We start from the raw sequence: 84,174 nt of genomic DNA on the forward strand, positions 1-84,174 counted from the left end.
AGCTTGAACCATTACCTATGTAGTTCTCAGGATTCACCTGAGAGCGATCAGAATCTTTCCTGGTGTTCATGGCACTGTGGACCCACTCCGACCCATCTCGAACTCGGATGTGAAACGCAGTAGCGGCGAAGATAGTTGGAGGGTAGCTTCCTGCAAAAATAGCTCAATGCCAGGATAAAAACATTTGATTGCTCAAAAAAGCCGCCCTAGGGCGGCTTTTTTTGTGTCTTGGATTCCGATGATGCCCCTGTGGAAGGGGCGGGTAGCAGCAAGAAACAGGAGGCTCGAATGGTTGTTTGCGTCAGATCGTTTAGGCTGGCTGGATGACAGCTGCTGACACCTTGTGGATCCTTCGGAGTTCGATCAACAAGTTGATCGTGCCACGAAACGGTTGAGGCGATTCGTTCAGAGGCTCTGGTGGTCGTGCCGACTCTGGGATCATTTTGACTGTGTCGATCTGAGTGCGGCTTTTGCTTACCATACTCTTCAATCTTTCTTCCCCATTCTGCTGATTATTCTTTCTTTGGCGAGTTGGATTCTTGGCCGTGATGATGGTTTGACAGGTCAGATTCTCGATCTAACTTCTCAAGTATTGCCTGGCTCAGCTCAGAAGATTGTTCGAACCACGCTGGAGCAGCTCTACAGGCAGCGGGGCGGTGCTGGTGCTCTCGGTCTGGCCGTGTTGTTGATCACGGCGAGCAATGCCTACCTGAGCCTGCAGCGTGGGACTGATCATCTATGGTCCATCCGCTTTAAGCGGCACCAGCAGGGCAAGGATGCAGTGGTGGAGAGGCCTCTGTTTCAGAATGTGCTACAGGCGCTCAGGCGCTTTCTGATCTTGCGCCTCAAGGCCACGATGTTCCTGCTGGCAGTGGGCGCCCTCTTTGTGATAGATCAACTCACGGTCAACCTGCGCTTCACAGGGTTTCAGACTTGGCGAGGATTGACAGCTGCGCCTGTTGACTGGGCTTCCCAGTACCTTTTCCCCGTCTCGCCGCTTGCTGATTTCTTTGTCTCATTGTTTGTGGCTTCCTTGGTCTCTCTTGGGCTGCTGCGCCTCTTGCCATCCTGGCGAATCAGCTGGCAGCTTCTGTTGCCCGGTTCCTTCCTGGTGGGAGCTGCTTACACTTTGCTGAACTTTGCTGTTGGCCGAAGCATTGTTTCGCTTGGGGCGAGATTTCAAGCCTATGGATTCATCGGTGGGGTGCTTGTCCTGACGCTTTGGGTCTGGTTGTTGGGATTGATCTATTATTTTGGGGTAGCTTACAGCGTTGTGTTGAGCACCCCTGGGGCCCCAACAGCCGAGTGGTTTGAACTTCGCTCCGGCCTCGAGCGGGATCAACCGAGCCGCCGTGATCTTCCCTCCGACGAACGCTGATCCTCCTTCGGCTTCGGGGATCCGCACCGTCCTTCGGTAGGAAAATTGGCGGATGTGCGCGACGATCAGTCAAGCTGAGCAGATGGATGTGGCCAAATCAAGCTTGACGCTGCGCCCCCTACCAACAGCCGTGGTGCTGCTGTGTGCCGGCATTGGCGCCTGTGTACTGGGTGCCTTCTTCACCTTGACCCTGGTTCCTGTCCTGGTGATGGTGGGCTTCGTCGCCACCTTCCTTGTGGCGGCACTGGCATGTGCCTGGGCTGGGGTGGAGGCCCTCGCCGCTCTTGAGCGCTGGCTGGAGCGTGATTCCCGCTTCCAGCGCTGATGTCCCGTCAGCTGCCTTGGTTCTGGATCCTGCTTGCTCTCCTGGTGCTGGCCGCTCCCACTCCCCTGGGGCGTCTCCTTCTCGATCTGCTCGGAGGCCTCACCCTGGCGGTTCTCCTGCTCCCTCTGCTTCTGGCTGGCGCAGGGGCTGTGGCCTTTCAGATCCTCAGGCGACGGGTTCGCACCTGCACCGTCTGCGGTCTGACCAGCCTGGCGACCAGCCAATGCCCGGGGTGTGGCGCTCCCCTGTCAGAGAACAACGGTGCTGAGTCAAATCCTTTTGTCCAGAATGATCCTTTGGTCGAGCGACCGCCTTCGGATCTTGCCAGCTTCTTGCGGCGGTCTGGCGGCGGCAGACAATCTGAACCACTCAGCAATGCCAATCTCGACGTCAGCGATGTCACCATCGATGTTGAATCTCACGACGTCGATGCCCACTGAGTGCTGAGTTGAACTGCAATCAGTCCGCTTTTTGAGCTGGGTCAGCCTTTTTTTGCTAATCGGTCTTTTTGTGCTATTCGGTTAGGGGGGGTGAGCTTGTTCATCGACCTCAACCAATCACCTGATCGCTCAAGGCTGCGTGGATGCTCCACGGCTGATCTCCAGCAGGCGGCGTTCCCTCAGAAACAGAAAGAATGGCGCAGCGAAGGCGAAGGCGATCGTCACGCTGCCAAGCAGCACGATCCAAAGTCCTCGCATCTTCAGCCGGCGGGCCTCCACGATGATCCAGATCGTGATGGCCGATGCCCCGATCAGCAGATCCCTGGACAGAGAACGCGCTGCCGGATTGACGTTGGCCAATTCGATGAACTGCGTCAGATCGAACGCTTGGCCGTATTCACGGATGTAGTCGGCGTTGGCCAACCAGGGGAAAACAGCTCCGCCCACGGCCAGGGCCAGATAAAGCCACTGCAACCAGGGGGACGGCACCAGGGGAGTTGTGATCCCTGTGTTGCTTGTTTCGCCGGCTGGGTTGCTGGCAGGGGTCATGGTTGGGCCTCCAGGGCCTTGAGATCGAGTTCTTCCACCTGCTGCTGCACCTGAAGGAGCACCTGCTCGCAGCGATCGGCATAGGCCACCGCTCGCTTGTAAAGGCCTGCCATGGCTTCCACCTCCAGATCCTCCGACTGCAGCGCTGCCAGCGTGAGTTCAAGCGCTGTGCGGCTCTGGGCAAAACTCATCTGCCGGGTCTCTTCCAGCCAGGCTGCGTCGTCAGCTGTCGATCCGCCCGGTGCCGGGGCGACATCCTCGGAGGTCTGGGTGATGGGTTGACGCTTGCGGGTGCTCATGGGGCTGGGGGCTCATGGCGGCGCTCGGTGACGCGGGCTGCGGCCGCTCCATCCAACCACTGCACCACCAGCATCTGGTCGACGTCCACCTGCTGGATCGAGCGCAGGAGTTCGCCGGATTCAGCACGCACCAGGCAAAACCCCCGCTTCAGCAGCTGCTTGGGAGAGAGGGCATCCAGCAGCTGACGCCGCTGCAGCAGCAGGGCCAGCTGCCGTTGCAACAGGGCATGGGGCTGGAGCTGCTGCAGGCGCTGGCCCAGCAGGGCCAACCGTTGCTGCTCCCGATCCAGCTTCCAGCGAAGGATCTGATGCAGTTGCTGCTGGCGTTGCCGCAGCTCCTGGCGGAGTGTGCGCTGGTCAGGCAGCAGGGCCACGATGGCCGCAGTTGGTGTGGCCGCACGATAATCAGCCACGAGGTCAGCGATCGTGGTGTCGTCTTCGTGGCCGAGTCCGGTGACCACCGGTAGAGGCAGGGCCGCCAGGGTCAGGGCCAGCTCCTCACTGTCGAACACAGCCAGATCCTCGCGGTTGCCGCCGCCTCGGGCCAGGACCACCGCTTCAATGCCAAGCCGTTCAGCCGCCTGCCCCACCGCGTTGAGAGCCGCGCAGATGGTGTTCACAGCAGCGCCCTGGACAGGAATCGGAACCACAAGAATCTTGGTGGCGGGCCAGCGTTCAGCAGCCGTACGCAGCATGTCGGCCAGGGCGGAGCTGGGGCTGCTGGTGAGCAGCGCGATCACAGCTGGGCAATCCGGCAGGGGCTGTTTACGGGAGGGCTCGAACAGGCCCGTACCCTCGAGCTGCTCCCTGACTCGCTCGAACTGGCGCAGAACGCTGCTGAGGCTGGGGCGGATGTCGAGGGCCTGCACGCAGAGGCTGGCGCGTGCGCCCCAGAAGTTGAGCTTTCCGACAACGATGACTCCGTCGCCATCGGCTGGAGTGAAGCTCAGGCGAGGCCGTTGCGAGGCCCACACCACGGCGGAAATCGAGGCAGCCTCATCGACAAGGGTCATCCAGAGGTGGCCTTTCTTGAGCTGTGGCCGCGCGACCGTGGCCTCCAGGAGAAAACGGGGGGCGAAGCCGCGCTCCAGCAATGTGCCTATCGAGCGATTCAGGTCGCTGACGCTGTAGCGGGGGAGAGCCTGGCCGGTCCCGTCTGCCGCCGGATCGCTGATCCTGGTCGAATCCAAGCGCGTCAATGCTGTAGTCGCCCGTAGCAGTATCCCCAGTAGAGACTGATCGCGGAGGCCGCGAGAAAGAGGACTCGTCCGATCGGGTGGTCGAAGCGAGTCAGGCCCGCTGCGCAGACCAACAGAGCTGTGCTCAGCAGACGGGATCCGTCACGCCGATTCTTGACGAAGAATGGAGCCAAGGGCGCGAACCCCCAAAGACACCGACAAGTCTGGCTGACTGCTCAGGCTGACTGTCCCCCTATGAAAAACCCACCGCCTCCGGCTGAAGGAGACGATGGGTTGCTGGAATGGAGCTCGGCTTGCTCAACCCAGACCGATCTGGGAGAGGATGCCCTGCCCGGTGAGCAGTTCGGTGGCCAGACCGATGACGAAACCGAGCATGGCGAGGCGGCCGTTCCAGGTTTCTGCGAAGTTGACGAAACCGAAGCGGGGTTGGGTGGCGTCAGACATGGATGGATCCATTGGGCTCATGAACTGTAACGAATCTTGGAGCTGTCTTGACGAAGGGGTGCTGGGGATTGGCTTGTACGGATTGCCGACTGCGGCCCTGGCGTTCCAGTGGCGGGCGTTGACCAGCGGCTCCATCACAGGCTGAGTCACGGGCCTGTGGGCGGGTGCCTCAGGCTGCGCATCAGGGTGCGGTTGGTGGCGGCGGTGGCCACCGCCTGGGCTGGATCCTCGGGCCAGGGATGTTTCGGGTAGCGCCCACGCAGTTCCCGGCGCACCTGGGCATAGCTTCCCTGCCAGAACCCACCGAGGTCCTGAGTGATCTGCACCGGGCGGCCTGCAGGGGAGAGCAAGTGCAGGCTCACGGGCAGCTCGCCATCGATGACCCGGGGACCGTCGCTGATCCCGAACAGTTCCTGCAGCTTCACCGCCAGGACAGGCTCGCCACTGGCGTAGTCCACGCGGGCTGGGCGGCCGGTGGGAAGGGTGACATGCGTGGGAAGCAAGTGCTCCAGTTCCTGGCGACGCTCCCAGCTCAGGCCGCTCCAGAGCCCTTCCCTGAGGTCCAGCTGGCGGAGATCATCCAGGGAGCGCAGGCCCAGCAGCTGATCCCCCAGCCACACCTCCAGCTGCCGCTCCAGCGCTGCATCGCGGCGATCGGGCCAGGGCAGGCCCCGGCGGACGTGGATCAGGCTGAGACGATGCTGCAAGGCTCTGGTGTCGCGGCTCCAGGGAAGGACCCCCAGGCCCAGCGAGCGGATGCCTTCCAGCAGCGCCGCCTGCACGGCGTGCTCGGGTGGGCTGTCCCAGGGGCGGCGCTCCAGGACCAGAGCTCCCAGCCGCCGCTCGATCACCGCCCGCACCCGCCGCTCGGCAGGCTCCCAGCTCACCAGCGACCGCACCTCCCCCTGCTCTTCCTGAAGCACCTCCAGGCTCTGGCGCCCCAGTGGGATGGCCTGAAGGATGCGCACATCGCTACCGCTGCTGTCCGCCGTGGCCACCGCCAGCACCGCTTGGCCGGCCAGGGGATCCTGCCGGGGCAGCTGGGCCCCGCGGCCACTGCGCATCAGATAGCGTCCATCTCCTTCCGGGCGTGCCAAGGCAACCCGCTCGGGATAGGCGCAGCTCAGCAGCCATGCTGCCGCCTCACGCTCCGTCAGCGACTGGTCTGCGGCCGCGGCTTCAATCCTGCGGGGAGCAGCTGAGTGGGGGTGGCCCCCGAGGTGCTGCCCAAGCTGCCTGCAGAGCTGTCTCATCGCTTCTCGCCTGGGGTCTCGTCTGGGTTGGCGCAACCAATCGAGGCGTGCCATCAGATCACTGCCCACCTCCTGGCCTGCCAGGGGATCCCGCTCGCTCAGGAGGGCCGCCAGCTCGCAGGCCAGCGAGGCCAAGCCAAGGCGCTGACCCTCCAGCAGCATGTGGGCCAGGCGGGGATGAACCCCCAGCCGGGCCATGGCCCGGCCATGGTTGGTAAGCACCCCCTTCCGGTCAACACCGCCCAGTTGCGTGAGCAGCTCCATCCCCTGGCGCAGGGCCGCCTGGGGGGGCGGATCCAGCCATGGCAACGCTTCACCGAGACCGGCCCCCCAGCGGGCGAGTTGCAGCACCAGGGGCAGGGGGTCGGCCTCCAGCAGCTCGGGAGGGTCATGGGCCGCACGACGATGCTGCTCCGCCTCCGACCAGAGCCGGACGCAGCAGCCGGGCCCCAGGCGACCAGCTCGGCCCTGGCGCTGCTCGGCACTGGCCCGGCTGGCGGGCAGCGTGACCAGGCTGTCCATGCCTGTGCGCGGATCGAAGCGGCTGCGCCGGCTCAGGCCGCTGTCGACCACCAGGCGAACCCCCTCGATCGTGAGGGAACTCTCAGCGATGGTGGTGGCCAGCACCACCTTGCCGTCTGGATGCCGCCCGGCCGCGATGGCGCGACCCTGAGCCGCCAGCGACAGGCCACCGTGCAAGGGATGGATTTCTGTGCAAGCTCCCCAGCCGGTGGCCTCGATCGCCCGCTGGACCTGCTGGATCTCCCGTTGGCCCGGCAGGAACACCAGGGCCGTTCCGGGCTCGGCTGGCTGCTGCAGCCAGTGGCTCTCCAGCGCTCGCACCACCTGGGAGCCGAGGTGTTCCCGCTCCCGTGGCGGTTGGTAGTGCAGGTCCACCGGATGGCTGCGTCCCTCGCTGCTGAGTACCACCGCCTCGGGCAGTTGCTGGCTCAGGGGCTGGAGGTTGAGGGTGGCTGACATCACCACCAGACGCAACCGCGGGTTGAGCAGAGGGCGGGCCTCCCGCAGCAGGGTCAGAGCCAGATCGGCTTCGGAGCCGCGCTCGTGGAATTCATCGAAGATCACCGCAGCCACCCCGGAGAGGCCGGGATCGTCCTGGAGGCGGCGCAGAAACAGGCCATCGGTGAGAACCTCCAGGCGGGTGGCCCGGGAGCAGCGCTGCTCAAACCTCACCCGGTAGCCGACCTGCGCGCCCACCGGTTCTCCAAGCGCTTCGGCCAGTCGTGTGGCGGCGGCTTTGGCGGCCAGCCGACGCGGCTCCAGCATCAGGATGGTTTCGGCGCCGCCTTCCTGGACGCCCAGGTGCTGCAGCAGGGCCAGAGGGACGCGTGTGGTTTTGCCGGCCCCGGGTGGGGCCTGAAGAAGAAGGGTGCCGCCTGGGGGCAGACGGAGCAGGATCTCCGGCAGGAGGGGATCGATCGGCAAGGCTTCCCCGAGGTGGCTGGAAGGGAAGCCCATGGATGTCAGCGGGGGGTGTTGGGCCCCGCAGGCGAAAGCGGCTGCAGCGGCTGACGACCGCTCAACCCAGAAGCCGCAGGGCGAGAGCCAGCAGGGCGGTGCTGAGCAATCCCAGGGAAGCCAGCAAGCGCACGAGCGGCCCGACGGACAGGCCCAGAGATGACATGAAGAAAATCTGAAGAAGTGGATCCCACTGTTTTAACGCCCCCTGCAGGGGTGGACGGTGTTGATGGCCACGTTTCGTAGCCTCACGTTGGAATGACCACGGAGGCGAGGAACGATCGATCAGCGCACGTGTCGCGCCCCGTCCACCGGGTGGTACGCCTCTCCGGTTGTCTCCTCGTAGACGATGGCCGGAAGACCCGTTTCGAACATGGTCTGCAGGGCTTCCTTGAGGTAGGGATTCCAGCCGCCGGTGCTCACCTTGCCGTGTCGCACGGTCCAGTCCCAGGTGCCCTGCAGATCTCGGGGGATGCGGCCTTCCCGATCGCGTCGGGCCACCAGATCCTGGGATTCCACGAGCCCCACGAGGATGGGATCCTTTCCGTAAGCGGGAGTCAGGCTCAGCTCCAGACGTATGGGGTCGTCCTTGATCAGGTGGAGACGGAAGCGGGGTGGCAGCTTCAGGCCGCGAAGCACTGCAGCCACGATGCGTGTTTTCTGATCCAATTCTCGGCCTCCGCCAGAACTCGGGTTCACCCCCCCGGTTGTACCAGCCCGACCGGTCGCCCCAAGCCATGCAGGGTCGGGATCAGTCTGATTCGGTTGGGAGCCTGGGGGGATCGTTGTCGCTTCCGAACCTCACGGTGAGCAGATCCTCAGAGGTGATCCGCCCATCCGCATCCAGCAGTTCCGGGTGGATCGTGAGCCGGCCGGTGCGATCAGCCTGAGGGCCGATGTCGTCGGGGGGGGGGGAGGCCCCAGGGTTGGACGCTGGGATTCGTGGATCGCTTGGGCGAGGAATGGCCGAGAAGCCCCGGGCCATCACCTTGAAGGCCTGCCAGATCAGCACCAGCATGCAGGCGCCGTAGAGGATCGGAAAGATCTGAGAGATCAGCGGTGCCATTGGCGGCTCGGAGGTGCTGGGGAAACCCCGCTCACGCCCCCATCATTGCCTGGATGTGGCTCCCTGGGCGACCTTCCAGGCCCAGAGACTGCTGCAGGCGGCGCCGAAGGCGAGAAAAACCAGCAGGACGGAACTTGTATCCATGAATTTTTACAAATCTTCGTTAAGTCTAGGGCCTAAGCCGCCGCCCTGGGTTACTCGTCCTCTGAGCACTTCGTCACACCTTGGCGGGTGACCGGCCTTCCGCCAGGCCCGCCACCGCCGTTACGGTCCGATAAGCCCGTGTGATGCCCTGACGTGACGACCATGACTTCCGTCTGGCGGCGGTCTCTGAACTCTGTTCTGCCCCTGAGCCTGCTGCTGACTGCCCCGCTGCTGCCGGTTACCCCTCTGCTCGCCCAGTCCCGCCCTTCGGCGGCTGGGGCGTCTCTCTCCCGCCAGTCGTTCGTGGCCGACGCGGTCCGCCGCTCCGGCCCGGCCGTGGTCACGATCGACACCGAGCGCACGGTGATTCGGCCCGGAAGCGGCGGACTACCCCCGGGAATGATGCTCGATCCCTTCTTCCGCCGCTTCTTTCCCCAGGCCCGGCCACCCAGTCAGCGCACGGAGCGGGGTCAGGGCAGCGGGGTGATCTTTCAATCGGATGGGTTGATCCTCACCAATGCCCATGTGGTCGAGAAAACCGACCGTGTCTTTGTCGGTCTCAAGGACGGACGGCGCACCGAGGGCAAGGTGATCGGCCTCGACACCCTCACCGATCTGGCCCTGGTGAGGCTGGTGGAGCCGGGACCATGGCCGGTGGCCCCGCTGGGCGATTCCGATGCTGTCCAGGTGGGGGACTGGGCCATCGCGGTGGGTAACCCCTTCGGTCTCGACAACACGGTGACCATGGGCATCGTCAGCAATCTCAACCGCAACGTGGCCAAGCTCGGCATCACCGACAAGCGCCTGGATCTGATTCAGACCGATGCCGCGATCAATCCCGGCAATTCCGGTGGCCCCCTCCTCAATGCCGATGGCGAAGTGGTTGGGATCAACACCCTGGTGCGCTCAGGTCCCGGAGCGGGCCTTGGGTTCGCCATCCCGATCAACAGGGCCAGGGACATCGCCAAGCAACTTCTGGCCACGGGACGGGTCAGTCACCCCATGATCGGCGTGGGGCTCGACAACCTCCCGCCGGAGATGAAGCGCACGTTGCAGCAAGGAGCCCTTGTGCGGTCGGTGATGCCTGGTGGCCCCGCCTCCAGGGCGGGTCTGCGCACTGGCGACGTGATCGTTGCAGCCTCAGGAAAGCCGGTGGCAGGTCCGACTCAGATGGTTCAGGCCGTTGAGGCCAATGGGGTGGGACGGCCGATGTCGATCAGGGTGTTGCGAGCGGGCACTCCGGTTCAACTCGAGGTGGTGCCCACGGGGATGCAGACCGGTCGTCTCCCCTGAAGGTGATCGGAGCGGGGAGAGCAGGATCGGGGAGCTCCCGGACGACTGCTGCTCCCCTCAATCCTCCGGGCTGAACAGGGGGTCAGAGCACATCCATCGAGCCGTTGGTCTTTGGCGGGGTGGGGAGATCACGGGATGAGCCTGCTCCGGATTTGCCCAGCCCCCCGAACTGGCTGGGGGTTCCCAGTTGCTGGCGCATGATCCATTCAGTGGCCGCTTTCTGGGTGTGCCAGGCCTGCAGCAGCTGCTTGGCCAGAGCACGCAATGATTGGGGATCCCCGGTGGAATCGATCATTCGGGTCATGCGCTCCAGCTCAAATTGCTGGCCGAGGCTGAGGGCGAGCGGTTCGGACATACGAGGCATCGCGACGGGGCAGTGAAGCCGCGCCAATGCTACGAAGTGTTTCGAGTGCTCGCGTAGCGACCGGTACAGAGTTACCGATTCTCTGTCAGGGTCTGCCCATCCTGCCGGGGCGGCTGGTGCCTGGAGAGGCTCAGTGGTGTTCCCGGAGTGTCTCCACGCAACGGGTGATGCACTCGCCGTCATCGAGCGAGCAGGTGGTGATGCACTCGAAGTAGCTCTCCACCGAATCGCCTCCGTCGTCTGCGGCGAGGGTGGAGCCGTTGGCGATCATGGCCACGCCTGTGGAGGTCGGGAACGATCCGGCTCCGCTGTGCTTGGAGGGGGGATGGCTGTAGGAATGGGTCATGCGCCGGACCTGGTGAATGGGGATAAGGTCAGGATATGGAGATCATTCAGCAGGGTCCAGAAGAATGAGTCTTCTTGCCTACTGAAAGATGAAGTTGTCTGTGCTTAGTTGAGAAATTCCGCAGATCGGCTTCGCCAGGCCGGTCTGCGTTTTCAGGCTTCGCCGTCGCCTCGGGCGCGGCGTGCCCGGCTCTTCTCTTTCTGCTTCCTCCGATTGGCCTCCTGGCGGGCCTTGGTGGCCTGCGAGTCCCGAGCCAGGCGTTCGGCTTCGGCCTCTTCTTCTTTCTTCTCCAGGTAATAGGCGTAGTCGCCCCTGTACAGCACCAGTTCCCCGTCGCGCAACTCCACGATGCGGTTGGCCACCTGGGAGATGAAGAAGCGGTCGTGGGAGACGATCAGGGCGGCCCCTTCGTAGGCCTTCAGGGCCGATTCCAGCATCTGCTTGGCGGGGATGTCGAGGTGGTTGGTCGGTTCATCCAGCACCAGCAGGTTGCAGGGGGTCAGCAGCATCAGGGCCAGGGCCAACCGGGCTTTTTCGCCGCCGCTGAGCTGGCCCACCTCCTTGAACACGTCCTCGTTGCTGAAGCCGAAGTTGCCCAGGAGGGAGCGAACCTGAGTCTGGGTCCAGTCGGGGACGGCCTCGAAGAGGGTGTCGACCACGCTGCGATTCAGATCGAGGGCTTCGGCCTGGTTCTGCTCGAAATAGCCCGCCACCACGTTGTGTTCCCCCAGCCGCGCCCTGCCCCCGTCACTGGCTTCCAGCCCCATCACCAGGCGCAGCAAGGTGGATTTACCGGCCCCATTCGGACCGACGAAGGCCAGGCGATCACCCCGCTCCACCTCCAGTTCGGCGCCGAGAAAAAGGATCTTGTCGCCATAGCTGTGGGTGAGGTCCTCGATCACGGCCACCTGGCGTCCGGAGCGGGGAGCCGGCGGGAACTGGAAGCGGGGCCCGGAGATCCCCTCAAGCGGGGCCTCGATCCGCTCCACCTTCTCCAGCAGTTTCTCGCGGCTCTTGGCCTGGGTGCTGCGGGTGGCACTGGCCCGGAAGCGGTCGATGTAGGCCTGCTGGCTGGCCAGTTCCTTCTGCTGCCGTTCGAAGGCGGCCTGGCTGGCTTCCCGTTCCAGGGCCTTCTGCTCGAGATGCTGGCTGTAGTTGCCCAGGTAGGTGCGGGACACCCCCCGCTCCGTCTCGACGATCAGGTTGCAGACCCGATCGAGGAAAGCCCGGTCGTGGCTGACCACCACCAGCGGAACCTCCTGCTTGAGCAGGTACCCCTCAAGCCACTGGATCGTCTCCACGTCGAGATGGTTGGTGGGCTCATCCAGCAGAAGCAGATCCGGCTCCTGAAGAAGGATCTTGCCCAGGGCGATGCGCATCTGCCAGCCGCCTGAATAAGCCCCCACCGGCTCCTCGGCCCCCTCCGGGGTGAAGCCGAGGGTGGGAAGAAGTTTGTCGATGCGGGCGTCGAGCTCATACCCATGCAGGGCTTCGAAGCGGCTCTGCAGCCGGCCCAGTTCATGGATCAGTTCATCGAGGTGTGCCGGATCGGTGGCCGCCTGATCACTGGCCATCTCCTCTTCCACCCGGTGCTGGCGGATCAGCACCTCGGCCGCTTCGCCGAAGGCCTGGAACAGCTCCTCGCGCACGCTGCGACTGAGATCGACCTCAAACTCCTGCCGCAGGTAGACGATGCGCGGATTCCCCTGGCGGACCACCTGGCCCGCACTGGGTTCCTCCAGGCCGGCGATCAGCCGCAGCTGGGTGGATTTCCCCGCGCCGTTGACCCCCACCAGACCGACCCGATCTCCCCCCTTCACCTCCCAGGTGACATCGCGCAGCACCTCGCCGGTGGGATAGATCTTCGAGACACGTTCCAGACGAAGCACGGGTTGGGCGGATCGGCAGTGAAACGTCATCATCTCCGCTCGGACCGGCCAATGGCCCGGAACCGGCCCTGATCGGCTGCGGGCCAGACTGACGGCCATCCCCCAGGGACCGCCTGCGATGGTGAAACGTCTGGAGCAGCTGGCGGCGCTCGTGGTGGCCGCCGGACTGGCGATCGTGAGCTACTGGCTGTTCTTCAGCTGGGCCCAGGGGGGGCGTGAGCTGCGCCAGGCCCCCCGCCAGAGTCAGCCCGCTCCCGCTGAGCCGTCGCCCCCTGGGGGACGGAAACTGCTCTGACAGAGGAGATGACGGAGGAGATGACGGAGGAGATGACGGAGGAGGGTGCCCGCTGGCCTGGGCTCAGAGCCCGCCACGGGCTTTGATCAGCCACTGCTTGCTGTCCGGATCGTCGAGGGAGGCCAGATGCTGCCGAACTGAGGCTTCGGTGACGGGGAGATCAAGCTGGGTTCCCATGGCGATGATGCGCTCGAGCGTGCCTTTGGGATCCTGCAAGGCCTGGCGGAACAGCGCCTGGGTCAGGGCCTCATCCCCCCGGATCCGCTCGTAGAGCGCGGCGGTGTTGGCGGCGAGGGCGGGTTCAGGGGGATGCTCGGTCATGGTCAGGGGCCTGCTCGCGTCCTGAGCGGTCTGAACGGCACCCTATGGCGGGCCTCCGCTGGGTGGCCAGCATTTGTTGGCTGTTGTTGGATCGAAGGCGGAAGCGCTCTCTCACCACGACCGGCGTCGGGTCATGGTGCTGGTGTAGCCCCAGAGATGGCTGAGGGCGTTCAGGGGCAGATAGAAGAAGGGCCTGAGGATCAGCTCGATCAGTGCACCCTGCACTGAAACCTCCCCACGGCCGAAGCCCAGCCGGTAGAGGCGCGTCGAGAGCCCCGTGAGCAGCAGCCCCACCAGCCCCGAGACCAGGGCCAGCAGGCCGAGGGCCTCGAATCCGGCGGGAGGGTCAGCCAGCAGCGCCAGACCGGCGAGAAACCAGGCGAGGGGGTAGAGGAAGTTGGCCACGCTGAAGGTGTTGTGGGCGAGGTACAGCAACCCCAGCCGTCCATAGCGGCGGTTTCCCACCATCGAGCGGTAGCGAATCAGGGTTTCAAGGAATCCACCGGCCCAGCGCCGCCGCTGGCGCAGGAACACCCCCACGCGGCCCGGGGCTTCGGTGCGCACCGCCAGGGCCGGCTGGACCCTGACCCTGCAGGGCTCTCCCTGGTCGCGGCGGTGGCGCTGCAGGCGGTACATGATTTCGTAGTCCTCGGCCCAGCTGGAGGGATCGAAACCACCGATCTCCACCAGAGTCGTGCGGCGGAAGGCTGAGCAGGCCCCGGAGATGATCAGGCTGGCCCCCAGCTGGCTCCAGGCAAGGCGCCAGAGGTGGTTGCGGGCGTATTCGTAGCGCTGGAAGCCGGCGAAGAGGCGGCCCTGTGGAGTGGCGGGGCAGCGTGGCAGCAGCGTGCCGCTCACCGCGTCCAGGTCGGGTTCCCGGGCGAAGCTGTTCCCCAGGGCCGCCAGGGCTCCGGGCAGCAGCTCAGTGTCGGCATCGAGGATCAGCACCACCTCGGCTGCGCTGAGGGCCACCCCCTGGTTGATCGAATCCCCTTTGCCGCGGTGCTCCTTGGCCAGCAGCCAGACACTGGGATGGCGCCGCGAACGGTGGAGTCGCCCCTCTCCCTCAAGGTCGAACCGTTGGGCGAGGCTCACCAGGGTGTCATCGGTGGAGCCGTCGTCGCAGACGATCACCTGCTGGGGCTGGGGAACCTGGTTCAGCACGCTCGCCAGGGTGGCGGGCAGGGAGGCGGCTTCGTTCCAGGCCGGGATGATCACGGCGATCGCCGGAGCTGCGCGGGCAGGTGGCTCGGGCGCCACCTCCGGGATGGCTCTGTGCTGGAGCCAGGCCTGTCGGGCCAGCACAAGGATGAACAGCGCCTGGAGGGTGTCGTAGATCACCACGGCCAGCGACAGCACCAGGAAGGCCCCCAGCTGCCCCATCAGACCGGCCGCGAGCATGCCTGCCGGGATCAGCCAGGAGATGGAGAGCAGGGCGAGAAAGAGCACCGCCGGCCGGCCTGGGCGGGTGGCCCCTCGTTCTTGTCTTGGCATGCTGCCGCTGAACGGGAGGCCTGGTGAGGCAAAGCCGGGATCAAGGCTAGAGGAGCCTTCAGGCGGCCTGGGGCGGCTCCACCGATTCTCCTGGTTCGCCGCCGCTGGGAGCTCTCTCCAGACTGCGGGCCTCCAGGCAGAGCTGTTGGCGCAGCTGGGCGTAGTTGGCGGCCAGGGGCTGGCGGCCCTCCTGGAGGGCGGTGAACTCGGCGCGCTGCAGCACGTGATGCAGGTGGGTGAGCAGGTAGGTGCTGATCACCGCGGAAACCTGCACCTCGCTGGAGCTGGCCCCTCGGGTCGGGGCCTGGCGTGGGGAGGTTTGACGCTCCTTGGTGCGACGGGGCTTGGGAGGCTGTCCCGCCGCTGACGTGACCGCGCTGTTGGGCATGGCTCGTGCTCGGAGCGCTTTGATCTTAGTGCCGGATACTATCCGATCGGATCTCTGTACACTGGTGTGTAACACGTGGGATCCCTGCCGCTGTGGCCACTCGCCAGACCTCCACGAGCGGCCGCCCCAAGTCCCCCCGCATCCAGGTGGTTCTGCCTGAAGAGCTCTGCGACCGCCTGACTGCAGCGGCAGAAGCTGAGTCGCGAACGGTCAGCAACATGGCCAAAGTGCTGATCCAGCGCGGGCTCGACAGCCTCGAGCAGGTGGTGGCGCCCCTCCCCCCTGTGATGGGCGAGCGCTCCAGCCCTGCCGGCAGGCCCACCGAGCGCTTCCGGCAGGAGCTGGAGCGCCGCGAGCGCAACCAGCCCCGCCGCTTGCGGGGGCTGCCGCGCCGGCTGCGCCTGCCACGGTCCAGCTCCTGAGATCCCCTCTGAGCGATCAGAGGGTGGGATCGGCCCGGACCCCCAGCACCGCCGCCCGTCGGGCGCCGGTGACCGAGGGCAGGGAGCCGGCATGACCGTGGCGGTGCCACCAGGCCAGCAGGGCGAAGCCCAGGGCCTCGCGGGCGGCTTCATCGAGGCCCAGGTCTGAAAGCGGGCGCAACCAGAGCCCCCGGCAGCGCCGCCTGAGCTGCTCGATCAGCATCCTGTTGCGGGCTCCTCCTCCAGCCACCACCAGCTCCAGTGGCCGCGGCCCATGGCGGAGATCCGCCGCCACCACCGCCGCGCTGAAGGCGGTGAGAGTGGCCAGGGCATCCTCGGGCTTCAGGGGAGCTCCAGCCTCTGCCGCCTGGTTCTCCAGTGCCAGCAGCCGCCGCTCCAGATCCGGCAGACCGAAATCCTCCCGACCGGTGGATTTCGGGGGCGGGAGCTGGAAGTAGGACTCCTGCAGCCAGGACTGGATCAGCTCCTCCTGCACGACACCGCGGCTGGCCCAGGCCCCGTTCTCGTCGTAGCTGAGAGTTCCCTGGCTGAAGCGACTCACCGCCAGATCGATCAGGGTGTTGGCGGGGCCGCAGTCCCAGCCGCGCACCGGCTGCTGGCGTTCCGGTCCCCCGGCAGGAGGCAGCAGCGTGAGGTTGGCGATGCCCCCGAGGTTGAGCACCGCCCGCCAACCCCCGATCGGAGGCAGCAGGGCCGCATCGGCCGCCGGCACCAGTGGGGCGCCATGGCCGCCCAGGGCCAGGTCGTGGGCACGCAGGTCGAACACCACCGGCCTCTCCAGCAGCTGGGCCAGCAGCGGACCCTGCAGCAGCTGCCAGCTGCTGCCGCGCCGATCCCCCGTCGGGGCCCGGTGCCAGATGGTCTGGCCATGGCAGCCCACCAGTTCGGCCCGGCCCTCCGGATCACAGCGGCGGGCACAGTCGGCCTGAGTTTCGCTCACGGCTTCGGCCAGATCCAGCAGGCTGGCTGCCGTCAGGGGCTGGCCCTGACCGGCCGCGATCAGCCGATCGCGCAGATCCCTGGGGTAAGGGCAGAAGCAGTGGTGAAGCAGGCGCCAGCGGGGACGCCTCAGGGGAGGCTGAAAACTGGCCAGCACCGCATCCACGCCATCGGCGCTGGTGCCGCTCATCAGACCCAGCACCAGGCTGGGCTGCCCTGGGGCCATCACAGCTGCGGCAAGCCTTCGAGGGCCTGGACGGTTCCCATCACCACCAGCAGATCCCCTTCGCTGAGAACGTGGGAGGCCGGGGGGTTCACTGAAAGCCTGTTCTCCGGGCCCGCGGCCAGAACGCTCACCTCATAGTTCTTGCGCAGGTTCAGATCGCGCAGGGAACGGCCGATGAAAGCCTGGGGCACCTTGATCTCCTCGATGCTGTTGCGGTCGTCGAGTCTGAGCCGCTCCAGCAGGTTGGGCCTCACCAGTTGCCGGGCCAGCTGCTCCCCCTGCATGCGCGAGGGAAACACCACCTTGTCGGCCCCCACCCGGCGCAGCATCTTCTCGTGCAGGTCGTTGGTGGCTCGGGCGATCACCTGCGTCACCTTGCTGCCTTCGCTGTCCTTGACGATCAAGGTGGCCGTGATGCTGGCGGCGATGGGTTCGCTGATGCCCACGACCACGGTGCTGAGATCAAGAACGCCCGCCTCCCTCAGGGCCTCCTCATCCGTGCAGTCGAGGGCGCGTGCCTCGATGGCCGGATCCACCTGACGCAGGGCGTCGATGGCTCGCTGTTCCTTGTCGATCGCCAGCACCTCGGCCCCGCAGCGCACCAGCTCCTTGCAGACGGCTGTGCCGAAACGACCGACCCCGATCACCGCGAAACTCCCCGGCGCGGCCGTTCCGGCTCCCTGCCAGCGCCACCAGTTGGTCATCGAGTTTCATCAGCGTGCGGCGCCATTCTGTGACCAGCCCCCATCGGGCGCCGCCGGAAGGGCCGTGGCCCCTCCGGCGGGCTCGACACTCACTTGTTGGGCTGAGGAGTCATGCGCAGGTACGGCTTGATCTCGGTGACACCCTTGGGGAATTTGGTGCGCGCGTCCTCTGTGGCGATCGAAGGAACCACCACGCAGTCCTCACCGTCCTTCCAGTTCACCGGCGTGGCCACCTGGTGGTAGTCGGTGAGTTGCAGGGAGTCGATCACCCGCAGGATCTCTGTGAAGTTGCGGCCGGTGCTGGCCGGGTAGGTGATCTGCAGACGCAGCTTCTTGTTGGGATCGATGATGAAGACCGAGCGCACCGTCAGGTTGTTGAGGGCGTTCGGATGAATCATTCCGTAGAGGTCACTGACCGTCTTGTCGGAATCCGCCAGGATCGGGTAGTCGACGACGGTGCACTGGGTCTCGTTGATGTCGGAGATCCAGCCCTTGTGACTTTCGGCGGAATCCACGCTCAGGGCGATGGTCTTGACGTTGCGCTTCTCCCACTCGGGCCTCAGTCGGGCGACCTCGCCGAGTTCGGTGGTGCAAACCGGGGTGTAATCGGCAGGATGGGAGAAGAGGACGACCCAGCTGTCGCCGGCGAAGTCGTAGAGATTGATGGGTCCCAGCTGGGACTCCTGGGTGAAATCGGGAACGGTGTCACCGAGTTGAAGCGTCATGGGGAAAACGTCTGGTGCGAGGGAGAGGTGTGGATCATGGTGTGAAAGGGCGCCGTTCCGCCGCCGTAACCATGACCGGAGTCCAGGTTAGGCACCCGCCTGCCTAGATTCCGAACTGGCCGCAGATCAGCCAGGGGACCAGCAGGGTCATGGTGAGGGTCAGGGGCATGCCGTAGCGGGCCACATCGAGGAAGCGATAGCGACCTGGCCCGAAGACCATCAGGTTGGTCTGGTAGCCCACCGGGCTGAGGAAGCTCTGGCTGGCCCCGAACAGCACGGCGTAGATGAAACCCATCGGCTCCTGGCCCAGCCCCTGAGCCAGCTGGGCGGCGATCGGGATCAGCAGGACCACCGTGGCGGCATTGCTCATCACCTCGGTGAGCAGGCTGGTGAACAGGAACACCACGGCCAGCGCCCAGAACACGGGCCACCCTCTCAACAGCAGGAGCATCGCCTGGGCGATGGCCGCCGCCAGTCCGGTTTTCTCCATGGCCACGCTGAAACTGGCCAGGGAGCCCAGCAGCAGGATCACGTCCAGGCGGATCGAGCGCTGCAGATCCCCCGGCCTCAGGCAGCCGCTGGCCACCATCGCCACGGTCCCCAGCAGCACCGACGCCACCAGCGGCATCACTTGCAGGGTGGGGAGCAGGATGGCCAGCAAGGCGATCACCAGGGCGATCCCCTTGCGGCCGGCGTAGGGCAGGTCCTTCTCCAGCTGCTCCAGCACCACCAGGTCGTTGCTGGCCTGAAGGCCCCGGATCGCGTCACGGGGAGCCTGAAGCAGGAGCACGTCGCCATCGCGCAAGACCACCCGACCCAGGCGTTCGCGCAGCACCGCGTTGCCTCGCCGCAGGGCGAGCACGGTGGCGTTGTAGCGCTGGCGGAAGCGCAGATCCCGCAGGGTTTCCCCGGGCAAGGTGGATCCCGAGGGCAGCAGCACCTCCACGGTGAGCTGGCTGGCAGGATCAACCGCCTCCAGGTCCCCGTCTTCGAGCTTCGCCGGCGCCAGGCTGACCGTGCGTTCCTGCTGCAGTCGCAGCAGATCTTCACGGCTGCAGCGGAGCAGCAAGCGGTCGCCTTCAGCCAGGGACAGGTCCGCCAGGGGCGGCAGGAATCGCTCCTTGCCGCGGTGCAGCTCCAGCACGTCGAGGTCGAACCGCCGTTGCAGGCGGCTGTCGTGCAGCGAGCGGCCCAGCAACTCCGAGCGCCTGGGAATCAGCACCTCGGTGAGGTAACCGCTGCGGGCCATCCCTCCCATCAGGTCGTTGTCGTCGACCCCCCGGTTGGGGAGGAGGCGATCAGCGAGGAGCACCATCATCGTTCCCCCCACCAGCCACACCCCCAGTCCGATGCCGGTGAAGCTGAACAGGTCGAACTCTCCGTAGCCGAGCTTGTTGCTGACCTCACTGGCCAGCAGGTTCACGGAGCTGCCCAGCAACGTGAGCGTGCCCCCCAGCACGGTGGCGAAGGAGAGCGGCAGCAGCACCTTCGAGGGAGCGATCCGGTGACGGTGGCACCAGCCCTCGATCACAGGCAGCAGGGTGGCCACGATCGGGGTGTTGGGGATGAAGCCCGAGACAGGGCCCACCACCGCCACCATCAGGGTGATCATTCGCCCGGGGCTGCGCACCGCATTCGAGCCGATCAGGGCCCGCAGGCGATCCATGGCGCCGGAGCGGAACAGACCGGCGGAGAGGGCGAACAGGCCCATCAGGGTCACCAGGGCCGTGCTGCCGAAGCCCTGCACGGCTTCGGCGGGTTCGAGCACCCCGCTGGCCATCAGCAGGCCCGCCGCCAGCAGGCCGGTGAGCTCTGGGGCGAGCCAGCCGGTGATGAACAGCCCCACCGCCAGGGTCAGCACCAGCAGGGTGATCAGAGCCTGGGGCTGGAGGGCGACCAGGAGCAGTGCCTCCATGGACGCATTTCCTATGTGGATTGCGGCCAATTTTGCAGGATCTCGCGCAGGTGCTGCAACCCGAGGCCCCCCGTTGCGGAAACGAACACCGAATCCGCGTCCAGAGCCCGGGCCTCCTCCAGGGCGGAGGCGGGGCAGCGATCGATCTGGTTGGCCACCAGCCGCCTGGGCACGTGACTGCCGAGGGAATCGAGGATGGTGTGGACGGTCCTGAGCTGCGTGGCCCAGGCCGGGTCGGCCAGATCCACAACGATCAGCAGCCCGTCGGACTCGAGGGTTTCTTCCAGGGTGGAGCGGAAGGCTTCCACCAGCGGCGGCGGCAATTCCCTGATGAATCCCACCGTGTCGGTGAGCAGAAGGCGCTGCACCGTTCCGCCGGCATCGGGCAGCTCCAGCCGGCGGGTGGTGGGATCCAGGGTGGCGAACAGCTTGTTCTCCGCCAGCACCTCCTCTCCGGCCAAGGGCCTGGTCAGGGCATTGAGCAGGGAGCTCTTGCCCGCATTGGTGTATCCCACCAGCGCCAGCCGTTTCAGGCCAGTCCGGCCTCCGCGCAAACGAGCCCGGTGCTCCCCCAGGCACTCCACGTCGCGCTGCAATCGCTCGATCCGGCGGGCAATGGCGCGGCGGTCTTTCTCCAGCTGGGTTTCTCCCGGCCCCCGGGTGCCGATGCCGCCGCCCTGGCGGGAGAGACTCAGGCCGCGTCCGCTCAGCCGGGGCAGGCGATAGCGCAGCTGGGCCAGTTCCACCTGAAGGCGCCCGGCGCTGCTGGCGGCCCGCTGGGCAAAAATATCGAGGATCAGCTCGCTGCGATCACTCACCGGCAGGTCCAGCAGGCGCTCCAGGTTGCGCGCCTGCACCGGTGTCAGCTCCCGGTCGGTCACCACCAGGCTGGCCTCGAGTCGCCTGGCCTCCAGGGCCGCTTCACGCAGCTTGCCTTCGCCCCAGAGCGTCTGGGGGGCAGCCTGCTGGCGCTTCTGGCGCACCACCCCCACAGGAAGGCCACCTGCGCTCCGCACCAGCCCTTCCAGCTCGGCGATGTCACGCTGGCTGTCGCTCTCCTCGCCGCTCACCAGCGCCAGCAGCATCACCCGCTCCGGACCCTGACGGGTCTGGTTGCCTCCATCGGCCACCCCCAGGTCGCCGCAGTCGGCGGGGTTGATTCCGGGATCGCAGAGGTCGGCGAGCTCTCCCTCCATCCGGCAGTTCCATGGCTGCGCTTCGTCGCGGCTGAGCCCATAGACGGCGGCGGGCCAGCGCCCGCCGGAGCGGGCCCTGTCGCCGTAGCGGAGCCAGAACATCGGCTGGAGATCCATTCCCACCAGGGCCTCACTGCCCAGGGGCTCCAGCGACTGGCCCCGGCCGATGCAGCTGAGCAGGCGCAGATCATGGCCCTGGCGCCGTTCGGAGCCAGGCAGACGTTCGATCAACCGACCCGATTGCTCCAGGGGACCCACCCACAGCAAGCGGCAGAGGCCCCGGCCATCCACCACCAGGCTGAGGGGCAACGCCAGCTCCCGGGCCTCGGCCGCCAGCCGCTGCAGCCCCAGCAGGTCGGCTCCCCCTTGCTCAGGGTGGCGGCGATGGGCGAGACGCTCCAGCCGCCGTTTCTGGGCAGGCCGAAGGCCTGAGACACGCCCGGCGAGGACCGTCTGTTTCAAGGGCGCCGGATCAGCAGGCAGACGATGCCGGCCGCCCGGGCTCCGGCCACATCCTCGGGGCTGTCGCCCACATGCCAGGCCTGCCCGGCGCTGAGCCCCAGGCCGTCGAGCGCCAGTTCAAAGGGTCGCGGACTGGGTTTGGCGGCGCCTGCCGCGCTCGAGACCACCACCAGCTCCAGCAGTTCCGCCAGGCCGAGGGCCTGCAGCAGCCCATGCAGGCGCTGGTCGAAGTTGCTCACCACCGCCAGCCGCAGGCCGGCCCCGCGCCAGCGGTTCAGAGGCTCGATCACATCGGGGTAGACCTGCCAGAGATCAGCCTCGGCAAAGCGATCGAACAGCTCCCGGGCCAGCTGCGATGGCAGCTCCAGCTCGCTGTTCTCCTCGCTTGTGGAGCGAAAGGTGTCTTCGATCCGCTGCCCCCACCACTGCCGCTCGGCCGCCAGCAGCTCCTGGCCCTCCAGGCCGGGGAAGGCCAGGGGCGGTGCCGCGCGCAAAACCCCTGGGAAGACCCGATCGATCGCCACCGGCTCCACCATCAGGCCATGTTGGCTGGCCAGGGCCGCATAGGTGTGGCCCACCGACCGCCGCAGGCCGATCAGCGTTCCCACGGCATCCAGTAACAATCCGGCCGGCGCACCCGTCGCCCCAGGCGGGATCATCGTGGCGATGGCAGCAGGGGCCGGCCAAGATCGCTCAACCAGCCTGCGGCCACCCTCAACTGATGCGGCAGGCCAGGCAGCCTGGAGAGGTAGGCCAGCTGGCGGATCCTGTAGGCCGCGGGCCCAGCCAGGGTCACCCCCAGGCCGGTGAGGCTGGCTTCGCCGATGCCCAGGCTGATCATCTCGCCCAGATCCTTCCAGCGGAAGGGCTGCAGTGGCTCGCCCTCAAGCGAGCGCAGCAGGTTCTCCGCCAGGCAGTCGGCCTGCTGAAAGGCCACCTGGGCCGTGGCCGCCAGGGGCGCTCCATCGGCATCTGCGACGTCAGCCACATCACCCAGCGCGAACACACCGGGGTGGTCGCGCAACTGCAGGGTCGGTTCACAGTGCAGGCGGCCCCGGGCGTCGAGGCTGGCGACGGGCTCGATCGGAGGGGGGGCCACCGTCACGCCTGCGGTCCAGATCACTCCATCCACCGGCAGTGACTCGTCGCTGCCGGCGGCGTTGTCTGCCGTCAGAGAGAGCAGGAGGCGGCCTGGCTCGAGGCCCAGCACCCTGGTCTGGGTGCGCAGGCGCACATCGCGACGCAGCAGGGCTGAGCGGGCCTGCTCGCGGTTGAACGCCCTGGCCTGGGGCAGCAGATCGGGCCCCTGCTCGATCAGCTCGATCACGGTGCTGCCCCGGAGCAGGTCGGCCAGCTTGCAGGCCAGTTCGACACCGCTTGGTCCGGCTCCTACAAGCGCCAGCCGCTGCAGGGGCCTGGGGTGGCTGCGCAGATGCTGCACCAGCTCCTGCAACCGTTCCACGTCCGCCAGGCTGCGGAAGGGAATGGCCAGGTCCTCCACTCCCGGGATGCCGTAGCTGGTTCCGCGGCTGCCGGTGGCGATCACCAGCCGGGAATAGGGGAGCTGGCGGCCCTGCTCGGTGTGGACGCAGCCAGCGCTCGCATCGATCCGGCTGACCCGATCCTTCAGCCAGGCAATGCCACGGCTGGCCAGCAGGGTGTCGTAGCGGGGGGCCACTTCCCAGCTGCGCAATTCCTGCGAGAGCAGCTCGTAGAGGAGGGGGAGGAACAGGAACCGCTCCTGAGGTTCAACCAGCAGGATCGGTGGATGGTGGCGACGGGAGGCCAGGGCCAGGGCGGTGTAGAGGCCACCGAAGCCGCCGCCGGCGATCAGCACCGGCCGCATGGCATGGCGGCTGCTGGACTCCTCCATGGGCGAAAGGCCTTGCCCTCTGCTGTTGATCAAACCCTAACCAGGGGTGTTGCCCCAGAGGAGATGATGGTCAGCATGACCAGCCTCACCATGACTCCGCTGCCGACGGATCGGCTGGGCCGGGCCGTCGATCCCGAACAGGCCCGCCGTGTGCTGGAGCCTCTGGATGCCCCTCGGCAGCTGGCCTGGGGGTATGAAACCTTCGGGGAGGGTTTTGCGCTCACCACCAGTTTCGGGATTCAGTCGGCGGTGCTGCTGCACATGGTCAGCCGACTGGATGAACGGATCCCCGTGATCTGGGTGGACACCGGTTATCTTCCCAGCGAGACTTACCACTACGCGGACAGGCTCTGCACGGCCCTGAATCTCAACTTGAAGGTGGCCCAGGCGGAGCTCTCCCCGGCCAGGATGGAAGCCCTCTACGGCCGCCTCTGGGAAACCGGTCGGGTGGACGACCTGCAGACCTACCACCGCCTGCGCAAGGTGGAGCCCCTCGATCGCCTTTTCCGTGAGCTGGGGGTGCACTGCTGGGCCAGTGGAGTTCGCGGCAGCCAGACCGACCACCGCGGCGCCATGGCACCCCTGGATGCTGTGCGTGGTCGCTGGTCGCTCCGTCCCCTGCTCTCCTGGGGCCCGCGGGACGTGTTCTATTACATGGACAACCACGCCTTGCCCCAGCATCCCCTGTTTGAACAGGGTTACTCCAGTGTGGGCGACTGGCATTCCAGCCGTCCCGACAGCGGTGATGGTCGGGCCAGTCGCTTCGGGGGGCTCAAGCAGGAGTGCGGCATCCACCTTCCCGGGGTGATGGGCGAGGGCATCTGAACGGTGCCTGACGGCGACCTCTGGTTGCTGATCGGCAACAGCCGCTGGCACTGGGCCGAAGCCTCCGGCAGGGCTTCTGCTCGATCCGGGCCCCAGGGGTTGCGCTTCAGCCACAGCCTGCCTCCGGCTGATCCTGCGTCCCTGCCCTGGCAGCGGCTGCGTGCCTGGGCCGCTGTTGGCCCACTTCCCTTTCAGGGCAAGGGGGATTCCACGACTCCGGAGGGGTTGGAGTTGCGGCGCCTTCAGCCTGCGAGCGTTCCCCTGCATCGGTTGCCCCCATGGCTGGGGATCGATCGTGCACTGGTGGGCTGGCAGGCCTGGCGGAACCAGGGTTGCCATGGGGGAGGAGCGGTGCTGGTGGCCGACGCGGGCACGGCCCTGAGCCTGACCCGGGTGGGGGCCAATGCCACATTTCAGGGGGGACGGTTGCAGCCCGGGCTGAGCACCCAGCTGAGCTCCCTTGGGCTGGCCACGGAGCTGCTGCCGCAGCTGGCGCCCTCGGACCCATGGTTCGATCGGCTTCACCAACCCGAAGGCCTCTGGCCAACCCAGACGGAGCCGGCCATGCGGATGGGGTGTCTGCTGGGCCTGGCCGCTGCCGTTGCGCAGGCCTGGCGTGAGCTGGAACGGCTGGAGCCCACGGCACTCTGGCTCACCGGTGGTGATGCCCCTGGACTGGTCCCGCTGTTGCAGCAGGCGGACGTGCCTCTGCAGCTGGCCCCGAACCTGGCGCTGGAAGCGCTGGTGGATCTCAGCTCAGGCCAAGATCAGTGAGGATCTGCTGGGCCATCTCCTCCGCCTTGACCTTCCAGTAGATGCGCTCCAGGTTGCCTTCGGGGTCCACAACGAAGGTGTGGCGCATCATTCCCATGTACTCCCGACCCATGAACTTCTTCATTCCGTAGCTCTCGTAGGCCGTGGCCACCTCGCAGGGCTCCGGATCGCTGAGCAGGGTGAAGGGCAGCTGATGCTTGTCGATGAATTTCGTGTGGCTGCCGGCTGGGTCCTTGCTGATGCCGAGCACCTTGATGCCGTGCTTCTCGAAGCTTGCCCACTGGTCACGGAATCCGCAGGCTTCCTTGGTGCAGCCAGGGGTGTCGTCCTTTGGGTAGAAATAGATGACCACCCGCTGACCGCGCAGCTCCGCCAGGGCCACTGGACTGCCGTTCTGGTCGGGGAGGCTGAACGAAGGGGCCGGATCTCCGATCTGCAGCGACATGGTTCAACGCTCGCCAGGCTTGATCCTAGGTCGCCGGTAGGGTCGGTTGATCTCCCCAAGCCCGATGGCCCTCGCTCTTCGCCTCGGTCTCTCCACCCTGTTGGCCCTGATCGGTGTCGCGGGTCTGGTCCAGTTGACCCTGCAGCCTCCTCTGGCGAGCCGCACAGGGACATCGGCAGCCGTGGTGCTGGCCGATCTCGAGGCCCAGGAGGCCCTGCTGGACCAGCGGCAGCAGGCGGCCCTGCTGCTCAACCGTTTCGTTGGGGCCCAGATCACCCGTTATTTCTGGGGTGGTTTCAGTTCCTACCTCGATGTACTCGGGATCGAGGTCCCCCAGGACATGAAGACCCAGCTGGAGGTTGATGACCAGAGTGCCCAGCTCACCGTCACCCCCCGCACCGGGGAAGAAACCTATGTGGCCCGGGTGGAGGCCATCGAGAGCGTCCCCCGCGGTGTGGTCTGCCGTGGAGAGGGCGACCCGGGAGCGTTTCCCTTCCAGGCCGACCGCCTCGGTTGTCCCCTGGGATGGCGTTCGCTGGGGAGCCTGCGGCGTCTTCGACCCACACCCTGAGTCGGAACCGTGGTGTGGTCCAGCCGCAGCTCTGTCTGCGTTCCCTCAGGAAGTTGTTGGCAAGTGCAACTCACTTGGTTAGGTTGAAAGAGATGTTCCTTCGCCATCCCGTGCTGAAGCGTCTTGCCGCTGGTCTCCTTGCTGGAGCCGCTTTCACTGCCACAGCCATGCCCGCCTCGGCCGCTGTGGACAACAACCTCCCCGTTCGTTGGAACACCGGCGGTGCCGTGTGGTCCACCGATCTGGATGCTTTCAAAACCTTCATCGAAGACGGTGACGTGACCGACCGTGGTCTTGCCGGCGGGATCTCCCGCTCCGGCTGGACCGCCGACGAGCTGCGTACCGGTCTGGCCAAGAGCTACAGCGTCGATGTGGTGGGTGTGTCCCGCTTCCTCTACTCCGACGCCGGCGTCAAGTTCCTCAAGAACCAGACCCGCAGCTACTTCCCCTATTGGTCGATGTCCACCTACGCGGTGCAGGGCCTGCGGGGCGCGATCATCGCTGACGCCGCCGATGGTTCCATCTCCTCGGCCGGCATCATGGCCGCCCTTCCCACCGACTTCCGCCTGGCTGACACCTGCGGCACCTACGACGGCAAGCAGAACATCTGCGCCGAAGGCAAGTGCCAGGGTGAAGCCCAGTGCACCTCCCTGCTCTCCTGGTACGTCTTCCTGCCGGCCTGCATCCAGGCCAATCAGATGACCGATCCTGTGGCCCAGGTGCGCACGGCCCCTGCTCCTGCTCCTGTGTTCGAGTCCGAGCCCATCCGCGGCCTCTGGTGATTCTCACCTCCTGGCTCCGGCCAGGTGCCCCGATCGTTTTCCTCACCCCGGCATTGCCGGGGTTTTTTTATGGCTGGTCACGGTTCGCCTCCCCTGCCTGCGGCGACGGCGACGGCGACTGTGCCGGGCGGCGGGCGATGAGGCGATTGTGGCGCAGCCGCTGGGGCAGACGTGCTCCGATTCGATCGCGAAATCCTGCTTCCAGCCGATTGACTTCCCCAGCGCTCATCGCAGCCTCCAGCCGACGACGGTAGGGCGCCTCCGGGCCGAACCAGCGCTGAAGGGCGGTTTCGCTCAGCTCCAGGGTCAGGAACTCCTGCCAGCTTTCCAGCTCCACCGCCCATCCCAGCTCCTCCAGCGCTGCGGAGAGTTCAGTGGCGCCGGGATGAGGCGCCAGCCAGCCCTCTTCCTGGAGGGTGAGGCGCCGCAACAGGTTCGTCAGTGATGGGTCCTTGGAGACGTTGGAAGGGTCCCCAGGCTTCTCCAGCAGCTCAGTGAGCGCACCGGCGGGCCCCAGCAGGGGCTCACTCAGCAGCAGGCGCCATTGCGCCCTGGGGCTGCACAGCTGATTGAGCTGCTGCAACCACTGGAGCCAGAGCGCTGGCGCCAGCCCCTGGAACGGCGAGCGGGCCACCAGCCACTCGAACCGTTCCCCTGGCTCGATCGCGGCGGCCAGCTTCCGGGGGCTGGTGGGCTCCAGCAGGAGCAGCCGCGGGCTGCGCAGGCTGTCGAGCAGCTGGCTCTGGGCCTGCAGCCGCTCCAGATCCGCCGCCGCATTCACGCCGATCAGCACGCCCCCCTCGGGACTGGCCTCCAGGGGATCCAGCGCCCAGAGCAGGGAGCGGGCTGCGACGATCAAAGTCCGGTCCTGACGTTGCCAGCGGGCTCCGTCCCAGAAGCGCTGGCGGAGCTGGTCAAGCCGCTCACCCTCAGCTCCGGCCTGGCGCTGCAGCCAGCGCTCCAGTCCAGCGTCGTCCGGCCCGCTGCTGAGCAGAAGGCCCGAGTCGGCGGAGCTCTCAGCCGCGGCCGAGAGCTGGGCGGCACGTCGCCGCTGCAGCCGCTCCTGGAGTGTCCCCTCCCAGCCGAGGCGTCCCGGCAACCAGAACACCTCGCCCTGAAGGGCTGCGGGCAGGTAGGTCTGGGCCACCCAGTGCTCGGCGTAGGCGTGGGGATACCGGTAGCCGACCCCATCACCGAAGGCAGCCCCATCCCGGTTGGCGTCCCGCAGGTGGGAGGGCACGTCCTGGCGGTTGGTGGCTCGCACGCTCTTGAGGGCGTCAAAGAACCCCAGCACGCTGTTGCTCTTCTCGGCTCCGGCCAGGTAGAGCGCAGCCTGAGCCAGGGGATAGAGCCCCTCCGGCAATCCCACCCGCTCGAAGGCCGCCGCACAGGCCTCCACCACCACGACCGCCTGTGGGTCCGCCAGGCCGATGTCTTCCCCGGCGGAAATCAGCATGCGCCGGAAGATGAAGCGGGGATTCTCCCCGGCTTCCACCATGCGCGCCAGCCAGAACAGGGCAGCATCCGGGTCGGACCCTCGCAGCGACTTGATGAAGGCGCTGATCGTGTCGAAGTGGGCATCCCCCTGCTTGTCGTAGAGCACGGCCCTTTGCTGGATCGACTGCTCGGCGATCTCCAGGTCGATCCGGATCACCCCGGTGTCATCGGCGGGGCTGCTCTCCACCGCCAGCTCCAGGGCGTTGAGCAGGCTGCGGGCGTCACCCCCGGCCACATCGAGGAGGTGATCGGCCGCCTCGGAGCTCAGCTCCACCGCCAGGCCCCCATAGCCCCGCTCCTCGTCGGCCAGGGCTCGCTTCAGCAGGACTCTCAGGTCGCGGGGCTCGAGCGGCTGGAGACGGAACAGCCTGGAGCGGCTCACCAGGGCCTTGTTGACCTCGAAGTAGGGGTTTTCGGTGGTGGCGCCGATCAGGGTCACGGTGCCGTTTTCCACCCAGGGGAGCAGGGCGTCCTGCTGGGCCACGTTGAAGCGATGCACCTCATCGATGAACAGCAGGGTGCGCAGGCCGTGCCGCTCCAGCCGCTGGCGTGCGGCCTCCACCTCGACGCGCAGGTCCTTGACCCCCGCAAGCACGGCGTTCAGGCTGGTGAAATGGGCCCGGGTGGTGCTGGCGATGATTCGCGCCAGGGTGGTCTTTCCCACCCCCGGCGGCCCATGCAGGATCAGGTTGCCCACCCGATCGGCCTGGATCGCCCGCCGCAGCAGCCGCCCTGGGCCGAGGATCTCCTGCTGCCCCACGAACTCTTCCAGGTTGCGGGGGCGCAGGCGGTCCGCCAGGGGGGCCAGGGCCTGGCGGGTGATGTCCCCCTGATGGCTGAACAGGTCGCTCAAGGGCTGCATGGCGATGAGAGGACAATCCTGGGATCAACCCCCGGGGTGTGCAGTCGGCGTCATCGGGCTGCAGAATCGGGCAACTCTTGTCACCTTGCGTGAAGCGTTCCTGTCTGGTGATTCCGGCCGCTCTCGGTCTGCTGGCGGCTGGTCTCAGCGGCTGTGGGGATCCACCCAAGCCACCCCCCCGTCAGGTTCAGGTCAAGACGGAGCCGGTGACCCAGGCCCGTTTCAGCGACGACGTGGACACGATCAGCACGCTTGAAGCCCTCAGTGTGGTGGAGCTGGCGGCCCAGGCCGGCGGACGCATCGAGCGCCTGCTGGTGCGACAGGGCGATGTGGTGCGTCAGGGGCAGCTGCTGATGGTGCTCGATCAGGTGCAGGTGCGTGCTGATGTGGCCAGTCTGCGCGCTCAGCTCGAGAGGGATGAACTGAACTACAAGCGCTTCGAGTTCCTGGTGCGCCAGGGAGCGGCCAGTGCCCTGCAGCGCGACCAGTTCCGCGCCCAGTTCGTGCAGTCGAGGGAGGCCTTGCGGGCCCGCGAGGCCGATCTGGCCTTCAGGGATCTGCGCTCCCCCAGCGATGGGGTGATCAGCGATCTGCAGGTGAAGGTGGGTGATGTGATCAGTGCCGGCGATCCCTTCACCAAGGTGGTGCGCAATGACCGCCTCATGGCCCGCATCGACGTGCCCGGTGTGCTCACCGCCCGGGTCAGGCCCGGACTACCGGTGATTCTGCAGGAGCCGCAGTCCCCGAAGGTGCTGGCCCGTGGGGTGGTCAGTTCCGTTGATCCGGCCGTGAACGCCGGCGACCAGGCCCTGCTGGTGAAGGCTGAATTCGCCAATCCCACCGGCGCCTTGCGCACCGGTCTGCGACTGCGCACCAGGGTCCAGCTCGCTGCGGCCGATCTGCCCTCGGTTCCCTTCGCGGCTGTCACCCAGACGGCAGGCCAGAGCTTCGTGTTCGCCCTCGGCAGCCTCCAGGATCTGGAGAAGAACCCCGGAAAGGCCTCTCTGGACCAGTTGCGAGAGTTGCCCCCGGGCAGCAGATTCGCCCTGCAGCGCCCGGTGCAGCTCGGACCGCTGCAGAACAATCGTTATCCGGTCCTGCGCGGTGTGACACCCGGTGAACGGGTGATCACCACGAATCTGCTCACCCTGCGTCACGGCACACCCGTGACGGCACAGTAGGAGCAGAAGCCAGATGTCCGCTTCAGACAATTTCATCACCCGGCCGGTTCTCACCGTCGTCTGCAGTCTTCTGATTGTGATCGGAGGTCTGATCGCGATTCCACTGCTACCCGTGGAGAACCTGCCCGACATCGCACCGCCCACTGTGACGGTGAATGCCACCTATAACGGCGCCGACGCGATCTCCGTTGAGGAAGGTGTCACCAATGTGCTGGAGCAACAGATCAACGGGGTGGAGAACATGGACTTCATCACCTCCTCCAGCGCCGCTTCTGGGACCAGTGCCATCACCGTGTCGTTTGCGAGCGGAACTGACGGTGACATCAATCAAGTCAATGTTCAGAACCGGGTGGCCCTGGCCCAGCCCCAGCTTCCCGAAGAGGTCAGGCAGTCTGGTGTTGTAGTTAACAAGGCTTCAAACTCGATTCTTCTTGTTTATAACTTTGGAAGTGACGATGCGAAAAATCCTTATAGCACGGAGTTCATCAGCGGCCTGCTTGACCAGAGACTCACCGATCGGATCAAGCGTGTCAAAGGGGTGGGCAATGTCGCTTTCGCCGGCAACCGTAAGCTGGCCTTTCGGCTCTGGCTCGATCCTGATCGTCTCGCCGCCAACAAGCTCAGTTCCGCTGATGTCGTCGATGCCCTGCGCAGCCAGAGCCGGCTGGTGCCTGCGGGTCAGGTGGGGGGGGAGCCGGCTCCGGAAGGGCAGGAGTTCACTTTCACGGTGCAGCTGCAGGGGCGGCTGCGCAGCGCCGAGGAGTTTTCCAATCTGATTCTGCGAAGTACCGGAGAAGGTGGTCTGGTACGGCTGCGGGATGTGGGTCGTGTGGATCTAGGGGCTGAAACCTACGATGCCAACGCCACCGATCTGGAAGCGGTCCCCTCCGTGGGTCTGCTCGTCTACCAGTTGAGTGGCAGCAATGCTCTTGAGGTGTCTCAGGGGGTCAAGGATGTGCTGGATGATTTCAGCCGCGAGATTCCGCCTGGAATCAAGATTGAGAAGATCTACGACACCACCGACTTCATCAATGCCTCGATCAAGGGGGTCACCAATTCCCTGCGCGATGCTGTGGTGCTCGTTGTTCTGATCCTTTTTCTGTTCCTGCAGAACTGGAAGGCCACCCTCGTGCCTGGGATTGCCATCCCTGTGGCACTGGTGGGCACCTTCCTGTTCGTGAAGGTGGCCGGCTTTTCACTCAACCAGCTCACCCTCTTCGGCCTGGTGCTGGCCACAGGCCTTGTGGTGGATGATGCGATCACAGTGATTGAGGACACCTCTACCAAGAAGGGCCAGGGGATGACGGCTGTTCAGGCAGCGATGAGCACGATGAATGAACTCTTCGGTGCTGTGATTGCCACCTCGCTAGTACTGTTCGCTGTTTTCCTCCCTGTTCTTTTCTTCCCAGGGGCTACTGGAACAATCTACAAGCAGTTTGCCGCCACGATCATCTTTTCGGTGGCGATCTCTACCTTCAATGCCCTGACGTTCTCGCCGATGCTCTCGGCCCTGCTGCTCGCCCGCGATGGAACCCCCCCTGGGCGGCGCACCTACGCCATCGCAGGAACCTCCATTGGCTTCGTCTATGGGCTGTTGGTGAGTGGCGAAGGAGCCCTGCAGGTGTTGGGGGCCGTGGTTGTGGGCCTTTTGCTGGGCTACCTGCTGGGGCTGATCACCCAACTGCCCCTGCGGCTTCCTTTCACCATCGGGGCGGCGATCATCGGTCTGGTGCTGGGTGGTGTGACCCAGCCGTTCTCCGTTCTGATCTTTGCGCTGATCGGACTTGCGCTTGGTTTCTTCCTTGAGCCGATCTTCACGCGTTTCAACAAGCTCTACGCTGCCGGCGAAGGAGGTTATAAGAAGGGTTTGGGCTGGGTGCTCAGCCATCGCGTCCTGATCATGGGGTTCCTGGTGGGTGGGATCGCCCTCACGGGCGTGGCCTTCACTTCGATCCCCTCTGGTTTTGTGCCGATCGAGGATCAGGGGTATGCGATCGGCTTTGTGCAGGCCCCCGACGGCGCCTCGGAGCAGAATACCCGGGTCATCAACAAGCAGGTTGCCGAGATCTTGCGCACTGAGAAGGACATCAGTACGGCGGTGATCATCAGTGGCTTCAGCCTGGATGGCAATGCTCCCAACAAGGGACTGTTTTTCTTCGGCACCCGGAACTGGTCTGATCGTCCTGATTCCGATCAATTCGTGGACGCCATCGTGGAACGGCTGAACCGCAAGATGGCGGCGATTGATGGGGGCAGGATCTTCGTGGTCGAACCACCAGCCATACCAGGCTACGGAACCTCTGGTGGCTTCGAGTTTCAAATGTTGGATCAGAGCAGCGGAGCCTTAAGCCTTCCAGAATTCTTTGCGAATGCCAACCAGCTGATCGCCAAAGCAATGCCCACTGGGATTTTTAGCAGGGTGTTCACGCAGTTCACGCCAGAGTCCCCCCAGCTCAAGGTGAGTGTGAATCGAGATCAGCTGGCGGCCTTGAACGTGGATTACGGTCAAGCGATGCAAGCTTTCACCTTTTACTTTGGCGGAGCTTATATTAACGACACGTTCCAGGAGGGCAAGATCCGCCGCGTCTATGTGCAATCGGATGCTCCATTCCGGGCTACACCGCAGCAACTCAAATCGCTGTTCGTGAACAACCGCATCGGCGAGCCTGTCCCGCTTGCAGAGGTGTTCACGGTGGAGCCTGCCACCGGTCCGTCGGTGATCCCCCATTTCAACCTGTACCGTTCAATCAAGGTTGAAGGCTCACCAGCTCCTGGTCGCAGCTCCGGTCAGGCCATCAAAGGTATGACCGATGCCTTTGACCAGCTGGGGACCAATGGTCTCAGTTTCGACTGGACAGGACTTTCAAGAGAGGAGGTCAAGGCCGGCGCCCTTGCCATCGTGATCTTCGGATTCGGCATACTGGTTGTGTATCTCGTGCTTGCCGCGCAATATGAAAGTTACAGTGATCCACTGATCATCCTGATGACAGTGCCCACCGCGATGCTGGGAGCCCTCGCTTTCCTGGCCGCAAGGGGTGAAGTGCTCAACATCTACGCCCAGGTGGGCTTGGTGATGCTGATCGGCCTGGCGGCCAAGAATGGAATCCTGATCGTTGATCTGGCTAACCAGCGCATGGCCGACGGGGCCACAGCTTATGAGGCAGCGAAAGAGGCTGCTGAATCCCGCCTTCGGCCGATCCTGATGACGGCCATTTCCTCCTTGTTCGGTTTCCTGCCCCTGGTGCTGGCCAGTGGTGCTGGTGCCCGCAGCCAGGCCTCCCTCGGCACGGTGGTGTTCGGTGGCCTGATGGTGGCCACCGTGCTCTCGCTGTTCGTTGTACCAGTCTTCTATGTCGTGATGAAGGGGCTGGTTGTCTCCGGTGACGACAAGACACCTCCCCCAGCTGTTCCATCGCCGTTGTCCTGATGTCCAGTTCGCCGGAGCCGCTCAAAGGACGCCGCATCGTTCTGGTTGGCCTGGGGGGTGGTTTGTTCGGCTTGGCTGTGAGCTTTTTTCTGCAGGCGATCGTGGCCAACACGCCTGTCACGGTGAGCTCTTACGCCATGTTCTGGTTTCGGCTGCTGCTGGGCGCCTTCGGCACCCTGGCGGGAATGGCGATCGAAACCGTGCGTCAGCTGCAGGTCACCAATCCGGATCCGGCGTACCGCCAACCCGTCTTGCGAGGGGGAGGGCGCTCCAAAGGGCGTCCCTGACCGCCTGTGGAGGTGAGGGCCTACGGATCCAGGGTTCAGGTGATCACCGTGGGCCGCTCCATGCCGGTGCGACTGCGGATCTCGGCAAGCTGGTCGGCGGCGGTGATCAGATCGGCGAGGGCCTGCTGGGGATCCTGATCGAGGTTGCCGCCGGCGGCCACGTAGCTCTCCAGGTAGAGGCGCAGGGTGGCCCCCTGGGTGCCGGTGCCGGAAAGGCGTACCACCACGCGGCTGCCGTCATCCAGCAGCAGGCGCAGGCCCTGGCCGCTGGTGAGGGAGCCATCCACCGGGTCGGTGTAGCTGAAGTCGTCGGCGGTTGCGATGCTGCGGCCGGCGAAACTTGTCCCCACCAGGGAGGGCAGCAGGCCCTTCAGGCGGTCGTAGAGACCATGGGCCCTGTCGCTGGCGATGGCTTCATAGTCGTGGCGGGAGTAGTAGTGGCGGCCAAAGCGGCTCCAGTGGTCAGCCATCACCTCGGCCACCGAGCAGCGGCGCGTGGCCAGGATCTGCAGCCAGAACAGCACGGCCCAGAGCCCATCCTTCTCGCGGATGTGGTCGCTGCCGGTGCCGAAGCTCTCCTCACCGCAGAGGGTGATGCGGCCGGCATCGAGCAGGTTGCCGAAGAATTTCCAGCCTGTGGGAGTTTCGTAGCAGGGGAGGTTCAGATCACGGGCCACCACATCAACCGCCGCGCTGGTGGGCATCGAGCGGGCCACCCCCGCCAGCCCGGAGGCATAGCCGGGGGCGAGGGTGGCGTTGGCGGTCAGCACCGCCAGGCTGTCGCTGGGGTTCACGAAGCAGCGGTGGCCCAGGATCATGTTGCGATCGCCATCACCATCACAGGCGGCTCCGAAGCGGTAGGCGTCGCCATCGAGCAGCAGCTCGGCCAGCTCGTGGGCATAGGTGAGGTTGGGGTCGGGGTGACCGCCGCCGAAATCCTCCAGAGGTGTGCCGTTGCGCACCGTGCCGGCCGGCGCGCCGAGCAGCCCCTCCAGCAGCCGGCTGGCGTAGGGGCCGGTGACGGCATGCATGGCATCAAAGGCGATCGGAAAGTCGCCCCGTAGCAGCGCTCCGATCGCGCCGAAATCGAACAGGCCCTGCAGCAGGGTGACGTAGTCATCGACCCCGTCGATCACTTCGATGCGCAGGTCGCCCAGGGCATGGACTCCTGGCACGTCCAGCGATGGCGTCTCGGCGTCAACGATCCTGTAGCCGTCCAACGCGGTGGTGGCGGCGAAGATGGCATCGGTGATCGATTCGGGGGCCGGCCCACCGTTGGCGCCGTTCACCTTGACGCCGAAGTCTCCCTCGGGGCCGCCGGGATTGTGACTGGCCGAGAGGATGATGCCGGCGATCGCCTGGTGCTTCCGGATCAGGTGGGAGGCGGCGGGGGTGGAGAGAATGCCGCCGGTGGTGGTGATCAGGCGGGCCACGCCATGGGCAGCGGCCATGCGGGCGATCACGCCGATCGCCCGCCGATTGCCGTAGCGGCCGTCGCCGCCGAGGATCAGGGTTCCGCCCGCAACACCGGGCAACACCCGGAACACCGCTTCCACGAAGCTTTCCAGGTAGTGGGGCTGCTCGAACTGGCGGCTGCTCTTGCGCAGGCCGGACGTGCCTGGCTTCTGGTCGGTGAAGGGGGTGCTCAGGGACACCTGGCGAACCGATGGGGATGGAGTGGCGGCCATGGCAGCGGCTGAGGCATCGGAGGAGGCGCTGCTGGTCATGGGGGCCAACCTGAGGAGGCCCCACGCTAGCCCTGCAGCCAGGCCCCAAATGGCACGCTGCGGCCAACTGGCTAGCCTGCGACCACGTTGTGATCAACAGGGTCAATGGCCATCCCTTCAGCCAAGCCGAGACGGGTTCACGGGCTGATCCTGCCGCTTGTGGCCCTGGCCTTCGCCCCTGCCCAGGCCAGGGTGATGGGGGCGGCACCCGCATCGCCCATGCCCCAGGCCATCAGCGTGACCCGGAAGGCGGCCACGGCCGTTCTGGCGAAGTCGGGCACCCCGAGCTGCCTCACCGGCAAGCTCACCAATGCCCTGCTCGGCCTCTCCTCCAGCTGTGAGGCCCAGGGTGATCGCTCCCCCCTCTGTCAGCTGGCCGATCAGGCGGTGGTCACCACTGGCTGGTCGATGGATTTCATGGAGCGCACTGCCAAGGAGCTGCTGAAGCTTTCGGAAACCCCCGTGGCCTCAGCCCCCTGAGCTGATCTGGGCCACCGCCTTGGCTGTGGTTTCGCCGCTCAGCGACCGCTCGATCCGAAGCCGAAGCCCGAACCGGATGGTCGCCCACCTCCGGATCCTCCCCCGGGCCCACCGGCTGAGGATCCAGGCCCGGCGGGGCCGTCCTTGGCCACGGGCCTGCTCACCTTCCGGCAGCTGCTGACCACCCGATCAGCGGCGGTGTCGACCCCATCGCGCCGGCTCAGGCTGTTGTCCGGCCCGGACACGGCGATCTGGACCACGCCCCAGAGGGCGTCCTTGCAGAAGCCCGAGAGCATGGGGTGATCCATCAGGTGATCCGCCAGATTGCGGGCCCGCTCGCAGGTGGGGGCGGTGTTCTCCCGGCCGCAGTCGAGGGTGGCCAATTGCACCTGGCGCAGCGTTTCGTTGCTCGGATAGAGGGCGAAGCTGTCGTCGGCCCGGGCTGGGCTCCAGCCCGGCCCGGGGGCAGCAAACAGAGCGGCACTCAGCAGCGTGACGGCAAGGCGTGATCGGGCCATCGAAGCGCTGCGCACAACAGCCTCCATCATGCCGACGCTTCAGACCGTCAGCCGAACCTGGGCCAGGCCCTGCCGCAGGGGAATCTGCCGCTGCCTCCAGGAACTCCCGATCCGCTCCCCCAGCCATGGAGCCAGCTGCACGAGGATGCTGCGCAGCAGGGGGGATCGACGCAGCAGCTGGGCCTGGCGTGCCTCCTGCTGCTGCAGCTCCTGGGCACGCCGGATCTCCGGGAATCGCTCAGCCTGGATGCGCTCCAGGCTGAGGTCGAGCGCCGCGAGATCACCGCGGATCAGCGGGGCCAGCAGGTGATTGGTGGCCACGAGCGCATCGCGCAGGGCCATGTTGATTCCCTGCGCCCGGATCGGGCTCATCGGGTGGGCGGCGTCGCCGAGCAACAGCAGACCCGGGCGCTGCCAGCGGGGGCAGCAGCCCACCTGGACCGAGAGTTTCAGCGGGGCGCTGATGGCCGGAGCCACCCGGCGCAGGTGATCGGCCAGCCAGCCGGGCGCCATGGCCGCGAAGGCCTCGCCCCAGTCCTGAGGACTGCGCTCGATTCGCTCACCAGGGCTGAGCACCCATCCCAGCTGGAGCTCACCCGGCAGGGCGCCATGGAAGACACTGCAGGCGCTGCCGTCCTCTCCCAGCAGCATGGTGAAGACGTTGTCGGCTTCAAAGCGGGGGTGGCTGGGAAGGCGGAACCAGAGCAGGTCGATCGGGCTGCTCTGGCTCTGCAGCTCCAGCCCCGCCCGCTGCCGCACCAGGGAGGAGCGGCCGTCGGCACCAACCACCAGGGAGGCTTCAAGCCGGCTGCCATCGCTGAGCACGACTCCGGTGATGCGCTCCCGGTCATGCATCAGGTCCACCACCGCGAGCCCCGGCTTCCACTGGAAGCCGGGGCTCGCCTGGCTGGCCCGCTCCACCAGGGCATCCAGCAGTGCTGGCTGGGAGACGAGTGTGCAGGGAGGTCCGTCCCCCAGGGGTTCCTCCACCCGGAACAGCTGTCGGCCATGCAGCTGGAACGACCAGCCGCTCAAGGACCGGTGGGGCAGGCGGGTCAGCAGGGGGCCGCAGCCCATGGCCTCCAGGGCGGCCAGGCCAGAGGGCATCAGCCCCTCACCGCGAAACCGGCGCTGAGCATCCCGCGCCGCTTCCACCAGGGTCACCGGGACCCCCCGCTCAGCCAGCAGCATGGCCAGGGAGGCCCCGGCGGGGCCGGCACCGACGATCACCACGGCCGGGGCGGCTGGCGTCATGGCTGCTGGTTTGCGCTGGCCTGAGCCCGCGGCGTGCCTCGGCCGCAGGTTCGGTGGATGCGCTCCAGCTTCCGCTGCAGGCGGGCCGTGATTCCCAGTTCCGCTCCTTGCCACATCCGATCCTGCTCCCGGGTGAAGTGCCCCGCCAGTTGGGATGACTCCACGATCAGCAGCGTTTCGTCATTGCCGTGGGCGGCGGAGGGGCTCCAGTTGAACGAGCCTGTGATTACCGTTCGCCCGTCGATCACGGCGAACTTGTGATGCAGCTTGTCGCCCCGTGCCAGGCGGGGTGTTCCCACCCCTTGGATCGGTTGCCTCCAGGGGTTGTTGTCCTGCTCCAGCTTGCAGAAGCGATCCGGCATCGAAAGCCCCAGCAGATCCAGAACTTCTGAAAAGCTACGGCTGGCGAAGCCTGGATCGGCCAGCACCCGCATCGCCACCCCCCGCTGCTGCAGCTCGGCCAGGCGGTTGGCCAGTTCCTGGGCCGAGAACACGAACAGGCTCAGATCGAGCCGTCTCCGGGCCGCCGCCAGGCGCTGATCGAGCAGGTCCAGGCCCTGGTTGGGATCCTTGCGGCGGTGAGGAGCGAACAGCACCTCGACCCGGGTGGGGCCCACCATCACGGCCTGCACACCCCCCTGCTCCTTGGTGATGCCGAAGCGGCTGTCGGCCAGGCCGCCGGGCCCATCCCCCCACATCCGGCTGAATTCCTGGCTGAAGAGTGCGGCCAGCTCCTTGCTCTCGAAGCGCAGCAGATGGTTGACGTTGCCACGGGTGCGGGGAGCGCCAGGATCCCCGTGGATTCCCGAAGCGGTGAAGTTGGCGGAGCCGGTGAGCACCCAGCGCTGGTCCACCACCATGAATTTGTGGTGCATCAGGCCGCTGCCGGCGCTGCCATCGGCGGTGTCATCGATGATCGGAACGCGGCCCTGCCGCAGGATGCGGAGGGCGTCGCCCCGATCGCGCTCACTGATGCTGAGACGACCGTCGCGGTCGGAATCAGCGAGTGCCAGCAACTGGCGGTAACGCCCGAGCTGGTGGGAGCTCAGGCCGGTGGGCACCTGGTCGCTGAAGGGAGTGCTGTAGGTGTTCTCCAGAACCACCTGGACCCGCACCCCTTGGCGTTGCCGTCGCACCAGAGCTTCGGCCACCCTTGGCAGGGAGAGTTCCTGAACGGCCACCTGGATGTCGCTCTCAGCCCGCTCGATCGTCTCGAGCAAGAGCTGCTCCAGGTCGTCGCCGTTGCGGCGTTCGCCGCTGATCGGACTGATGTAGTGGCGGTCGGCGCGATGGTTGAAGGCCACCTCCACCCCAGCCGGCATGGGCAGATCCGCCGGAGCTGACCCCAGGATTCGGGCAGGGGCGGAACAGGCGCTCAGAGCGAGGCCGATCACTCCGGCCAGCAGAGCTGGCCAAGCGCTCACGCCATGGAGGGATCTGGAGGATGGCGGGGGACCCATCAACTGAGGCGCTGCTGCTCCCCAAGAATTCCCAGCCGCTCAGCTCTTGAATCCCTCAGGACCCAGGCCACAGGAGCTGAGCCGGGTCGCTCTCAGTGGTGGCCAGGCATCTGGGCGGTCCGCAGCATCAGTACAAACCAGAGGGTGCTCACCAGCACCGCCATCCCCACGGCGGTGCCGATGCCCACTTTGACCATCAGCACGGGGACCAGGAAGGGCAGGGCGAGGCTGCCGGCCAGAGGGGTGAAGGCGACGAGGGTTCGCATCAGAACCACTCGGCCACGGCCTGGCTGGAGGGATTGCTGTTGTCTTCAGGGGTGGTGCGCTCGAAGCTCAGGGTGATGTTGCGCTTCTGCTCACCATCGGCTGCCACCGCCTGGATGGGATAAAGCTGCTTGCCATCGCGGAAGGGCACCTGCACCCGGAAGGTGCCATCGGAGGAGAGGGGAACTTCCTCATCGCCGATCGTGAGCTTGGCGGCCGGATCAGTGGCGCCGTAGACAATCAGCTCAGCATCGGCCACGAGCCAGAAGGAGCGCTGACGGGGCGCGACGCCACCGATGCCCGATTCGTTGCGGCCGCTGGCCCAGAGGCCGACACCTGAATCATGCAGACCTCGCAGGCCGGCACTGGTCGAGGAGTCCTCGAGTTCGTGAAAAGCCTCGGAACCCCGTCCGAAATGCTTCCAGCGCACCGTGGCGGTCTGGTAGAGGCGCTCGTGCAGGCCGCTGTCGGCCACGGCTGCTTGGGGGCTGCCTGGGGGATTGCTGGCCAGAGCGGTGTCGCTGGGGGCCGCTTCAAGCGAGAAAGGGACGAACTGATCGAGAATCTGCTCGCTTGGATGGAGAGCCGGCACCCGCGCCACGGAGGAGAAGCCCAGGGACAGCCAGCCGCCACCGTGCTTCCTGTAGCCCAGTTCCACGCGGTAATCACGATCGCTCAGGGGTACCGGCAAGTACCACTCGGTGGCATGGCTGTCGACGGGGACTTCCTGGAGGGTGTGGGGGTGAGAGTCGCCCTGGGGCAGCCCGGTCACATCGGCGACCCGCAGGCAGAGCTGGCCGGCGCCGGCCTCCTGGGCCTTGCTGCGCTCAGCCTCAGCGATCTCCCAGAACACATAGGCCCACTGGGGATCGCGAGGAAGGAACACGACCCTGGTCTCAGCGTCGGGGCGGGGAGCTGGCGTGAAGCCTGCCTCCATGGCCGAGAGGCTCTCAGAGGCCTGAGCCGTTGCCTTTGAGGGCTTGAGGGCGGAGGGATCCCCTTCGCCGTGAACGCTGCTGATCTCGTTGAGAAGCTCGTCCTTCGACTTGCGGCTGTACAGACTCACGCCGAGGTCACTGGCGATCTGGCGCAACTGACGCAGGGTCATGCGGGCCAAGGACGAGAGAGCCTGAGTCACCGTTTCTCCGGATTTCGTTTGGGATCAGTTTGGGGTCAAATGCCCCGATCTCGCTGACCCTGCCTCCCTTCGTCAGCAACACCTGACTGGCAGTTTGCTGGCTGCCCATCAAAAAACGGCGGTGTGAGCCGCCGTTCTGCAGGGGTATCGGAGGGTCGATGGAGCGGTTGGCTCAGCGGCCGACGCTGCGGTAGGGGACCTTGGAGAGGTAATCCATGCCGGTGCTGCCTGACGGTGCGACTCCGGTGCGCATGGCAGGCAGAGAGCGCACCCAGGGAAGGTAGTCCTCGGGGAAGCCACCGCGACGCTGACGTGCTCTCGTGGGCAGAGACTTGACGGTACCGGTGTAAACAATCTGGGGGAATCCCAGGATGCTTCGGTAGTAGGCCTCGTAGCGCGGCGAGGTGATGTTGAAGGGAGTTTCGCCCACTTCACGGGATCCCACCACCCGGTTACGGTGGTACGGCACGGTGTCGTAGCCAAAGTTCTCGAGATACTCGTCGCTGTCGAGGATCTGATCAACGGCGCCGGCCACGCCCTTGGTCATGATCACCGCAGCCCAGGCGATCTCCTCGGCTTTTCCGTACACCTGGCGGCCCAGCAGTTTCTCCACAAGGTGGCGGACCACCCGGTAGTTGCTGTTCAGATTGTAGAAACTGCGGGTGAAAGTATCCGAGAGGCACAGGGCCCGGATGAAATCACGCACGCTGATCTGGCCATTGCGCAGCTGCGACTCCAGATTCTTGTCGCGGTCGACCTTGAAGGCGTGAAAGAAGATCTGACGGTAGGCCGACTCAATCACCGTATTAAGGGCGTTGGAGTCCAAGGCCTTGTCAAGGGTGCCGCCTTTCGGATCCTCGTCGGAGCCCACGCGAAACGCCTTGACTCGAGAGTTCTGGCTGGTGGGTGCGTACTTCAGAAGCGGGATCGCCACGCGAACATCGTCATCCGTCGCTGTGGATCGTAGAAGTCAGCCCCGATCGAACCCCGCCAGGGGCGGCAGGGCTCACAGTCCGTAACGTTTGCGGCCACCGGCGCCGGCGTGGCGCTCTACCAGCCGAAGGCGGAGACCAGGGGGCCGCGGCTGGCCTCAGCACGGCCATCTCCGGTTGTGCTGACCTCCAGGCAGCGGCTCTCCATGCAGAAGGAGGCCGTGTTGGAGATCCCCTCCACCGTGCTGGTGCGCAGGCGCAGATTTGGGTTGATAAACCAGAAGCGCTCCAGGCTGCTCATCGTTTCGTAACCCGTGGTGAGGAGCAGGCCATCCCGGTCATCCATACGGAAGTGGCCCGCCACCGGAGCCGTCTCCGCGTAGCCGCGGTCGCGCAACAGCAATCCCACGCGCCCTGAGGTGTCGGTGGGGATCAGGCCGAACACCGACTCTCCCTGGTGCCCTTCACCGGCCTTGTCCCAGGCCATCGAACCGCTCCAGCGCACCTGGCAGCCCCCCACCAGGCCCGCGGCGTCCTGGCCGTGCAGTTCGGCGATCGCCTTGAGGCGCGGGTCGCTGGCCTCCACCTCCGTGACCTCGATCAGAGACCCGCCGGCCTCGGCGCGCCTGTGCAGCAGGTGGTGGCTGGTGCGCTGGGAGCGCCAGCGTCCGCAGCTGAGCCGGAAGAAACTGAGGGCATCTGAGATCGGAACGCTCACGGGGGCAGCACGGCTGTAGCGATGATCGCAACTCCCTCACCCCAGCCGTTGCCCGGTGGCCACAACTGGAGTCGTGGCGGCCCTGGCCGCAGCCCTCTGCTGGGCGCTCTCCAGCAGCCTCTGGCGGCGGTTGCCCACCTCCTTGAGCGCCGCCCAGCTCAACCTGGTCAAGAACCTGCTCGCGGTGGGTCTGCAGTTGCCGGTTCTGCTTCTGGGGGGCTGGCTGGTCTCCCCCCTGGCGCTGATGCTGCTTCTTGCCAGCGGCGTGGTCGGCATCGCCCTGGGGGACAGCCTCTACTTTGCGGCCCTGCGCCGGCTGGGGACGCGCCGCACCCTCACCCTCGAGGCGGGTGGTCCGGCGCTGTCGCTGCTGGGCGGAGCCCTGTTTCTGGCCGAGTGGCCCCGCTGGCCCCAGGGGCTTGGGGTGGCCCTGATCTGCCTCTCGGTGGCGCTGGTGGCCCGTCAGCCGTCCCCGGCAGGGGGATCGGCCGGGCTGCCCCTGCCCCGGGAGGGCCAGCGCCTTGGGCTGATGCTGGCCCTGGCCGCGTTGGTCTGCGGCAGTGCCGGTGCTCTGCTCTCGCGAGCGGCTCTGCGGGACTCGGCGTTGCCACCGCTGCAGTCGGCCACCCTGCGCCTGGCGGCCGCGGCTGTCGTGATGCTGCCTTTGCTGTGGCGGCTGCCTCCCCCTGGCCTGCGTCCGCGCCCCCTGCGGCGGCGCTGGCCCCTGGTGCTGCTGGCCACCCTGCTGGGTACGAGCGGCGGCATCGTGCTGCAGCAGACCGCCCTGCAGCACCTTCCTGCCGGACTGGCCGTGGCCCTGCTGGCCACCGCCCCGGTGCTGGCCCTGCCGCTGGCGGGGCTGGAGGGGGACCGGCCGGGCTTCGGCGGGGTGGTGGCGGCGCTGCTGGCCCTGGCTGGGGGCAGCCTGGGGGGGGGGCTTGGCTGGAGAGGCTGAGCCGGGCCCTGGCCTCCGCCTCGGCCCAGGCGATCAGGGCATGGATCTCGAGGGCGAGAAGCTCGCAGCCCCGCTGGGCCGCCAGCTCCTGCAACTGGCCGGCCCCACGTTCCAGCTGGGTGAGGAACACCTGCTGAAATTCCGGATCGGGTGCCAGGGAACTGTGCCGGGCGCTCCAGGCGGCCAGAGCTGAGCTGGACGGCAGGGGCCCCGTGCGGCTGCCGGCCACCTGCTGGAGGGTGCGCAGGCAGTGGGCTAGCAGGCGCAGGTGGTGGCGTTCCAGGCTGGGGAGAAGGGTGGCTTCGAGGGCGGCCAGGTCGCTGGCATCCAGCGGACCGGTCTCGGCCTCAGCCATCGTGGGAGCTCAGGGGAGCACCCTCCAGGCGAGGGGTGATGCGGAATCCGCAGGAGTGGCCGGCTTCGAGCCGCCAGTGCACCCGCTCGACGCTGCAGTCGGGGAAGGTGTGGCGCATCTGTTGGAGCTCCTGGTCACAGAGCACTGGGAACTGTTCGGCCAAGCGGGAGACGGAACAGTGAAATTCGCTCATGCACCAGGAGAGCCCATCGGACTCCGGGTGACAGTCGCTGACGTAGCCCTCGCGGCAGCGGAGCTTCACCAACCGCTCCAAGCGCTCCAGCAGGGAGCCGCTGCCGATCTGACGCCGGTAATCGTGGGCTTTGGCGATGGCCTGCTGGCGCAGGAGGGTCTGAACGGTGTCGGCCGGGAGGCTGTCGGCCATGGAGGTGAGCAGTCCGAGGGCGAAATGCTCGCTGCCGTTGGGAAACTGGTCGTGCCCTTCGGCCGTCAGGTGCCAGTGGTTGCTGGGTCGGCCTGGCCCTTCGCTGCTGGGACTGCTGGCCACAAGGCCATCATCTTCAAGGCTGCGAAGGTGGCGGCGCATGATCTGGACGGACACACCGAGCAGCTCAGCCAGCTGAGCGGCTGTGGCCTCGCCCTGGCGCAGAAGAAGGGCGAGTGCTGCTTCTCGGGTTGGGGCCTGGGTGGAAGCGCTCATCGGACACTCAGCCCGGTTCGTCCGGTCGCGAACCTTCTCCACACCTTGCCACGCTCCTCCGGGTGTTGGGGTTGAGGCCGTTCACAATGGCCTCAGACCCATCCCCAGCTCCGTTGTCCTAGGGTTGTCGGTAACGAAACCATTGAGTTTCGTAATTCAGTGGCACGGCCTGTTCGGTCATTGATCTCCACCCGGCACCCCGTCAGCGCCCCGCCGCTCTTCCGCCGCTGGGTTCCGTCGGCTCCTTGCCGCCGCCCGCGGGACACGTCCACGCCTCGGTGACTCCCTCGTTTTTCTGAATTCATGTCCGACGCCCCCTCCGCCACGGCCGCCCCCAGCAGTGAAAGCCTGGAGTTGATCCGGCGTTTCGCCGAGGCCTACGCCAAGCGGACCGACACCTATTTCTGCAGCGATCCCGGGGTGACTGCGGTGGTGCTCGAAGGCCTGGCCCGCCACAAGGAGCAACTGGGCGCGGCCCTCTGTCCCTGCCGCCACTACGAAGACAAGCAGGCCGAAGCGGAGCAGGCGTTCTGGAACTGCCCCTGCGTGCCCATGCGGGAGCGAAAGGAGTGCCACTGCATGCTGTTCCTCACCGAAGACAATCCCTTCCGTGGAGAGGGACAGACAATCGGCCTCGATGAGATCAAGGCCCACACTGCACCTCCTGCCGCCTGACCACCATGAGCAGCTCCACCAGCGTCGATGATCTGGTCAGTCAGCCATACAAATATGGTTTCGTCACTGATATCGAAACCGACAAGATCGACAAGGGTCTGAGTGAAGATGTCGTCCGGCTGATTTCCTCGAAGAACCACGAGCCTCAGTTTCTGCTTGATTTTCGCCTTCGGGCTTATGAGCAGTGGCTGCGCATGGAGGAGCCTGATTGGGCGTCCATCGGATACCCGGCCATCGACTATCAGGACATCATCTACTACGCCGCTCCCCGTCAGCAGGAGAAGAAGGCCAGCCTGGATGAGGTGGATCCGAAGTTGCTGGAAACCTTCGACAAACTCGGCATCCCCCTCAGCGAGCAGAAGCGGCTCAGCAATGTTGCTGTTGATGCAGTCTTCGACAGCGTCTCGATTGCCACCACCTACCGCGAGAAGCTCGCCGAGCACGGTGTGATCTTCTGCTCGATCAGCGAGGCCGTCAAGGATCATCCCGAGTTGATCGAGCGCTATCTCGGCACTGTCGTTCCCTGCAACGACAACTTCTTCGCGGCGCTCAATTCCGCTGTCTTCAGTGACGGCTCCTTCGTGTTCATCCCAAAGGGCGTGGAATGCCCGATGGAGCTCTCCACTTATTTTCGCATCAATTCCGGCGATACGGGCCAGTTCGAGCGCACCTTGATCGTGGCTGAAGAAGGTGCTTCGGTCAGTTACCTGGAGGGTTGCACCGCCCCGATGTTCGACACCAACCAGCTGCATGCTGCTGTGGTGGAGCTGGTGGCTCTCGATGATGCCACCATCAAATACTCCACTGTCCAGAACTGGTATGCGGGCGATGAGAACGGTGTGGGCGGCATCTACAACTTCGTGACCAAGCGTGGCCAGTGCCGGGGCGACCGCAGCCACATCAGCTGGACCCAGGTGGAAACCGGTTCAGCGATCACCTGGAAGTATCCCAGTTGCGTGCTTCAGGGGGCTCATTCGGTCGGTGAGTTCTACTCCGTGGCGCTCACCAACAACTGTCAGCAGGCCGATACGGGCACCAAGATGGTGCACGTGGGTCCAAACACCCGATCCACGATCGTGAGCAAGGGCATCAGCGCCGGCCGTTCCTCCAACAGTTACAGGGGGCTGGTTCAGATCGGCCCCAAGGCCCAGGGAGCTCGCAATTACAGCCAGTGCGATTCGATGCTGATCGGCGATCAGGCGGGTGCCAACACCTATCCGTACATCCGCTCTCAGCAACCTGAGGCCAATGTGGAGCATGAGGCCAGCACCTGCCGCATCTCCGCGGATCAGCTCTTCTACCTGCAGAGCCGAGGCATCGGCTTTGAGGAGGCGGTGTCCATGATGGTGAGCGGTTTCTGCCGGGATGTGTTCAATCAGCTGCCGATGGAATTCGCTGCTGAGGCCGACAAGCTCCTGGCCCTGAAGCTGGAGGGCTCGGTGGGCTGAAGCAGTCCCGGCCATCGGCCAAAGGTTTTGTCCCCCTGGAGCTTGGCTCCTTTCTTTGTTCTTTCCCTTGTTCCGTCAGCTGTGATTCGCCCCGACGCCGATACCCTCCTCGAGATCGTTGACCTTCAGGCCCGCGTGGAGGACAAGCCGATCCTCAAGGGTGTGAACCTCACGATCAAGGCTGGAGAGATCCACGCCGTGATGGGCCGCAACGGCAGCGGCAAGAGCACCCTCTCCAAGGTGCTGGCGGGCCATCCCGCTTACACCGTCACCGGCGGCAGCGTGCGTTACCGCGGCGCTGACCTGCTTGATCTCGAACCGGAGCAGCGGGCTCGGCTGGGACTGTTCCTTGGGTTCCAGTATCCCGTGGAGATCCCCGGGGTGAGCAACCTCGAGTTTCTTCGGGTGTCCACCAATGCCCGTCGCCTCGAGAAAGGAGAGGAGGAGCTCGACACCTTCGCCTTCGAAGACCTGGTGCGTGAGCGTCTGGAGGTGGTGCAGATGGATCCGGCCTTCCTGGATCGCAGCGTGAATGAGGGCTTCTCCGGCGGCGAGAAGAAGCGCAACGAGATTCTGCAGATGGCCCTGCTGGATCCCGTGGTGGCGATCCTCGATGAAACCGATTCCGGCCTCGACATCGACGCCCTGCGCATTGTGGCCGGTGGTGTGAATCATCTCGCCAGCCCCGAGAACGCCACCCTCCTGATCACTCACTACCAGCGCCTTCTGGATGTGATCACTCCTGACTATGTGCATGTCATGGCCGGCGGCCGCATCCTGCGAACCGGCGGCAAGGAGCTGGCGCTGGAGCTTGAAGATCGCGGCTACGACTGGGTGGACCAGGAGCTGGCCGTGCTGGAGGTGGCCTGATGGTGGCTTCGATCCCCAGCACTGGTGCCGTGGCCGCCACCACGTGGGTGACCTCCTTTCTCCAGCAGCTTCCCGCTCCGTCTGGTGAGATGGAAGCTGTTCAGTGGCGTGGCCGTGAGGCCCTCTCCCGCCAGCCGTTGCCCTCGCGCCGCCAGGAAGACTGGCGTTTCACCGACCTGGCGCCGCTCACGGCCCTTGCCCCGGCCTTCGAGCAGACCACCAGCCCTCTTCCCTCGTCATGGCCTGAGCCGGCAGCCGATGTGCTGCGTCTTCGGCTCGATGCCCCCGGGGATCCTCTGACCGGCCAGAGCCTGCCCGCCGGTCTCTCGCTTCTGAGCAGTGAGGAGGTGCAGCAGGCTCTGGGCCACACCCTGGCCACCTGCAATTGCGAGCAACACTGGCCGGTGGAGCTCAACCAGGCCACGGCCACCCGGGTGCTGGCCCTGCGGGTGAGTGGTGCGGTGGCCACCACCCTCGAGCTGGTGAGCGAAGCCACCGGCGATGGCGTGCTGCGCCCCGTGAGAGTGCTGCTGCTGCTGGAGGAGAAAGCCAGCCTCGATGTGCTGCAGGTGCAGCTCGGTGCCGGTGCCAGCCTCTCGAGCCTGGTTCTCGAAGCCCATCTGGGCCGCGAATCACAGCTGCGCCACGGTCTGCTGGCCCTGGGTGAGGGCCCGGCCTGCCTGCTGGCTCATCTGGCGGTGGAGCAGGAGCCCCGCAGCCGGCTGGAGTCGGTTTGGGCCAGCCACGGCTGGGCGCTCTCCCGCTTCGAGCCGCGGGTGGTGCAGGTGGATGGCGAGGCCACCACCAACCTCAAGGCCCTGCAACTGGCCGATGGCCAGCAACTGGTGGACACCCACAGCCGTGTGGAATTCCGCGGGCCGGAGGGGCAGCTGGATCAGCTGCACAAGGCGATCGCCGACGACCGAGGCCGCAGCGTGTTCAACGGGGCCGTGAAGGTGCCACGGGCCGCCCAGCGCACCAAGGCCGCCCAGCTCAGCCGCAACCTGCTGCTCTCCAGCCAGGCCCGCATCGACACCAAGCCGGAGCTCGAAATCGTGGCCGACGACGTGCGCTGCGCCCATGGCGCCACGGTGAGCCGGCTCCAGACCGATGAACTCTTCTACCTGCAGAGCCGGGGGCTCTCGGCTGCCGTGGCCGCCGGGCTGCTCAAGCGTGGCTTCTGCGAGGAAGTGCTGCGCACGCTGCCTGGTGCGGCCGTCGCCTGGAGCCCGTTGCAGCGTCTGCTGGGGGAGGGCTGATCACAATGCCGTACATCGCCTCCGCCCCTCTCTCCAAGCCCGCCGACCTGATCAAGGCCGCTGACCATTCCTCAGTTTCTGCCCAGGCCGGCCCTGATGATCTGGCGGCCCTCACCCGTGCTGATTTTCCGCTGCTGGCGGATCAGGCCTGCCTGGGGCAGCCCCTGATCTATCTCGATCACGCCGCCACCAGCCAGAAACCCCGGGCGGTGCTCGATGCCCTGCAGCGCTACTACACCCACGACAACGCCAACGTGCACCGGGGGGCCCACCAGCTCAGCGCCCGGGCCACCGATGCCTTCGAAGGCGCCCGCGACAAGACCGCCCGCTTCGTTGGCGCCGCCACTCCACGGGAGATCGTGTTCACCCGCAATGCCAGCGAGGCGATCAACCTGGTGGCCCGCAGCTGGGGTGATGCCTTTCTGCGACCTGGCGATGAGATCCTGCTCACGGTGATGGAGCACCACAGCAACCTGGTGCCCTGGCAGCAGCTGGCTGAGCGCATGGGTGTCCGGTTGCGCCATGCCGGCCTCACCGCCAGCGGTGAACTGGATCTTGATGATCTGCGCAGTCAGATCAGCGAGCGCACCCGGCTGGTGAGCGTGGTGCAGATCAGCAACACCCTGGGCTGCCACAACCCGATCAGCGCGATTGCCGAGCTCACCCACGCCGCCGGCGCCCTTTTGCTGGTGGATGCCTGCCAGAGCCTGCCGCACCTGCCGGTGAACGTTCAGAACCTCAGGGCTGATTTCCTGGTGGGCTCCTCCCACAAGCTCTGTGGCCCCACGGGCATGGGCTTTCTCTGGGCGCGGGAGGCGCTGCTCGAGGCGATGCCGCCGTTCCTGGGCGGTGGCGAAATGATCCAGGATGTGTACCTCGACCACAGCACCTGGGCGGAGCTGCCCCACAAGTTCGAAGCGGGAACCCCGGCCATCGGCGAGGCCGTGGGCATGGGTGCGGCGCTCGACTATCTGAGTGCACTTGGTCTTGATCGCATCCACGCCTGGGAACAGCGGCTCACCGCCCATCTGTTCCAGCGCCTGCAGGCAATCGAAGGGCTCAGAGTGCTTGGCCCCACCCCCCAGCAACAGCCCGACCGTGGTGCCCTGGCCGCCTTCGTGGTGGAAGGTCTCCATGCCAACGATCTCGCCGCCTTGCTGGATGCCAGCGGCATCTGCATCCGCAGTGGCCATCACTGCACCCAGCCCCTCCATCGCCACTACGGAATCAGCGGTTCGGCGCGCGCCAGCCTCAGCTTCACCACAACACTCGCAGAGATCGACCGCTTCGCCGAGGAGCTGGAGAGCAGCGTGGCCTTCCTGCGCGAGCACAGCTGAGCGGCAGGCCCTTTGATGCTGGAGCTCGTGGCGGCGCTGCTGATCGATCTCTCCGAGCAGAAGCTCTATGCCTACGACGACCAGCAACGGTTGCTCTACGCCGCCCTGGTCTCCACGGGCAGCCCTGTGACACCAACCCCCACCGGGCGGTTTCAGATCGGCAGCAAGTACAGCGAAACGCCGCTGGTGGGTCCCGACTACCGCATCCCCGCCGTGCCGAACGTGATGTGCCTCAGTGGCGGCGGCCTGGTTCCGGATCGCCTCTGCCTGCATCCGGCCCCCTGGCAGGAGAGGGCCGGTCAGTGCTTCGGTGTGGCCCGCAGCCACGGCTGCATCCGCACCACGAGCGCCACGGCCCGCTGGCTGTTTTCGCGCACGGCTGTGGGCACGCCGGTCGAGATTCGCCCCTGAGGGCCAACGCACCGAGTTTGCGGAATGTTGGCATCAAGCTTGAGACCCTCAGCCTCTCGATGGAGACTGGTTCAATGGAGTGCCGCTTGGATTTTGTGCTCAGCATGATCATTGTCTCGGCAGTCTTTGGTCACTGAAATTAAGGCGCATGGGTTTTCATCCAACAGTGATGCTCCTGATTGGAGGAGTCATTCTCACTCTCGGTGATCTCGCCATCAAGACCTGGATTATCAAGGAGAATCGACCGGCTTTCTGGCTGGGCATGATGATCTATGCGGTGGGCATGGCCATCCTCGCCCATACCTTTCGCTATAGGAATATCGCTACGGCATCAATCATCTGTGTGGTTTTTAACGTGATCACACTGATTCTGGCGACAAGACTGATCTACGGCGAGAATATCAGCAAGCAGCAGTATGTGGGAATGGCGGTGGGAGTGTTGGCGATCATCATCCTGGAATCTGATCAGGCCTGAGTTGATTCAGCGGGGTGTGAGCCTGGCGAGGGCTTCGGCCCGGTGCTGTCCACGCCAGAGCCACTGCCAGTCCCAGCCGCAGGCCTCTGCCGTGCGCTGGATGGCTGCCGCATCGGCGGGGTGATCGAAGCTGCTGAGGTGATCGATCACCTGCTGACTTTCCTCGGCGGAGAGGGCCTGCCAGCCCCGGCGGATGCGTTGCACATAGCGCTGCAGATAGCTGTCGCGACTTTCGCCGGATTCCCGGAACACATCGGCCCAGAGCAGCATCCCGCCGGGGGCCAGCTGAGAGTGCGCCCCCGAGAGAAACTGGCCTTTCTGCTCGTCGCTGAGGTGATGCACAGCAAAGGAGCTGTGGAGGAGATCCACCGGGCCGCTCCCGTTGGCGCCTGGATCGAGCGCCCAGGAGAGCAGGTCCTGCGCGCGCCAGCTGCAGGGGTAGGGCACGTCCTTCAACTGGGCAGCGGCGCGGGGCAGCACGGGCGCGCAACAATCAAGCCCCAGGTAGGAGCCCAGGGGTAAGCGGCGCAGCAGAGAGGCCAGCAGGGCGAGATCGCCACAGCCGAGATCGACCATGCGTGGTGGTGGCTGACCTTCCGGTCGCTCAGCCAGCCAGCCCTCGATGGCCGTCGAGGTTGCCGCTGAGAGCGCCTGGTGCTCCATCAGATCGGCATCCACCACCCGGCGGTAGGTGCTCCATTGGTGTTCGAAGAGGTCCATGCCGGACTCAGGCCTCAGGGGCGGTCTGCCGCCGATCCTGCGGTGAGCGTAGGCCGCTTGGCTGGGGAACCCCAGGCTGGCTGGCCGTGTCCCCAGATGAGCTCTAGGCCCATTGGGGAACGTTCATCGTTGCTCCACTGACAATTGGAGGATATCTCGATCAATTTCGCGTCGCTTGTATGTTTCAAGGGAAGGATGGTCCTATCGTCCCTGAGCATCTGCGCGCGGTTGATCTTGAACGGCTGCTGAGAGCACATTGGGTTACGGGTAGCCATCGCCATGACAAAACCAACACCAATTCCAACGCCAACTTTTCGCGACTTTGAGTATGCCGGTTGGAGCAACCAAAGCATCTGCGAAACATACGATCACCACTTCGGGGCCGTTGCGCGGCAATCGATCGAAGCGTTGCTGGATGCTGCCGCTGTAAGCAAAGGCACTCGGATTCTGGACGTCTGCACCGGTGCCGGTTATGGCGCCGGGTTGGCTGCAGAACGTGGAGTGTTAGCCACCGGCATTGATTTTCCGCAGCTCAAGTTGAATTGGCGCGAGCGCATTATCCAGCGGCGACTTTCCAGGAAGGAGATGGAACGTCTCTCCCTTTTTCGGGCGAAACTTTCGACAGCGTGATCAACAGCATTGGGATGCCTCACTTCGCCGATCCCGATGCGGCGATCGGCGAAGCATGTCGGGTTTTGGGAAAAGGAGGAAAGTTCGCTTTCACTGTCTATGACGCCCCCGAGCGGTCCGTGGGCTTCGGAGCGGTGTATCAGGCGGTGAAGGAACATGGAACAATGAACGTCGGGCTCCCGCAAGGTCCTAATTTTTTTTTCTTTCCAGTGATCCCGTCGAGTCCACCAATAGACTCGCTGCCGCTGGATTCGGGTCCATCAAGATCATTGTCCAACCCCAGGTATGGCGGCTTACCTCTCCTGACGAGGCGTTTGAGGCCGTTCTGCAAGGGGCGGTGCCTGCGGCAGCGACGCTGAAAGCACAGGCGTCTGAACTACTGCCCAGGATACGCCCGACGATTTTCGAAAGACTGGGCGAGTACAAGCGGGAAAGCCTCTGCGAAGTGCCCACGCCCGTGGTGCTCGCCTCCGCCACAAGGCCATGATGCATGTAGGAATCCGGGGCCGCATGACCCTCCTTTGTCGCCGACGCGCCCGAGCCCATGGCTGATGGCGATGCGGCTAGCTGTTTCTGGCAGACTTGGATCTCATTGGATCGGACAGGTGGGTGCCAAGCATGAATGAGCAGTTGAATCCAGATAAAATCCTCCAGACTGGCCTCGCGTTCTGGGCATCAAAAACGTTGTTGAGCGCCGTTGAAATCGGTCTGTTCAGCGAACTCTCCCGCGGCCCAGAGAGCCTCGAAAGACTGGCCGGCCGCCTTGGCCTGCATCCACGTTCGGCCCGGGACTTCCTCGATGCCCTGGTGGCGTTGGGCTTCTTGACCCGCACAGACGACGGGTACTCCAACACCCCTGAAACGGACCTCTTCCTCGACCGAAACAAGCTCTCGTATCTGGGTGGAATCCTCGAGATGGCCAACCACCGCCTCTATCCGTTCTGGAGCAATCTCACGGAAGCGCTTCGAACCGGGCAACCGCAGAATGAAGCCAAGTCTGGCGGTCCCGGACTCTTCGAAATCCTGTATGCAGATCCGTCGCGTCTCAAAGAATTCCTCGCCGCCATGTCAGGGATCAGCCACGGCGCGAACATGAAGATCGCAAGGACTTTTCCCTGGAAGAATTACCATACATTCGTTGATGTGGGCACTGCGCAGGGTGATCTTGCGGCGCAGATCGTGCTGGCGAACCCTCATCTTCGGGGAGAGGGCTTCGACCTGCCCGAAGTGGCGCCGATCTTCGAGGAGTACATCGAGGTACTCGGGGTCAAAGACCGCCTGACTTTCGTGCCGGGCAGCTTCTTCACCCACGACATTCCTCCGGCTGAGGTGATCCTGATGGGACACATCCTTCATGACTGGGATCTGCCAACCAAGAAGATGCTGATCAGAAAAGCCTTCGACGCCCTGCCCACTGGTGGTTCCCTTGTTGTGTATGAGGCAATTATTGATGATGACCGCTCGAAAAACGCATTTGGCTTGATGATGAGTCTGAACATGCTGATCGAGACGTCAGGTGGCTTCGACTACACAGGTGCTGACTGCATTGAATGGATGCGCGACGCTGGGTTCTCTTCAACCTGGGTCGAGCCACTGGTCGGTCCTGACTCGATGGTGGTTGGCATCAAGTAGCCAAGCGTTGATCCTTGCCCTGGAGTCACTGCCATGACCTCACTGCTGCTCGACATTGTTGTGATCTTCACGATGTCGGCCATGGCGGCGGTGCTCTGCCACCGCTTCAGCATCCCCAGTTCGATCGGTCTGCTGCTCGCTGGCGTTCTGGCCGGGCCTGACCTCTTTCGGCTGGTGCAGAACGTGCACGAGATCGAGCTGCTGGCCGAGATCGGTGTGGTGCTGCTGCTGTTCGTGATCGGACTGGAGATCTCCCTGGCGGATGTGGCGCGCTTGCGTCGTCACTTTCTGATCGGCGGCTCGCTGCAGTTCTTCGGCACCGCCGCCCTGGTGGGGGCGATCTGTTGGGGGCTGGGTCTGTCGACGGGGCAGGGGGTGTACGTGGGCTTCGTGGTGGCCCTCTCCAGCACCGCCATCGTGCTGCGCATGCTGCAGGAGCGCGCCGAACTGGAAACACCCCATGGGCGCACCACTCTGGCGATCCTCATTTATCAGGACGTGGGGGTGGTCCCGGTGATGCTGATGGCCCCCTTGCTGGCAGGGGTCGGGGCGAGTTCGGGGGTCGGCGCGATCGCGGCGCTGCTGGGACGGATTGCTCTGGTGGCGCTGGTCGCGTGGCTGGCCTGGCGCTGGATCGTGCCCTGGTTGCTGGAGCGCATCACCCGCACCCGGAGTTCCGAGGCCTTTCTTCTCGGTGTGTTCAGCCTTTGCGTGGGCATCGCGGTGATGACCCAGTCGCTGGGGCTGTCGTTGGCGCTGGGCGCTTTCCTGGCGGGTTTCATCCTCTCGGAATCGGAGTATTCCCACCAGGCGGTGGCGGTGATGCTGCCCTTCCGTGATGTCTTGATGAGTCTGTTCTTCGTGTCGATCGGCATGCTGCTCGACATCCAGTTCATGCTGGCCCACCCGCTGGCGTTGCTGCTGCTCACCCTGGCGGTGGTGGTGATCAAACCCCTGGTGGCGGCCTGGTCGGCCCTGGTGGTGGGCCTGCCCCTGCGTGGCTCGGTGCTCACCGGCCTGGCACTCGCTCAGGTGGGTGAATTCTCCCTCGTGGCCACCAAGGCGGGCGTCAGCACCGGTCTGCTTGGACCCGACATCTTCCAGACCGTGCTCGATGTGGCGGTGCTGAGCATGATGCTCACCCCGGCGCTGGTGGCCAGCGGTCCACGGCTCGCCGCCTGGCTGGCCACCACGCCCCTGCGGCGACTCGAGCGCCGCAGCCTTGCCCCCGGCACCTCAGGCACCTCCACAGCCCTCAACGGCCACATCCTGATTGTGGGCTTCGGGGTCACAGGCTCCAACCTGGCCCGTACGGCCCGCCGCTGCAACATCCCCTATGCGGTGCTGGATGTGAATGCCGCGATCGTGCGTGATGCCTTCCATGCCGGCGAGCCGATTCACTACGGCGATGCCAGCCAGGAGCCGATCCTTTCCCTGGTGAACGCGGATCAGGCCCGCGCCATTGTGGTGGTGATCGATGATCCGGCCGGTGCGCGGCGCATCGTGGAACTGGCGCGCCGCTTTGCCCCCGACGCCTACATCCTCGTGCGCAGCCGCTACCTGCGTGAGGTGGAAACCCTGCTGGCTCTTGGGGCCGATGAGGTGATCGCCGATGAACTGGAGGTGTCGATCGAGGTGTTCTCCAGGGTGCTGTCGCGCATGCTCGTGCCCCGCGAGGAGATCCAGCGCCTGATCGGTGACGTCCGAGGCGACTGGCGCCAGAGGGCCCGGGGCCTCCCCCCGGAGCCCACCGCCGTAAGTGACCTGCGCGTGGCGGTGCCCCACCTCACCACCCACTCCCTGCGCCTGGCAGAACGCTCCCCACTGGTGGGTCACACCATCGCCAGCTGCGGGCTGCGCGCCGACCACAACGTCACGATCCTGGCGATCACCCGCGCCGGGGAGCCCCTGGCTCACCCCCACGGACACACGCCTCTGCTGGCGGGCGACCTGCTCTTCGTGATCGGTCCCGACCACTGGAATCCGGCCACCGTCCTTGATCCAGGTCGTTTGTCAACATGACGTCGCTTCCGATTGCCTCCTGCAGCCGATGAACATCGATGGCAAGGCCTGGCGCACGATCTGGCTGGAGGAGGGCGGACGCTCGGTGGGGGTGATCGATCAGACCCTGCTGCCCCACCGTTTGAGCACCCGCTCCCTCGCCACCCTGGATGAGGCCGCGGAGGCCATCGCCACGATGGTGGTGCGCGGGGCGCCACTGATCGGTGTCACCGGGGCCTATGGCCTGATGCTGGCCCTGCAGGCGGATCCAGGTGATGCCTCGCTCGCAGCGGCCTTTGAGCAGCTCAACGCCACCCGCCCCACCGCCATCAACCTGCGCTGGGCCCTCGAGCGGGTGCGCGATCGGGTGGCGGCGCTGCCGCTGGCCGAGCGGGCGGAGGCGGCTGCGGCGGAGGCTGCGGCCATCGCTGAAGACGACGTGGCGATGTGCGCGGCGATCGGCGACCACGGCCTGACGCTGTTCCAGCAGCTGGCGGCTGCGCGGCCCAGCGTGCGCCAGGGGCAGCCCCTGAACGTGCTCACCCACTGCAACGCCGGCTGGCTGGCCACCGTCGACTGGGGCACTGCCCTGGCACCGATCTACAAGGCCCACCGCGCCGGCCTGCCCATTCACGTCTGGGTGGATGAAACCCGCCCGCGCAACCAGGGCGCCAGCCTCACCGCGTTCGAGCTGGGTCGTGAGGGGGTGCCCCACACCGTGATCGTCGACAACGCCGGCGGGCACCTGATGCAGCACGGCCTGGTGGATGCCGTGATCGTGGGCACCGACCGCACCACCCGCTCGGGGGATGTGTGCAACAAAATCGGCACCTACCTCAAGGCTCTCGCCGCCCACGACAACGGCGTGCCCTTCTATGTGGCCCTGCCCGCCTCCACCATCGACTGGAGCCTCGGCGATGGGCTGGCGGAGATCCCGATCGAGGCCCGCAGCGCCACTGAGGTGACCCACATCCAGGGGCTGGTTGCAGCGGGTTCGGCTTCCGGAGAGATCGCCACGGTGCAGCTCCCGCCGGAGGGGAGTGCCGGCTTCAACCCCGCCTTTGACGTCACCCCGGCGCGGCTGGTGAGCGCTCTGATCACCGAGCGGGGTGTGGCCCCCGCCACCGAGGCAGGCCTGCAGCGCCTCTACGGGCGAGTGGCGAATGGCTCAGAGCCAGCGCCGGCGGCGGAAGTAGATCGCCAGCCCCACCCCGATCAGGCCCATCAAGGACAGGGTTGACTGATAGCCGAGCCGCCAGCGCAACCCTGGCATGTTCTCGAAGTTCATGCCATACACCCCGGCGATGAATGTGAGGGGGATGAAGATCGAGGACATGATCGTGAGGGTTTTCATCACCTCATTCATGCGGTTGCTCAGGCTGGAGAGGTAGGTGTCGTGGAAACCTTCCAGGAGGTCCCGGTAGGTTTCCACCATGTCGATCACCTGGATGCAGTGGTCGTAGAGGTCGCGCCAGTACACCCTGGTGCCGGCGGTGAGCACCCTCGACTCCCCCTTCTCGATGGCGCTGATCACTTCGCGACAGGGCCAGGCCGCCTTGCGCATGCCGAGTACGTCGCGCTTGAGATAATGAATCTCCTGGATGTTGCCCTGGCTCGGATCCTCGAGGATCTTGTCGTCGATGGCTTCGATGTGATCACCGATCTGCTCGATCGCCAGGCAGTAGTGGTCCACCACCGTGGCCACCAGGGCGTAGGCCAGGTAGTCGGTCGTCAGCTGCCGGATCCGCCCCTTCCCCGCCCTCAGACGCTGACGCAGGGAGTTGAACGCATCTCCTTCTCCTTCCAGGAAGGAGAGCACCACATGCTCGCCCACGATCAGGCTCAGCTGCTCGATGGTGATCGACTGGCTCCCGCCGTCGAACTCCATCATCTTCATCGCGATCAGCAGGTAGTGGGGAAACTCCTCAACCTTGGGGCGCTGGTTGGTGTTCACCAGGTCCTCCAGCGTCATCGGGTGCAGGCCCAAGTGCCTGCCGAGGGTTTCGATCAGCGCCACGTCATGGATCCCGTTGACGTTGATCCAGGTCACGCTGGTGTCGGAGAGGGCCTGATCGAAGCACTGGCTCACCTCCACGTCCTGGGCTTCGCTCAGGCGATCGGCGTTGTAATCCAGGATGTCGACCCGGGCGCGCACGCACTTGCGCTCGCCCCCGCCCAGCGCCCGTGCCTGGCGGCGGCGGCTGGTGCCGGTTCAGTGGCCTTGATGCTGGCACGGTTCCGACCGGATCACCCTTCCCTAGCCTCCTGGCCACGTGACGCCCAACCGCCGGATGCCGAGTCAGAACCGCTGGTCGCAGGCCGAGGCCGAGGCCGCCGTGGCCCGCTATGGCGCCGAGGGGGTCAGCGAGGACCTGGCCCTGCGCACCTACAGCGCCCGTCTGCTCGGTGCCGATCCCGATCTGGTGCTGCACGGGGGTGGCAACACGTCGGTCAAAACCACGGTCACGGGGCTGCTGGGGGAGACCATCCCCGTGCTCTGCGTCAAAGGCAGCGGCTGGGATCTGGCCACGATCGAGCCCCCTGGCCACCCGGCCGTGCGCCTCGAACCCCTGCAGGCCCTGCGGGTTCTCGAGCGCCTCAGCGATGAAGACATGGTGGCGGCCCAGCGCCGCAACCTGATCGATCCCACTGCCCCCAACCCTTCGGTGGAGGCCCTCCTCCATGCCTTCCTGCCCCACAAATTCGTCGATCACACCCACTCGATCGCCCTGCTGGCCCTGGCCGACCAGCCCGGCGCCGAAGCGCTCTGCCGTGAGGTCTATGGCGATCGTGTCGCCCTCGTTCCCTATGTGATGCCCGGCTTCGCCCTGGCCAAGGCTGCGGCTGAGGCCTATGAGGCGGCCGAGCAGCGGGCCAGGGCCGCTGGGGTGGAGCTCGAAGGCATGGTGCTGCTGCAGCACGGGCTGTTCTCTTTCGGTGCCACGGCTGAGCAGAGCTACGGGCGGATGCTGGCGCTGGTGGGGCAGGCCGAGGCGCGTCTGACCCGGGTGAGCGGCCAGCCCCTGCCGCAGCCCATGCCGGAGCCCCCCATCCCCGCGGCGGCAGTGCTGCCGGTGCTGCGCGGGTTGCTCAGCCGGGCCGCCGAGGCCGAGGCGGCCCCTGCCCGCTGGCTTCTCGATCTCCGGGATTCAGCTCCCGCCCTGGCGGTGGTCAATGATCAGCGCCTGCTCGACTGGGCCAGCCGCGGTGTGGCCACCCCCGACCACGTGATCCGCACCAAGGCCCAGCCCCTGGTGCTGCCCCCCGCCTGCGGCGATCTGGCCCCCTGGACGGAGGCAGCGGCCGCGGCGCTGGCGGCCTTCGTCGACGACTACAAGGCCTACGTGGCCCGTCAGAACGGACGGGTCGGTGGCGGGCGCACGCCGCTGGATCCCCTGCCGCGGGTGCTGGCGCTGCCCGGTCCGGGGCTGGTGGGCCTGGGCCGCTCCGCTCAGGACGCCGCCGTCACCGCCGACATCGCCGAGGCCTGGGCCCGCACCCTGCTGGCGGCGGAAGCCCTCGGCCGCTTCCAGCCGGTGGGGGAGGACGACACCTTCGACATGGAGTACTGGAGCCTGGAGCAGGCCAAGCTCGGCAAGGCCAAGGAGCTTCCCCTGGCCCGCCGGGTGGTGCTGGTGACCGGCGGCGCCGGCGCCATCGGTGCCGCCACCGCCCGCGCCTTCGCCCGGCGCGGCGCCGATGTGGCTGTGCTTGATCGGCAGGAGGAGGAGGTCCTGGCCGTGGCGGCCAGCTGCGGCCGGTGCGCCCTGGGCCTGGCCTGCGACCTCACCGACCCCCAGGCGGTGCGCCAGGCGCTGGCGGCCGTGGCCGCCCGCTTCGGTGGGCTCGACATCGTGGTCAGCAATGCCGGCGCCGCCTGGAGCGGTGCCATCGCCGAGCTCAGCGACGCCGACCTGCGCGCCAGCTTCGAACTCAACCTCTTCGCCCACCAGAGCGTCGCCCAGGCAGCGATGGCCATCTTCCGAGCCCAGGGCATGGGCGGCCAGTTGCTCTTCAACGTGAGCAAGCAGGCGCTCAATCCCGGCCCCGGCTTCGGTGCCTACGGCATCGCCAAGGCGGCCCTTCTGGCCCTGATGCGCCAGTACGCCCTGGAGGGCGGCGGTGAAGGGGTGCGCGCCAACGCCATCAATGCCGATCGCATCCGCTCGGGCCTGCTCGACGCCGGCATGATCCGGGAGCGCTCGGCCGCCCGGGGCGTGAGCGAGGCCACCTACATGGCCGGCAACCTGCTGGGGGAGGAAGTGCGGGCCACCGACGTGGCCGAGGCCTTCGTGGCCCTGGCCCTGCTGGAGCGCACCACCGGCGCGGTGCTGACCGTGGATGGGGGCAACGTGGCGGCCATGGTGCGCTGAAGGCCTCAGGCGGCTTCGCGAGCCCCCGCCATCAGGGCCAGGCCCAGGCCTCCCCACAGCAGCACCAGCGTCAGGCAGAGCCCGGTCCAGGCCGGCAGGCCCCAGCTGCTCACCGCCAGCGGCGCCACCACGGTGATCACCCCGCCGGCCAGGACCGGTTGCAGCAGCAGTTGCTTGATCGAGAACGGCTGCAGAGCCTCGCTGCGATCGAGGGGGTCGGCCATGCGCAGCAGCAGCAACCCGCTGGCCGCCACCCCCGTGGCCTGGCCGAACTCGATGATCGCCCGCTCGAACCAGGCTGAGGGAAGGATGCGCGGCGCCAGCAGCAACAGCACCCCAAGGTTCCAGGCCAGACCGGCCATGGCCAGGGCCGTGAGTGACATCCAGTCGTGGGCCAGGAGGGTGAGATCGAGGCAGGCCGTGGCCGCCGTGATCAGCAGATCGGCCGACACCGTGCCCAGGCGGTTCTGCACCCGGGTCGAGACCCAGTGGTCCTTGCCGAGCCTCTCCAGCAGCCAGCGCACCAGCAGCGATCCCACCAGGGCCAGGGGGAACACCGGGAACACATCGATCACCATCGCCAGCCCACCGCCCACGTGCCCGGCCACCAGATGCAGGCCCGCCAGGGCCACCACACCGATCGCCACCGCCAGCCCCGTCAGGGCCAGGTTCAGGGCCAGGGCCGAGACCCTCAGCTCCGGCGGAGGCGGCAGCGGGAGCAGGGCCTGGGCGGCGAATGCCTGCTCAGGTTCGGGCGTGGGCCCGGGCTCCGGCTCAGGGGGGTTCTCCACCCCCGAGGCAACCGTGGAGCCCCCCAGCAGCCAGCCCCGGTTGCGGGCCAGGAGCACCACCAGGCCCCCCACCACCGTGGAGGTGAGCAGCCCCACGGTGGCCATGGCCAGACCCAGGGCCTGGCCGCCATCAAAGCCCAGGCTGGCGTAACTGCTGCCCATGGCGGCGGCGGAGCCGTGACCCCCTTCGTAGGCCACCTCGATCAGGCAGGCCATCAGCGGATGGACTCCCAGCAACGGCTGCAGCACCACCAGCACCACCAGCCCTCCCACCATGTACTGGCCGAAGGCGAGGGTGAGGGCCAGCAGGACCTGGGCCGAAAGCGGCCGCCAGAGGCCGGCCAGTCGTGGCAGCGGCTTGGCCAGCAACAGGGTGGCGAACACCAGCGTCAGCAGCACCATCGGCAGCTGGTTCCAGATGTCGATCACGGGTTGGCTGAGCAGGGGCACCAGCCCCGCCGGCGCCACCAGCAGGCCCAACACCCCGGCCAGCAACGCCTCAGGGATGCCCCAGTGGCGCAGGCCCAGCACATCACCGAGGCTGCGGCCCACCACCAGCACCAGGCCGAGGGCCACCAGAGCCACCGCCGGGGTCTCTACGGCCTCCACCAGAATCCTGACGCTGCCTGGAATGATGGGCATCAGAGGGCGAGGTGCTTCCTGAAGAAGGCTTCAGTGGCCTCCAGCACCTCAATCTGCACGGAACCGCTGCGGAATCCGTGACCTTCAGCGGCAAATCGATGCAGCTCCACCGGAACCCGGTTGGTGGCGAGTGCCGCCACGATCCCCTCGGTCTGCTCCGGTGGCACCACCTTGTCCTGGAGACCCTGGAAGAAGATCACGGGGCAGCGGATCCGATCGGCATGGCGCAGGGGGGATCGGGCTTCGTAGGTGGCCCGATCGGCCGGCCACGGGCCCACCAGGCCATCGAGGTAGCGAGCTTCGAAACGGTGACTGCTGCTGGCCAGGCCTGAGAGGTCGGCCACGGCGTAGCGGCAGGCACCCGCACGGAACCCGTCGCTGAAGCAGAGGGCCGCCAGCACGGTGAAACCACCGGCGCTGCCCCCCTCGATCGCGATCCGCTCTGCGCTGGCCAGTCCCGCAGCCACCAGGGCGCGGGCCGCGGCGGCGCAGTCGGCCACATCCACCACACCCCAGAGCCCGTCGAGCCGTTCCCGGTAGGCCCGCCCGAAGCCGGTGGAGCCGCCGTAGTTCACATCCACCACGCCCCAGCCGCGGCTGGTCCAGTACTGGTTCACCGGGTTGAGGCCGGTGCGCGCCATGCCGGTGGGCCCGCTGTGACCCTTCACCAGCAGAGGTGCGGTGGGGTGAGTGCCCCCGCTGGGGGGGTGATACCAGGCGTGGGTGGGCCGGCCACCGTGCCCCTCGAACCAGAGCGCCTCTGCCGGCGTCGCCCAGGCCGCCGGCTGGGCCCGAGGGAGCGCTCCCGCCAGGTCTGCCGCCGTCTGGTGCCGCCAGCGGCCACTGGCCAGCTCGAGGGTCAGCAGACCCGCGTCCGTGGTGCCGTTGCCGGCCACGGCCACCAGCCGGCCGTCTTCGGCCCTGAGCCCCTCGAGATCATCGAAGGGGCAGGAGATCGGCTCCCAGCGCGCGGGGCCCACCCCCGCACCACCGCCCGGATCTTCTGCAGGATTGAGCACCACGCGGCCCAGCTGCCAGCTGCCCTGCACGCAGGCGGCCGCCACCAGCTGGCGGCCATCCCAGGCGGTGGTGCGCATCCCGTACACCCACTGCGGCATGGCGAACTCCGCGTCCATCGGCAGCAACCGCTGCCAGGGTTCCTGGCCACTGGCCTCCAGCAGCTCCAGATTCCACCAGCCATGGCGATCGTTGGCCACCACCAGATCTCCGTTCGGCAGCCACAGGGGCTGGAAGATCGAGCACGCCACCGGCTGCCCGGGTGCCCCTGAGCCGGCGATCAGCCGTGCCGGGCCGAGGTCTCCTCCGGGCTCCACGTCGGCCAGCCACAGCTGGCTGCGGTCCCAGGGCATGTGCGGCTGCTGCCACTCCACCCAGGCCAGCCGGCCCCCGTCGGGGCTGAGCACGGCATACCCGCAGAAGTCGAGGGCCTGTCGCAGCAGCCGCGGTTCCCCCCCTGCCAGGGCGACGGTGACCAGCCGATCAGTTCCATCGCTCTCCATCACGCCGATCCAGCGCTGGTGCCTCTCGTCGATCAGGCCATCGGCGAAGGCCCGGTCGCCCGGCTCGGTGAGCCGCACGGGTTCGGAAGCCCGTGGGCCGGTCTCCAGCCGCCAGAGGCAGCGGTCGCGGTCGTTCACCACCACAAGCACCGGCTCGTCCGCATTGGCCTCCCCAGCCCCGGAACCGATCGCCACCACGCCGCCGCCGTACTCATGCACGCGGCTGCGCAGGTTCCAGGTGCCGGGGGTGAGCTCGATCGACTCAGCCTCGGGCGATGGTTTCAGCATCAAGGTGGTACGCCCCTGCTCGGCGGGGCGTTGCTCCAGCCAGAACAGATGCCCTCGGTGCAGCTGGGGTTCCTTGATCCGGGGCTTGCGTCCCACCACCTCCGAGGCCGCCAGTGGCTGGCTCGGCCGGGCGCCTGACCCCTGCACCAACCCGTGCCCCACCGGCGACTCCTACAATGACCCCATCGTTTCAGGTGACGCTTTGGCCAGCAGCTTCGCCAAGATGGCCCGCCAGGCGGAGCAGACCACCCGGGCTGTCCAGGTCCCGAAGGAGGTGCTCGAGGCACCCCCACTGACGATCCACACCCTCGGTGATCAGGTGTTGCGGCAGCCCGCCAAACGCATCAGCAAAGTGGATGAATCGGTGCGGGAGCTGGCCCGCGACATGCTGCGCAGCATGTACACAGCCCGTGGCATCGGCCTGGCCGCCCCCCAGGTGGGGGTCCACAAGCAGCTGCTGGTGATCGATCTCGATCCCGAAAATCCGGCCACACCGCCATTGGTGCTGGTGAATCCCGAACTCGGCTCGGTCAGCGCTTCCCTCGACACCTACGAAGAAGGCTGCCTGAGCATCCCCGGGGTCTACCTCTCGGTGGTGCGTCCCAGCCAGGCGGAAGTGAGTTTCCGCGACGAGCATGGGCGCCCCCGGCGCATCAAGGCTGATGGTCTGCTTGCGCGCTGCATCCTTCACGAGATGGACCATCTCAAGGGTGTGCTGTTCGTGGATCGGGTCGGTGATGAGCTCAGTCTCAATGAGGAGCTGAAGGAACACGGCTTCCGCCGTGACGACGTCCAATCCCTGCGCTGATCGCTCCATGCCCATGCAACCCCTCGCCGGGGTCTTTCTGGCGCTGGCCTGCCTGCTCGGCATCGCCGCCACGGGTTCCGTCTTCGAGCTCTCCTATGGCGAGCCTGATCTGGGGGTTCTCCCCACCCGGCTGATCCTGGCGGCCTGCCTGCCCGGCACGGTGATCAGCCTGTTGGTCGCAATTCGTCTCAACAAGGCCAGCTGAACGCCCCTGGCATCCTCCGATCCCACTTCTACGATCGGGCTCACCTTGCACCGTTCACCGATGCGCGTTGCGCGCCCTCCGATCCTGCTGCGGACGCTGGCTGCTCTGGCGCCGGCTCTGACGGCCCTGCTGGGTCTGGCCATGGCCAGGCCTGTTGCGGCCCAGGGGTCCCTCTTCCAGGCCCGGGAGCTGGACCAGTCGAAGTTCGTGCTGGTGGCCGCTCCGATCGGCGATGGCCTGCGTGCCCAGCTGAACATCTACGAGCAGGTCACCGATCGCCGCCCCTGCTTTTCCACCAGCGGCGCGGCACCGGCCCGGGTGGAGCCCTTGCTGGGCAGCTTCAATTTCACCGGGATCTGCTCGCGCTACATGGATGCCAACGGCTACTCCCTGCGGGTGGGTGGCAGTGATCTGGGCACTGTGTACCGCCTCAGCGTGGTGCGCCAGGGCACCGACAACATCCTGCTCGCGGCTCCAGGCCGCAACCAGGCAGGCCCGGAGGTGGTGGTGGCCCGCACCCAGGGTCACAGCGATGGGTTCCTGCAGTTCGTGCCGGAGCCGGGCTGGAGGCTGATGCGCCGGTACTTCGGCGATCGCGCCCTGGGTCATATCTACCTCTACAGGGAGACCTGGCCGGGTCAGGAGATCGCCCAGCCTGAACTGGTGGCGCCCGAGGCCGCCGAGGGGGTTGTTCCGGAGGCCACAGTCCCGGAGGGCACAGTTCCGCAGAGCACAGCGCCGGCGGCCTCGGTCCCAGAAGCCATGGATCAGCCTCTGGCCCTCCCCAGCATCAAGGCCACGCCCTGATCAGGCCCTGCTGAGCCGATTGCTACATTGACACCCAACTTGCCCAACTGCGTGGTTCATGACCCAGGTCACCGTCGGCGAAAACGAAGGCATCGAATCGGCTCTGCGCCGCTTCAAGCGGCAGGTGTCGAAAGCCGGCATCTTCGCTGACCTCAAGCGCCTCCGTCATCACGAGACGCCCACCGAAAAGTACAAGCGCAAGGCCCAGCAGCGCCGCCGTCGCCGCTGATCAGGTTCGCCGTTCCGCCTGATCGAGCACCGGTTCCCTGCTGATGTGGTCGAACGATCGGTAGGAGAGGGCCTCACCAAGATGCTGGGCGCATACCGTGGTGGCGCCCTCCAGATCCGCCAGGGTCAGGGCCACCCGCAGCACACGCTCCCCGGCACGGGCACTCAGGCTCCGCTGGGCCATGGCCTGTTGCCAGAGCCGCAGGATGTCTGGGCCGAGTTCGATCAGGCGTCTCAGGCTTCCACTCGGTAGCTGGCTGTTGGGCCTCCCTCCGGGATTCCGCCGGCTCATCCGCCTCCGGGCCTGCTGCACCCGCTCCGCCACCAGCGCCGTGTTCTCGGGCGGTTCCTGCGCCATGGCTTCAGTCCCAGCCCCCGGGTTGTAACTGCGGGCAAGCGCGCCGGGGTCGAGGCGGTCCATCACCACCTGAAGATCCAGGCGATCCAGCAAGGGCCCTGACAACCGTGACCAGTACCGCCGTTGCTGAGCCTCGCTGCAGGCACAGGCTCGTTCAGGGTCGCCGAACCAGCCGCAGGGGCAGGGGTTCGTGGCTGCCACCAGGGCCGTGCGGCAGGGGAAGCGGCTCTGCTGGCGTGTACGGCTGATCCACACCTCTCCCTCCTCCAGGGGTTGACGCAGCTGCTCGAGCACCTCGCGGCGGAATTCCGCCAGCTCATCGAGGAAGAGCACCCCGTGGTGGGCCAGCGACAGCTCCCCGGGCCTCGGCGTTGCACCGCCCCCCACCAGGGCGGTGGCTGTGCAGCTGTGGTGGGGGGCGCGGAACGGCCTTGAACCGATCAGGGCGCCGCCCTCCGGCAGCAGTCCGGCTACGGAATAGAGCTGGGTGAGCTCCAGAGCCTGGTGCCGTGGCAGGGGGGGCAGCAGACCCGGCAGTCGCCGCGCCAGCATGGTCTTGCCGCTGCCCGGGGGACCCACCAGCAGCAGATGGTGTCCTCCCGCTGCGGCGATCTCCAGGGCCCGGCGCCCGTGGGCCTGGCCGATCACGTCGGCGAGGTCGGGCGGTGCAGCCCCCATCCGGGCCCGGGCGGGGGTGGTGGCTGGAACGGCCTGCGGATCGGCCAGCCAGTCCTGCACCTGCGCCAGGTCGCTGGCGGGCCAGACCGCCAGGCCCGAAACCAGGGCGGCCTCGGCGGCATTGGCCTGGGGGACCACCAGAGCCCTGGCACCGCCGCGCCTGGCGGCCAGGGCCAGGGTCATCACCCCCCGCACTGGCCGCAGGCTGCCATCAAGGCCCAGCTCGCCGGAGCTCCAGATTCCTTCCATCCGCTCCGGTGGCAGCTGGGCCGAGGCCAGCAGCAGCCCCAGGGCGATCGGCAGATCGAAGGCCGGACCTTCCTTGCGCAGATCCGCCGGGGCCAGGCTCACGATCACCCGGGTTAGGGGCACCCGGTAGCCGCTGTTGCGCAGGGCGGCTCTCACCCTCTCGCGGGCATCACGCACGGCCGTCTCCGCCAGGCCCACGATCTGTAGCCCCGGCAGTCCAGGGGCGATGTCGACCTCCACGGCCACCTCTGTGGCTTCCAGGCCCCGGAGGGCGGCGCTGCTGCAACGTGCCAACATCGGCGCTCGGGCGTCGGACACCCTGTCAGTGCCCGGTCTGTCCCACTCCATCCGTTGCCGGGTTCCGGCAGAGGCGCCATGGCCGAGAGCGAGACGATCTTCGCCCGCATCCTGCGGGGGGAGATTCCCTGTGATCAGGTGTATGCCGATGAGCTGTGCCTGGCCTTCCGCGACATTCAGCCCCAGGCGCCGGTGCACGTGCTGGTGATACCGCGCGAGCCGCTGGTGAACCTCTGCGATGCAGAGCCACGCCACCAGGCCCTGCTGGGCCATCTGTTGCTGGTGGCGGCCCGGGTGGCGCAGCAGGAGGGTCTGAGCAGCTGGCGCACCGTGATCAACAACGGCGCTGAGGCCGGACAGACGGTCTTTCACCTGCATGTGCACGTGATCGGTGGCCGGCCCCTGCTCTGGCCCCCCGGCTGACGCCCACCAACGGCGACAATGGGCCGACCCGCAACCGTTCATGCGTCCCCTCAAGGCCCTTCGCGAGCAGTTGGCCAAGCTGCAGCGCCTGGCCCAGCCCTACTTCCTGCCGCTTGACGAGGGGAATCGCAGCAGCGGTGAGTTCCTGCTGCTGGTGATCGCCCTGCTGGCGGTGGTGGTGGGGTTCACCCTGCTGCTCCTCACCGGGACGGTGGCCGCCGCCGGTGCCTTGATCCCCGAGCTGCGCGGCCGCTTCCTGCCTGGGGTCCCTGAGCAGGTGGCGGCGATCTGGAGCGGACCGATCGGCGTGGTCGTGATGGTGTTGTTCGCCGCCGGCCTCGCCTGCTTTGGGGCCCTGCGGGGCAAGCTGCGCCAGGGACGCTGGCTGCCCTGGCTGCTGCTCGGGGTGATCGCCCTGCTGATCCTGGTGATCAATGGCATCAACGTCGGCATCAGCTACATCGCCCGGAACATCGACAACGTTCTGGTGGCCTACAAGGAGGAGGAGTTCTGGAAGATCGTCGCGATCTACGCCTTCTGCCTGGTGCTGGCCCTGCCGATCCGCGCCATCCAGAGCTACCTGATTCCCAAGCTGGGCCTGATGTGGAGGGAGTGGCTCAGTGGCCGCATGCTGGGGCGCTACCTCACCAATCGGGCCTACTACGTTCTCAATCCCAACGACGAAAGCCTCGAGGAGATCGACAACCCGGACCAGCGGATCTCCCAGGATGCGGCCAGCTTCACGGCCACCAGCCTGAGCGTGACGGTGGAAATCATCGCCGCCCTGCTCACCTTTTTCAGTTTCATCATCGTTCTCTGGAGCATCAACCAGACCCTGGCCCTCTGGCTGCTGGCCTATTCGGTGGGCGGCACGGCCCTGATCGTCTTCGCCAGCCGCAAGCTGGTCAACCTCAACTATCAGCAGCTCAAGCTGGAGGCGGATTTCCGTTACGGCCTCGTCCACATCCGAGACAATGCCGAATCGATCGCCTTCTACCGGGGGGAGAGGCAGGAGCAGAAGGAGGGTGAACGCCGCCTCGACGAGGTCATTGTTAACTACAACCGGCTGATCATCTGGGAAGCCCTGATCCAGGTGATCCAGCGCTCCTACGACTACTTTTCCCGCTTCCTGCCCTGGCTGGTGATCGCGCCGATCTACTTCGCCAAGCAGGTCGACTTCGGTGTTTTCGGCCAGGCCAGCATCGCCTTCTCCCAGGTGCTGTTCTCGGTCAGCTACATCGTCAACAACATCGACCGCCTGGCCGCCTTCTCCGCCTCGATCAGCCGTCTCGAGGGCTTCCAGGGCAAGGTGGAGGCGATCAATGCCGAGATGGCCGAGCTCCTGGCCGCCGAGCAGGCCGCCGCCGGAGGCCCCATGGGGGCAGGCGCCGCTGCCGTCCGTCCCGAGTCGATCCTGGTGAGCCACGTGGATCTGGTGCCGCCCCGCACCAGCCGCATGCTGGTGCGCGATCTCAGCCTGGAGGTGACGGCCAATCAGCGGCTGCTGGTGGTGGGGCCTTCGGGCTGCGGCAAGACCTCCTTCCTGCGGCTGGTGAGTGGGCTCTGGCCGCCGGCCGCCGGGCATGTGCAGCGCCCGCCGATGGGCGAGCTGATGTTCATTCCCCAGAAGCCCTACATGCTGCTGGGCAGCCTGCGGGAGCAGCTCTGCTATCCCCAGCCCGCCGATCGCTTCAGCGACGACCAGCTGCGCCACGTGCTCGAGGAGGTGCGCCTGCCGGAGCTGGTGCGCCGCTACCCCGATCTCGACATCAAGCAGGACTGGCCCCGGTTGCTGTCGCTCGGCGAGCAGCAGCGCCTGGCCTTTGCCCGGCTGCTGCTCAACTCCCCCCGCTTCGTGGTGCTCGATGAGGCCACCAGCGCCCTCGACGTGGCCACCGAGAAGGCCCTCTACGAGCTGCTGGTGGAGCGGGAGATGGCTTTCGTGAGCGTGGGCCACAGGCCCACGCTGGTGGAGTTCCACGACACCGTGCTCGAACTCGACGGCCAGGGCAGCTGGCGACTGCTCCCCACTGCCGGCTATGACTTTGGCCGCTCCCGTGAAACCTGATGCCATCCCCAGCTGCCGGCACTGACCGTGAGGCCATCCCCTCCACCAGTGCCACCACCTCCGACCTGCCGGCCTTCGGCTGGAGTGGCTATGCCGAGCGGGTCAACGGGCGCTTCGCGATGCTCGGCTTTGCTGCCGTGCTCGTGATCGAAGCCCTCAGCGGCGACACTTTTCTGCACTGGGCGGGCCTGGTGCCCTGATCCTCAGGGCAGCTCGATCAGGTCCACCTGCCAGAGTCCGCCGCGGCTGACCTGAACTGCCAGCACACGGCCATCGGCGCTCAGCTGCACCTGCCTGGGCACACCGGGCGGCTCCAGGGGCAGGGGCTGGAGGCTCTGCCTGCTGCGGCGGTAAAGAGCCAGCTCAGTGCGGCCATCACGCTGGCGAACCAGGGCCACCCGCTCCCCTGCGGCGTCGACACTCACACTCAGCGGCTGGGCATCGGGGCGGTTCAGGCCCGGCAGGGGCACGGGCCGGTTCAGCTCGAGGTCCACCAGTTCCACCCGTTCTCGCCCGTTTCGGCCGCTGATCAGGGCCAGCCAGCGACCGCTCAGGGATGGTTCGCGGCTGCTGCCGGTCTGCTCCAGCCGTTGGTTGATGGCTGGCAGGGGCCGCAGGGGTGTTCCCCCACAGGCCCCCAGCAGGAAGGCCATCAGCAGGGTGAGCCCCAGCCCGAGTGAGGCCGTGCCGGAGCCTCGCCGCTGTGGGGACGTCAAGGTAGCGGCGCCCCGGGGTTGCGCAGCAGTTGTCCGCCCGGGGGGTCGACCTCCAGCACACCACCCAGTTCGAACACCTCCACCCGCCAACGCCCGGCTGCCACCAGTTGCAGAGCCAACCGCTGTCCATCGGCCGCCAGACTCAGCCTGACCGGTTCCCTGCCCCCTGGCAGGGGCAGAGGCAGCAGCCTGTTGGTCAGGCGGTCCTCGATCACCGCCAGACGCCGCCCCCCCCGCTGCACGATCAGGGCCAGGTAGCGGCCTCTCCAGCTGAGGGAGGGAGAACTATGGGGTTGCCAGCGGCTGAGGTGCCGCAGGGGCAGCACCCGGCCACTGGCGCGCTCCTGAAGGAGCACGGTGGAGCGGCCCTGGCGTTCGACCACGCTGGCCAGCAGACGTCCATCGCCGCTCAGGGCAGGGTCCTGGCGGCTGAGGTTGCTGGACCAACCAGCTGGTGGCGCTGGGCCGGACCGGCGTGCCCAGGGGACGGCGCAACCACTGATCAGCAGGGCGCAGGCCACCACCACCGCTGCCAGGCTGGCGGTGCGCGCCTCTGGGATCAGTTGTCGAAACGGGAGTTGTTGTCCCGGGGACGACTGCTGGAGGGCGTGGGCCGCAGTGGGGTGTAGTCGGCGTCGCTCATGGAGCTGCCAGGAGCGGTTCCGCGTCCTGCGCCGGGGCTGATCGGGGTGCCCTGGGGAACACCGGGCGGGGTGGCGGTTGATGAATCACCCGGCCCGGCAGATCCTGGCCGGCGGCTGGAGCGGGGAATTGCGTCGTTGCTGGGCACGGGGCGACTGCCGCGACGGGGCTCAGCACTGCTGTCGCGCTCGCGGCGGCGGGATCCGAAGGCAGGACCCGACGCCTGTGCGGTGGCCGAACGACCGCCGGGAGCACCGACGCTCCGACCGCTGTAGGAACCAGGATCAGGGCGGGAGGCTGCTGGATCGCTCCCCTCCCAGGTCTCGTCGCCCCTGGAGCGTCGGCTGGCGGCCCGCTCGGGAATGGCTGGCCGGGCGGCACGGCGGGGCCGGTAGAAGCCCGGATCCTCTTCGGCTTCCTCGGCCTGGGGCGAGCGGATCCTCCGGCGCAGGGGCTGGGGTTCCTCGAAGCGCTCCACATCGTCATCCCAGCCGGCACGCCCGCCCACCCGCGGCCTGGCAGGCAGGGGTTCGTCGTCGTCGAAGTAGGAGGAGCGCCGCGCCTGCTCGGTGGTGACGCCCCGCAGACGCACGCTTTCGTAAGCGAAGAAGACCGTGGTGCCCGCCAGCAGGAACTGGCCGAACTGGAGGATCGGATCGAGCCGCCAGCCCTGGAAGAAGAGAATCCCGCCGCAGAGCAGACCAACGGCGGCGAAGAAGACGTCGTAGTCGCGGGCGAGGGCTGGCTTGAAACTCCTCATGAAGTAGAGGAAGGCACCACCGACAGCCAGGACGATGCCGACGATGCTGGCCCAGTTCAGGCTGGCATTGACCACGGCTGAAACCTCAGGCGAACGACTTGGCCCGTTCGCCAGAGGAGAACGGCTGTCCCCAGTTTAGGGACCTGGACGGGCAGAAACAGCTGCGTTTCAGAGCTTGCGGTCGACCTGGTCGGTCTGGCTGATCAGAACCAGGGCGATGCTGATCGGAATCACCACGATCATCGCTCCGTAGACGAGGCTGCTCAGGAAGTTGGAGAGGGAGGGGGTCATGGCGCCGTGAGATCCGGTGGAGATCCTAATCAGCAGTCCCCACTTCCTACGATGGCGCCTCAGCTGCTTACCGCTTTGTGACGGCCGTTTCAGTTCTGGCGTCTGCCCTGCCGTTGCTTCACACCACCCTTGCCCTGGGCCTGGCGGCCTGGACCCTGCTGTTCCTGTTCCGCATCGTGCTCACCTGGTACCCCCAGATCGATCTGAGCCGGGGGGCGATGCGACTGATCGGCTGGCCCACCGAAGGGCTGCTGCGCCTCAGCCGCCGGTTGATCCCCGCCATCGGCGGTGTTGACGTGACCCCGGTGATCTGGGTGGGGCTGATCAGTCTGCTACGGGAGCTGGTGGTGGGTCAGCAGGGGCTGCTCACCCAGGTGCTGCGCCAGAGTCAGTCCCTGGCCTGAGCCCAGCGGACCTGGTGCTGACCCCCCTGGGTCACCCCGGCGGCAGCATCTCCTGCTCCACGAATTTGGTGTGCACATCGCCGCGCTGAAACTCCGGGCGATCGAGCAGGGCCAGGTGGAACTCGATCGTGGTGGGGATGCCCGTGATCGCACACTCACTCAGGGCACGGCGCATGCGCCTGATGGCGGCCTCGCGATCGGCCCCCCAGACGATCAGCTTGCCGATCAGGGAGTCGTAGAAGGGGGGGATTTCGTAGCCGGTGTACACGTGGCTGTCGACGCGCACGCCAGGTCCCCCCGGTGGCAGCCAGCCTGTGATCCGCCCCGGTGCCGGACGGAAGTTCTGCTGGGGGTCTTCGGCATTGATGCGGCATTCGATCGCATGGCCCCGCAGGGTCACGTCGTCCTGGTGCATGCTCAGGGGCTCACCACCGGCGATGCGCAACTGCTCGGCGATCAGGTCGAAGCCGGTGACCATCTCGGTGACGGGATGCTCCACCTGGATGCGCGTGTTCATCTCCATGAAATAGAAGCTGCCGCTGCGGTCGACCAGGAACTCCACGGTGCCGGCCCCCTCGTAGGTGATGCTGCGGGCCACCGCCACCGCCGCCTCCCCCATGCGTTGCCGCAGCTGGGGGTCAAGGGCAGGACTGGGGGCTTCCTCCAGCAGCTTCTGGTGCCGCCGCTGGATCGAGCAGTCGCGCTCCCCCAGGTGCACCACGTTGCCGTGGCGGTCGGCCAGGATCTGGACCTCGACGTGGCGGGGCCGGTCGATGAACTTCTCCATGTAGAGGCCAGGGTTGCCGAAGGCCGCTTCCGCCTCCCCCTGGGCCGCCTTGAACAGGCTCTCAAGCTGCTCAGGCTCCTGCACCAGGCGCATGCCCCGCCCACCGCCGCCCGCCGTGGCCTTGACCATCACCGGGTAGCCCATCCGGTCCGCCAGGGCGGAGGCCTCAGCGGCGTCTTCCAGCAGGCCTTCGCTGCCGGGGATGGTGGGGACCCCCACCCGCTGCATCGTGGCCTTGGCGGTGGATTTGTCCCCCATCGCCCGGATCGCTTCGGGGCTGGGGCCCACGAAGGTCAGGCCGTGGGCCGAGCAGATTTCAGCGAAGCGATCGTTCTCGGCCAGGAAGCCATAGCCGGGATGGATCGCATCGGCGCCACGGGAGATGGCCGCGGCGATGATGTTGGGGATGTTGAGATAGCTCTTGCTGCTGGGGGCTTCCCCCACGCAGACCGCCTCATCGGCCAGCTGAACATGCAGGGCGTTGCGGTCCACGGTGCTGTAGACGGCCACCGTGCTGATGCCGAGTTCGCGGCAACTGCGCAGAATGCGGAGGGAGATTTCGCCACGGTTGGCGATCAGCAGCTTGCCGATGGGCATCCGTGGTGGGTCCAGGCCGCTGCGGACTGTATCAGTGCTGACCCTGGGATCTGCCCCTGGTCCTGGGCTGGGACGGGCGATGGGTATATTGACGAGCCGAAGGGAGCTCAGACTCCTGACGGCCACGCGGATGTGGTGGAATTGGTAGACACGCACGTTTGAGGGGCGTGTGGCTTCGGCCTTGCGAGTTCAAGTCTCGCCATCCGCATTTCTCTTCCCCACAACTTGAGAGAGCCGCCGCTGAGCCGCACGCCGCCCACCACAGCGATCGTGCTGGTGTGCAATGGTCCGGGCGAGCTCACCACCTGGGTGCGGCCCCTGGCCCAGCGCCTGCACGAGCAGCTGGCACTGCAGCCGGTCGTCCCTGCAGCGGCCTGCTCCCTGGAGCTGGTGCTCGTTCCATGTCCCAACGCCACTGGCAGTGAACATCGGGTGGCCCGCGAACTCGGTCTCTTCTCGCGCATCGTGCCCGCCCGCCAGTTCTGGGGGCTGCTGCTCAGGCCCCGGCGTTGGGGCCCCTGGCCGGCCCATGGCGTGGTGGTGTTTCTGGGGGGCGATCAGTTCTGGACTGTGCTGCTCTCGGCGCGCCTCGGCTATCGCCACCTCACCTATGCCGAGTGGGTGGCCCGCTGGCCGCGCTGGAACGATCGCATCGCCGCGATGGGTCCCCAGGCCGCCGCGCGGCTCTCGCCCCGCTGGCGCGAGCGCTGCACTGTGGTGGGGGATCTGATGGCCGACCTCTCCGAGGAAGCGCGCGTGGAGTCTTCCCTGCCGGAGGGGGAATGGGTGGCCCTGCTGCCCGGCTCCAAGCGGGCCAAATTGCAGGTGGGGGTCCCTTTTCTGCTCGACACCGCCGACCGCCTCGCCAGGCTGAGGCCCGGTTGTCGTTTCCTGCTGCCGGTGGCACCCACCACCAGCCTGGCTGATCTGATCGCCTACGGGGGCCGCGACAACCCGATTCAGCGCCACTACGGCGGCCAGCCGCCGCGGTTGCTGGATCCTGAGCCGGGCAGCGGCCGGCACTGGCTGCTGAGCGGTGCGGGCACGCCGATCCTGTTGTACGAGCAGCATCCCGCCCATGGCCCCCTCAGCCAGTGCGCCCTGGCGCTCACCACGGTGGGTGCCAACACCGCCGAGCTGGGGGCCCTGGGAGTGCCGATGATCGTGCTGGTGCCCACCCAGCATCTGCAGGTGATGCAGGCCTGGGATGGCTGGCTCGGCCTGGTGGCACGCCTGCCCCTGCTGCGCTGGTTGCTGGGCCTGGCACTGACGGCCTGGCGCATGCGTCAACGGGGCTTCCTGGCCTGGCCGAACATCTCGGCCGGTCGTGCCGTGGTGCCCGAGCGGGTGGGGGCGATCACACCGGCGGAGATTGCCGCCGAGGCCAATGAGTGGCTGGCCCATCCCGAGCGGCTCAGGGGGCAGCGTGAGGATCTGCGCAGTCTTCGCGGCCAGCCCGGGGCCGTGGCGGCCCTGGCGGCGATGGTGCAGGAGCTTCTGCCGGCTGCCTAGGTTGATGGCCCCAGGATCCTCAGAGCCCCATGGCCAGTTCCGACGCGGCCGCCGTCACGCCAACCCCCTCAGATCCCGACTGGCGCGAGCGCCTCACGCCTGAGCAGTACCAGGTGGCCCGCTGCGGCGGCACCGAGCGGGCCTTCACCGGCGCCTACTGGAACACCAAGCAGGAGGGCCGCTACGACTGCATCTGCTGCGGTTCCCCGCTCTTCGGCTCCAGCGCCAAATTCGATTCCGGTACCGGCTGGCCGAGCTTCTGGGCCGGGCTCGATCCCGCCGCAATCACCACCGTGGAGGACCGCAGCCACGGAATGGTGCGCACTGAAATCCGCTGTGCCAGCTGCGAGGCTCACCTTGGGCACCTCTTCCACGATGGCCCCGCTCCCACCGGCCTGCGCTACTGCGTGAACTCCGCGTCCCTTGATTTCAAGCCAAAAAGCTGAGGCGGCCCGCCTGGGCCGGCCCCCGGAGGCTCACCAAGGATCGGAGAAACGCTCCTCGTTGCTGCGGGGGCGTGGCGGCGGTGACTCCCGGACTTCCTCTTCAGGCTCCGGGGCCCCGCGGTAGGGCTCGGGCTCCACATCGAGCGGCTGGCGTTGATCCCGGCTGGAGCTCAGCGGTGCCTGGCGGGGCTGAAGGGGCAAGGGACGGCGCTCGGCCGGGGGCTCCTCGTCGCGATAGGTGTCGGGCTGGTAGCGGGAGGGTTCCCGACCGCCTGCCCCACTGCTGCGCCGCTCGCGTCCGCGCGGCTCGTCGTCGAAGTCGTCCTCGTCGAGGTAGCGGCGTTGGCGCAGGGGTTCCTGCCGCCGGCGCTCCAGCTCCACATACTCCAGTTCCTCCTGCTCCTCCACCTGCACGGCGCGGCTGGAGGCGGGCTGGATGCGGCGTTGCTCCTGCACACCGGGTTGCCCCGACGCCAGCTGGTTCTCCACGGGAACCATGGTCTGGCGGAAGCGTTCCCGCTCCTCCTGTTCCCAGCTGGGGCCACCGATGCCCAGTTTCTCGAGCAGGCCGCTGCCCAGTTGCTTGAGTTTTTCTTCGGCGCCCTCGTAGACGATGATCCGATCGGAGCCGCTGCTCACGATCTCCTCGACGCTCAGTTCCCAGGTGCTCAGCACCCCTTCGCCGAGCAGGGGAACACCGAGGGCTCCCAGGACCAGGGTGGTCAGCTCGCCGGTTTCGATGTCGAAGCTGAAGCCCAGCACCCGGCCCAGTTGCTCACCCGACTCGCTGATCACCTGGCAGTTGATCACCTGGCTGTAGCGGTCGGGATTGAAGCCCTCCGCCAGGGAATCAGCCGAATCCACCAGCACCACATCACCCACCTGGCGGATCCGATCCAGCGGCATCCAGCGGGGCAGCCCCGGCAGAAAACGGGTGAGGGGGTTGTCGCGCAGGCCGAGCGCCACCACCTCACGGCGGTCGATGTCGACCACCACCTCGCCCACGACCCCCAGGCGGCGGCCGGTGTCGCGGGTGATCACCTGGGTGCCCATCAGCTCCGAGCGCAGCCAGAGCCTGTCGCTGGGGGTGGCGCCGGAAGGGTCGGAGGTCGGAGGGAAAGAAGAGGTCAAAGGCCAGATCCCGGGGGGGCTTCGGCGAGTGGAGCGGTCGTGTCATTGTGACCCACCGCACCGATTCAGGCGGCGGTGGGCAAACCGACCACCTGGGTGTGGGCGCCCCGGGCCTGGGTCACCCCCACCGTGCGTGTGGCGGCAGCGATCATCGGCCGGCGGTGGCTGACCACCAGGAACTGGGCCTGATCAGCCTGACTGGCGATCAGGGCGGCCAGTCGCTCCACATTCACCCCATCGAGAAAGCTGTCGACTTCATCCAGGGCATAGAAGGGTGAGGGACGGAAGCGCTGCAGGGCGAACAGGAAGCTCAGGGCCGTCAGTGATTTCTCGCCGCCCGACATCGAGGCCAGCCGGCGCACGGTCTTGCCCTTGGGGTGTGCCACCAGGGTGAGACCCCCCTCAAGGGGCTGGCTCTCGTTCTCCAGCTGCAGATGGCCTTCGCCGTCGGAGAGCCCGGCGAAGATTGTTCTGAAGTGGCCATCCACGGCGTGGAAGGCCTCCAGAAAGGCCTCCTGGCGCAGGGTGGCCACGGTTTCGATCCGCAGCAGCAGCTCCTCCCGCTCGCTGGAGAGCACCTCCAGCCGGCCGGCCAGTTCGGCGAGGCGCTGCTCCAGCTGCTCCAGTTCCTCCAGGGCCAGCATGTTCACCGGCTCCAGGGCCTCCATGCGCTGCTGCAGACGCTGCAATTCCTGCTGCAGCGCATCCAGGCCGGCTGAGCGCACCTCCTCGGAGATCTCGGGCAGGGGATCGGGCAGGGCCCTGCCCATGGCCTCCAGCCTCAGGGCCAGAGCCCGTTCCTGTTCGGTAAGCGCCAGACGCTCCTCCCCCAGCCGTTGCAGCTCCCAGTGGCGTTGCTGCACGGCCTGCCGTTGCTGGGCCACCTGGGCTTCGGCGGCATCGCGGGCGCGACGCCGTTCGCCGAAGCGCTCCTGCAACTGCTGCTGCTGCCCTTCCAGCTCCGCCCGTCGCTCCTGGCCCTGGCGTTCCTGCTCCCGGCGCAGGTTGTGCTCCTCGGCCAGGCTGGCCACGGCCTGCTGCAGCCGCTTTTCCTCCAGGGCGAGGGCCTCGAGCTGATCCCCCAGGCGGGTGAGGCTCAGGCTGCGTTCCCGCTGGGCGAGCAGCAGGTTGTCCCGGTGCTGGCGGGCGGCCGCCAGCTGCTGGTCGGCCGTCTCCAGATCCTGCTGCAGGCCCTGCCAGCGGGAGCTGTCACCCGACGCCTGGGCTTCGGCCTCGGCCTGCTCCAGCACCGCCACGTCCTGCAGCAGGGGGGCCAGCTCGTGCTCCAGCTGCTGGCTGCGCTCACGGCCGCTCTCCAGGCTGGCCCGGGTGTGGCTGCGCCGTTGCTGGAGCTGCTCCAGCCGTTGCAGCTGAGGCCCCAGGGCCCGCTCTGCCGCCGCCAGCTCCGCCTTGAGGCCAGCCTGCCGCTGTCGGTCCTCCTGAAGCGCCGGGCGCAGCTGCTCCAGCTGCCGGCCCAGATCAGCCTCGCGGCGACGGCAGACCACCAGGCTCTCCCCGAGCTCCAGCAGACGGCGCCGGTGGGGCTCCGCTTCGTCCTGCTCGCCCGCCCGTCCGAAGCTGAGCTGTCCGGAGCGCTGCTGAAGGCTGCCGCCGGTCATGGCTCCGCTGCGCTCCAGCAGTTCTCCCTCCAGGGTCACTGCGCGGCAGCGGCCCAGCTCGCGGCGGGCGCTGGCGAGGTCCTGGAACACCAGGGTGTCGCCGAAGACGTGGCGGAACACCTCCCGGTAGACGGGCTCGAAGCGCAGCAGGTCGACGGCCCGGCCCACCAGTCCGTCACCGCCGGTGCGTCCACCCCCGCCTCCCCGCTCCAGGGCAGCACTGCCGGCGCTGCCGCCGCCCCGGATCTTGTTGAGCGGCAGGAAGGTGAGGCGACCGGCGCGGCGGCTCTTGAGCAGCTCGATCGCCTGGGAGGCGATGCGGTCGTCATCGACCACCACCTGGGCCAGCCGGCCGCCCGCGGCCACCTCCAGGGCCAGCCGATAGCGTTCCTCCACCTCGGCCAGCTGGGCCACGGGGCCGTGCAGACCACCGAGGCCTGATTCCAGCAGCAGCCGGAGGGCGCCGGTGCCACGGCTTTCCTGGAGGGTGTCGCGGCGGCTTTCGATCCGGGCGATCTCGCGCTCCAGCTGGGTCTGCTCCTGCTCCAGGCGGGTGCGGGTGCGCTGCTGCAGGGCCAGTGCTTCGGCCAGCTCCTGGGCCTGGCGTTGTCGCTCCTCCACCAGCTTCTGCAGGGTCTCGCCCTCGGTCACCAGCTCCTGCAGGTGCCGCTGCTGGTCCTGGTCGGCGTTGCCACCGCTCGCCAGTTCCCCCTCGAGTTCCAGCAGGCGCTCCTCGGCCTGCCTGAGCCTCTCGGTGAGCTGCTGCTGTTCCGCCAGCAGGGGTGCCACCGCCTGCTGCAGGTCATGCCGCCGCTGGCTCCGCTGCTTCTGCTCCTCCAGCCAGGTGCCGGAGCGGCCTGCCACCTCCCCCAGCCGCCGGCGGGAGAGTTCCACGGCGCCTTCGGCGCTGAGGCAGGCCTGCTCCGCCGCCGCCAGGGCGCCGCTGTGCTGCTCGTCGGCACTGAGAGCAAGGCGCTGGCGCTGCAGTTCGGCGTTCTGGCGTTGAAGGTCCTGGCGCTGGCCCTGCAGCGTCTCGGCCTGCTGCTGCTGCCGTTCCGCCTGGCGTTGCAGCTCGCGGGCGCTGGTCTCCAGGCCGGCCAGCTCCGCCTGGACCACCAGCAGGCTGTCTTCTCCGAGGGCCTTGACCTCCGCCTGGAGGAGGGCCAGCCCGCTGCTGGCCTGCTCCAGAGTGTCCTGGGCGGCGGCGAGCCCCGTGCGATCACTCTGTTCCTGCGCCTCAAGAGCCGTCTGGCGCTGCCGCAGGGCATCCAGCTGGCAGCCAGCCTGTTCATGGGCCAGCACCTGCTCCTGCAGGCGGCCGAGCTGCTGGCGCTGGCGCAGGTCCTGATAGGTGCGCGCCTTGGCACAGTCGCGCTCCAGCCTCTGGCGGGCCCCCAGCAGCTCCTGCTCAACGATCCGGCAGCGTTCCTGGCGTTCCTGCACCTCGTCGAGCTTGGCGCGGGTCTGCTCGATGCGGGAATCGAACAGGGCGACCCCGGCCAGTTCATCGATCAGGCCACGGCGGTCGCGGGCGCTCATCGAGACGATCCGGGTCACATCCCCCTGCATCACCACGTTGCTGCCCTCGGGATCCACCCGCAGGCGGCGCAGCTGGGTCTGGAGCTGCTGAAGGTTGCAGGGAACGCCGTCGGAGCTGTAGCTGCTGCTGTAGGTGCCGCCGGGGGCCAGCCGCAGCCGCCGGCTCACGGTCCATTCCTTCTGCCCCGGCTGGATCCAGGGCCCCTCCGCCGGGGCCTCGAGGCCCGCTTCGGCCGGATCGGGCTGCCAGTCGCTGAGATCGAAACGCACGCTGACCACCGTTTCGGCAGCCTTGCCCTGGCGCACCGTGGCGCTGTTGATCAGGTCGGGCAGGCGTTCGGCCCGCATGCCGCGGCTGCTGGCCAGGCCCAGGCAGAACAGCACAGCATCAAGAATGTTGCTCTTGCCCGAGCCGTTCGGGCCGGTGATCACGGTGAACGATGGCTCCAGCCGGATGGCCATCGCTCCGCCGAACGACTTGAACTGAGCGAGTTCGACCTGATTGATGTAAACCAACAGGCCCGCGTGCAGTGCTGAGCACCCGCAACCTAGCGGAACTGCTGCCGATCTCAAGCCCCTCCTTATCGTGAAGGGCAGAGACCCTATGCATCGTCAGCCCATGGAACCGGAAACCACCACCGTCAGTCGTGATCGCTTCCGTGAACGCTTCGACGCCCTGCTGCCCACCATCCAGCGCGAGTGGCCGCAGGTGGCCCGCGAAACCCTGGAGGCCACCCGCGGCAACCTGGATGAGATGGTCTCGGTGATTGCCGAGCAGACCGGGCGCACCGCCAGTGGCGTGCAGGACCAACTGCTTGATCTGGTCCATGTGGCCGGCGATCGCACCCGCGACCTGGTGGATCGCATCGGTCCGCTGGAGGAGCAGCTGGAGCATCTTCTCGATGAACTCAACAGCAGCCTGCGGCCCCGGATCGAGAAACCCGTGCGTGACCGTCCTCTGCTGGCGGTCGGAGTGGCTGCTGCGGTGGGGCTGATCGCCGGGCTGCTGCTGGCTCCCGGTCGGCGCTCCTCATGAGTTCGGCCGACGACGAGCGCCGGGGCCGACGCTCCGGCGGCGCTGGGATGGGGCGGGTGGCAGCGGGCCGCGTCACCGCCCTGGTGACGTCGGTGATGGACCTGCACGTGCGCATCGCTCTGCAGGAGGTGGACCAGGAGAAGCGACGGCTGATCAGCGGTGGCGTGCTGCTGGCGACCGGCGGCACCCTGATGCTGCTGGCCTCGGTGGCCGGCCACGTCGCCCTGGTGTTGTGGCTGCACCAGAGCTTCGGCTGGGAATGGCTCCAGGCCGTGCTGCTGCTTTTGGTGGGGGATCTGGTGCTCGCAGGTGTGCTGCTGCGCATCGGTGGCCAGCTGATCAGCGGGCCCTACCTGCCCCAGACCACGGCTGGGCTGAGCAAGACCACCCGCGCCCTGCTGGGCCGATGAGCCCGAAGCCGTTCCCCAGATCCAGCCACGGCGGTGAGGGGAGCCTCGGAACCGAGCCTGGCTCCCAGAGCCCGTCGCCGCCGGATCAGCACGACCCAACCCAGCGGGAGTCGCCCGAGCTGCGCCGCCAGGACGTGCTGCTCACTGAGCTCTGGTGCCAGATGCTGATCGATTGCCACGATCTGGCCGAGGCACTGCCCGAGGGCCTGCCCTCTGAGCCGGTGCCCAGCCGGATCTGGAGCAGCCTGCGCCGGGAGTCGGTGCCCAGCGCCACCAGCCTGGGGCGGTTGTCACCGGAAATCCGCGCTGAACTGCGCCTGCAGACCGGCTGCGCCTGCGGCTTCTACCACCTGCAGCAGATCGGCTACACCGATGTCTGTGAGCGGGCCAACCAACTGCAGGCCGCCGGGGATGAGGGCTCCTACCTGGGCGGCTGTCTGCTGCTGCTGCTTTCGCTGGTGCTGAGCCTGCCCCCCAGCGAAACGATGGTGGAGCAGCTCAGCCAGCACTACAGCAACGCCGAAGCCGATCTGGAGCGCAGCGAGCAGTTTCTCTTCGAGCTGATGCTCTCGCTGCTGGCCCGGCACACCCAGGAGCTGCTCCAGGTCACGGCTGAGCCGGAGCCATGACGGCCGCGGCCCCGCGGCAGCAGCGCCTCAGCGGATCTCGTAATGCAGCCAGCGGCAGTCGATGCCGCCGTTGCTGATCGGAATCCGCCGCCTGGATTTCATGCGCAGGGCGCCGGTGAGCTCCGGGTTGCCGCTGAGCAGCCACAGGCTCCAGCCGGAGCAGCGTTGCTTGAGCATCACGCCGAGGTCGGCGTAGAGGGCCTCGAGATTGTCTTCGCCACCGAGCCGGGCGCCGTAGGGGGGATTGCAGACGATCACTCCCGGCCCGCTCGGCGGCTGGAAGTCACGGCAGTCTCCCTGTTGCAGCTGGACGTGGTCGCCGACGCCGGCGCTGACGGCGTTGGCGCGGGCCTGCTCGAGCACGTCGGCGTTGTGCTCCAGGCCCACGATCGGCGCCAGCGGCGGGGGCGCCTCCGCCAGCCCCTGGGCGGCCTTCACCTCCTGCGCCCAGAGGGCGGCCTTGAAATCGGGCCAGTGGCCCAGCAGCTGGGGCCGCGGTTGGTTGCCGGCGGGATCAAGGCCCGGGGCACGGCCGAGCTGGCGGCAGGCGGCCTCGATCAACAGCGTTCCGGAACCACAGAGGGGATCGGCCAGAGGCACCGAGCCATCCCAGCCCGTGAGGGCGATCAGGCCACTGGCCAGGTTTTCCTTCAAGGGCGCCAGGCCCACGGCGGCCCTCCAGCCGCGGCGGTGCAGGCTGCCGCCGGCCCCATCCACGCTCAGCACCCCCATCCCGCCGCGCCCTCCCGGCGCACGGCCGAGGTGCAGGTGCAGGCAGAGATCGGGATCGTCGCGATCAATCGAGGAGCGCTCGCCCCAGCGTTGCCGCTGCCCATCCACCAGGGCATTTTTCACCTGCAGCGCCGTGAAGTGGCTGTGGGCCAGCCCCGGCAGGCTGCCACTCACATCCACCCGGAAGCTGCGACTCGGCGGCAGCCACTGATCCCAGTCGGCGGCGCCGGCCACGGCGTCGTGGAGCTGGCGGGGGCCATCACAGCTGAAACGGGCCAGTTCCCGCAGGATCCGGAACGGAAGGCGGGCCTGCAGCTGCAGGCGATAGAAGCCCTTCAGGTCGGTGCGGAACGCCACCGCCCGCCGCAGCACCTGCACCGACTCGGCGCCCAGGCTCGTGAGCTCAGCGGCGCCCGCCTCCTCCAGCCCCGGGGGCAGCACAGCCACGCCGGCCAGCGGCCCGCCCATGGATCGGCTCATCTTGGCTTGGCTCTGGCGCTTGGGTTCGGTCATGCCCACCCTGCCGGGCGGCATGGGGACGCGCTTGTGCTGCCACAATGACAAGGTCAGTCTTCGGACTGACTAGGTGGCTCACACCAGTGCTTCGGACAGCGGTTCGATTCCGCTCAGCTCCATTTCACCCCGCTGCGGCGGCGGTTTCCCGGGGCTGCAATGGTTTCGACGGGGTATGAGGAGGGTGACTGAAGCCTGCTCGGTAAGAGCAAACCCGTAACAGCGAACAACATCGTTCGTTTCTCCCGTCAGCCCGCCCCTGTGGCCGCCTGACTCCTATAGGGAGATGGGGTAGGTCAGCCTTATCACCCAAATGACCCATGGGGCCTGGAAGGGCCCCTCTTTCATTGTTGGGACTGGCATCTGCGTGGTCGCCCAGCTGCACTCTTGGCGCGCTTGCTGACATCTTGCTGACATCAGGCCCCGAGGCTGGGCTGCTGACAACAGCGAGGTCACGGCCGTTCGGTTGGCTGAAGCCAGCAACCGGATCGTTCGCTGGTAACCATGATCGTGGAAGGTAGGCCCTTAGGAAGCTCTGGACAATACTTCCGCATAGTCAGTCGCGGTCCGCCAATTGTTCGGCTTGGACTATTTCAGCGCAGATCGGGCTGGAATGAGCCTGATCTCACCATGATTGGGGACTGGCCGCTTCCAT

General features: G+C 66.7%; 86 protein-coding genes, 1 tRNA gene and 1 rRNA gene. 44 read left to right on the forward strand and 44 right to left on the reverse strand.

Going from position 1 to position 84,174, the window contains the following annotated elements:
* Positions 1-58: 58 nt before the first annotated feature.
* The 4 genes from rrf to FPZ61_RS11460 all read left to right on the forward strand — a co-directional run bounded on the left by rrf (position 59) and on the right by FPZ61_RS11460 (position 2,143).
* Positions 59-175, forward strand: a 5S ribosomal RNA gene (gene rrf / locus FPZ61_RS11445).
* A 168-nt stretch (positions 176-343) separates the two neighbouring features.
* Positions 344-1,378, forward strand: coding sequence for a YihY/virulence factor BrkB family protein (locus FPZ61_RS11450; protein WP_185466722.1), 1,035 nt, complete (start codon positions 344-346; stop codon positions 1,376-1,378).
* A 103-nt stretch (positions 1,379-1,481) separates the two neighbouring features.
* Positions 1,482-1,703 (forward strand): glypican, encoded by a 222-nt coding sequence (locus FPZ61_RS11455; RefSeq protein ID WP_255441561.1) that lies wholly within the window; start codon positions 1,482-1,484, stop codon positions 1,701-1,703.
* A 149-nt stretch (positions 1,704-1,852) separates the two neighbouring features.
* Entirely contained in the window at positions 1,853-2,143 is a 291-nt protein-coding gene (locus FPZ61_RS11460; protein ID WP_185466723.1) for a hypothetical protein, read from the forward strand.
* 129 nt (positions 2,144-2,272) lie between these two features.
* Here the strand turns inward: FPZ61_RS11460 and FPZ61_RS11465 are convergent, their stop codons facing one another.
* From FPZ61_RS11465 to FPZ61_RS11495, 7 genes are all read right to left on the reverse strand, one after another.
* A complete protein-coding gene (locus tag FPZ61_RS11465; RefSeq protein ID WP_185466724.1) occupies positions 2,273-2,692 on the reverse strand; it encodes a DUF2834 domain-containing protein in 420 nt (139 codons plus the stop codon).
* Positions 2,689-2,991 (reverse strand): exodeoxyribonuclease VII small subunit, encoded by a 303-nt coding sequence (xseB, locus tag FPZ61_RS11470; RefSeq protein ID WP_185466725.1) that lies wholly within the window; start codon positions 2,989-2,991, stop codon positions 2,689-2,691. The genes FPZ61_RS11465 and xseB overlap by 4 nt, the downstream gene beginning before the upstream one ends.
* The gene (gene xseA / locus FPZ61_RS11475; protein WP_221630098.1) at positions 2,988-4,181 is read right to left on the reverse strand and encodes an exodeoxyribonuclease VII large subunit; all 1,194 of its coding nucleotides are present in this window, start codon (positions 4,179-4,181) and stop codon (positions 2,988-2,990) included. The genes xseB and xseA overlap by 4 nt, the downstream gene beginning before the upstream one ends.
* A gap of 306 nt (positions 4,182-4,487) precedes the next feature.
* Positions 4,488-4,634, reverse strand: coding sequence for a chlorophyll a/b-binding protein (locus tag FPZ61_RS11480; protein WP_006172180.1), 147 nt, complete (start codon positions 4,632-4,634; stop codon positions 4,488-4,490).
* Between the two features lie 146 nt (positions 4,635-4,780).
* Complete coding sequence (gene hrpB / locus FPZ61_RS11485) at positions 4,781-7,366, reverse strand: ATP-dependent helicase HrpB (protein ID WP_185474833.1); 2,586 nt, start codon at positions 7,364-7,366, stop codon at positions 4,781-4,783.
* 285 nt (positions 7,367-7,651) lie between these two features.
* Entirely contained in the window at positions 7,652-8,035 is a 384-nt protein-coding gene (locus tag FPZ61_RS11490) for a hypothetical protein (RefSeq protein ID WP_037979909.1), read from the reverse strand.
* Positions 8,036-8,117: 82 nt separating this feature from the next.
* Positions 8,118-8,432 (reverse strand): DUF2973 domain-containing protein, encoded by a 315-nt coding sequence (locus FPZ61_RS11495; protein ID WP_185466727.1) that lies wholly within the window; start codon positions 8,430-8,432, stop codon positions 8,118-8,120.
* Between the two features lie 306 nt (positions 8,433-8,738).
* Between FPZ61_RS11495 and FPZ61_RS11500 the strand changes: the two genes are divergently transcribed.
* Positions 8,739-9,869, forward strand: a complete 1,131-nt coding sequence (locus tag FPZ61_RS11500) for a trypsin-like peptidase domain-containing protein (protein WP_185466728.1) — start codon at positions 8,739-8,741, stop codon at positions 9,867-9,869.
* A gap of 82 nt (positions 9,870-9,951) precedes the next feature.
* On the opposite strand, the gene FPZ61_RS11505 is transcribed toward FPZ61_RS11500, so the two are convergent.
* The 3 genes from FPZ61_RS11505 to FPZ61_RS11515 form a co-directional block, all read right to left on the reverse strand.
* Positions 9,952-10,224, reverse strand: a complete 273-nt coding sequence (locus FPZ61_RS11505; RefSeq protein WP_185466791.1) for a hypothetical protein — start codon at positions 10,222-10,224, stop codon at positions 9,952-9,954.
* Positions 10,225-10,363: 139 nt separating this feature from the next.
* Positions 10,364-10,579, reverse strand: coding sequence for a hypothetical protein (locus FPZ61_RS11510; protein ID WP_185466804.1), 216 nt, complete (start codon positions 10,577-10,579; stop codon positions 10,364-10,366).
* A 152-nt stretch (positions 10,580-10,731) separates the two neighbouring features.
* Positions 10,732-12,501, reverse strand: coding sequence for an ABC-F family ATP-binding cassette domain-containing protein (locus FPZ61_RS11515; RefSeq protein WP_185466729.1), 1,770 nt, complete (start codon positions 12,499-12,501; stop codon positions 10,732-10,734).
* Between the two features lie 85 nt (positions 12,502-12,586).
* Between FPZ61_RS11515 and FPZ61_RS11520 the strand changes: the two genes are divergently transcribed.
* A complete protein-coding gene (locus tag FPZ61_RS11520) occupies positions 12,587-12,763 on the forward strand; it encodes a hypothetical protein (protein WP_185466730.1) in 177 nt (58 codons plus the stop codon).
* Between the two features lie 63 nt (positions 12,764-12,826).
* Here the strand turns inward: FPZ61_RS11520 and FPZ61_RS11525 are convergent, their stop codons facing one another.
* The 3 genes from FPZ61_RS11525 to FPZ61_RS11535 all read right to left on the reverse strand — a co-directional run bounded on the left by FPZ61_RS11525 (position 12,827) and on the right by FPZ61_RS11535 (position 14,966).
* Positions 12,827-13,084 (reverse strand): hypothetical protein, encoded by a 258-nt coding sequence (locus FPZ61_RS11525; protein WP_185466731.1) that lies wholly within the window; start codon positions 13,082-13,084, stop codon positions 12,827-12,829.
* Between the two features lie 111 nt (positions 13,085-13,195).
* Complete coding sequence (locus FPZ61_RS11530; protein ID WP_185474834.1) at positions 13,196-14,533, reverse strand: glycosyltransferase family 2 protein; 1,338 nt, start codon at positions 14,531-14,533, stop codon at positions 13,196-13,198.
* Positions 14,534-14,636: 103 nt separating this feature from the next.
* Complete coding sequence (locus FPZ61_RS11535) at positions 14,637-14,966, reverse strand: hypothetical protein (RefSeq protein ID WP_185466733.1); 330 nt, start codon at positions 14,964-14,966, stop codon at positions 14,637-14,639.
* Between the two features lie 92 nt (positions 14,967-15,058).
* Between FPZ61_RS11535 and FPZ61_RS11540 the strand changes: the two genes are divergently transcribed.
* Positions 15,059-15,388, forward strand: a complete 330-nt coding sequence (locus FPZ61_RS11540; RefSeq protein ID WP_185466734.1) for a hypothetical protein — start codon at positions 15,059-15,061, stop codon at positions 15,386-15,388.
* 16 nt (positions 15,389-15,404) lie between these two features.
* Here the strand turns inward: FPZ61_RS11540 and FPZ61_RS11545 are convergent, their stop codons facing one another.
* From FPZ61_RS11545 to FPZ61_RS11575, 7 genes are all read right to left on the reverse strand, one after another.
* Positions 15,405-16,574 carry an anhydro-N-acetylmuramic acid kinase gene (locus FPZ61_RS11545; protein WP_185466735.1) on the reverse strand — a complete coding sequence of 390 codons (1,170 nt, stop codon included), beginning with the start codon at positions 16,572-16,574 and terminating at the stop codon, positions 15,405-15,407.
* Entirely contained in the window at positions 16,574-17,278 is a 705-nt protein-coding gene (locus FPZ61_RS11550; protein WP_185466736.1) for a TrkA family potassium uptake protein, read from the reverse strand. The genes FPZ61_RS11545 and FPZ61_RS11550 overlap by 1 nt, the downstream gene beginning before the upstream one ends.
* A gap of 89 nt (positions 17,279-17,367) precedes the next feature.
* Positions 17,368-18,003 carry a peroxiredoxin gene (locus FPZ61_RS11555; protein ID WP_185466737.1) on the reverse strand — a complete coding sequence of 212 codons (636 nt, stop codon included), beginning with the start codon at positions 18,001-18,003 and terminating at the stop codon, positions 17,368-17,370.
* 103 nt (positions 18,004-18,106) lie between these two features.
* Positions 18,107-19,918 carry an SLC13 family permease gene (locus FPZ61_RS11560; RefSeq protein ID WP_185466738.1) on the reverse strand — a complete coding sequence of 604 codons (1,812 nt, stop codon included), beginning with the start codon at positions 19,916-19,918 and terminating at the stop codon, positions 18,107-18,109.
* Positions 19,919-19,929: 11 nt separating this feature from the next.
* Positions 19,930-21,576 (reverse strand): GTPase HflX, encoded by a 1,647-nt coding sequence (hflX, locus tag FPZ61_RS11565; protein ID WP_185466739.1) that lies wholly within the window; start codon positions 21,574-21,576, stop codon positions 19,930-19,932.
* On the reverse strand, positions 21,573-22,184 hold the full coding sequence (locus FPZ61_RS11570) for an HAD-IA family hydrolase (protein ID WP_370593434.1): 612 nt from the start codon (positions 22,182-22,184) through the stop codon (positions 21,573-21,575). Before FPZ61_RS11570 ends, hflX begins: the two co-directional genes overlap by 4 nt.
* A 47-nt stretch (positions 22,185-22,231) precedes the next feature.
* Positions 22,232-23,449, reverse strand: coding sequence for an NAD(P)/FAD-dependent oxidoreductase (locus FPZ61_RS11575; RefSeq protein WP_185466741.1), 1,218 nt, complete (start codon positions 23,447-23,449; stop codon positions 22,232-22,234).
* A 75-nt stretch (positions 23,450-23,524) separates the two neighbouring features.
* Between FPZ61_RS11575 and FPZ61_RS11580 the strand changes: the two genes are divergently transcribed.
* Together FPZ61_RS11580 and FPZ61_RS11585 are read left to right on the forward strand one after the other, a co-directional pair.
* Positions 23,525-24,274: a phosphoadenylyl-sulfate reductase gene (locus tag FPZ61_RS11580; protein ID WP_255441562.1), complete on the forward strand. Its 750-nt coding sequence runs from the start codon at positions 23,525-23,527 to the stop codon at positions 24,272-24,274.
* Between the two features lie 3 nt (positions 24,275-24,277).
* Positions 24,278-25,048 (forward strand): type III pantothenate kinase, encoded by a 771-nt coding sequence (locus FPZ61_RS11585; RefSeq protein ID WP_185466742.1) that lies wholly within the window; start codon positions 24,278-24,280, stop codon positions 25,046-25,048.
* On the opposite strand, the gene bcp is transcribed toward FPZ61_RS11585, so the two are convergent.
* A complete protein-coding gene (gene bcp / locus FPZ61_RS11590; RefSeq protein WP_185466743.1) occupies positions 25,026-25,493 on the reverse strand; it encodes a thioredoxin-dependent thiol peroxidase in 468 nt (155 codons plus the stop codon). The genes FPZ61_RS11585 and bcp overlap by 23 nt on opposite strands.
* Positions 25,494-25,557: 64 nt before the next feature.
* Here bcp and FPZ61_RS11595 point away from each other — a divergent pair, with 64 nt between their 5' ends.
* Positions 25,558-26,064, forward strand: a complete 507-nt coding sequence (locus tag FPZ61_RS11595; RefSeq protein ID WP_185466744.1) for a hypothetical protein — start codon at positions 25,558-25,560, stop codon at positions 26,062-26,064.
* Between the two features lie 92 nt (positions 26,065-26,156).
* Complete coding sequence (locus FPZ61_RS11600; protein WP_185466793.1) at positions 26,157-26,846, forward strand: alpha/beta hydrolase; 690 nt, start codon at positions 26,157-26,159, stop codon at positions 26,844-26,846.
* A gap of 67 nt (positions 26,847-26,913) precedes the next feature.
* Here the strand turns inward: FPZ61_RS11600 and FPZ61_RS11605 are convergent, their stop codons facing one another.
* Entirely contained in the window at positions 26,914-29,196 is a 2,283-nt protein-coding gene (locus tag FPZ61_RS11605) for an AAA family ATPase (RefSeq protein WP_255441563.1), read from the reverse strand.
* 98 nt (positions 29,197-29,294) lie between these two features.
* On the opposite strand from FPZ61_RS11605, the gene FPZ61_RS11610 reads away from it, so the two are divergent.
* The 3 genes from FPZ61_RS11610 to FPZ61_RS11620 are packed head-to-tail and all read left to right on the forward strand — an operon-like array spanning position 29,295 to position 34,100.
* Positions 29,295-30,386, forward strand: a complete 1,092-nt coding sequence (locus FPZ61_RS11610) for an efflux RND transporter periplasmic adaptor subunit (RefSeq protein ID WP_370593435.1) — start codon at positions 29,295-29,297, stop codon at positions 30,384-30,386.
* Positions 30,387-30,399: 13 nt separating this feature from the next.
* Positions 30,400-33,813 (forward strand): efflux RND transporter permease subunit, encoded by a 3,414-nt coding sequence (locus tag FPZ61_RS11615; RefSeq protein WP_185466746.1) that lies wholly within the window; start codon positions 30,400-30,402, stop codon positions 33,811-33,813.
* Positions 33,813-34,100 carry a hypothetical protein gene (locus tag FPZ61_RS11620; RefSeq protein ID WP_185466747.1) on the forward strand — a complete coding sequence of 96 codons (288 nt, stop codon included), beginning with the start codon at positions 33,813-33,815 and terminating at the stop codon, positions 34,098-34,100. Before FPZ61_RS11615 ends, FPZ61_RS11620 begins: the two co-directional genes overlap by 1 nt.
* A 35-nt stretch (positions 34,101-34,135) precedes the next feature.
* Here the strand turns inward: FPZ61_RS11620 and FPZ61_RS11625 are convergent, their stop codons facing one another.
* Positions 34,136-35,788: an alpha-D-glucose phosphate-specific phosphoglucomutase gene (locus tag FPZ61_RS11625; protein ID WP_185466795.1), complete on the reverse strand. Its 1,653-nt coding sequence runs from the start codon at positions 35,786-35,788 to the stop codon at positions 34,136-34,138.
* A gap of 144 nt (positions 35,789-35,932) precedes the next feature.
* Here FPZ61_RS11625 and FPZ61_RS11630 point away from each other — a divergent pair, with 144 nt between their 5' ends.
* Complete coding sequence (locus tag FPZ61_RS11630; RefSeq protein ID WP_185466748.1) at positions 35,933-36,307, forward strand: hypothetical protein; 375 nt, start codon at positions 35,933-35,935, stop codon at positions 36,305-36,307.
* Positions 36,308-36,345: 38 nt separating this feature from the next.
* On the opposite strand, the gene FPZ61_RS11635 is transcribed toward FPZ61_RS11630, so the two are convergent.
* From FPZ61_RS11635 to FPZ61_RS11665, 7 genes are all read right to left on the reverse strand, one after another.
* Positions 36,346-36,852 carry a hypothetical protein gene (locus tag FPZ61_RS11635; RefSeq protein ID WP_185474835.1) on the reverse strand — a complete coding sequence of 169 codons (507 nt, stop codon included), beginning with the start codon at positions 36,850-36,852 and terminating at the stop codon, positions 36,346-36,348.
* A gap of 12 nt (positions 36,853-36,864) precedes the next feature.
* Positions 36,865-38,079 carry an FAD-dependent oxidoreductase gene (locus FPZ61_RS11640; protein WP_185466750.1) on the reverse strand — a complete coding sequence of 405 codons (1,215 nt, stop codon included), beginning with the start codon at positions 38,077-38,079 and terminating at the stop codon, positions 36,865-36,867.
* On the reverse strand, positions 38,076-39,503 hold the full coding sequence (locus FPZ61_RS11645; protein ID WP_370593436.1) for a phosphatidylserine/phosphatidylglycerophosphate/cardiolipin synthase family protein: 1,428 nt from the start codon (positions 39,501-39,503) through the stop codon (positions 38,076-38,078). The genes FPZ61_RS11640 and FPZ61_RS11645 overlap by 4 nt, the downstream gene beginning before the upstream one ends.
* A 128-nt stretch (positions 39,504-39,631) precedes the next feature.
* On the reverse strand, positions 39,632-39,805 hold the full coding sequence (locus FPZ61_RS11650) for a hypothetical protein (RefSeq protein WP_185466752.1): 174 nt from the start codon (positions 39,803-39,805) through the stop codon (positions 39,632-39,634).
* The gene (locus FPZ61_RS11655) at positions 39,805-40,911 is read right to left on the reverse strand and encodes a DUF4912 domain-containing protein (protein WP_185466796.1); all 1,107 of its coding nucleotides are present in this window, start codon (positions 40,909-40,911) and stop codon (positions 39,805-39,807) included. Before FPZ61_RS11655 ends, FPZ61_RS11650 begins: the two co-directional genes overlap by 1 nt.
* Positions 40,912-41,113: 202 nt before the next feature.
* Complete coding sequence (locus FPZ61_RS11660; RefSeq protein WP_185466753.1) at positions 41,114-41,875, reverse strand: phycobilisome rod-core linker polypeptide; 762 nt, start codon at positions 41,873-41,875, stop codon at positions 41,114-41,116.
* Positions 41,876-41,991: 116 nt separating this feature from the next.
* Positions 41,992-42,591 (reverse strand): phycobiliprotein lyase, encoded by a 600-nt coding sequence (locus FPZ61_RS11665; protein WP_185466754.1) that lies wholly within the window; start codon positions 42,589-42,591, stop codon positions 41,992-41,994.
* 55 nt (positions 42,592-42,646) lie between these two features.
* On the opposite strand from FPZ61_RS11665, the gene FPZ61_RS11670 reads away from it, so the two are divergent.
* On the forward strand, positions 42,647-43,546 hold the full coding sequence (locus tag FPZ61_RS11670) for an EamA family transporter (RefSeq protein WP_370594286.1): 900 nt from the start codon (positions 42,647-42,649) through the stop codon (positions 43,544-43,546).
* 40 nt (positions 43,547-43,586) lie between these two features.
* Positions 43,587-43,739 (forward strand): hypothetical protein, encoded by a 153-nt coding sequence (locus FPZ61_RS11675; RefSeq protein ID WP_185474836.1) that lies wholly within the window; start codon positions 43,587-43,589, stop codon positions 43,737-43,739.
* A gap of 154 nt (positions 43,740-43,893) precedes the next feature.
* Here FPZ61_RS11675 and sufR read toward each other — a convergent pair whose 3' ends face one another.
* Positions 43,894-44,562 carry an iron-sulfur cluster biosynthesis transcriptional regulator SufR gene (gene sufR / locus FPZ61_RS11680; RefSeq protein WP_185466756.1) on the reverse strand — a complete coding sequence of 223 codons (669 nt, stop codon included), beginning with the start codon at positions 44,560-44,562 and terminating at the stop codon, positions 43,894-43,896.
* Between the two features lie 303 nt (positions 44,563-44,865).
* On the opposite strand from sufR, the gene FPZ61_RS11685 reads away from it, so the two are divergent.
* The 7 genes from FPZ61_RS11685 to FPZ61_RS11715 all read left to right on the forward strand — a co-directional run bounded on the left by FPZ61_RS11685 (position 44,866) and on the right by FPZ61_RS11715 (position 51,037).
* A complete protein-coding gene (locus tag FPZ61_RS11685; RefSeq protein ID WP_185466757.1) occupies positions 44,866-45,237 on the forward strand; it encodes a ferredoxin-thioredoxin reductase catalytic domain-containing protein in 372 nt (123 codons plus the stop codon).
* Positions 45,238-45,242: 5 nt separating this feature from the next.
* Entirely contained in the window at positions 45,243-46,685 is a 1,443-nt protein-coding gene (gene sufB, locus FPZ61_RS11690) for a Fe-S cluster assembly protein SufB (protein WP_185466758.1), read from the forward strand.
* A gap of 81 nt (positions 46,686-46,766) precedes the next feature.
* Positions 46,767-47,555, forward strand: a complete 789-nt coding sequence (gene sufC / locus FPZ61_RS11695; protein WP_185466759.1) for a Fe-S cluster assembly ATPase SufC — start codon at positions 46,767-46,769, stop codon at positions 47,553-47,555.
* Positions 47,555-48,814 carry a SufD family Fe-S cluster assembly protein gene (locus tag FPZ61_RS11700; protein WP_185466760.1) on the forward strand — a complete coding sequence of 420 codons (1,260 nt, stop codon included), beginning with the start codon at positions 47,555-47,557 and terminating at the stop codon, positions 48,812-48,814. The genes sufC and FPZ61_RS11700 overlap by 1 nt, the downstream gene beginning before the upstream one ends.
* A 5-nt stretch (positions 48,815-48,819) precedes the next feature.
* Complete coding sequence (locus FPZ61_RS11705) at positions 48,820-50,151, forward strand: SufS family cysteine desulfurase (protein ID WP_255441565.1); 1,332 nt, start codon at positions 48,820-48,822, stop codon at positions 50,149-50,151.
* A 15-nt stretch (positions 50,152-50,166) separates the two neighbouring features.
* Complete coding sequence (locus tag FPZ61_RS11710) at positions 50,167-50,562, forward strand: L,D-transpeptidase (RefSeq protein ID WP_185466761.1); 396 nt, start codon at positions 50,167-50,169, stop codon at positions 50,560-50,562.
* A 148-nt stretch (positions 50,563-50,710) separates the two neighbouring features.
* The gene (locus FPZ61_RS11715) at positions 50,711-51,037 is read left to right on the forward strand and encodes a hypothetical protein (RefSeq protein ID WP_185466799.1); all 327 of its coding nucleotides are present in this window, start codon (positions 50,711-50,713) and stop codon (positions 51,035-51,037) included.
* 6 nt (positions 51,038-51,043) lie between these two features.
* Here FPZ61_RS11715 and FPZ61_RS11720 read toward each other — a convergent pair whose 3' ends face one another.
* A complete protein-coding gene (locus FPZ61_RS11720) occupies positions 51,044-51,757 on the reverse strand; it encodes a trans-aconitate 2-methyltransferase (RefSeq protein WP_185466762.1) in 714 nt (237 codons plus the stop codon).
* Positions 51,758-52,036: 279 nt separating this feature from the next.
* On the opposite strand from FPZ61_RS11720, the gene FPZ61_RS11725 reads away from it, so the two are divergent.
* The 5 genes from FPZ61_RS11725 (at position 52,037) to mtnA (ending at position 57,260) form a co-directional block, all read left to right on the forward strand.
* Positions 52,037-52,387, forward strand: a complete 351-nt coding sequence (locus FPZ61_RS11725) for a hypothetical protein (protein WP_185466763.1) — start codon at positions 52,037-52,039, stop codon at positions 52,385-52,387.
* Positions 52,300-52,746 (forward strand): methyltransferase domain-containing protein, encoded by a 447-nt coding sequence (locus FPZ61_RS15925; protein ID WP_185466764.1) that lies wholly within the window; start codon positions 52,300-52,302, stop codon positions 52,744-52,746. Before FPZ61_RS11725 ends, FPZ61_RS15925 begins: the two co-directional genes overlap by 88 nt.
* Positions 52,747-53,005: 259 nt before the next feature.
* Positions 53,006-54,019 (forward strand): methyltransferase, encoded by a 1,014-nt coding sequence (locus FPZ61_RS11735; RefSeq protein WP_185474837.1) that lies wholly within the window; start codon positions 53,006-53,008, stop codon positions 54,017-54,019.
* A 33-nt stretch (positions 54,020-54,052) separates the two neighbouring features.
* Positions 54,053-56,041 (forward strand): monovalent cation:proton antiporter family protein, encoded by a 1,989-nt coding sequence (locus tag FPZ61_RS11740; protein WP_185474838.1) that lies wholly within the window; start codon positions 54,053-54,055, stop codon positions 56,039-56,041.
* A 28-nt stretch (positions 56,042-56,069) separates the two neighbouring features.
* A complete protein-coding gene (gene mtnA / locus FPZ61_RS11745; RefSeq protein WP_185466767.1) occupies positions 56,070-57,260 on the forward strand; it encodes an S-methyl-5-thioribose-1-phosphate isomerase in 1,191 nt (396 codons plus the stop codon).
* On the opposite strand, the gene corA is transcribed toward mtnA, so the two are convergent.
* Positions 57,189-58,175, reverse strand: a complete 987-nt coding sequence (gene corA / locus FPZ61_RS11750) for a magnesium/cobalt transporter CorA (RefSeq protein WP_370593438.1) — start codon at positions 58,173-58,175, stop codon at positions 57,189-57,191. The two genes, mtnA and corA, sit on opposite strands and share 72 nt — an antisense overlap.
* 136 nt (positions 58,176-58,311) lie before the next feature.
* On the opposite strand from corA, the gene FPZ61_RS11755 reads away from it, so the two are divergent.
* Positions 58,312-60,393 (forward strand): bifunctional aldolase/short-chain dehydrogenase, encoded by a 2,082-nt coding sequence (locus tag FPZ61_RS11755; RefSeq protein WP_185474839.1) that lies wholly within the window; start codon positions 58,312-58,314, stop codon positions 60,391-60,393.
* 5 nt (positions 60,394-60,398) lie between these two features.
* Here FPZ61_RS11755 and FPZ61_RS11760 read toward each other — a convergent pair whose 3' ends face one another.
* Complete coding sequence (locus FPZ61_RS11760; protein WP_185466769.1) at positions 60,399-61,826, reverse strand: sodium/glutamate symporter; 1,428 nt, start codon at positions 61,824-61,826, stop codon at positions 60,399-60,401.
* Positions 61,826-63,733 (reverse strand): prolyl oligopeptidase family serine peptidase, encoded by a 1,908-nt coding sequence (locus FPZ61_RS11765; RefSeq protein ID WP_185466770.1) that lies wholly within the window; start codon positions 63,731-63,733, stop codon positions 61,826-61,828. Before FPZ61_RS11765 ends, FPZ61_RS11760 begins: the two co-directional genes overlap by 1 nt.
* Before the next feature lie 103 nt (positions 63,734-63,836).
* Here FPZ61_RS11765 and def point away from each other — a divergent pair, with 103 nt between their 5' ends.
* Genes def through rpsU form a run of 4 tightly spaced genes read left to right on the forward strand, consistent with a single transcriptional unit; the run spans position 63,837 to position 65,683 of the window.
* Positions 63,837-64,442, forward strand: a complete 606-nt coding sequence (def, locus tag FPZ61_RS11770) for a peptide deformylase (RefSeq protein WP_185466801.1) — start codon at positions 63,837-63,839, stop codon at positions 64,440-64,442.
* A 7-nt stretch (positions 64,443-64,449) separates the two neighbouring features.
* Positions 64,450-64,647 (forward strand): hypothetical protein, encoded by a 198-nt coding sequence (locus FPZ61_RS11775; RefSeq protein WP_185466771.1) that lies wholly within the window; start codon positions 64,450-64,452, stop codon positions 64,645-64,647.
* 60 nt (positions 64,648-64,707) lie between these two features.
* The gene (locus FPZ61_RS11780) at positions 64,708-65,454 is read left to right on the forward strand and encodes a DUF3747 domain-containing protein (protein ID WP_185466772.1); all 747 of its coding nucleotides are present in this window, start codon (positions 64,708-64,710) and stop codon (positions 65,452-65,454) included.
* Positions 65,455-65,512: 58 nt separating this feature from the next.
* A complete protein-coding gene (rpsU, locus tag FPZ61_RS11785) occupies positions 65,513-65,683 on the forward strand; it encodes a 30S ribosomal protein S21 (RefSeq protein WP_006172073.1) in 171 nt (56 codons plus the stop codon).
* Here rpsU and FPZ61_RS11790 read toward each other — a convergent pair whose 3' ends face one another.
* Positions 65,684-67,264, reverse strand: coding sequence for a YifB family Mg chelatase-like AAA ATPase (locus FPZ61_RS11790; protein WP_185466773.1), 1,581 nt, complete (start codon positions 67,262-67,264; stop codon positions 65,684-65,686).
* 78 nt (positions 67,265-67,342) lie between these two features.
* Here FPZ61_RS11790 and FPZ61_RS11795 point away from each other — a divergent pair, with 78 nt between their 5' ends.
* From FPZ61_RS11795 to FPZ61_RS11805, 3 genes are read left to right on the forward strand one after another with little or no spacing between them, the layout of a single operon-like run.
* The gene (locus FPZ61_RS11795; protein ID WP_185466774.1) at positions 67,343-67,687 is read left to right on the forward strand and encodes a histidine triad nucleotide-binding protein; all 345 of its coding nucleotides are present in this window, start codon (positions 67,343-67,345) and stop codon (positions 67,685-67,687) included.
* Positions 67,688-67,727: 40 nt separating this feature from the next.
* Complete coding sequence (locus tag FPZ61_RS11800; RefSeq protein ID WP_185466775.1) at positions 67,728-69,755, forward strand: ABC transporter ATP-binding protein/permease; 2,028 nt, start codon at positions 67,728-67,730, stop codon at positions 69,753-69,755.
* Positions 69,755-69,955, forward strand: a complete 201-nt coding sequence (locus FPZ61_RS11805; RefSeq protein WP_185466776.1) for a chlorophyll a/b-binding protein — start codon at positions 69,755-69,757, stop codon at positions 69,953-69,955. Before FPZ61_RS11800 ends, FPZ61_RS11805 begins: the two co-directional genes overlap by 1 nt.
* 3 nt (positions 69,956-69,958) lie before the next feature.
* Here the strand turns inward: FPZ61_RS11805 and FPZ61_RS11810 are convergent, their stop codons facing one another.
* The 4 genes from FPZ61_RS11810 to psbX all read right to left on the reverse strand — a co-directional run bounded on the left by FPZ61_RS11810 (position 69,959) and on the right by psbX (position 72,164).
* Positions 69,959-70,408 (reverse strand): hypothetical protein, encoded by a 450-nt coding sequence (locus tag FPZ61_RS11810; RefSeq protein WP_185466802.1) that lies wholly within the window; start codon positions 70,406-70,408, stop codon positions 69,959-69,961.
* A 59-nt stretch (positions 70,409-70,467) separates the two neighbouring features.
* On the reverse strand, positions 70,468-70,995 hold the full coding sequence (locus FPZ61_RS11815; RefSeq protein WP_370594287.1) for a Tol biopolymer transporter periplasmic protein: 528 nt from the start codon (positions 70,993-70,995) through the stop codon (positions 70,468-70,470).
* Positions 70,996-71,030: 35 nt separating this feature from the next.
* A complete protein-coding gene (locus FPZ61_RS11820; RefSeq protein WP_185466777.1) occupies positions 71,031-71,948 on the reverse strand; it encodes a Ycf66 family protein in 918 nt (305 codons plus the stop codon).
* 93 nt (positions 71,949-72,041) lie between these two features.
* A complete protein-coding gene (gene psbX / locus FPZ61_RS11825) occupies positions 72,042-72,164 on the reverse strand; it encodes a photosystem II reaction center X protein (protein WP_185466778.1) in 123 nt (40 codons plus the stop codon).
* Positions 72,165-72,241: 77 nt separating this feature from the next.
* On the opposite strand from psbX, the gene FPZ61_RS11830 reads away from it, so the two are divergent.
* On the forward strand, positions 72,242-72,568 hold the full coding sequence (locus FPZ61_RS11830; RefSeq protein WP_185466779.1) for a YggT family protein: 327 nt from the start codon (positions 72,242-72,244) through the stop codon (positions 72,566-72,568).
* A gap of 31 nt (positions 72,569-72,599) precedes the next feature.
* On the opposite strand, the gene accC is transcribed toward FPZ61_RS11830, so the two are convergent.
* Positions 72,600-73,952, reverse strand: coding sequence for an acetyl-CoA carboxylase biotin carboxylase subunit (gene accC, locus FPZ61_RS11835; protein ID WP_185466780.1), 1,353 nt, complete (start codon positions 73,950-73,952; stop codon positions 72,600-72,602).
* Positions 73,953-74,078: 126 nt separating this feature from the next.
* Here accC and FPZ61_RS11840 point away from each other — a divergent pair.
* The 3 genes from FPZ61_RS11840 to msrB all read left to right on the forward strand — a co-directional run bounded on the left by FPZ61_RS11840 (position 74,079) and on the right by msrB (position 75,910).
* Positions 74,079-74,160, forward strand: a tRNA-Leu gene (locus FPZ61_RS11840).
* 17 nt (positions 74,161-74,177) lie between these two features.
* Positions 74,178-75,464, forward strand: coding sequence for a glycosyl transferase (locus FPZ61_RS11845; RefSeq protein WP_185466781.1), 1,287 nt, complete (start codon positions 74,178-74,180; stop codon positions 75,462-75,464).
* 29 nt (positions 75,465-75,493) lie between these two features.
* Positions 75,494-75,910: a peptide-methionine (R)-S-oxide reductase MsrB gene (gene msrB, locus FPZ61_RS11850; RefSeq protein WP_185466782.1), complete on the forward strand. Its 417-nt coding sequence runs from the start codon at positions 75,494-75,496 to the stop codon at positions 75,908-75,910.
* A gap of 30 nt (positions 75,911-75,940) precedes the next feature.
* Here msrB and FPZ61_RS11855 read toward each other — a convergent pair whose 3' ends face one another.
* Positions 75,941-77,041 carry a PRC-barrel domain-containing protein gene (locus FPZ61_RS11855; RefSeq protein ID WP_185466783.1) on the reverse strand — a complete coding sequence of 367 codons (1,101 nt, stop codon included), beginning with the start codon at positions 77,039-77,041 and terminating at the stop codon, positions 75,941-75,943.
* A 65-nt stretch (positions 77,042-77,106) separates the two neighbouring features.
* Entirely contained in the window at positions 77,107-80,715 is a 3,609-nt protein-coding gene (gene smc, locus FPZ61_RS11860; RefSeq protein WP_185466784.1) for a chromosome segregation protein SMC, read from the reverse strand.
* Positions 80,716-80,818: 103 nt separating this feature from the next.
* Between smc and FPZ61_RS11865 the strand changes: the two genes are divergently transcribed.
* From FPZ61_RS11865 to FPZ61_RS11875, 3 genes are read left to right on the forward strand one after another with little or no spacing between them, the layout of a single operon-like run.
* A complete protein-coding gene (locus FPZ61_RS11865; RefSeq protein WP_185466785.1) occupies positions 80,819-81,235 on the forward strand; it encodes a YqjD family protein in 417 nt (138 codons plus the stop codon).
* Entirely contained in the window at positions 81,232-81,645 is a 414-nt protein-coding gene (locus FPZ61_RS11870; RefSeq protein WP_185466786.1) for a phage holin family protein, read from the forward strand. Before FPZ61_RS11865 ends, FPZ61_RS11870 begins: the two co-directional genes overlap by 4 nt.
* The gene (locus tag FPZ61_RS11875; RefSeq protein WP_185466787.1) at positions 81,642-82,274 is read left to right on the forward strand and encodes a hypothetical protein; all 633 of its coding nucleotides are present in this window, start codon (positions 81,642-81,644) and stop codon (positions 82,272-82,274) included. The genes FPZ61_RS11870 and FPZ61_RS11875 overlap by 4 nt, the downstream gene beginning before the upstream one ends.
* Positions 82,275-82,301: 27 nt before the next feature.
* On the opposite strand, the gene FPZ61_RS11880 is transcribed toward FPZ61_RS11875, so the two are convergent.
* Positions 82,302-83,519, reverse strand: coding sequence for a class I SAM-dependent RNA methyltransferase (locus FPZ61_RS11880; protein WP_185466788.1), 1,218 nt, complete (start codon positions 83,517-83,519; stop codon positions 82,302-82,304).
* Positions 83,520-84,174: the final 655 nt, after the last annotated feature.

This window comes from Synechococcus sp. BSA11S, assembly GCF_014224355.1.
In the GTDB taxonomy this organism is placed as follows: domain Bacteria; phylum Cyanobacteriota; class Cyanobacteriia; order PCC-6307; family Cyanobiaceae; genus Regnicoccus_A.

Coding starts and splice junctions, on each gene's coding strand:
- FPZ61_RS11630 (WP_185466748.1), top strand. CDS start 35,933: ATGGCCATCCCTTCAGCCAAGCCGAGACGGGTTCACGGGCTGATCCTG.
- sufB (WP_185466758.1), top strand. CDS start 45,243: ATGAGCAGCTCCACCAGCGTCGATGATCTGGTCAGTCAGCCATACAAA.
- msrB (WP_185466782.1), top strand. CDS start 75,494: ATGGCCAGTTCCGACGCGGCCGCCGTCACGCCAACCCCCTCAGATCCC.
- FPZ61_RS11640 (WP_185466750.1), bottom strand. CDS start 38,079: ATGACGCCAGCCGCCCCGGCCGTGGTGATCGTCGGTGCCGGCCCCGCC.
- FPZ61_RS11875 (WP_185466787.1), top strand. CDS start 81,642: ATGAGCCCGAAGCCGTTCCCCAGATCCAGCCACGGCGGTGAGGGGAGC.
- FPZ61_RS11535 (WP_185466733.1), bottom strand. CDS start 14,966: ATGCCCAACAGCGCGGTCACGTCAGCGGCGGGACAGCCTCCCAAGCCC.
- FPZ61_RS11620 (WP_185466747.1), top strand. CDS start 33,813: ATGTCCAGTTCGCCGGAGCCGCTCAAAGGACGCCGCATCGTTCTGGTT.
- FPZ61_RS11865 (WP_185466785.1), top strand. CDS start 80,819: ATGGAACCGGAAACCACCACCGTCAGTCGTGATCGCTTCCGTGAACGC.
- FPZ61_RS11525 (WP_185466731.1), bottom strand. CDS start 13,084: ATGACCGAGCATCCCCCTGAACCCGCCCTCGCCGCCAACACCGCCGCG.
- FPZ61_RS11775 (WP_185466771.1), top strand. CDS start 64,450: ATGCCCATGCAACCCCTCGCCGGGGTCTTTCTGGCGCTGGCCTGCCTG.
- FPZ61_RS11545 (WP_185466735.1), bottom strand. CDS start 16,574: ATGGCCCCAGGGCAGCCCAGCCTGGTGCTGGGTCTGATGAGCGGCACC.
- FPZ61_RS11710 (WP_185466761.1), top strand. CDS start 50,167: ATGCTGGAGCTCGTGGCGGCGCTGCTGATCGATCTCTCCGAGCAGAAG.
- FPZ61_RS11795 (WP_185466774.1), top strand. CDS start 67,343: ATGGCCGAGAGCGAGACGATCTTCGCCCGCATCCTGCGGGGGGAGATT.
- rpsU (WP_006172073.1), top strand. CDS start 65,513: ATGACCCAGGTCACCGTCGGCGAAAACGAAGGCATCGAATCGGCTCTG.
- FPZ61_RS11715 (WP_185466799.1), top strand. CDS start 50,711: ATGGGTTTTCATCCAACAGTGATGCTCCTGATTGGAGGAGTCATTCTC.
- FPZ61_RS11655 (WP_185466796.1), bottom strand. CDS start 40,911: ATGACCCTGCGTCAGTTGCGCCAGATCGCCAGTGACCTCGGCGTGAGT.
- FPZ61_RS11735 (WP_185474837.1), top strand. CDS start 53,006: ATGAATGAGCAGTTGAATCCAGATAAAATCCTCCAGACTGGCCTCGCG.
- FPZ61_RS11700 (WP_185466760.1), top strand. CDS start 47,555: ATGGTGGCTTCGATCCCCAGCACTGGTGCCGTGGCCGCCACCACGTGG.
- FPZ61_RS11675 (WP_185474836.1), top strand. CDS start 43,587: ATGGATCTCGAGGGCGAGAAGCTCGCAGCCCCGCTGGGCCGCCAGCTC.
- FPZ61_RS11705 (WP_255441565.1), top strand. CDS start 48,820: ATGCCGTACATCGCCTCCGCCCCTCTCTCCAAGCCCGCCGACCTGATC.
- FPZ61_RS11480 (WP_006172180.1), bottom strand. CDS start 4,634: ATGTCTGACGCCACCCAACCCCGCTTCGGTTTCGTCAACTTCGCAGAA.
- FPZ61_RS11515 (WP_185466729.1), bottom strand. CDS start 12,501: ATGATGACGTTTCACTGCCGATCCGCCCAACCCGTGCTTCGTCTGGAA.
- FPZ61_RS11755 (WP_185474839.1), top strand. CDS start 58,312: ATGCCGAGTCAGAACCGCTGGTCGCAGGCCGAGGCCGAGGCCGCCGTG.
- FPZ61_RS11510 (WP_185466804.1), bottom strand. CDS start 10,579: ATGACCCATTCCTACAGCCATCCCCCCTCCAAGCACAGCGGAGCCGGA.
- bcp (WP_185466743.1), bottom strand. CDS start 25,493: ATGTCGCTGCAGATCGGAGATCCGGCCCCTTCGTTCAGCCTCCCCGAC.
- FPZ61_RS11520 (WP_185466730.1), top strand. CDS start 12,587: ATGGTGAAACGTCTGGAGCAGCTGGCGGCGCTCGTGGTGGCCGCCGGA.
- FPZ61_RS11725 (WP_185466763.1), top strand. CDS start 52,037: ATGACAAAACCAACACCAATTCCAACGCCAACTTTTCGCGACTTTGAG.
- FPZ61_RS11625 (WP_185466795.1), bottom strand. CDS start 35,788: ATGGCCGCCACTCCATCCCCATCGGTTCGCCAGGTGTCCCTGAGCACC.
- xseB (WP_185466725.1), bottom strand. CDS start 2,991: ATGAGCACCCGCAAGCGTCAACCCATCACCCAGACCTCCGAGGATGTC.
- FPZ61_RS11635 (WP_185474835.1), bottom strand. CDS start 36,852: ATGGAGGCTGTTGTGCGCAGCGCTTCGATGGCCCGATCACGCCTTGCC.
- FPZ61_RS11615 (WP_185466746.1), top strand. CDS start 30,400: ATGTCCGCTTCAGACAATTTCATCACCCGGCCGGTTCTCACCGTCGTC.
- sufR (WP_185466756.1), bottom strand. CDS start 44,562: ATGAGCGCTTCCACCCAGGCCCCAACCCGAGAAGCAGCACTCGCCCTT.
- FPZ61_RS11740 (WP_185474838.1), top strand. CDS start 54,053: ATGACCTCACTGCTGCTCGACATTGTTGTGATCTTCACGATGTCGGCC.
- FPZ61_RS11580 (WP_255441562.1), top strand. CDS start 23,525: ATGACCAGCCTCACCATGACTCCGCTGCCGACGGATCGGCTGGGCCGG.
- FPZ61_RS11575 (WP_185466741.1), bottom strand. CDS start 23,449: ATGGAGGAGTCCAGCAGCCGCCATGCCATGCGGCCGGTGCTGATCGCC.
- FPZ61_RS11810 (WP_185466802.1), bottom strand. CDS start 70,408: ATGGCCTTCCTGCTGGGGGCCTGTGGGGGAACACCCCTGCGGCCCCTG.
- FPZ61_RS11500 (WP_185466728.1), top strand. CDS start 8,739: ATGACTTCCGTCTGGCGGCGGTCTCTGAACTCTGTTCTGCCCCTGAGC.
- FPZ61_RS11780 (WP_185466772.1), top strand. CDS start 64,708: ATGCGCGTTGCGCGCCCTCCGATCCTGCTGCGGACGCTGGCTGCTCTG.
- FPZ61_RS11720 (WP_185466762.1), bottom strand. CDS start 51,757: ATGGACCTCTTCGAACACCAATGGAGCACCTACCGCCGGGTGGTGGAT.
- hrpB (WP_185474833.1), bottom strand. CDS start 7,366: ATGGGCTTCCCTTCCAGCCACCTCGGGGAAGCCTTGCCGATCGATCCC.
- FPZ61_RS11650 (WP_185466752.1), bottom strand. CDS start 39,805: ATGCGAACCCTCGTCGCCTTCACCCCTCTGGCCGGCAGCCTCGCCCTG.
- FPZ61_RS11760 (WP_185466769.1), bottom strand. CDS start 61,826: ATGCCCATCATTCCAGGCAGCGTCAGGATTCTGGTGGAGGCCGTAGAG.
- FPZ61_RS11595 (WP_185466744.1), top strand. CDS start 25,558: ATGGCCCTCGCTCTTCGCCTCGGTCTCTCCACCCTGTTGGCCCTGATC.
- FPZ61_RS11600 (WP_185466793.1), top strand. CDS start 26,157: ATGTTCCTTCGCCATCCCGTGCTGAAGCGTCTTGCCGCTGGTCTCCTT.
- FPZ61_RS11505 (WP_185466791.1), bottom strand. CDS start 10,224: ATGTCCGAACCGCTCGCCCTCAGCCTCGGCCAGCAATTTGAGCTGGAG.
- FPZ61_RS11550 (WP_185466736.1), bottom strand. CDS start 17,278: ATGACCAACTGGTGGCGCTGGCAGGGAGCCGGAACGGCCGCGCCGGGG.
- FPZ61_RS11870 (WP_185466786.1), top strand. CDS start 81,232: ATGAGTTCGGCCGACGACGAGCGCCGGGGCCGACGCTCCGGCGGCGCT.
- psbX (WP_185466778.1), bottom strand. CDS start 72,164: ATGACCCCCTCCCTCTCCAACTTCCTGAGCAGCCTCGTCTACGGAGCG.
- FPZ61_RS11495 (WP_185466727.1), bottom strand. CDS start 8,432: ATGGCACCGCTGATCTCTCAGATCTTTCCGATCCTCTACGGCGCCTGC.
- accC (WP_185466780.1), bottom strand. CDS start 73,952: ATGCCCATCGGCAAGCTGCTGATCGCCAACCGTGGCGAAATCTCCCTC.
- FPZ61_RS11805 (WP_185466776.1), top strand. CDS start 69,755: ATGCCATCCCCAGCTGCCGGCACTGACCGTGAGGCCATCCCCTCCACC.
- FPZ61_RS11685 (WP_185466757.1), top strand. CDS start 44,866: ATGTCCGACGCCCCCTCCGCCACGGCCGCCCCCAGCAGTGAAAGCCTG.
- FPZ61_RS11555 (WP_185466737.1), bottom strand. CDS start 18,003: ATGACGCTTCAACTCGGTGACACCGTTCCCGATTTCACCCAGGAGTCC.
- mtnA (WP_185466767.1), top strand. CDS start 56,070: ATGAACATCGATGGCAAGGCCTGGCGCACGATCTGGCTGGAGGAGGGC.
- FPZ61_RS11800 (WP_185466775.1), top strand. CDS start 67,728: ATGCGTCCCCTCAAGGCCCTTCGCGAGCAGTTGGCCAAGCTGCAGCGC.
- FPZ61_RS11465 (WP_185466724.1), bottom strand. CDS start 2,692: ATGACCCCTGCCAGCAACCCAGCCGGCGAAACAAGCAACACAGGGATC.
- FPZ61_RS11880 (WP_185466788.1), bottom strand. CDS start 83,519: ATGACCGAACCCAAGCGCCAGAGCCAAGCCAAGATGAGCCGATCCATG.
- FPZ61_RS11560 (WP_185466738.1), bottom strand. CDS start 19,918: ATGGAGGCACTGCTCCTGGTCGCCCTCCAGCCCCAGGCTCTGATCACC.
- FPZ61_RS11790 (WP_185466773.1), bottom strand. CDS start 67,264: ATGTTGGCACGTTGCAGCAGCGCCGCCCTCCGGGGCCTGGAAGCCACA.